Annotated in this window: 109 protein-coding genes and 3 tRNA genes (1 of these 112 running past the window's edge); 61 read left to right on the top strand and 51 right to left on the bottom strand. The window is 67.2% G+C overall.

The genetic code is table 11. The annotated features are described in order from the left end of the window. Positions 1–38 precede the first annotated feature (38 nt). The 3 genes from tig to ACFV4K_RS00015 form a co-directional block, all read right to left on the bottom strand. Positions 39–1442 carry a trigger factor gene (gene tig, locus ACFV4K_RS00005; protein WP_379270729.1) on the bottom strand — a complete coding sequence of 468 codons (1404 nt, stop codon included), beginning with the start codon at positions 1440–1442 and terminating at the stop codon, positions 39–41. A gap of 184 nt (positions 1443–1626) precedes the next feature. Next, complete coding sequence (locus ACFV4K_RS00010; protein ID WP_379270731.1) at positions 1627–2202, bottom strand: FKBP-type peptidyl-prolyl cis-trans isomerase; 576 nt, start codon at positions 2200–2202, stop codon at positions 1627–1629. 126 nt (positions 2203–2328) lie between these two features. Beyond that, positions 2329–3507, bottom strand: a complete 1179-nt coding sequence (locus tag ACFV4K_RS00015) for a hypothetical protein (protein ID WP_379270733.1) — start codon at positions 3505–3507, stop codon at positions 2329–2331. A gap of 222 nt (positions 3508–3729) precedes the next feature. On the opposite strand from ACFV4K_RS00015, the gene ACFV4K_RS00020 reads away from it, so the two are divergent. Both ACFV4K_RS00020 and ACFV4K_RS00025 read left to right on the top strand, forming a co-directional pair. Beyond that, positions 3730–5262 (top strand): 3' terminal RNA ribose 2'-O-methyltransferase Hen1, encoded by a 1533-nt coding sequence (locus tag ACFV4K_RS00020; RefSeq protein ID WP_379270735.1) that lies wholly within the window; start codon positions 3730–3732, stop codon positions 5260–5262. Next, positions 5262–7841, top strand: coding sequence for a polynucleotide kinase-phosphatase (locus ACFV4K_RS00025; protein ID WP_379270737.1), 2580 nt, complete (start codon positions 5262–5264; stop codon positions 7839–7841). The genes ACFV4K_RS00020 and ACFV4K_RS00025 overlap by 1 nt, the downstream gene beginning before the upstream one ends. A 41-nt stretch (positions 7842–7882) precedes the next feature. On the opposite strand, the gene ACFV4K_RS00030 is transcribed toward ACFV4K_RS00025, so the two are convergent. Beyond that, complete coding sequence (locus ACFV4K_RS00030; RefSeq protein WP_379270738.1) at positions 7883–8356, bottom strand: NUDIX domain-containing protein; 474 nt, start codon at positions 8354–8356, stop codon at positions 7883–7885. A gap of 213 nt (positions 8357–8569) precedes the next feature. On the opposite strand from ACFV4K_RS00030, the gene ACFV4K_RS00035 reads away from it, so the two are divergent. Further along, positions 8570–9283: a hypothetical protein gene (locus tag ACFV4K_RS00035; RefSeq protein ID WP_379270740.1), complete on the top strand. Its 714-nt coding sequence runs from the start codon at positions 8570–8572 to the stop codon at positions 9281–9283. A 3-nt stretch (positions 9284–9286) separates the two neighbouring features. On the opposite strand, the gene ACFV4K_RS00040 is transcribed toward ACFV4K_RS00035, so the two are convergent. Beyond that, entirely contained in the window at positions 9287–10498 is a 1212-nt protein-coding gene (locus ACFV4K_RS00040; RefSeq protein WP_379270741.1) for a GAF domain-containing protein, read from the bottom strand. Between the two features lie 112 nt (positions 10499–10610). Continuing rightward, the gene (locus ACFV4K_RS00045; RefSeq protein WP_379270743.1) at positions 10611–11204 is read right to left on the bottom strand and encodes a TetR/AcrR family transcriptional regulator; all 594 of its coding nucleotides are present in this window, start codon (positions 11202–11204) and stop codon (positions 10611–10613) included. Positions 11205–11318: 114 nt separating this feature from the next. Here ACFV4K_RS00045 and ACFV4K_RS00050 point away from each other — a divergent pair, with 114 nt between their 5' ends. Next, positions 11319–12260 carry an alpha/beta fold hydrolase gene (locus ACFV4K_RS00050; protein WP_379270744.1) on the top strand — a complete coding sequence of 314 codons (942 nt, stop codon included), beginning with the start codon at positions 11319–11321 and terminating at the stop codon, positions 12258–12260. Here the strand turns inward: ACFV4K_RS00050 and ACFV4K_RS00055 are convergent. After that, entirely contained in the window at positions 12197–13048 is an 852-nt protein-coding gene (locus ACFV4K_RS00055; protein WP_379270746.1) for a DUF1542 domain-containing protein, read from the bottom strand. The two genes, ACFV4K_RS00050 and ACFV4K_RS00055, sit on opposite strands and share 64 nt — an antisense overlap. A 68-nt stretch (positions 13049–13116) precedes the next feature. Further along, positions 13117–14130 (bottom strand): GGDEF domain-containing protein, encoded by a 1014-nt coding sequence (locus tag ACFV4K_RS00060; RefSeq protein ID WP_357090265.1) that lies wholly within the window; start codon positions 14128–14130, stop codon positions 13117–13119. A 393-nt stretch (positions 14131–14523) separates the two neighbouring features. Here ACFV4K_RS00060 and ACFV4K_RS00065 point away from each other — a divergent pair. The 4 genes from ACFV4K_RS00065 to ACFV4K_RS00080 all read left to right on the top strand — a co-directional run bounded on the left by ACFV4K_RS00065 (position 14524) and on the right by ACFV4K_RS00080 (position 17596). Next, positions 14524–14594 (top strand) — tRNA-Gly (locus tag ACFV4K_RS00065). Between the two features lie 37 nt (positions 14595–14631). After that, positions 14632–14708, top strand: a tRNA-Pro gene (locus ACFV4K_RS00070). A 201-nt stretch (positions 14709–14909) separates the two neighbouring features. After that, entirely contained in the window at positions 14910–16250 is a 1341-nt protein-coding gene (locus ACFV4K_RS00075) for a phosphatase PAP2 family protein (RefSeq protein WP_379270748.1), read from the top strand. A 62-nt stretch (positions 16251–16312) separates the two neighbouring features. Further along, entirely contained in the window at positions 16313–17596 is a 1284-nt protein-coding gene (locus tag ACFV4K_RS00080) for a glycosyltransferase family 87 protein (RefSeq protein ID WP_379270750.1), read from the top strand. Between the two features lie 110 nt (positions 17597–17706). Here the strand turns inward: ACFV4K_RS00080 and ACFV4K_RS00085 are convergent, their stop codons facing one another. Beyond that, entirely contained in the window at positions 17707–18306 is a 600-nt protein-coding gene (locus ACFV4K_RS00085) for a dihydrofolate reductase family protein (protein ID WP_379270752.1), read from the bottom strand. Positions 18307–18460: 154 nt separating this feature from the next. On the opposite strand from ACFV4K_RS00085, the gene ACFV4K_RS00090 reads away from it, so the two are divergent. After that, positions 18461–19459, top strand: a complete 999-nt coding sequence (locus ACFV4K_RS00090) for a sigma-70 family RNA polymerase sigma factor (RefSeq protein ID WP_379270896.1) — start codon at positions 18461–18463, stop codon at positions 19457–19459. A gap of 480 nt (positions 19460–19939) precedes the next feature. On the opposite strand, the gene ACFV4K_RS00095 is transcribed toward ACFV4K_RS00090, so the two are convergent. Both ACFV4K_RS00095 and ACFV4K_RS00100 read right to left on the bottom strand, forming a co-directional pair. Further along, complete coding sequence (locus ACFV4K_RS00095; protein WP_379270754.1) at positions 19940–20752, bottom strand: Fpg/Nei family DNA glycosylase; 813 nt, start codon at positions 20750–20752, stop codon at positions 19940–19942. Positions 20753–20755: 3 nt separating this feature from the next. Further along, positions 20756–21226, bottom strand: coding sequence for a ribose-5-phosphate isomerase (locus ACFV4K_RS00100; protein ID WP_379167202.1), 471 nt, complete (start codon positions 21224–21226; stop codon positions 20756–20758). A 324-nt stretch (positions 21227–21550) separates the two neighbouring features. Here ACFV4K_RS00100 and ACFV4K_RS00105 point away from each other — a divergent pair, with 324 nt between their 5' ends. After that, positions 21551–22552: a M48 family metallopeptidase gene (locus tag ACFV4K_RS00105; RefSeq protein ID WP_379270898.1), complete on the top strand. Its 1002-nt coding sequence runs from the start codon at positions 21551–21553 to the stop codon at positions 22550–22552. 74 nt (positions 22553–22626) lie between these two features. On the opposite strand, the gene ACFV4K_RS00110 is transcribed toward ACFV4K_RS00105, so the two are convergent. Then, positions 22627–23271: a DsbA family protein gene (locus ACFV4K_RS00110; protein ID WP_379270755.1), complete on the bottom strand. Its 645-nt coding sequence runs from the start codon at positions 23269–23271 to the stop codon at positions 22627–22629. 183 nt (positions 23272–23454) lie between these two features. On the opposite strand from ACFV4K_RS00110, the gene ACFV4K_RS00115 reads away from it, so the two are divergent. The 3 genes from ACFV4K_RS00115 to ACFV4K_RS00125 all read left to right on the top strand — a co-directional run bounded on the left by ACFV4K_RS00115 (position 23455) and on the right by ACFV4K_RS00125 (position 26556). Then, a complete protein-coding gene (locus ACFV4K_RS00115) occupies positions 23455–24651 on the top strand; it encodes an NAD(P)/FAD-dependent oxidoreductase (protein WP_379270757.1) in 1197 nt (398 codons plus the stop codon). Positions 24652–24754: 103 nt separating this feature from the next. Continuing rightward, on the top strand, positions 24755–25156 hold the full coding sequence (locus tag ACFV4K_RS00120; protein WP_379270759.1) for a YciI family protein: 402 nt from the start codon (positions 24755–24757) through the stop codon (positions 25154–25156). Then, positions 25156–26556, top strand: a complete 1401-nt coding sequence (locus tag ACFV4K_RS00125) for an RNA polymerase sigma factor (protein ID WP_379270761.1) — start codon at positions 25156–25158, stop codon at positions 26554–26556. Before ACFV4K_RS00120 ends, ACFV4K_RS00125 begins: the two co-directional genes overlap by 1 nt. A 126-nt stretch (positions 26557–26682) precedes the next feature. Here ACFV4K_RS00125 and ACFV4K_RS00130 read toward each other — a convergent pair whose 3' ends face one another. Next, positions 26683–27513, bottom strand: coding sequence for a phosphoribosylaminoimidazolesuccinocarboxamide synthase (locus ACFV4K_RS00130; protein ID WP_379270763.1), 831 nt, complete (start codon positions 27511–27513; stop codon positions 26683–26685). Between the two features lie 142 nt (positions 27514–27655). Here ACFV4K_RS00130 and pepN point away from each other — a divergent pair, with 142 nt between their 5' ends. From pepN to ACFV4K_RS00145, 3 genes are all read left to right on the top strand, one after another. Beyond that, positions 27656–30247: an aminopeptidase N gene (pepN, locus tag ACFV4K_RS00135; RefSeq protein WP_379270765.1), complete on the top strand. Its 2592-nt coding sequence runs from the start codon at positions 27656–27658 to the stop codon at positions 30245–30247. 160 nt (positions 30248–30407) lie between these two features. Then, the gene (locus ACFV4K_RS00140; protein WP_357090299.1) at positions 30408–31010 is read left to right on the top strand and encodes an ATP-dependent Clp protease proteolytic subunit; all 603 of its coding nucleotides are present in this window, start codon (positions 30408–30410) and stop codon (positions 31008–31010) included. After that, positions 31007–31594, top strand: a complete 588-nt coding sequence (locus ACFV4K_RS00145; protein WP_379270767.1) for a ClpP family protease — start codon at positions 31007–31009, stop codon at positions 31592–31594. The genes ACFV4K_RS00140 and ACFV4K_RS00145 overlap by 4 nt, the downstream gene beginning before the upstream one ends. A 67-nt stretch (positions 31595–31661) precedes the next feature. Here ACFV4K_RS00145 and ACFV4K_RS00150 read toward each other — a convergent pair whose 3' ends face one another. From ACFV4K_RS00150 to ACFV4K_RS00170, 5 genes are all read right to left on the bottom strand, one after another. Beyond that, positions 31662–32057: a helix-turn-helix domain-containing protein gene (locus ACFV4K_RS00150; protein ID WP_379270768.1), complete on the bottom strand. Its 396-nt coding sequence runs from the start codon at positions 32055–32057 to the stop codon at positions 31662–31664. 141 nt (positions 32058–32198) lie between these two features. After that, a complete protein-coding gene (locus ACFV4K_RS00155) occupies positions 32199–32642 on the bottom strand; it encodes a DUF5130 domain-containing protein (protein WP_379270769.1) in 444 nt (147 codons plus the stop codon). A gap of 10 nt (positions 32643–32652) precedes the next feature. After that, positions 32653–32931: a hypothetical protein gene (locus ACFV4K_RS00160; RefSeq protein WP_357090307.1), complete on the bottom strand. Its 279-nt coding sequence runs from the start codon at positions 32929–32931 to the stop codon at positions 32653–32655. 101 nt (positions 32932–33032) lie between these two features. Further along, positions 33033–34610 (bottom strand): glycoside hydrolase family 13 protein, encoded by a 1578-nt coding sequence (locus tag ACFV4K_RS00165; protein WP_379270771.1) that lies wholly within the window; start codon positions 34608–34610, stop codon positions 33033–33035. 134 nt (positions 34611–34744) lie between these two features. Further along, complete coding sequence (locus ACFV4K_RS00170; RefSeq protein WP_357279911.1) at positions 34745–35149, bottom strand: globin; 405 nt, start codon at positions 35147–35149, stop codon at positions 34745–34747. 260 nt (positions 35150–35409) lie between these two features. Here ACFV4K_RS00170 and ACFV4K_RS00175 point away from each other — a divergent pair, with 260 nt between their 5' ends. Next, positions 35410–36138, top strand: coding sequence for an HNH endonuclease (locus ACFV4K_RS00175; protein WP_357279914.1), 729 nt, complete (start codon positions 35410–35412; stop codon positions 36136–36138). A 3-nt stretch (positions 36139–36141) separates the two neighbouring features. On the opposite strand, the gene ACFV4K_RS00180 is transcribed toward ACFV4K_RS00175, so the two are convergent. After that, on the bottom strand, positions 36142–36597 hold the full coding sequence (locus tag ACFV4K_RS00180) for a MarR family winged helix-turn-helix transcriptional regulator (protein ID WP_379270772.1): 456 nt from the start codon (positions 36595–36597) through the stop codon (positions 36142–36144). A 61-nt stretch (positions 36598–36658) separates the two neighbouring features. Between ACFV4K_RS00180 and ACFV4K_RS00185 the strand changes: the two genes are divergently transcribed. Further along, positions 36659–37021, top strand: coding sequence for a hypothetical protein (locus tag ACFV4K_RS00185; protein WP_379270774.1), 363 nt, complete (start codon positions 36659–36661; stop codon positions 37019–37021). A 30-nt stretch (positions 37022–37051) separates the two neighbouring features. Here ACFV4K_RS00185 and ACFV4K_RS00190 read toward each other — a convergent pair whose 3' ends face one another. Then, a complete protein-coding gene (locus ACFV4K_RS00190) occupies positions 37052–37672 on the bottom strand; it encodes a helix-turn-helix domain-containing protein (RefSeq protein WP_379270775.1) in 621 nt (206 codons plus the stop codon). A 93-nt stretch (positions 37673–37765) separates the two neighbouring features. On the opposite strand from ACFV4K_RS00190, the gene ACFV4K_RS00195 reads away from it, so the two are divergent. Next, entirely contained in the window at positions 37766–38476 is a 711-nt protein-coding gene (locus ACFV4K_RS00195; protein ID WP_379270777.1) for an AzlC family ABC transporter permease, read from the top strand. Then, positions 38473–38790, top strand: coding sequence for an AzlD domain-containing protein (locus tag ACFV4K_RS00200; protein ID WP_379270778.1), 318 nt, complete (start codon positions 38473–38475; stop codon positions 38788–38790). The genes ACFV4K_RS00195 and ACFV4K_RS00200 overlap by 4 nt, the downstream gene beginning before the upstream one ends. Positions 38791–38826: 36 nt before the next feature. Here the strand turns inward: ACFV4K_RS00200 and ACFV4K_RS00205 are convergent, their stop codons facing one another. The 8 genes from ACFV4K_RS00205 to ACFV4K_RS00240 all read right to left on the bottom strand — a co-directional run bounded on the left by ACFV4K_RS00205 (position 38827) and on the right by ACFV4K_RS00240 (position 51461). Further along, positions 38827–39558 carry a dienelactone hydrolase family protein gene (locus ACFV4K_RS00205; protein WP_379270780.1) on the bottom strand — a complete coding sequence of 244 codons (732 nt, stop codon included), beginning with the start codon at positions 39556–39558 and terminating at the stop codon, positions 38827–38829. 105 nt (positions 39559–39663) lie between these two features. Continuing rightward, on the bottom strand, positions 39664–40338 hold the full coding sequence (locus ACFV4K_RS00210) for a hypothetical protein (RefSeq protein WP_379270782.1): 675 nt from the start codon (positions 40336–40338) through the stop codon (positions 39664–39666). A 13-nt stretch (positions 40339–40351) separates the two neighbouring features. Next, complete coding sequence (locus tag ACFV4K_RS00215; protein ID WP_379270784.1) at positions 40352–40786, bottom strand: acyl-CoA thioesterase; 435 nt, start codon at positions 40784–40786, stop codon at positions 40352–40354. Positions 40787–40824: 38 nt separating this feature from the next. Then, positions 40825–45726, bottom strand: coding sequence for an NAD-glutamate dehydrogenase (locus ACFV4K_RS00220; RefSeq protein ID WP_379270785.1), 4902 nt, complete (start codon positions 45724–45726; stop codon positions 40825–40827). Positions 45727–46182: 456 nt separating this feature from the next. Then, positions 46183–47859: an energy-dependent translational throttle protein EttA gene (gene ettA / locus ACFV4K_RS00225; RefSeq protein WP_379270787.1), complete on the bottom strand. Its 1677-nt coding sequence runs from the start codon at positions 47857–47859 to the stop codon at positions 46183–46185. A 10-nt stretch (positions 47860–47869) separates the two neighbouring features. Next, positions 47870–48319, bottom strand: coding sequence for a single-stranded DNA-binding protein (locus ACFV4K_RS00230; protein WP_379270789.1), 450 nt, complete (start codon positions 48317–48319; stop codon positions 47870–47872). Positions 48320–48465: 146 nt separating this feature from the next. Next, positions 48466–49410 carry a threonine/serine dehydratase gene (locus ACFV4K_RS00235; protein WP_379270790.1) on the bottom strand — a complete coding sequence of 315 codons (945 nt, stop codon included), beginning with the start codon at positions 49408–49410 and terminating at the stop codon, positions 48466–48468. Positions 49411–49421: 11 nt separating this feature from the next. Then, a complete protein-coding gene (locus tag ACFV4K_RS00240) occupies positions 49422–51461 on the bottom strand; it encodes a cytochrome c oxidase assembly protein (RefSeq protein ID WP_379270792.1) in 2040 nt (679 codons plus the stop codon). Positions 51462–51664: 203 nt separating this feature from the next. Here ACFV4K_RS00240 and ACFV4K_RS00245 point away from each other — a divergent pair. The 7 genes from ACFV4K_RS00245 (at position 51665) to ACFV4K_RS00275 (ending at position 57326) form a co-directional block, all read left to right on the top strand. Further along, positions 51665–51738: transfer RNA gene (locus ACFV4K_RS00245), tRNA-Arg, on the top strand. A gap of 98 nt (positions 51739–51836) precedes the next feature. Next, positions 51837–52775 carry a tyrosine-type recombinase/integrase gene (locus ACFV4K_RS00250; protein WP_379270794.1) on the top strand — a complete coding sequence of 313 codons (939 nt, stop codon included), beginning with the start codon at positions 51837–51839 and terminating at the stop codon, positions 52773–52775. A 93-nt stretch (positions 52776–52868) separates the two neighbouring features. Continuing rightward, entirely contained in the window at positions 52869–53162 is a 294-nt protein-coding gene (locus tag ACFV4K_RS00255) for a hypothetical protein (protein ID WP_379270795.1), read from the top strand. A gap of 43 nt (positions 53163–53205) precedes the next feature. Continuing rightward, entirely contained in the window at positions 53206–54795 is a 1590-nt protein-coding gene (locus ACFV4K_RS00260) for an alpha/beta hydrolase (protein WP_379270797.1), read from the top strand. A gap of 18 nt (positions 54796–54813) precedes the next feature. Then, a complete protein-coding gene (locus ACFV4K_RS00265) occupies positions 54814–55425 on the top strand; it encodes a hypothetical protein (protein WP_379270798.1) in 612 nt (203 codons plus the stop codon). Positions 55426–55464: 39 nt separating this feature from the next. After that, entirely contained in the window at positions 55465–55848 is a 384-nt protein-coding gene (locus ACFV4K_RS00270; RefSeq protein ID WP_379270800.1) for a hypothetical protein, read from the top strand. Positions 55849–55982: 134 nt separating this feature from the next. Beyond that, positions 55983–57326, top strand: coding sequence for a hypothetical protein (locus ACFV4K_RS00275; RefSeq protein ID WP_379270802.1), 1344 nt, complete (start codon positions 55983–55985; stop codon positions 57324–57326). On the opposite strand, the gene ACFV4K_RS00280 is transcribed toward ACFV4K_RS00275, so the two are convergent. Next, the gene (locus ACFV4K_RS00280) at positions 57310–58059 is read right to left on the bottom strand and encodes a 2'-5' RNA ligase family protein (RefSeq protein WP_379270803.1); all 750 of its coding nucleotides are present in this window, start codon (positions 58057–58059) and stop codon (positions 57310–57312) included. The genes ACFV4K_RS00275 and ACFV4K_RS00280 overlap by 17 nt on opposite strands. 127 nt (positions 58060–58186) lie before the next feature. Between ACFV4K_RS00280 and ACFV4K_RS00285 the strand changes: the two genes are divergently transcribed. From ACFV4K_RS00285 to ACFV4K_RS00370, 18 genes are all read left to right on the top strand, one after another. Further along, on the top strand, positions 58187–58450 hold the full coding sequence (locus ACFV4K_RS00285) for a helix-turn-helix domain-containing protein (protein WP_379270805.1): 264 nt from the start codon (positions 58187–58189) through the stop codon (positions 58448–58450). Then, entirely contained in the window at positions 58447–58722 is a 276-nt protein-coding gene (locus ACFV4K_RS00290; protein WP_379270807.1) for a hypothetical protein, read from the top strand. Before ACFV4K_RS00285 ends, ACFV4K_RS00290 begins: the two co-directional genes overlap by 4 nt. Continuing rightward, positions 58719–59375, top strand: a complete 657-nt coding sequence (locus ACFV4K_RS00295) for a hypothetical protein (protein WP_379270808.1) — start codon at positions 58719–58721, stop codon at positions 59373–59375. The genes ACFV4K_RS00290 and ACFV4K_RS00295 overlap by 4 nt, the downstream gene beginning before the upstream one ends. A gap of 3 nt (positions 59376–59378) precedes the next feature. Continuing rightward, entirely contained in the window at positions 59379–60257 is an 879-nt protein-coding gene (locus ACFV4K_RS00300; RefSeq protein ID WP_379270810.1) for a hypothetical protein, read from the top strand. Further along, positions 60254–60490, top strand: coding sequence for a hypothetical protein (locus ACFV4K_RS00305; RefSeq protein ID WP_379270812.1), 237 nt, complete (start codon positions 60254–60256; stop codon positions 60488–60490). Before ACFV4K_RS00300 ends, ACFV4K_RS00305 begins: the two co-directional genes overlap by 4 nt. Further along, on the top strand, positions 60487–61248 hold the full coding sequence (locus ACFV4K_RS00310) for a hypothetical protein (protein ID WP_379270814.1): 762 nt from the start codon (positions 60487–60489) through the stop codon (positions 61246–61248). The genes ACFV4K_RS00305 and ACFV4K_RS00310 overlap by 4 nt, the downstream gene beginning before the upstream one ends. Positions 61249–61346: 98 nt before the next feature. After that, positions 61347–63305, top strand: a complete 1959-nt coding sequence (locus ACFV4K_RS00315) for a hypothetical protein (RefSeq protein ID WP_379270815.1) — start codon at positions 61347–61349, stop codon at positions 63303–63305. Then, positions 63302–63478: a hypothetical protein gene (locus ACFV4K_RS00320; protein ID WP_379270817.1), complete on the top strand. Its 177-nt coding sequence runs from the start codon at positions 63302–63304 to the stop codon at positions 63476–63478. Before ACFV4K_RS00315 ends, ACFV4K_RS00320 begins: the two co-directional genes overlap by 4 nt. A gap of 71 nt (positions 63479–63549) precedes the next feature. Further along, complete coding sequence (locus ACFV4K_RS00325) at positions 63550–64359, top strand: DUF2637 domain-containing protein (protein WP_379270819.1); 810 nt, start codon at positions 63550–63552, stop codon at positions 64357–64359. Next, positions 64356–64793, top strand: coding sequence for a hypothetical protein (locus ACFV4K_RS00330; protein WP_379270821.1), 438 nt, complete (start codon positions 64356–64358; stop codon positions 64791–64793). The genes ACFV4K_RS00325 and ACFV4K_RS00330 overlap by 4 nt, the downstream gene beginning before the upstream one ends. A gap of 77 nt (positions 64794–64870) precedes the next feature. After that, positions 64871–65749 carry a hypothetical protein gene (locus ACFV4K_RS00335; protein ID WP_379270823.1) on the top strand — a complete coding sequence of 293 codons (879 nt, stop codon included), beginning with the start codon at positions 64871–64873 and terminating at the stop codon, positions 65747–65749. Positions 65750–65938: 189 nt separating this feature from the next. Beyond that, entirely contained in the window at positions 65939–66406 is a 468-nt protein-coding gene (locus ACFV4K_RS00340; RefSeq protein ID WP_379270824.1) for a single-stranded DNA-binding protein, read from the top strand. A gap of 2 nt (positions 66407–66408) precedes the next feature. Then, the gene (locus ACFV4K_RS00345) at positions 66409–66675 is read left to right on the top strand and encodes a hypothetical protein (protein ID WP_379270826.1); all 267 of its coding nucleotides are present in this window, start codon (positions 66409–66411) and stop codon (positions 66673–66675) included. Positions 66676–66677: 2 nt separating this feature from the next. Further along, positions 66678–67262: a hypothetical protein gene (locus ACFV4K_RS00350; protein ID WP_379270828.1), complete on the top strand. Its 585-nt coding sequence runs from the start codon at positions 66678–66680 to the stop codon at positions 67260–67262. Beyond that, positions 67262–67537, top strand: coding sequence for a hypothetical protein (locus tag ACFV4K_RS00355; RefSeq protein ID WP_379270829.1), 276 nt, complete (start codon positions 67262–67264; stop codon positions 67535–67537). Before ACFV4K_RS00350 ends, ACFV4K_RS00355 begins: the two co-directional genes overlap by 1 nt. Further along, on the top strand, positions 67534–67929 hold the full coding sequence (locus ACFV4K_RS00360) for a hypothetical protein (RefSeq protein WP_379270831.1): 396 nt from the start codon (positions 67534–67536) through the stop codon (positions 67927–67929). Before ACFV4K_RS00355 ends, ACFV4K_RS00360 begins: the two co-directional genes overlap by 4 nt. Then, positions 67929–68471, top strand: a complete 543-nt coding sequence (locus tag ACFV4K_RS00365; RefSeq protein ID WP_379270833.1) for a hypothetical protein — start codon at positions 67929–67931, stop codon at positions 68469–68471. The genes ACFV4K_RS00360 and ACFV4K_RS00365 overlap by 1 nt, the downstream gene beginning before the upstream one ends. A 166-nt stretch (positions 68472–68637) precedes the next feature. Beyond that, positions 68638–68844, top strand: coding sequence for a hypothetical protein (locus ACFV4K_RS00370; protein ID WP_379270835.1), 207 nt, complete (start codon positions 68638–68640; stop codon positions 68842–68844). A 123-nt stretch (positions 68845–68967) separates the two neighbouring features. Here the strand turns inward: ACFV4K_RS00370 and ACFV4K_RS00375 are convergent, their stop codons facing one another. Then, positions 68968–69933, bottom strand: a complete 966-nt coding sequence (locus ACFV4K_RS00375; protein WP_379270836.1) for a hypothetical protein — start codon at positions 69931–69933, stop codon at positions 68968–68970. Between the two features lie 405 nt (positions 69934–70338). After that, positions 70339–71292: a hypothetical protein gene (locus ACFV4K_RS00380; RefSeq protein ID WP_379270838.1), complete on the bottom strand. Its 954-nt coding sequence runs from the start codon at positions 71290–71292 to the stop codon at positions 70339–70341. Between the two features lie 264 nt (positions 71293–71556). On the opposite strand from ACFV4K_RS00380, the gene ACFV4K_RS00385 reads away from it, so the two are divergent. The 7 genes from ACFV4K_RS00385 (at position 71557) to ACFV4K_RS00415 (ending at position 84962) form a co-directional block, all read left to right on the top strand. Continuing rightward, positions 71557–72180, top strand: coding sequence for a hypothetical protein (locus ACFV4K_RS00385; protein WP_379270840.1), 624 nt, complete (start codon positions 71557–71559; stop codon positions 72178–72180). Between the two features lie 1781 nt (positions 72181–73961). Then, a complete protein-coding gene (locus ACFV4K_RS00390) occupies positions 73962–74168 on the top strand; it encodes a hypothetical protein (RefSeq protein WP_379270841.1) in 207 nt (68 codons plus the stop codon). Between the two features lie 104 nt (positions 74169–74272). Beyond that, complete coding sequence (locus ACFV4K_RS00395; protein ID WP_379270843.1) at positions 74273–77134, top strand: hypothetical protein; 2862 nt, start codon at positions 74273–74275, stop codon at positions 77132–77134. Positions 77135–77137: 3 nt separating this feature from the next. After that, entirely contained in the window at positions 77138–78637 is a 1500-nt protein-coding gene (locus tag ACFV4K_RS00400) for a hypothetical protein (RefSeq protein WP_379270845.1), read from the top strand. Positions 78638–78651: 14 nt separating this feature from the next. After that, positions 78652–80796, top strand: a complete 2145-nt coding sequence (locus ACFV4K_RS00405) for a site-specific DNA-methyltransferase (RefSeq protein ID WP_379270847.1) — start codon at positions 78652–78654, stop codon at positions 80794–80796. Then, complete coding sequence (locus ACFV4K_RS00410; RefSeq protein WP_379270849.1) at positions 80793–83393, top strand: DEAD/DEAH box helicase; 2601 nt, start codon at positions 80793–80795, stop codon at positions 83391–83393. The genes ACFV4K_RS00405 and ACFV4K_RS00410 overlap by 4 nt, the downstream gene beginning before the upstream one ends. 351 nt (positions 83394–83744) lie before the next feature. Beyond that, the gene (locus ACFV4K_RS00415) at positions 83745–84962 is read left to right on the top strand and encodes an IS110 family transposase (protein ID WP_379270851.1); all 1218 of its coding nucleotides are present in this window, start codon (positions 83745–83747) and stop codon (positions 84960–84962) included. 595 nt (positions 84963–85557) lie between these two features. Here the strand turns inward: ACFV4K_RS00415 and ACFV4K_RS00420 are convergent. From ACFV4K_RS00420 to ACFV4K_RS00435, 4 genes are read right to left on the bottom strand one after another with little or no spacing between them, the layout of a single operon-like run. After that, positions 85558–86790, bottom strand: a complete 1233-nt coding sequence (locus tag ACFV4K_RS00420) for an HAD family hydrolase (RefSeq protein WP_379270899.1) — start codon at positions 86788–86790, stop codon at positions 85558–85560. 49 nt (positions 86791–86839) lie between these two features. After that, positions 86840–88357, bottom strand: coding sequence for an APC family permease (locus tag ACFV4K_RS00425; RefSeq protein ID WP_379270852.1), 1518 nt, complete (start codon positions 88355–88357; stop codon positions 86840–86842). 16 nt (positions 88358–88373) lie between these two features. Further along, positions 88374–89210, bottom strand: coding sequence for an ethanolamine ammonia-lyase subunit EutC (gene eutC, locus ACFV4K_RS00430; protein WP_379270853.1), 837 nt, complete (start codon positions 89208–89210; stop codon positions 88374–88376). Beyond that, complete coding sequence (locus ACFV4K_RS00435) at positions 89207–90616, bottom strand: ethanolamine ammonia-lyase subunit EutB (RefSeq protein ID WP_379270855.1); 1410 nt, start codon at positions 90614–90616, stop codon at positions 89207–89209. Before ACFV4K_RS00435 ends, eutC begins: the two co-directional genes overlap by 4 nt. Before the next feature lie 250 nt (positions 90617–90866). Here ACFV4K_RS00435 and ACFV4K_RS00440 point away from each other — a divergent pair, with 250 nt between their 5' ends. Continuing rightward, on the top strand, positions 90867–92324 hold the full coding sequence (locus ACFV4K_RS00440) for an APC family permease (protein WP_379270856.1): 1458 nt from the start codon (positions 90867–90869) through the stop codon (positions 92322–92324). Positions 92325–92327: 3 nt separating this feature from the next. Next, entirely contained in the window at positions 92328–93050 is a 723-nt protein-coding gene (locus ACFV4K_RS00445; RefSeq protein WP_379270858.1) for an IclR family transcriptional regulator, read from the top strand. Between the two features lie 52 nt (positions 93051–93102). Here ACFV4K_RS00445 and ACFV4K_RS00450 read toward each other — a convergent pair whose 3' ends face one another. Continuing rightward, positions 93103–94806 (bottom strand): MFS transporter, encoded by a 1704-nt coding sequence (locus ACFV4K_RS00450; protein WP_379270859.1) that lies wholly within the window; start codon positions 94804–94806, stop codon positions 93103–93105. Positions 94807–94998: 192 nt separating this feature from the next. On the opposite strand from ACFV4K_RS00450, the gene ACFV4K_RS00455 reads away from it, so the two are divergent. Continuing rightward, complete coding sequence (locus ACFV4K_RS00455; RefSeq protein ID WP_379270861.1) at positions 94999–95913, top strand: D-alanyl-D-alanine carboxypeptidase family protein; 915 nt, start codon at positions 94999–95001, stop codon at positions 95911–95913. Here the strand turns inward: ACFV4K_RS00455 and ACFV4K_RS00460 are convergent. From ACFV4K_RS00460 to ACFV4K_RS00475, 4 genes are all read right to left on the bottom strand, one after another. Further along, positions 95910–96983: a family 43 glycosylhydrolase gene (locus ACFV4K_RS00460; protein WP_379270863.1), complete on the bottom strand. Its 1074-nt coding sequence runs from the start codon at positions 96981–96983 to the stop codon at positions 95910–95912. The two genes, ACFV4K_RS00455 and ACFV4K_RS00460, sit on opposite strands and share 4 nt — an antisense overlap. Positions 96984–97088: 105 nt before the next feature. Further along, a complete protein-coding gene (locus ACFV4K_RS00465) occupies positions 97089–97721 on the bottom strand; it encodes a glyoxalase (RefSeq protein WP_379270864.1) in 633 nt (210 codons plus the stop codon). Positions 97722–97801: 80 nt separating this feature from the next. After that, positions 97802–98071, bottom strand: coding sequence for a hypothetical protein (locus ACFV4K_RS00470; protein WP_379270865.1), 270 nt, complete (start codon positions 98069–98071; stop codon positions 97802–97804). Further along, positions 98068–99186 carry a hypothetical protein gene (locus ACFV4K_RS00475; RefSeq protein ID WP_379270867.1) on the bottom strand — a complete coding sequence of 373 codons (1119 nt, stop codon included), beginning with the start codon at positions 99184–99186 and terminating at the stop codon, positions 98068–98070. Before ACFV4K_RS00475 ends, ACFV4K_RS00470 begins: the two co-directional genes overlap by 4 nt. A 292-nt stretch (positions 99187–99478) precedes the next feature. On the opposite strand from ACFV4K_RS00475, the gene ACFV4K_RS00480 reads away from it, so the two are divergent. Next, entirely contained in the window at positions 99479–99847 is a 369-nt protein-coding gene (locus ACFV4K_RS00480; RefSeq protein ID WP_379270868.1) for a hypothetical protein, read from the top strand. A 41-nt stretch (positions 99848–99888) separates the two neighbouring features. Here ACFV4K_RS00480 and ACFV4K_RS00485 read toward each other — a convergent pair whose 3' ends face one another. The 4 genes from ACFV4K_RS00485 to ACFV4K_RS00500 all read right to left on the bottom strand — a co-directional run bounded on the left by ACFV4K_RS00485 (position 99889) and on the right by ACFV4K_RS00500 (position 102961). Beyond that, positions 99889–100614, bottom strand: coding sequence for a hypothetical protein (locus ACFV4K_RS00485; RefSeq protein ID WP_379270870.1), 726 nt, complete (start codon positions 100612–100614; stop codon positions 99889–99891). 309 nt (positions 100615–100923) lie between these two features. Beyond that, positions 100924–101199 carry a hypothetical protein gene (locus ACFV4K_RS00490; RefSeq protein ID WP_379270871.1) on the bottom strand — a complete coding sequence of 92 codons (276 nt, stop codon included), beginning with the start codon at positions 101197–101199 and terminating at the stop codon, positions 100924–100926. A gap of 226 nt (positions 101200–101425) precedes the next feature. After that, positions 101426–102334, bottom strand: coding sequence for a LysR family transcriptional regulator (locus tag ACFV4K_RS00495; RefSeq protein WP_379270873.1), 909 nt, complete (start codon positions 102332–102334; stop codon positions 101426–101428). 63 nt (positions 102335–102397) lie between these two features. Continuing rightward, on the bottom strand, positions 102398–102961 hold the full coding sequence (locus ACFV4K_RS00500) for an HD domain-containing protein (RefSeq protein WP_379270874.1): 564 nt from the start codon (positions 102959–102961) through the stop codon (positions 102398–102400). 289 nt (positions 102962–103250) lie between these two features. Between ACFV4K_RS00500 and ACFV4K_RS00505 the strand changes: the two genes are divergently transcribed. Next, positions 103251–104018, top strand: a complete 768-nt coding sequence (locus tag ACFV4K_RS00505) for a glucose 1-dehydrogenase (protein ID WP_379270876.1) — start codon at positions 103251–103253, stop codon at positions 104016–104018. A 9-nt stretch (positions 104019–104027) separates the two neighbouring features. Here the strand turns inward: ACFV4K_RS00505 and ACFV4K_RS00510 are convergent, their stop codons facing one another. From ACFV4K_RS00510 to ectB, 6 genes are all read right to left on the bottom strand, one after another. Continuing rightward, positions 104028–105707, bottom strand: coding sequence for a bifunctional metallophosphatase/5'-nucleotidase (locus ACFV4K_RS00510; protein WP_379270878.1), 1680 nt, complete (start codon positions 105705–105707; stop codon positions 104028–104030). Positions 105708–105830: 123 nt separating this feature from the next. Beyond that, positions 105831–106976, bottom strand: a complete 1146-nt coding sequence (locus ACFV4K_RS00515) for an LLM class flavin-dependent oxidoreductase (RefSeq protein ID WP_379270880.1) — start codon at positions 106974–106976, stop codon at positions 105831–105833. Positions 106977–106986: 10 nt separating this feature from the next. Further along, positions 106987–107982, bottom strand: a complete 996-nt coding sequence (locus ACFV4K_RS00520) for an ABC transporter substrate-binding protein (protein WP_379270882.1) — start codon at positions 107980–107982, stop codon at positions 106987–106989. Next, positions 107979–108824: an ABC transporter ATP-binding protein gene (locus tag ACFV4K_RS00525; RefSeq protein WP_379270883.1), complete on the bottom strand. Its 846-nt coding sequence runs from the start codon at positions 108822–108824 to the stop codon at positions 107979–107981. Before ACFV4K_RS00525 ends, ACFV4K_RS00520 begins: the two co-directional genes overlap by 4 nt. Continuing rightward, on the bottom strand, positions 108797–109609 hold the full coding sequence (locus tag ACFV4K_RS00530; RefSeq protein WP_379270885.1) for an ABC transporter permease: 813 nt from the start codon (positions 109607–109609) through the stop codon (positions 108797–108799). Before ACFV4K_RS00530 ends, ACFV4K_RS00525 begins: the two co-directional genes overlap by 28 nt. 248 nt (positions 109610–109857) lie before the next feature. Next, positions 109858–111120 carry a diaminobutyrate--2-oxoglutarate transaminase gene (ectB, locus tag ACFV4K_RS00535; RefSeq protein ID WP_379270887.1) on the bottom strand — a complete coding sequence of 421 codons (1263 nt, stop codon included), beginning with the start codon at positions 111118–111120 and terminating at the stop codon, positions 109858–109860. A gap of 192 nt (positions 111121–111312) precedes the next feature. Here ectB and ACFV4K_RS00540 point away from each other — a divergent pair, with 192 nt between their 5' ends. From ACFV4K_RS00540 to ACFV4K_RS00550, 3 genes are read left to right on the top strand one after another with little or no spacing between them, the layout of a single operon-like run. Next, on the top strand, positions 111313–112116 hold the full coding sequence (locus ACFV4K_RS00540) for an ABC transporter permease (protein ID WP_379270889.1): 804 nt from the start codon (positions 111313–111315) through the stop codon (positions 112114–112116). After that, positions 112109–112924, top strand: coding sequence for an ABC transporter permease (locus ACFV4K_RS00545; RefSeq protein ID WP_379270890.1), 816 nt, complete (start codon positions 112109–112111; stop codon positions 112922–112924). Before ACFV4K_RS00540 ends, ACFV4K_RS00545 begins: the two co-directional genes overlap by 8 nt. Further along, positions 112921–113928: an ATP-binding cassette domain-containing protein gene (locus tag ACFV4K_RS00550; RefSeq protein ID WP_379270891.1), complete on the top strand. Its 1008-nt coding sequence runs from the start codon at positions 112921–112923 to the stop codon at positions 113926–113928. The genes ACFV4K_RS00545 and ACFV4K_RS00550 overlap by 4 nt, the downstream gene beginning before the upstream one ends. Here ACFV4K_RS00550 and ACFV4K_RS00555 read toward each other — a convergent pair. After that, a complete protein-coding gene (locus ACFV4K_RS00555; RefSeq protein WP_379270901.1) occupies positions 113892–114533 on the bottom strand; it encodes a DUF4389 domain-containing protein in 642 nt (213 codons plus the stop codon). The genes ACFV4K_RS00550 and ACFV4K_RS00555 overlap by 37 nt on opposite strands. Before the next feature lie 281 nt (positions 114534–114814). On the opposite strand from ACFV4K_RS00555, the gene ACFV4K_RS00560 reads away from it, so the two are divergent. Then, a protein-coding gene (locus ACFV4K_RS00560; protein ID WP_379270893.1) for a nitrate- and nitrite sensing domain-containing protein crosses the window boundary here: on the top strand, positions 114815–115343 show its beginning. Its footprint extends 2270 nt past the window's final position; only the first 529 of its 2799 coding nucleotides appear in the window; its start codon is at positions 114815–114817; the stop codon falls past the right edge of the window.

Below are 115343 nucleotides of genomic sequence, written 5' to 3' on the forward strand. Positions count from 1 at the left end.
CCCCGAGAACCCCCGTACACAGGGGTGAGATGAAATTCTTACTCGGCCTCGGCCTCGGTGGCCTCGGTGGCGTCGGCGACGGTCGCCAGCTCCTCGGCGGAGACCTCCTCGGCCTCTTCGGCCGGGTTGCCGAACATCTCGGCGGTGTCCACGGTGTTGCCGGCGGTGTCGGTGACGGCGGCCTGGACCACGACACCGGCGAGGGCCTTACCGCGACGCACGTCGGCGAAGACGGCGCCGAGCTGGCCGGCCTGCTGGATCTGCTGGATGAACTGGTCCGGGCTCATGCCGTAGCGCTGCGCCTGGAAGATGATCCGCTCGTACAGCTCGTCCTGGCCGACCTGGGTGTTCTCGGCCTCGGCGACGGCGTCCAGCAGCAGCTGGGTCTTGACCGACTTCTCGGCGGCCTGCTTGGTGTCGGCCTTGAACTCCTCGAGCGAGGAGCCCTGCGCCTCGAGCGCCTCGGCCAGCTTGGCCTCGTCGTGGTCGAAGCCGTGGACGGCGTCGTGCTCGACGGCGTCGATCTCGGCCTTGACGACGCCCTCGGGCAGCGGGATCTCGACGGTCTCGAGCAGCTGCTCGAGCACCTTGTCGCGGATCTCGCCGGCCTGGGTGACCTTCTTGACGCGCTCGACGCGGGTCTTGAGGTCTTCCTTCAGCTCGTCGATGGTGTCGAACTCGCTGGCCAGCTGGGCGAACTCGTCGTCGGCCTCGGGCAGCTCGCGCTCCTTGACCGACTGCACGGTCACGGTGATGACGGCTTCCTTGCCCGCGTGCTCACCGGCGACCAGCTTGGAGGTGAAGTCCTTGGACTCGCTCTCCTTGAGGCCGATCAGGGTCTCGTCCAGGCCCTCGATGAGCTGGCCGGAGCCGACCTCGTGGGACAGGCCGGTGGTGGAGGCCTCCTCGACGGCCTCGCCGTCGACGGTGGCGGACAGGTCGATGGAGACGAAGTCGCCGTTCTCGATGGCCCGCTCGACCGCGGTCAGGGTGCCGAAGCGCTGACGCAGCGACTGCAGCTGCTCGTCGATGTCGGCGTCGGTGATCTCGATCGGGTCGACCTCGACCTTGATGTTCGAGAAGTCCGGCAGGGTGATCTCCGGGCGGATGTCGACCTCGGCGGTGAAGGCCAGCTCCTGGCCGTCCTCGATCTTGGTGATCTCGATCTCCGGCTGACCGATGACCTTCACCTCGGTCTCGATCACGGCTTCGCTGTAGCGCTTGGGCAGCACGTCGTTGACGACCTGCTCCAGCACGGCGCCACGGCCGACACGGGCCTCGAGAAGCTTGGCCGGCGCCTTGCCCGGACGGAAGCCGGGGATACGGATCTGCTGCGCGAGAGCCTTGTAGGCGCGGTCGAAGTCCGGCTTGAGCTCCTCGAAGGGCACCTCGACATTGATGCGGACCCGAGTCGGGCTCAGCTGCTCGACGGTGCTCTTCACGGACATGCTCCTTGTTCGTTGTTCATGGTTGACGTCTAGGTTCCCCCCGAACGCATCCCGACCAGGTTAGTTGACGGCCCGGGGGGCCGTGTAACCGGTCGTCGCGCAGGGGGCGCCCGCATGCCGCACAGCGCACCGGGGCGGCCGGTCGGTGGACCGGTCGCCCTGGTACTGGCGGTTTATCTCAGCTACCGACCTTGACGGCGTCGGTCACGAAGACCAGCGTCTCGCCCGGCTTCATGCCGCTCGGCGGGCGGTCGCCGTAGCCCAGGGCGGGCGGGATGATGAGCAGCCGGCGGCTGCCCTCCTGGATGCCGACCAGGCCCTGGTCCCAGCCCTTGATGACCTGGCCCGCGCCCAGCGTGAGGGGCAGCGGCTTGCCGCGGTCGAAGGAGCTGTCCAGCTTCTTCTGGTTGGACCAGGTGATCAGCGTGTAGTTGGTGCTCAGCTTGTCCCCGGCCTTGGCCTCGGGGCCACTGCCCACGACCAGATCCTTGGTGATGAGCTCCTTGGGCGGATCGCAGTCGGCGGGCAGCGTGATGGTCGGCGCGGTGCCGAAGCCGCCGTCCACCTTGATGTCCTCGGCGGTGCACTCGCGGCCCTTGCTCGCGGCCGTGGTGGCGGCCGCGCTGGTCGAGGCGGCGGCGGTCGTCGTCGTGGTCGACGACGCCTTGTTGTCGCTGCTGCCGCCGCAACCGGCCGCCAGCATCGTGGCGGCCGCGACCGCACCGATCACACCGACCTTGCCCACCAAGCGCATTCCCGCTCCTGTCCGTCGAGTCCGGTTGCCGCACAGATTGCGACGCCGCGCCGAACCTACACGGCTTCGGGCGGTCGAGCCGGTCGGGGCGCGCCCGCAAGGGTTTCGGCGGAGCGCCGGGCGTGGTCAGCGGGCGCTGACGAGGATGGCGTACTGGGCCGCGGCCATCTGGTGGACGGCCGATTCGGTGGGGCCGGACACCGAGGCCAGATAGCGACCGTCCAGTACAAGGCAGGTGAATTCGTTGTGCGCCGCGGCATCGGCATCGCGCAGGCAGACGGCTTCCGGAACGCCGTCGGGCGCGGATGCGACGGTTCGGGTGGCGGTCGGCTCCGAGAGCCGCCGCAGCGCGTGCCGTGCGCTGACGGCGTCGGAAAAACGCAGCAGCCGTGTGGAATCCGTGATGGCCGCGGCCTGCACCCCGAGGCTGTCCTCACCGGGACGGTCGATCAGCAGCCCGGCGACGACCGGGCCGTAGACGACTCCGGTGGCGCGCCGCGGCCCGCCCCAGCCCGCGATGAGGCCGTATTCGTCCTGGAACAGCGTGGGATACGGCCAGTGCCCGGGCTGGGCGGGCAGCAGGCGCGACAGCATGCCGTCCGGGTCGAGGGTCAGCGCCGGGAGCGCCTCGGGCGCGGTGGCCGTGAAGGCCTCCAGCCGTGGGAGTTCCGCGTCGAAGGCGCGAGCGGCGAGGGTCTTCATGGCGGCGCGGTCGGTGGTGCGATCGACGATGAAGAGGCTCACGACGTAGGGTCCGTGGGCGAGCGTCACAGCCATGGTCGGAACCCTCGGACGCCAATGCCCGTGTGTCGCGAAATATTCGGTGAACGGGACCGTGACATTGTCGCGGTTGACCGCGGCGTCGGCGGCGGCGATCTCGCGGGCGGTGTCGATGGCCGCCATGGGGTCACGCATGCGCAGCACCGTGATCCGCAGTCCGGTGGCCGCGCCCTCCGTCGGGCTGCCGCTCGGGTCGTCGGTGCCGCCGATGCTGAATCCGGCCAGCATGCCGTGCGCGGTGAGGGTCGGCCGGGTCGCCTCGGCGAGGATGCCGACCGCGTCCGTCGGCGTCGGCACCGGGATGGCCGAGAGCCGGGACAGGGTGGGGTCGACGTCGCGCGGCGAGACGACGGCGTCGGCCATGCGCACCGATTCCAGCAGCCGCGCATAGGTTTCGCCGGTGCCCCCGGGCGCCGCGAGTGGCCGGCCGCTGTAGCCGCCCAGATCCAGGGAGCGCAGTTCCGGTGTGGCCGCCCGCGGTGCGCCCGCGATGGCGCAGGCGCTGACCAGCACCGCGACGGACACCAGTGGAAGTCGTCCGGCATTCCCTCGCCGGTTCGTCGGATCACCTCGGCGCATACCGCCACCCCCGTAGCCGCTTGATTTCGAGTGTGGGCGCACCGATTACCCGCGGCAACCGGTTATCGGGACATCGCGACCGGTCCGTGACAATTCGGGCCCGCCGCAACGGCTTCCGTAGACGGAAAAGTGTTTGCGACCGCCCATGGCCTACGGGAGCATCTCAGGATGCTGGTGACGATCTCTTGTACGCGCCCCGTGGGAGCCGAGTGGCCCGCCACCGATCTGGGGTACCTGCTGCACAAGAATCCTTCGCGCAGACAGACTTTCGAGCAGTCCTACGGTGTCGCGCACGTCCTCTACCCGGAGGCGAGCGACGACCGCTGCACCGTGGCGCTGCTGCTGGAGATCGACCCCGTACAGTTGGTGCGCGGAAAGCACAAGGGCACACCGGATTTCAGCCTCGGCCAGTACGTGAACGACCGGCCGTACGCGGCGTCGTCGCTGCTGTCCGTGGCGATCTCGACCGTGTTCGGCACCGCGCTGCACGGCCGCTGCGCCCAGCGCCCGGAGCTGACCGAGACGCCCCTGGACCTGCGCATCGAACTTCCGGCGGTCCCGTGCAAGGGCGGTCCCGAGTACGCCGAGCGCGTCTTCGCGCCGCTCGGCTGGACGGTCGTGGCCACTCCCCTACCGTTGGATCCGGCCTTTCCGGAGTGGGGCGACTCTCACTACGTCCGGATCGAACTCACCGGCACGCTGCGCCTGGCCGACGCGCTGGCCCATCTGTACGTCCTGCTGCCCGTCCTCGACGGCAGCAAGCACTACTGGCTGGACGCCGCCGAGATCGACAAGCTCCTGCGCTTCGGTGCGGGCTGGCTCACCGGCCACCCGGAACGCGAATGGATCACCCGCCGCTATCTGACGCGCCGCCACACCCTGGTCCGCGCCGCTCTGGCCCGCCTGGCCGAACTGGACGACGCAGCCCCGGAAGAGCTCGACGCGATCGAGGCGGATGCCGACGACGACGCGGCGGATGCCGCCGCTGAAGCGACGGGCGATGCCGCTGCTGGAAGCGGTGGCGACGCGACCGAGTCGGCCGAGACCGAGGAGCGCGCCCCGTCACTGGCGGTGCTGCGCCGCGCCGCCGTGCATAGGGCCGTGCTGGCGACCGGGGCGAGCCGGGTGCTCGATCTCGGATGCGGTCAGGGCGCGCTGCTGCTGGAGCTGGCGGCGGACCGGGCGTTCGGCGAGATCGTCGGCATCGATGTCTCGATGCGCGAGTTGAAGATCGCGGCGCGACGGGTGCGGCGACTGCCGGAGTGGCAGGCGCGGCGGGTCACGGTCCGGCAGGGCGCCCTGACCTACACCGACGCCTCGCTGAAGGGGTATGACGCGGCGGTGCTCATGGAGGTGATCGAGCACGTCGACGCCACCCGGTTGCGGGCGTTGGAGCAGGCGGTGTTCGGGGCGGCGACCCCGGGCGCGGTGGTCGTGACCACGCCGAACAGCGAGTTCAACGTCCGCTACGACGGTCTGGCCGCGGGTGCGTTCCGGCATTCGGATCACCGATTCGAGTGGACCAGGGCAGAATTCGCGGACTGGGCACACCGGGTCGGTGCGGCGTACGGATATGCCGTGCGCTTCGAGCCGGTGGGGCCTGTGGATGCGGAAGTGGGGGCCTCGACACAGATGGCTGTGTTCACCAGGAACAACGGGTTCACCGAGAACCACGACGGCGACGAGAAGGGAGCCGCGTAATGGCAGAACTGTCCGTCCCGGCGCTGTCGCTGGTCGTCTTGATCGGCAGCAGCGGTTCGGGCAAGTCCACGTTCGCGCACAAGCATTTCCGGTCGACGGCGGTGCTGTCCTCGGACGCCTATCGCGGCCTGGTCAGCGATGACGAGGCCGATCAGTCGGCCACGGCGGCCGCGTTCGAGTTGCTGCACCACGTGGCGGGCGTGCGGCTGCGGCGCGGCCTGCGCACGGTCATCGACGCCACCAATGTGCAGCCCAAGGCGCGGCAGTCGCTGGTGGAGCTGGCGCGCGCCCACGACGTGCTGCCGGTGGCGATCGTGCTGGACGTCCCCGAGAACGTCTGCGTGCAGCGCAATGCCCAGCGGGTGGACCGCGCGGATCTGGGCCCGCACGTGGTCGGCCGCCACCAGCGCGACCTGAAACGTTCGCTGAAGTTCCTGGAGCGCGAGGGTTTCCGCACCGTGCACGTGCTGCGCGGCGCGGAAGAGGTCGAGGCGGCGACCATCCGCGACGAACGGCTGTGGAACGACCGGACCGATCTCACCGGCCCGTTCGACGTGATCGGCGACGTGCACGGGTGCCGGAGCGAACTGGAGACGCTGCTGGGCGAGCTCGGCTACGTCCTGACCCGCGACGACGCGGATCGCCCGGTGGACGCCCGCCACCCCGACGGCCGCACCGCGGTGTTCGTCGGCGACCTGGTCGACCGCGGCCCCGATACCCCGGGCGTGCTGCGCCTGGTGATGGGCATGGTGGCGTCCGGGAACGCCCTGTGCGTCACCGGCAACCACGAGTTCAAACTGGTGCGCGCCCTCGACGGCCGCCGCGTCACGGTGAAGCACGGCCTGGCCGAGTCGCTGGCGCAGCTGGAGGCCGAGGACGCCGAATTCCGCAAGGCCGCACAGGAATTCATGCGCGGTCTGGTCAGCCACTATGTGCTCGACGGCGGCGACCTGGTGGTCGCGCACGCCGGCCTGAAGGAGGAGTACCAGGGCCGTACCTCGGGCCGGGTGCGCGAGTTCGCCATGTACGGCGAATCCACCGGCGAGACCGACGAATACGGGCTGCCGGTGCGCTACCCGTGGGCCAACGACTATCGCGGCAAGGCGCTGGTGTTGTACGGCCACACGCCGATGACCGAACTGGTGTGGGTGAACAACACCCTGTGCCTGGACACCGGCGCGGTGTTCGGCGGCCGACTGACCGCCTTGCGCTACCCGGAGCGGGAGCCGGTATCGGTTGCGGCCGAACAGGTCTGGTTCGAGCCGGTGCGCCCGCTGCAGGCCGCCACCTTCGCCACGGGTGAGGCCGTGGTGCGGCGGGATCCGGGCGTCCTGGACCTCGACGACGTGCTGGGCCGCCGGGTGGTGGAGACCCGCCACCTGGGCCGGGTCACCGTGCGGGAGGACGCCGCGAGCGCCGCGCTCGAGGTGATGAGCCGCTTCGCCGTGGATCCGCGCTGGCTGGTGTACCTGCCGCCGACCATGTCCCCGTGCGCCACCTCCACTCTGGACGGCTATCTCGAGCATCCTGCCCAGGCCTTCGAGTACTACCGCTCCGAGGGCGTGGACACCGTGGTGTGCGAGGAGAAGCACATGGGTTCGCGTGCGGTGGTGGTGGTTTCGCGGTCGGTCGAGACGGCCCGCGACCGGTTCGGCGTCGAGGACGGCAGCACGGGCGCGGTGTACACCCGCACCGGCCGCCCCTTCTTCGACGATCCGTCGCGGACGGAGACCCTGCTCGCCCGGGTGCGCGCGGCGGCCGAAACCGCCGGGCTGTTCGAGGAATTGGGCACCGACTGGCTGCTGCTGGACACCGAGCTGCTGCCGTGGTCGGCCAAGGCGCTGGGGCTGTTGCGCTCCCAGTACGCGGCGGTCGGCGCGGCGGCCCGCGCCTCGCTCGCCGACGCCGCGGCCGTCTTGGCGGCCGCGGCCGAAAGAGGCGTGGAGGTAGGCGATCTCGCCACGCGCACCACCGCGCGCCTCGAGGACGCCGACGCCTTCACCGCCGCCTACGGCCGCTACTGCTGGGCCACCGACGGCCTGGAGGGCGTGCGTCTGGCCCCGTTCCAGCTGCTGGCCGCCTCGGGCGCGAATTACGCCGGGCGCGACCACACCTGGCACCTGGAGCGCGCCGACCGCCTGATCGCGGCCGACCCGGAGCTCTTCACCGCGACGGCCCGCCGCGTGGTGGACCTGTCCGCCCCGGAGGCCGAGGCCGCCGCCACGGCCTGGTGGACCGAGATGACGGCGGCGGGCGGCGAGGGCATGGTGGTCAAGCCGCTGGGCTCGCTGGTGTCCGGCACCGGCACCCGCAGTGGCAGACCGGTGCAGCCGGGCGTGAAATGCCGTGGGCCGGAATACCTGCGGATCATCTACGGCCCGGAGTACCTGCGCCCGGATCAGCTGGACCGGTTGCGACAGCGCGGGCTCGGCGGCAAACGGTCCATGGCCCTGCGCGAGTACGCGCTGGGTCTGGAGGCCCTGGACCGGTTCGTCGCCCAGGAGCCGCTGTGGCGGGTGCACGAGGCGGTGTTCGCGATCCTCGCGCTCGAGACCGAGCCGGTGGACCCGCGACTGTGAGTGGCGTCGCGTGGCACGCACTCGCGTGCCCCGCGACGTGCTCAGCCCAACTGGTCGCGGAGGCGGTCCAGGTAGGGCCGCTGCCCCTTGCCGAGCTTCTCGTACGCGGTGTCGAGGTCGAACCAGTCGGCGCGGTCGATCTCCGGGAATTCCGCCATGCGCCCGGAGCGCGGGGGCCATTCCATTTCGAAGGTCCCGGGCACGACCCGCGCCGGGTCGAGATCGGCTTCCACGGCCCAGACCGTGAGTTGTTTCCTGCCCCGGCCACTCCCGTATTCGACCTCGCCGAGCGCGATCCACTCGCCGTCCGGCACCGGCAATCCGAGTTCTTCGTCGAATTCGCGCCCGGCGGCCTCGCGCGCGGATTCCTCGGCGGGCTCGTATTCACCCTTGGGGATGGACCAGGCGGAGGCGTCCTTCTTCGCCCACAGCGGGCCGCCCATGTGCCCGAGCAGCACTTCGAGGCTGGTGGTGCGGCGGAAGAGCAGGACACCGGCGCTGTATCGGAGGCTCATGCAGAGGAGTTTGCCGAATCGGCGGCGCGGGGCACACTTCGGGCACTATGGTGAGCCACACTGCGGCAACCCGGACGTTGGGGATCATTTCCCGATAACGGACGAATAATTCCCAGCGTGGCCTCTTGCGCCCGAAACCTGTTCGGCACCATCGAATTCCATTAAGCTCCTGGGTTCGTATCGCCCCACACCTGTTGACGGATTGGATACCGCATGCAGTTCCGCAGCGCCGCCGCGGCTACCACCCTGGTGATCGGAGCCTTTGTCACCCCGGCAGTCCTACCCCTGGCAACCGTCCCGGCGAACGCCCAGCCCGCCGACGCCCCCGGCCTCGCCTACTCGACCAAGCTGGTGAACGGCGCGGTGGTCACCACCCTCAAGGGTGGCACCTTCGAGCTGACCCAGGGCCCGGACGTCGTGAACGTGAAGGACGGCGACGGCAAGGTGCTGCTGACACTGCCGCTGGCATTTCATCTGGGGCAGGCCGACATCCCGGTCCAGCCGGAGGTGCAGAAGGACGGCACCGTCCTGTCCCTCACCCCCGTGAAGCCCGAGGGAGTGTCGCTGTCGCAGCCGCTGGCCGTGAAACCCGTTGCCTCGCAACTGGAGAACGACCGCGCCATGAACAACTTCAGCAGCCAGTTCGGCCTGGCCACCACCATCGGCACCTTCGTCGGCACCGCCATCGGCGCGACCATCGGCTGCGTGGCCACGCTGGCGCTGGGCTGCCTGCCGGGCTTCATGACCGGCGCGACCGTCGGCGGCATCATCGGCTCCATCGCCGTGGGCGGACCCACCCTCATCGCGAATGGCATCGACCTGCTCACCACCATGCAGGCGGCCGACGGCACCACCAAGTGGGCCGACAAGACCACGACCGCGCCGATTCCGGCCGCCCCGGCGCAGCCCGCCGAGCCCGCCAACTGATCCTCAGGCCCGCGGAATCGGAACCCGCCACGCCAGCGCGGTTCCGCGCCCGCCGAGTCCCGGCCGGAGCTCGAGCGCGCCGCCGAGTTCGGCGGCGCGTTCGGCGATATTGCGCAAACCGCCCCGCCGGGGCGCAGCGCCGACGCCGATACCGTTGTCCGCCACCGTGATTCGCAGCTCCCCATCGGCGGCGTGCACGGCCACGTCGATGCGGGTGGCGTCCGCGTGCCGGACCGCGTTGGACAGCGTCTCGCGCAGTACCGCCTGCGCCTGCCGCGCGACCTCGCCCGGCACCAGGCTGTCGATAGGTCCGTCCTGCCGCAGATTCGGCGCGAAGCCCAGGTGCTCGGCGGCGGTGGACACCAATTCGGCGATATCGCCACGCAATCCGCCCCGGCCGCCGGCGGCGGACCGGAGCGAGAAGATGGTGGCCCGGATCTCCTGGATGGTGTCGTCCAGATCGGCGACCACGCGTTCGAGGCGGTCCCCGATCTCGGGTGTGGGACGCATCCGCAGCGCATCCTGGAGTGCCCGACCGGACGCGTCGATGCGCTGGATGACCGAGTCGTGCAGATCGCGCGCGATCCGGTCGCGATCCTCCATGACCGCGATCATGGCCGAATCCCGCTGCCGCTGTACGGCATCGCGCTGCACCTGGTCGTTCATCCGGACATTGGTGATCTTCACGGCGGCGATCACGGCGAGCGCCTCGATCATCCGCTCGTCCTCGTCGCTGAACGGCCCGCCGCGCTTATTGGTGAAATACAGGTCCCCGAGGACGGTGTCGCGATAACGCACCGGCACCCCGAGAAAGCTGCGCATGCCCGGATGCCCGGCGGGCCAGCCCTCGAAGGCCGGGTGCTTGGTGAGATCGGCCAGCCGCACGGGGTGATCGCCGGACAGCACGAGGCCGAGCAGCCCCCGCCCCCGCGGCCAGTGCCCGATGCGGCGAATCGTCTCCTCGTCCATGCCGACCGCGATGAAGCGCGCCGGCCGCCGCTCGCCGCCCCCGTCATCGGCTTCCAGCAAACCCAGCGCACCGTATTCGGCGTCGACCAGCCGGGCCGCCGCCGTAACCAGCTGGTGCAGCACGAGTTCCACGTCGATGGCGGAGACCACCGTATACACGGCCTCGACGAGCGCGTGTAGCCGTTCCCGGGAGGCGTTCAGCTCACGCACCTCATCCGGGACGACACCCCACCGCTCTTCGGACATGCGCAAAGGCTACCCACGAGCAATGGCGGGATGTGTTTCTCTCGGACCGGGTGTCGCGGCGGAGAACCTCCGCCGCGCCCACGGCGACGACCGGGCCGACGGGGTGCGCCGACTAGACCCGCAGGCCGTCGACCAGTGCCAGCACCGCGGGTTCGGTTCGGGTGCGGGCGGATTCGGGGTCGTCGGAGTTGGCGATGAACATGGCGGCCTCGCCGAGGGCGGACAGGATCATCAGCGACAGCGGCCGGATGTCGAGATCGGCGCGCAGCTGCCCGGTCTGCATGCCGGATTGCAGGCCGGCGACGATCAGGCCGAGGCCGTACTTCTCGTCGACCTCACGCCACTCCTGCCAGCCGAGCACCGCGGGGGCGTCGATGAGGGTGATGCGAACGCGTTCGGGGTCGACGCAGGAGAGCAGGAAGTTGTGCAGGCCCGCCTCCAGCACGGCCATGGCGTCGGTGGGCGGGGCCTCGGCCATGGTCTCGGCGACCTGCTGCAGGATCGCCTGCTGTTCCTGCTCGTAGACCGCGCGAAACAGGTCCTTCTTGTCCTTGAACTGGTGGTACAGCGCGCCGCGGGAGCTGCCCGCCCGCTCCACGATCTCGGGCGTGCTGACCGCGGCGTACCCGCGTTCGGCGAACAGTTCGCGCGCTGCGGCCATCAGGTTCGCGCGGGTCGACTCGGATCGTTCGGCTTGCCTGATCATCGACGCCTTTCTGAGCGGGTAGGTGGATCGTAACGCCGAATCATTGAAAACAGGCAGCCTGTTTGTTAGTTTGAGAAGGTCTTCACCATCTCCGCTCCAGAGGGAGTCCTACAGATGACGAACACCATCTCCCCCCAATCCCCCGCGGCCTGGCGCGATCCGGCACTGGGCGCCCGCCGCGAACTCGCGCTCCCGCAGGGCACGCTGCCCGTCTTCGACAGCGGCAGTGGCGATCCCATCGTTTTCGTGCACGGACTGCTGGTCAACGCCAACCTGTGGCGCAAGATCATCCCCGCCTTCTCCGGCGAATACCGCTGCGTGGCAATCGATCTCCCGTTCGGGTCGCACACCACGGCCATGACCGACGCGGACCTGACCCCACCCGGCCTGGCCGAACTGGTCATCGCTGCCATCGAGGAGCTCGATCTGGGCCCGGTCACCCTGGTGGGCAACGACTCCGGCGGCGCGGTCAGCCAGCTGGTGCTCGCCGCCCGCCCCGATCTCGTCGCCCGGCTGGTGCTGACCTCCTGCGACGCGTACGAGAACTTCCCGCCGTCGTTCTTCGACTACCTGGGCCTGGCGGCCCGCACCCCGGGCGCGCTCACCTCGCTGGCCGTGACCATGCGGCTGCGGCCCGTCCGCCGCCTGCCCATCGCCTACGGCTGGCTGGCCCGCCGCCCCATCGACCGCGCGGCCAGCGACTCCTACGCGCTACCGGTCGGCGCGAAGGGCATCCGCGCGGACGTCCGGCGCGCGATCACCGGCCTCGATCGCCAGTACACCCTGTCCGCCGCACGGACTTTCGCGGACTTCAAGAACCCGGTGCTGCTGGCCTGGTCGGCGGGTGACCGCTTCTTCCCGGAGCGGTACGCCGAGCGATTGGCCGTCGACTTCCCGGACGCGCGCATCGAGTGGATCCACGATTCGGGCACCTTCTCACCCGAGGATCAGCCCGAACAGCTGATCCAGGCGATCCGGGTCTTCCTGAACGATCAGAAGTCGCCGCCGTCGAATCCGCCGAAATCGCCGAAATCGGTGCCGCCGCCGAAGTCCTGACCACCGAAGTCCTGGGTGCCGGGGTCGTAGCCGCCCTGGTCATAGCCACCCTGGTCGTAGGAGTCCTGGTCCGAGCCGCCGTCGGCATATCCGCCGTCGGCATATCCGCCGTCGGCGGCGTCGAGGCCGTCCTGATAGCCGTCGCCGTAACCACTTTCGAAGGCGGCAGCGTCATAACCGACGCCGGACATGCCGCTGAACAGAGCATTGAACAGTAGTGCGGACCCGACGCCCCAGGCGCCGGCGACCAGGGCGGTCTTCCACCACGGCTCGGAGTACCAACCGGCAGGTACCGGCCGGCCCGCGACCCGGCCACCCGGGTAGTAGTTCGGTGTGGCCGGCGACGGCGTGGGCGAGGCCTCGACTCGGCGCCCCTCGAATTCGATGGCCCGATCCTCGGTCACCCGACCCGCGGTGCGCTGCCCGTCCAGTTCGGGCACGGCCGGGCCCGGATCCATTCCCATGGCGGTGCGGGCCGCGCGCACGTAGTACAGCCCTTCGAGCGCCGTCTCTTTCGCGAGCCGCGCCTGCGCGGCGGTCCCGGCCCGCTCGATCTGCGCGCCCGCGGCGTTGAATCGCTCCCCCGCGTCGGCGAGCGCCTGCTTGGAGGCGTCGTCACTGCCGGTGAGGTTGTAGACCTGGCCGCCCAGACGCTCGATCACCCGGCGCGCGTCCGCCTTGGCATCGGCCAGTTCGGTCCCGGCCCGCGAGCGTTGCCCGCGATTGACCGCGACCACGGCCAGCAGCACGACGACGATGATCAGCAGGAGAACGGCGACGGTAGACACGCGACCAGCCTACGCGGCAATATTCGCCAGACAGTTGCTACTCGCTCTGAGCTCGCTGAATCCTCGGCCTATCCGGCTACCGCCGCGAAGCGGGTCGTATGACCGGCTGGATCAACCTCCTCTTCGTCCGGCTCCGACACCGCGAACTGTCGTTTGCCAGCGGTTTTCGCCGAGTACATGGCCCGATCCGCACTGCGCAACAGGTCCGAGAAATCGCACTCGCGACCGGGCGGGCAGAACGCGGTGCCGACACTCGCCGACGCGGGCACGAATCCGGCGGCCGTGGGCACCGGCTCGCACAGCGCCGCCAGCACCCGCATGGCCAGCTCACTGAGCGAATTGCGGCGCGCGGGCAGCGCCACCACGAACTCGTCACCGCCGTAGCGGGAGATCACCGTCTCCGGCGGGCAGGCCGCCCGCAGCCGCTGCGCGATGCTGACCAGCACCTCGTCACCGACGGTGTGGCCGTAGTTGTCGTTGATCGCCTTGAAATCGTCCAGGTCGATGAGTAGCAGCCCGACACCGCGCGCCGGATCGGCGGCCATCACCCGCACCCGCTCCTGCAGCAGCGAGCGGTTGGCCAGATCGGTGAGCGCGTCGTGGGTGGCCTCGTGCCGCAGCCGGGTCTGCAGGGCCGCGATCTCCTGCACCCGCACCGACACCGCCTCGGACAGGCTGCGCTCCTGCTGGACCAGGGCGCGCTGCTGCAGCGCCTCGGCGTAGGCGTCGATGGCCTGGCTGGCGATGAACGACCAGCGGGTGGCGATCAGCGATCCGCGCACGCCCGGCGCGAGCCCGAGCAGCGCGCGGCTGGCGGGGGCGAGCATGCGGGTGCGCTCGAACGGGGCGTCGGCCAGGCTGCGGCCGATCCGGCGGGCCGAGCGCACCGGAAACGGTTCGGAGCCCGCCAATTCCAGCAGTTCGTCGATGACGCCGCCGAAGATGCGCTCGAGGTCAGCGGAGGGAACGCTGGGCGCCTGGCCCAGCGCGGCGCTGCTCGCGCCGGGGTGCACCGACCGCACCCATTCCCGGATGGTCGCCGCCACGATGGCGGAGGTTCGGGTATCGAGACGGATGGGCATGCGCGCTCACCCTGCGTACGTGATGCCAGGACCGGCGTGCGCGCCGGTCACGCCCTTCGGATCGAACTCACTACTACGCGGTCGGCCACACCAGTGGTGCATGCTCACCGCCCCCTTTCCAGATACCCCCGTCCGGACAAAAAGGATCCTAGCAAGCCACCCGACATCGAAAACCCCTGATTCAGAACAGGTTCCCACTGTCTCGCGAATGGCGATCGGATGTCTCATCGCTGGCCGAGCTCCGGTGTTACACCCGATTTCGGCATGTTTTCCGCGACGCGCCGGAGCCCGGTCCCGACCGGCCGCGACGTGCGGAGACGCGACCTGATTGGCATTCCGGGAGTGAGGTTCGGTACAGTGCTGACGCACACGGCATCCACGGATGCGGTGACTGCGGGTGTAGTTCAATGGTAGAACCTCAGCCTTCCAAGCTGATGGTGCGGGTTCGATTCCCGTCACCCGCTCTTTCCCGTTCTGCGGGAGCGTCGGTCCGACGCGCAACGGGGTGTAGCGCAGCTTGGTAGCGCATCCGCTTTGGGAGCGGAGGGTCGCAGGTTCAAATCCTGTCACCCCGACCATCTTTCGAGCCGCTTCACTCCGATTTCACTGGTAGAAGCGGACAATTCACTCCACTCGCACGGCGATCGTGGCGCGTCGCGCCGTCCGCCGTCGCGGCTGTGTCCCCTCTCTCTCATCGCTCGGGTGTGTCGAGTCACCCGGAAGCCGGCTTCCGGTAACCGGATGTTGTGCCTCCGTTTGCTCTGTGTTATCGATTTACGGTGCTGGTCGACGACAAGACGAACGTTTCCGGCTCGGTGCTGTCCGGCCGCGAGACCCGTTCTCGACTCGTCCCGGCCGCCGGGCTGTGTGTCGCGGTGCTTTTGCTGGCCATCGCGCAGGCGTGGGCCTCCGCCCACGGCGTGATGGGACCGCTGCGCAGCCTGATCGACGACTACTTCGCCAATCCGCAGTCGGCGGCGGTGTCGTGGGCCGGACTCGGGCTCGCCTGCATCGGGGTGCCCGCGCGCACGCGCGTGATCGCGCTGGTTGCCGCGGGAGTGCTGGACCTGCTGACCTTGGGGCTGCAGATGGCCTGCGGCTGGCATGTGTCGATCGGCACCGGGCCGACCCTCGCACTCACCGCGCTGACGATGGTCGTGCTCCGATGGGAGGGTGAGCGTCGCCGGACCGCCTTGCAGGCCATCGCGTTCGGCGTGTTGCTCGTCATGGCGTCCAAACTCGCCGACACCTGGCTGATGGTGAGCATCGTCGCCGGGTCGCGGGTGCTCGATCAGTACGTGCAGCTCGCGGATCGCGCGCTGGGGGAACCGGCGTGGGTGGTCGGGCGCCTGCTGGACACGCTCGGTCCGATCCCCTCACATGTACTGCATGTCGTCTATATCCAATTGCCGGTGGCGGCGGTGGTCGTGGCCGTGTGGCAGTTGCGTCACGTGTCGACGAGTTCGTGGCCGCGGCACCACCTGGTGCGAACGTTCTTGCTGCTGGGCGTGATCGGGCCGCTCGGGTACGTGCTGTTCCCGGTGGTCGGGCCGGTGTTCGCGTACGGGCCGCTCGGGCACGGACTGGAGATCGGGGACTGGCCGCAGGTGTGGCCGGCGTTCACCACCGATCCGCAGCCGATGCTGTTCGACTCCGAGACGGCCCGCAACTGCATGCCGTCCATGCACACCGCGTGGGCGACCGCGTTGTTCATCCACTCCCGCCGCGGGCCGCGATGGCTGCGCTGGTCGGGCACGTTCTGGCTGGTGTGCACGCTGCTGGCGACGCTCGGATTCGGCTACCACTACGGCAGTGATCTGGTCGCGGGCGCGGTGCTGTGCATGACCGTGGAGTCGGCGCTGCGCGATCCCGAACGCGGGTGGCAGCATCCGCGTGTCCGCATGGTGTCGCTCGGCGCGGCGGTACTCGCCGGATTGTTGCTGGCCTATCGGTTCCTGGCCAACACCATGGCCGCGTATCCGGTCGTCGCGGGGGCGGTGGTGCTGGGCTCGCTGGCGGCCGTAGCGTTCCTCTTCTACGCGACCTGGTTCGCGCGTCCGGGCAGCCGGTTGGCGCACTGGGGAGGCCGAACACCCGTCGACGGATTTGCCGTCGATTAACCACTCCCCCAACGCAATCCGGACATCTTTGCCCGAACCTTGAAAGGGTTACCCTCTCCCTGATGATCACAACGCGGGCGGGGCAACAGAGCTTGCTGCGCACTCTCAAGTCCGACGGCCGCGCGGGCCTGCCTCGCATTCCGATCGTGATCGGGATTCTGCTGACGCCGGCGATCACGGCGATCTTCTCCGCCATGCACGGCTTCCTCGACCTGCAGGTGTATCGCATCGACACCCGCGGCTGGCTCGAACACGGCACCCTCTACGGCCCGACCCTTCCCGTCGCCGGCCACACCGACCTGCCGTTCACCTACCCGCCGTCGGCCGCGGTCCTGATGATCCCGCTGGCGATCGTCCCGCTCTGGCTGGCCGAACTCCTGGTGACCGCCAGCTCCCTGGCCTGCCTCGGCGTCACCCTGTGGCTGGTCATGTCCCGCGTCCGCCCCGACCTGGACTCCCGCCTCAAACTGACTCTCACGGTGTCCGCCGTGGTTCTCATGCCGGCCGTCGAACCGGTCCGAACCACCCTGTGGTTCGGACAGATCAACCTGGTCCTGATGGCCGCCGTCGCCCTGGACTGCCTCACCGAGAAACCCCGCTGGCCGCGAGGCGTCCTGGTCGGCATCGCCGCCGTCACCAAACTCACCCCCGCCGCCTTCATCCTCTACTTCCTCATCCGCCGCGACTGGAAGGCCGCCGCCACCGCGACGGCCACCGCCCTCGGCGTCGTCGCCGCAGGCTTCGTCCTCCTCCCCGACGAATCCCGCGACTACTGGTTCCACGCCGTCATCGACACCAACCGCATCGGCTCCCCCGACTACGTGGGCAACCAGTCCATCAAAGGCATGTCCTTCCGCCTCTTCGGCTTCTCCTCCTCCACCGCCACGATCGTCTGGCTGGGCCTCGCCCTCGTGGTAGCGGCAGCGGGCGCGTACCTGATGCACCACCTGACCCGCGTCGAGCGCAAGGACGCCGCCGAGGCAGGCGTCCCCGCCTCCGCCCCCATGACGGTCCTCACCGTCGCCACCCTCCTGGTGAACGCCGCCGTCCTCCTCCTCGTCTCCCCGGTGTCCTGGACCCACCATTGGGTCTGGGCCGCCCCGGCCCTGGTAGCCGCCATCGCCTGGGCCACCACCCGCCCAGCCCCCGCCACCTACGCCCTCATCGCGACGGTCGCCCTGTTCTTCCTGATCGGCCCCGGCATCGTCCCCAACGGCAGACACCAAGAGCTCCACTGGCACTGGTGGCAACACCTCCCCGGCGACATCTACGTCCTCGCCACCGCCGCCCTCCTCACCCTGGCCCTGGCCCGACTCCTCGAGCGCCGCACCCCGGCCGTTTCCTAGGATCGTCGGGCCGTCCGAGAATCAGTGCGCGCCGACCGAGTGCCGTGTCCTGTTCGATCCGGCCGGCCATCCGTTCTGTCTCTGTCTGATGGCCGGCTGATCTCTGGGCGTCAGTCGCGAACGAATTCGTAGGTGTGGAACACCAGGTCGGCACCCATCTTTCGGGTGTTGGTCAGACGTAGCGGCTTCTTGTTGCTGACCTCGTCGAAGAGCCGCAGGCCGCTGCCCAGGACGACCGGGAAAACTACCAGTCGCAGTTCATCGGCCAGGTTCTGTTCCATCAGGGTGCGGACGAGTTGGTAGCTGCCGTAGACCAGGATGTCGCCGGCGACGGTGCGCTCGAGCTCCGAAATCTCCTTTGCCGCGTCGCCGTTGAGGATCGTGGTGTTGTTCCATCGGGGCGGTTCGAGGGTCGACGACACCACGTACTTGGGGATGCTGTGCATTCTGTCCGCCCACTCGGGGCTCACGCGGTCGGCCGCCCCGCCGCCGGGTTGTATCCGGGACTCGAACCACTCGCTGGTCCGCCTGCCCAGCAGGAGCGCATCGACGCCCCGCAGCTCCTCCGTCTCGCGGGCGGCCCAGTCTCGGAGGTCCTCGGTTTCGACGAACCGATGGAACCAGCCGCCGAGTTCGAAGCCTTCCGCGCCGTCCGGGTCCTGGACCACTCCATCGAGGGTGATGTTCGAGCTGATGACGATCTTTCCCATTTCCTGCTCCTTGGACGATGTTGTCGGCTGTCACAGGTGTGGACGGTGCGGCATTGTCGAAGGGGGCGCTCCGCGACCGACCCTTTCGCGCCGCCGCCGACGTCCATACGGGATGGGACTGCACACAGGGAATGAGGTGGCGGGAGTGGAGTCGGTGCGAACGGACCTGCTGTCGAGGGCGCGGGGCGGGGACGGTGAGGCGTTCCGGGCGCTGACCGAGCCGCATCGTCGCGAGCTACAGGTGCACTGCTACCGGATGCTCGGCTCGTTCCAGGACGCCGAGGACGCGCTGCAGGACACGATGCTCGCCGCTTGGCGAGGTCTCGAACGGTTCGACGGCCGCGCCTCGCTTCGCACCTGGCTGTACCGCATCGCCACCAACCGGTGCCTCGACGCGCTGCGCTCCGCTCGCCGACGCCCCGCGCAGCAGTGGGACGTCCCCGGAATCGACCTGCCGGAACCCACCGGGCTCGGCGAAATCCACTGGCTCGAGCCCTATCCCGACGCCCTGCTGGACGGCGCGATCAGCGTCCCGCTCGGCCCGGAAGCCCGCTACGAGCAAACCGAATCCATCTCCCTGGCCTTCGTGACCGCCCTGCAGATCCTGCCGCCCCGCCAACTCGCCGTCCTCATCCTGCGCGACGTCCTCGGCTTCCACGCGAACGAGGTAGCCGACATGCTCGACACCACCGTCGAATCGGTCAAGAGCGCCCTCAAACGCGCACGCGCCGGAATGCAGGACCGGCTGCCGGTGACCACCGACCCGCGGCCGCCCGCCGACTCACCCGCCGAGGACGCGATCGTCGCGAAGTTCGTCACCGCCTACGAATCCGCCGACATCGAAGCCTTGGTCGCACTCCTGACCGACGACGTCTTCATGTCGATGCCACCGATCCCGCTGGAATACCGAGGCCGAGACCTCGTGACCCGCTTCCTCACCCTCGTTTTCGACTCGGCACACCGATTCGAACTGCTCCCGACACGAGCCAACGGTCAACCCGCCTTCGCCGTCTACCGACACCCCTCCCTCGGCGCCCACGGATCCGGCCTCTTCGTCCTCACCCTCACCGGCGACCGCATCAGCGCCATGACCCGATTCGAGAACACCGTCCTCCCCACCTTCGGCCTACCGCAATCCCTCCCCGGCGCATGAGCACCGTCGCCGATCATGAGGTGTAGGCGACAAGCACGCTGCCTGAAACTTGCAGGTAGGCACAGGGTTTGAACTCGGAAGTGACAAACTCCGCATCGAGCTCACGACTCGTCCGGTATTCGCCGCCGGGCAGCGACGGCCCAAGCTCCGCGCGGAGCCTGGGATCCGAATCCGAGGCAACGGGAGCGAGTTCGTTTGCCGATGGTCCGCGTGCGCAGCGATTCAGCCACAGCGGGGTCGAGCGTAATGATCGCCTGGAGCCAGTAGTCCGACGGACCGGGGACATCGATGCGGGAGGGCGTGGTCTCCATACCCTGGACGCCCGCGGCCCAGGTCGCGGACACGGGTTGCGCGATGACGAGACGCAACGGATCAGAGACGAAAGGGCGCGTGAATTGATCAGCGTGAGCTCTTGTCCGAAGGACCCCGGCGGCGCGTTCGTGCCACTGGACGAGCTACTTGGCTGACTCGCGAGAACGTTCAGTCGGCCTGGCAGGCGGGGCACCAGAAGAGGTTTCGGCCTTCCATCACCGTGTGGACGACGGTGGAGCCGCAGAGGCGGCAGGGTTCGCCGAGGCGGCGGTAGACGTAGGTGCGGGGGCGGTCGGCGGCGTAGGAGGGCGCGCCGTGGTCGTCTTCGGGGCGGACGACGTGCATGAAGCCGCGGCGGACGCCGACCTTCATGAGGTCGACCAGGTCGGACCAGAGCGCGTCCCATTCGGTGCGGCTCAGGGACTTTCCGGGGCGGTGGGGTGAGATGTTGTGGCGGAACAGCACTTCCGCGCGATACACGTTGCCCACTCCGGCCAGGACCTTCTGGTCCATGAGGAGGGCGCCGATGGGGCGCTGGGAGCGCTGGATTCGCGCGAAGGCCCGGTCTGGGTCGGCGTCGCGACGCAGCGGGTCGGGGCCGAGGCGGGCGGTGAGGGCGGCGACCTCCGGGTCGTGAAGGATTTCGCAGGCTGCCGGTCCGCGCAGGTCGGTGCCGTGCGCTTCACCGGAACGGCCCGCGCCGATCAGGCGCATGCGGACCTCGCCGACGGGCGCGTCCATGGGGACTGCGGATTCGGTGAACTTGCCGTACAGACCCAGGTGAACGTGCAGGGTGACGCCCGAATCGTAGTGGTGGAGCAGGTGTTTGCCCCATGCTTCGGCGCGGGTGAGGACGCGGCCGTCGATGAGGGCCGCGCCGTCGGCGAAGCGGCCCTGGGGGCTCGAGACTCGGACCTGACCGCCGGCGAAGCGCTTGTCGTGCAGCTTCGCCAGGCGGTGCAGCGTATGGCCTTCCGGCACAGGTCAGTTCGGCAGCGCGGGGGCGACGCCGGTCTTCTCGTACTCGGCGAGGATGTCGATGCGGCGCTGGTGGCGCGGCTCGTCCGACCACTGGGTGGTCATGAAGGCGTCGACGATGGCGAGGGCTTCCTCGGTGGAGTGCATGCGGCCGCCGATGCCGAGCAGCTGGGCGTTGTTGTGCTGGCGGGCGAGCTGCGCGGTCTCCACGCTCCAGCCGAGGGCGCACCGCGCGCCGGGCACCTTGTTGGCGGCGATCTGCTCGCCGTTACCGGAGCCACCGAAGACGAAGCCCAGCGAGCCGGGCTCGGCGACGACGCGGCGGGCCGCCTCGATGCAGAAGGCCGGATAGTCGTCGAGGGCATCGTATTCCAGCGCGCCGCAGTCGACGACGTCGTGGCCCTGACCCTCCAGGTGAGCCTTGACGTGGTTCTTCAGTTCGAAGCCGGCATGGTCGGCACCCAGGTATACGCGCATGGCTGCGATTCTGTCAGCCCGCGCGGGACCGCCCGCGCAGGGGGCTGTCACCGGCGGAATACGACGTGTGAGCCCCTCCCGGCGAGGACGGCCCGTCGACGCGCGCGAACGTACTATCCAGGCATGACGTCCGACGACAGTTCATCCACGCCGAACGCCTACGGGGGGCAATTCGCTGGTGGAGATCAAGGGCAGCCGCCGAGCGGCGAACAGCCCACCGCCGTCCATCCCAGCCAGCCGACCGGCGGGTACGCCCAGCCGACGACTTCCTACCCCGCCGCGCAGCCCAACGGTTCGCAGCCCGCGTGGAATCCCGTCACCGGCATGTCCGGCTGGGATCCGCGGGTGGGGCCGCCGGGATGGGCTCCCCAGCAACCGTATTCGCCGCCGCCCTCGCCGGTGGTGCAGCATGGCAGCCGCGGCCTGTCCCCGTTCGGGATGCCCGCGCGGCACAGCTGGGAGATCCCGCTGCTGGTGATCGTGATCATCGCCACCGTGCTGGCGTACCTGCTCGCGCTGCTCATGCTGCTGTCGGGCTTCTACGGCCAGATCGTGCTGGTGCTGGTGTTCGCGCCGCTGCTGGTCTACCTCGGCCGCGGTATGAACTACGCCGCGCAGCGCGTCAACGGCGTGAAGATGTCACCGACCCAGTTCCCCGACGGCTTCCGCATGGTGCAGGAGGCGGCGGCCCGCTTCGGCATGACCCAGGTCCCGGACGCCTATGTGGTCACCGGCAACGGCCAGATCAACGCCTTCGCCTCCGGGCACGGCTTCCGCCGCTACGTGGTCGTCTACAGCGACCTGTTCGAAGTCAGCGGCGCGGCACGTAATCCCGAGGCGCTGGCCTTCATCATCGGCCACGAGGTCGGGCATATCGCGGCGGGCCACGTCTCGTACTGGCGGCAGCTGGGCATGTTCCTCGCCCCGTTCCTGCCGATCCTGGGCAGTTCGCTGATCCGCTCGCAGGAGTACACGGCCGACAATCACGGCTTCTGCAACCGCCCGCAGGGCGCGCCGACGGCCATGCAGACGCTGGCGGCGGGCAAGTACCTGAATAATCTGGTCAGCTTCGACGAGATGGCGGACCGCGCGCCGCAGGAGAAGGGCTTCTTCGTCTGGATGACGAATGCCATGGCCAGCCACCCGGTGCTGACCTGGCGCATGTGGGCGCTGCGCGACCGCAGCCGCCACGGCAAGCTGTTCTGGCGTCCCGACGCCCCGCAGCGGCCGCCGGTGACCGGACCCTACGGCGCGCCGCAGCCGTACGGCAGCCCGCCACCCAAGTACGGCCAGACCCCCGCGTACCACGAGTACCGGCCGTACTGATCACACGAATCGGGCGGGGTCCGTTGCCACGGACCCCGCCCGATCTGCGTCTACACCACCGAAAGCCCTGGCCCTCAGTCGAAAGCCGGGTCCTCGGTGCGGGTCCGCTTCAGCTCGAAGAAGTGCGGGTAGGAGGCGAGCGCGACGGCGCCGTCCCACACCTTGCCCGCCACCTCACCGCGCGGAATCCGCGAGAGCACCGGACCGAAGAAGGCCACGCCGTTGATGTGGATGGTCGGCGTGCCGACATCCTGGCCGACCTTGTCCATGCCCGCGTGGTGCGAGGCCTTCAGCTCTTCGTCGTATTCGACGGAGGTGGCCGCGGCGGCCAGCTCGGCCGGCAGCCCGACCTCGGCCAGCGACTCGGCGATGATGACCTCGATCAGGTCGGCGCGCGGCCCGTCCTGCTCGTACTCGGCGCGACGGTTGTGGAAGCGCGTGCCCATGGCGGTGTACAGCGGCGCCAGCACCTTGTCGCCGTGGTCGCGGGCGGCGGCGATGGCGACCCGGACCGGGCCCCACGCGCTGCGCAGCAGCTCCACGTACTCGGGCGGCAGGCCCTCACGGCCGTCGTTGAGCACGCCGAGGCTCATGACATGGAAGTTGACGTCGATATCGCGGACCTGCTGGACCTCGAGGATCCAGCGGGAGGTGATCCAGCACCAGGGGCACATCGGGTCGAACCAGAAGTCGACCCGGTCCTTTTTGGTGTCGCTCACGAGGAAGTCCTTTCACAGTCGACGGCCGACACACGGCCATTCCCCTAACGCAACAACCCGGATCGTTGCCGATATTTCCGCTCCGCCCGACTCGCCCGGGTCTAGGGTCGAAATATCGGCCTCGCCGGGAGGACGGCCACATCCGGTGCAGCGATCCCGGCCGCGTGAGCAGGGAGGTTTCGGATGACCAGTTCCAGGTTCGTCATCGCGGGAGGCGGGCTCGCCGCGGCGAAGCTCGCGGAAGCCTTGCGGGCCAATGACTTCGACGGCACGGTGACCCTGGTCAGCGCCGAGGAGCATCTGCCGTACGAGCGTCCGCCGCTGTCCAAGGAGCATCTGCTGGGCAAGAAATCGCTGCCCGACTTCACCGTGGACCCGTCGCAGTGGTACCGCGACCATCACATCGAGTTGATGCCCGGCACCACCGTCACCGGACTGGACCGCGGCACCAAAACCGTTGCGCTGCCGGACGGTACGACGCTGCCCTACGACAAACTGGCGCTGGCCACCGGCTCGCGCCCGCGCATGCTGCGACTGCCCGGGGTGGACGCGCGGGGCGTGCACGTGCTGCGCACCATCGAGGACTCCGACGCCCTGCTGGCCATGTTCGGCGAGGTCCAGCGGCTGGCGGTGATCGGCGCGGGCTGGATCGGACTCGAGGTGACGGCGGCCGCGCGGGCGGCGGGCGTGGAAGTGACTGTGCTGGAAGCGGACTCGGTCCCGTTGCGGGCCGCGCTCGGCACCGAGATGGGCGAGGTGTTCGCGGGCCTGCACCGCGCGCACGGCGTGGACCTGCGCACGGACGTGAAGGTCAGCGAGATCACCACCGCCGACGGCCGCGCGACCGGTGTGCTCCTGGACGACGGCACCCGCATCGAGGCGGACGCGGTGCTGGTCGCGGTGGGTGCGCGACCCAATATCGAGCTGGCCGCCGATGCCGGACTGGCCGTCGACGGCGGTGTCCTGGTCGACGAGAGCCTGGCCACCTCGGACCCCGATATCGTCGCGGTCGGCGATATCGCCGAGCAGCGGCATCCGGTGCTGGGTCGGCGAATCCGGGTGGAGCACTGGGCGAACGCGCTCAATCAGCCCGCCGTGGCGGCCCTGACCATGCTCGGCAGGCCCGCCGTATACGACCGGCTGCCCTACTTCTTCACCGATCAGTACGACCTGGGGATGGAGTACACCGGCTACGTCTCCCCCGAGCAGCGGGCGCGCGTGGTGGTGCGCGGTGATCTGGCCGGCCGCGAGTTCGTGGCGTACTGGCTCGATCCGAACAATCGGGTGCTGGCCGGGATGAACGTGAACGTGTGGGATGTCACTGACAAGATCAAGGAACTGATCCTGAGCGGCCGAGCCGTGGACCCGGACACTCTGTGACCACCGTCACACCCGATGGGCTGCGCGATACGTCGATCCGGCGGGCGGGGCTCCGACCTGTATGCGAGAGCGCCACCGCGGCGCGCCGACGAAGGAGCCGACCATGAAGTACATGCTGATCAAGTCCTACACCCCGGCCGCTTTCTGCGACACCCCCATCCACCAGTGGGCGCCCGAGGAGATCCAGGCGCACATCGACTTCCAGCGCACCCTGGGCGAGCAGCTGGCCAAGTCCGGCGAACTGGTCGAAGCCCAGGGCCTCGCCGACCCGGGTCAGGCGATCACCGTCAGTTCCGACGGCCGGTCCGCGCCGGTGGTCACCGACGGCCCGTTCCCCGAGACCAAGGAGCTCCTGGCCGGGTACTGGATCATCGATGTCGACAGCCCCGACCGGGCCGTCGAGATCGCCGCGCAGGCTTCGGCCGCGCCCGGCCCCGGCGGCAAGCCGATCGGCGAGTACATCGAGGTCCGTCAGATCATGTGCGCCCCCGCCGCCGAACTCTGATGCCGCACACCGCGATCGAGGACCTGCTGCGCGAACTCGCCCCGCAGGTCCTCGGCGCGCTCGTCCGCCGCTACGGCGATTTCGACGCCGCCGAGGACGCCCTCCAGGAAGCCCTGCTCGCCGCCGTCACCCAGTGGCCCGCCGACGGCCTGCCCGACAATCCGCGCGGCTGGCTCATCCGGGTCGGCGCGCGGCGCATGGTCGACGTCATCCGCGCCGACTCCGCCCGCCGCAACCGCGAGACCACCGACGCGATCCGCGACCCGGAACGCCTGGGCACCGCGACGCCCGACCCGGCCGACGCGGTGATCGCGGCGCTGTCGGAGACGGAACTCGACCAGCTGGCCGCCGCACCCGGTGCGGACAGCGCGCCCGCGCCGTACGGGGTATCCGGCATTCGCGGCACGGCCGATCCGGGCGGCGCGGTCACCGGCCGCACAGCCCGCGATACCGGGACCGAGGACCGGGACGACACGCTCACCTTGTTCTTCCTGTGCTGTCACCCCGCACTGTCGCCCGCGAGCGCGATCGCCCTGACCCTGCGCGCGGTCGGCGGGCTCACCACCGAGGAGATCGCCCGGGCCTTCCTGCTGCCGGAACGCACCATGGCGCAGCGGATCACCCGCGCCAAGAAGCGCATCGCGGAGGAGGACCGCCCCTTCGCCATGCCCGCGGAGTCGAACGGTCAACTCGGGGAATGGAATACGCGCCTGGACAGCGTGCTGCGGGTGCTGTACCTGATCTTCACCGAGGGCCACACCAGCGGCGGTGAGCGACTACGCCGCGGCGACCTGTCGAGCGAGGCCATTCGCCTGGCGCGGGCGCTGAACCGCGTGCTGCCGGACAATCCCGAGGTCACCGGCCTGTTGGCGCTCATGCTGCTCACCGATGCGCGGCGCGCCGCCCGGACCGGGGAGCATGGCGAACTGGTCCCGCTCGCCGAGCAGGATCGCGGGCTGTGGGATCGCGACATGCTCATCGAGGGCGTGCGATTGGCGACCGCCGCGGTGCGGAGCGGGCTGATCGGCCCGTATCAGATCCAGGCCGCCATCGCCGCCCTGCACGCCCAGGCGCTGCGGCCCGAGGACACCGACTGGCCGCGAATCCTGCTGCTGTACAACGCCCTCGAACGCCAGTCCCCGAACCCCATGGTCACCTTGAACCGGGCCGTCGCCACCGCCATGGTGCACGGTCCGCAGGCCGGGCTGGACCTGACCGACACCCTCACGGAGTCGCTGGCGGGCAATCATCGTCTCGACGCCGTGCGCGGCCATCTGTACGAAATGGCCGGAGACCCCGAGGAAGCCATCGCGGCCTACACCGCCGCCGCCCGCCGGACCACCAGCCTGCCCGAACGCGACTACCTCACGATTCGGGCCGCCGGCCTGCGCCGCGGCTGACGCATCACCTCAGGCGGCGGCGGTCTGGAAAGCGGTCGGCGCCGAACGCGTGGCCCAGTACGCCGAACTGGAGTGCCGGGCCGACGAGTTCGTGACGAACTTCCTTGCCGCCGAGACGGTTCCGGCCTAGACGCCGGTCCAGGCGTTGCCGGTGATGAGTTCGTAGGCCTGCTTGTACTTCTGGCGGGTCACGTCGACGATGTCGGCCGGAATCTCGGGGCCCGGGTACTCCTTGTTCCACCCGGTGGAGGTGGACCAGTCGCGCACGAACTGCTTGTCGAACGACTTCTGCGGGCGGCCCGGCTCGTAGTCGTCGGCGGGCCAGAAGCGGGAGGAGTCCGAGGTCAGCACCTCGTCGCCGACGGTGAGAACGTCACCGTCCCAGCCGAGTTCGATCTTCGTGTCGGCGATGATGACACCGTTGGCGGCGGCGTGGTCCGCGCCGCGCGAGTACATCTCGAGGGTCAGGTCGCGCAACTTCTCGGCGACCTCCTTGCCCTCCTGGTTCACCACGTCGGCGAAGCTGATCGGCTCGTCGTGGCCCTCGTCGGCCTTGGTGGTGGGGGTGAAGATGGGTTCGGGCAGCTTGTCGCCGTCGCGCAGGCCCGGCGGCAGCGCGATGCCGGACACGGTGCCGGTGCGGTTGTACTCGGCCAGGCCGCCGCCGGTCAGGTAGCCGCGCGCGATGCACTCCACCTTCACCATCTTCAGCGGCTTGACCCGCACGCCGCGGCCCGCGAACTCGGCGGGCACATCGGTGGTGGACAGAATGTGGTTGGGCACATCGGAGAAGAAGCCGAACCACCAGTTCGACAGCTGGGTGAGCAGCGCGCCCTTGTCCGGGATCGGGGTCGGCAGCACCACGTCGTACACCGACACCCGGTCGGATGCGACCAGGATCAGCGAATCGCCGTCCTCGTACAGGTCGCGCACCTTACCGGCGTGGATGTGCTTCAACGGTCCTCCTCGTGCTGGGCGATAGCTGCCGTCGCCCAGCCTAGTGGGTGGCCGTCGTCGCATCGGACACGCCCAACCGCCCGACCCCGGGCATGGCAAGCTGGCTACTGCCGCACAGTTCTCCGAGAGCTAAGGAGCCTCCTTGTCCGCACCGAATCTCACCCGCGAGCAGGCCATCGAACGCGCCGCCACGGTCCAGGTGGAGAACTACAAGGTCGAGCTGGACCTCACCGGCCAGCCCACCAGCGCCGACGCGCCTCGCGGTGAGACGTTCCACTCGAAGGCGACGGTGACCTTCACCGCGACGCCGGGTGCGCAGACCTTCATCGACTTCGTGGGCGCGGGCCTGCGCTCGGCCGTGCTCAACGGCGTCGACCTGGACGTGAGCGGCTACGACGAGGAGCAGGGCCTCACCCTGCCCGACCTGGCCGCGAACAACGAGCTGGTGATCGAGGCCGACGGCGAGTACTCCAACACCGGTGAGGGCCTGCATCGTTTCGTCGACCCCACCGACGACAAGATCTACCTGTACTCGCAGTTCGAGACAGCCGACTGCAAGCGCATGTTCGCCTGCTTCGACCAGCCCGATCTCAAGGCCACCTACGACATGGTCGTGACCGCGCCCGAGGACTGGGAGGTCATCTCCAACGGGGCCGTCACCGACACCCACCGGCTCGGCGCCGTCGTCCGCCACACCTTCGCCACCACCCCGCGCATGAGCACCTACCTGGTCGCCCTCATCGCCGGACCGTACGCGAAATGGACCGACTCCTACCAGGATTCGCACGGCGAGATCCCGCTCGGCATCTACTGCCGCGCCTCGCTGGCCACGTTCATGGACCACGAGCGGCTCTTCACCGAGACCAAGCAGGGCTTCGGCTTCTACCACGCCAATTTCGGTGTGCCCTATGCCTTCGGCAAGTACGACCAGCTGTTCGTGCCCGAATTCAACGCGGGCGCCATGGAGAACGCCGGCGCCGTCACCTTCCTCGAGGACTACGTCTTCCGGTCCAAGGTGACCCGCGCGTCCTACGAGCGCCGCTGCGAGACCGTGCTGCACGAGATGGCGCACATGTGGTTCGGCGACCTGGTCACCATGAAGTGGTGGGACGACCTGTGGCTGAACGAGTCGTTCGCCACCTTCGCGTCGGTGCTGTGCCAGGTCGGCGCGACCGAATACACCAACGCCTGGACCACTTTCGCCAATGTCGAGAAGTCCTGGGCGTACCGGCAGGACCAGCTCCCGTCGACCCACCCGATCGCCGCGGACATTCCGGACCTGGCCGCCGTCGAGGTCAACTTCGACGGAATCACCTACGCCAAGGGCGCTTCCGTACTCAAGCAGCTGGTGGCCTACGTCGGCGAGGAGCCGTTCCTGGCCGGTCTGCGCGACTACTTCACCGAACACGCCTACGGCAACGCCACTTTCGACGATCTGGTGGGCGCGCTGGAGAAGGCGTCGGGCCGCGACCTGTCCGACTGGGGCGCGCAGTGGCTCAAGACCACCGGCCTCAATATCCTGCGCCCCGACTTCACCGTGGACGCGGAGGGCGCCTTCACCTCCTTCGCGGTCGTGCAGGACGGCGCGGAGCCCGGCGCGGGTGAACGGCGCGTGCACCGCCTCGCCATCGGCATCTACGACGACCAGGACGGAAAGCTGGTGCGCACCAAGCGCGTCGAGCTCGACGTGGACGCGGCCGAGCGCACCGACGTGCCCGAGCTGATCGGCGTCGGCCGCGGCAAGCTGGTGCTGGTCAACGACGACGACCTCACCTACTGCTCGGTCCGCCTCGACGCCGACTCGCTCGACACCGTGGTGGCGCGCATCGCCGACATCGCCGAACCGCTGCCCCGCACCCTGGCCTGGTCCGCGGCCTGGGAGATGACCCGCCAGGCCGAGATGAAGGCCCGCGACTTCGTGGCGCTGGTGCAGCGGGGCGTCGGCGCGGAGACCGAGATCGGCGTCGTGCAGCGGCTTCTCATGCAGGCGAGCACCGCGCTCAGCGCCTACGCCGACCCGGAGTGGGCGCGCACCGAGGGCTGGCCCGCCTACGCCGACCGGCTGCTGGAACTGGCCCGCGCCGCCGGTGCCGGCTCGGACCACCAGCTGGCGTTCGTCAACGCGCTCACCGGCGCGCTGCTGTCCGAACAGCACATCCAGGTGCTGCACCAGCTGCGCGCGGGCGACCCGGAAGGCGTGGACCTGCCCGGCCTGACCGTCGACACCGACCTGCGCTGGCGGATCACCCAGGCGCTGGCCGCCGCCGGAGCCATCGACTCCGACGGCATCGAAACCCCGGTCATCGACTCCGAACTCGCCCGCGACGACACCGCCGCGGGCCGCCGGCAGGCCGCCGCCGCCTCCACCGCCCGCCCGCAGGCGGCGGTCAAGGAATCGGCGTGGGACACCGTCATGGGTGACGACACGGTGGCCAACATCACCGCGCGCGCCATCGTCGCGGGCTTCGCGCCCGCTGGCCAGTCCGAGCTGCTGCACCCGTATGTGGAGCGGTACTTCGCCGATATCTCCGGGGTGTGGGACCGCCGGTCCAGCGAGGTCGCCCAGACCGTCGTGGTCGGCCTGTACCCGCACTGGGCCGTCAGTGAGGAAGCGGTCGCCGTGGCCGACAAGTTCCTCGGCGGCGACCACCCGCCGGCGCTGCGCCGCCTGGTGGTCGAGGGCAAGGCGGGCATCGAACGCTCGCTGCGCGCCCGCGCCTTCGATCGCGGCTAGAAAGCACTGCCCGGCAATACATTTCGACAGCGGCCCCCTTCCGGAACTTCCAGAAGGGGGCCGCTTCCTGTTGCCGTCGCTCGGTGAACGCTGCTGTGAGCGGATCTGCTCACGGCAGCGTGGCAGGACTTCCAGAGCTGGGCTGCGGCACCGTGAAGGCATGGCAGACAACAAGACTCCGATGTTCAACTGGAGCACCAGGGAACAGCTCTTCGCCCGGCGGGTCCTGGTGCTGGACGGCGGGCTCGACGACGACAACGGCACGCTGCTCATGACCCAGTTGCTGACGCTGGCCGCGGAGGACCCGGAAGCGCCGATCTCGCTGTGGATCCACTCCCCCGGCGGTTCGGTGCCCGCCATGCTCGCCATCCGCGACGTGATGCGCCTGGTGCCGTGCCCGGTCTCCACCCTGGCGCTCGGATTGTCCTGCAGCGCCGGGCAATTCCTGCTCTCCGCCGGCACCCCCGGCCACCGCTACGCCCTGCCGCACGCCCGCATCCTCATGCACCAGGGCTCGGCGGGCATCGGCGGCAGCGCCGTCGAGGTGGAAGTCCAGGCCGACGACCTGCGCTACACGGTGCAGACCGTGCTCGGCCTGATCGCCGAGGACACCGGCCAGCCCTACGACCAGATCTTCGAGGACTCGCTCCACGACCGCTGGTTCACCGCGGAACAGGCCCGCGACTACGGCTTCATCGACCACATCGTGGACTCCTTCCACCAGGTGGTCCCCGCGCGACAGAAGCTGGGGATCTCGGCATGAGCACCTACACGATTCCGAACGTCATCACCCGCGACCCGCGCGGCGAACGGATCATGGACGTCTACTCGCACCTGCTCAGCGAGCGCATCGTCTACCTCGGCACCCCCATCGACTCCGGCGTCGCCAACGCCCTCATCGCCCAACTCCTGCACCTGGACGCGGAGAGCCCCGGGCAGGACATCAACCTCTACATCAATTGCGAGGGCGGCGAACTGCCCGCCATGCTCGCCATCTACGACACCATGCAGCACATCTCGTCGCCCGTCGTCACCACCTGCGTCGGCCAGGCCATCGCCGTCGGCGCGGTCCTGCTCGCCGGTGGCGCGAAAGGCCGCCGCAATGTCCTCCCTCATTCCCGAATCGTCCTGCACCAGCCCGCGATCCGAGGCCAGGGCACCATCCCCGACCTCATCCTCCAAGCCGACGAGATCGTCCGCATGCGCGCCCAGATCGAAGCCATCCTCACCACCCACACCGGCCAAACCCCGGAGACCCTCCGCCGCGACACCGACCGCGACCGCGTCTTCACCGCCGAAACCGCCATCGACTACGGCCTCGCCGACCAACTCCTCGGCCCGCGCTGAATGCCGGAACGCCCGCGCCGACAGTGTCGGCGCGGGCCTAGCGCGAATCAGTGTGTCGCAGCGCGGGTCAGGCGGCCAGCGACAGCATGACCTGGCCGGCGTAGCGGTGCGGCACGGTGGAAGTCAGGCGGGTGCGCAGGAGCTCTTCGGCGACCTGGCGGGTGAGTCCGCCGACGCTGATGCCGAGGGCTCCGGCCAGGGCGGCGATCATCTCGCTCGAGGGTTCTTTGCGGCCGCGTTCGATCTCGGAGAGGTACTGCGGTGAGATACCCGCTCGCCCAGCGGTTTCGGTGAGCTTCTCGCCGAGGTCCAGCCGCATCGAGCGCAGTCGATCGCCAAGGACCTCGCGCCACAGGGGTTCCCGATCCACGTGCTCGCGGGCGGCCGATGCCGTGGGGCGTACCGACCGGCCCGCTCGATCCAGACCACCGGGAAGCGCCTTCAGGCGCGGATGCTCGGACATACACCGAGCGTAAAGTGCCTGGCCCGGCCGTCGCGCCTCGATCTGCTGAGAGCGAACTCCTCGGCGAACATTCGAAGGCCCCCCCCACGAAAGGACGCCCGGGGCTCGAGCCCTGGGCGTCCCTCGTCAGATCGGAACCGGCTAGACGCGGCCGATGGCGGCGGCCATCACGCGCACCGCGGAGACCAGGCCGTCGATCAGCTCACCCTGGCGGAAAGAGCTGGTGGCGGCGGTCGCGCCGAGCTGGCAGACGCGGTCGTTGGCGCGCTCGGCGATCTCATGGCCGGAGCGGACCTCGACGGAGCTGGTGTTCGGGTCCACCGCGATCAGGACCGAGCGGGCGGCCTCCGGGGTGGCCGGGAACAGCGCGTCCACGCCGGCGGCGGAGTCGGCGCCCAGGTCGCCGATGTAGACGTTGAAGCGCACCTTGGTGGCGCGGGTGGCGTCGGTGAGGGCATTGTCCATGAGCAACCGCTCACGGTCGCTGAACGGCGCTTCCTTGAAGACGTCGCCGGCCTCGTGCACGCCGGAGACGCGTCCGCTGGAGGTGAGGGCGTAACCGTGGGGTAGGTCGGCCTCGTTCACCGCAGGCCAATTAGAACTTGCCACTTGCCCGGCCTCCGATCAGCTCCGCGTTGGCGGTCTCGATAGCCGCATGGTGTCCATGCGAATCAGCAGTGTCGTGGTGGCCGGAGCCGGTCACCTCGTCGGTCGCGCTCCACAGCACCGGAGGCTGGGTCCACTTCGCACCGAGTTCGTAGTGTTCCGGCTTCTCGCCGGGCAGCGGCTTGCCGAGGAACGACAATCCGGCGATCGCCAGATAGATCGCGACCGGGATGCCGACGTAGATCAGCACTGTCTGGAGAATGCTCACGGGCCAACGGTAGTCGATCGCGCCACGACTACTACGACCGGTAAGGGTTAGTGCGGCCGTGTCGTGACATTCACCTTTCGGACCGGCCGGAACCTCGCCGATCAGACCAACCAGGCAGTCGAGTTCGCCGGAAGTTTGCGACCGGCCAGCGGCGCACTGGTCAGCAACACCTCCCCCGCCGGCAGCAGAATCGGCGAGTCGGTGGCATTGAGCACGCACAACAGCCCACCCTCACGCCGGAACGCCAGACAGCCCGGCGGGCTCCCGTACCACTCGAAGCCCGACCCGGCGAATTCCGGACGGACGGCCCGCAATTCGATCGCCATCCGGTACAGCGACAGCATGGAATCCAGCCGTTCCAGCTGCCGCTCCACGCTCATCGCCGCCCACTCCCGTGGCATCGGCAACCACGGCTCACCCGTCGTGAACCCGAACGGCGGCCGCGCGCCCTCCCACGGCAGCGGCACCCGGCAGCCGTCGCGGCCGCGCACCGTGTGACCGGACCGCTCCCAGGTGGGGTCGCGCAGCGCCGACTCCGGCAGATCGTCCACATTGGCCAGGCCCAATTCGGCTCCGTTGTAGACGAATACCGCACCCGGCAGCGCCAGCTCCAGCATGATCATGGCCCGTGCCCGGGCCTGCCCGACCGGGCCGTCACCGTAGCGGGTGACCTCACGTTCGATGTCGTGATTGGACAGCGTCCAGGTGGGCGTCGCGCCGACGCCCGCCACCGCGTGCAGCGAATTGTCCACGGCCGTGCGGATGCGGTCCGGATCGAACGGTGTCTGGGCGAGGCGGAAGTTGAAGGCCAGGTGCAGTTCGTCGGCGCGCACGTATTCGCCGAAGCGGGTGTTGTCGTTGACCCACACCTCGCCGATGGCGACCGCGTACGGATACTCGTCCAGCACCTTGCGCACGCGCCGGTGGATCTCGTGCACCCCGGCGTTGTTGAACCGTGGATCGTCGTCCTCGAGGTGCAGCATGCGGGTGTCGATGCGCTCCATGTCCGGCAGGCCCGGGGGTTTGGCCATGCCGTGCGCGACATCGAGTCGGAAACCGTCCACGCCGCGATCCAGCCAAAACCGCAAGGTCTGTTCGAAATCGGTTGCGACCTCCTGGTTTTCCCAGTTCAGGTCCGGCTGCTCGGGCGCGAAGATGTGCAGGTACCACTGCCCGGGTCCGCCGTCGGGTTCACGCACCCGGGTCCAGGCCGGGCCGCCGAAGATGCTCGGCCAATTGTTGGGCGGCAGTGCGCCATCCGGGCCGCGGCCGTCCCGGAACCAGTAGCGCGCCCGCTCCGGACTGCCCGGCCCGGCCGCCAGCGCCTCCTGGAACCACCGGTGCTGATCGCTGGTGTGATTCGGGACCAGGTCCATGGTCACCCGCATGCGTCGGTCGTGCGCCTCGGCGATGAGCTCGTCCAGGGCGGCCTGACCGCCGAACAGCGGGTCGATATCGCGCGGGTCGGACACGTCGTAGCCGCCGTCGGCCATGGGCGAGCGCATCACCGGGCAGATCCACAGGGCGTCCACGCCGAGCAGCTCCAAATAGCCCAGCTTGTCCCGCAATCCGCCTAAGTCGCCCACACCGTCGCCGTCGGAGTCCGCGAAGGAACGGGGATACACCTGGTAGAACACGGCCGACCGCCACCAGGGGTTTTCGGCGAGATTGTCCGTCACAGCGGTAATGGTGCCAAAGCACAGCGGCTTTCGCGGGTGCGTCGGAAGGACTTGTCCACTTTCAGCAAATGGTCAGCGGACAGCCACGACCGGCTGGAATCCCCGTGGGACGCTGCGACTGCTGCGGTGCGAAATCAGAAAGGCGAGTTCATGAGCGAATTGGCGGCCATCTCGAAGTAGTCGAGCAACTGCTTGCGGTGCGCGTCGTCGAGCACCTCCGGCTCGATCTCCGCCACCGCGATGTGCATGGCCCGCAGCCAGGCATCCCGCTCGATCGGACCGACCTTGAACGGGTGGTGCCGCATCCGCAGCCGCGGGTGGCCACGCTCGTCGGAGTAGGTGCGCGGGCCACCCCAATACTGCTCCAGGAACATCCGCAACCGACGCTCGGCGGGACCCAAGTCTTCTTCCGGGTACAGCGGCCGCAGCACCTCGTCCGCGGCCACCTCGCGATAGAAGGCCGCGACGATCCGATGGAACGTCGCCTGGCCGCCCACGGCCTCGAAGAAGGAGATCTGAGTCTGCTCGCCGGAAGTCACGCCCCCATTCTGCCGTGTCCGGTCCGGCCCGCACCCCGTCCGGGTCGGATTCAGCGCCGCCCAGGACACCGGTGAGCTACCGAAAAATGCCCTGTCAACGCCCGGAAACCCCGGTCCCAGCGATTGTCACGCGGTGTTCATCCGAAAGTGTCTGACAATGTGTCGAAAGAGATGGCATTGTGCGCCGTTCCATGGTCAACTGGGTGGCAGTCTGCCGAGATACCACACAATCGGACGAATACGAAACCGGGGTATGGCCCATGAAGCAGCGGCACGGCGCCCGTGAGGCGCGGACGCATCGACAACTCCAGCCCGCCGATGTCCACAATCGTGGGTCGGGGGCTACTCCGCTGCACTTACTGTCCGAACATTCTCATGCCGAGCATCATCCGGGCGCTCATCCCGAGCCCGCCCATCCGGGCGACCACCGCGAACACTCGCATCACCCACCCACCGCAGCACCCGTCCCCGCCTGGGCCAAACGCCGCGTGCTGCTCCTCAACGCCACGTACGAGCCACTCACCGCCCTGTCCGCGCGCCGCGCCATCGTGCTGCTGATCTGCGACAAGGCCGATACGGTGCACGACAATCCGGAAGGTCCGGTCGTGCATTCCGCCGGGACCTCGGTGTCGCTCCCCTCGGTCATCCGACTACGCAACTACGTGCGCGTTCCGTACCGGGCACGGGTACCCATGACCCGCGCCGCGCTCATGCATCGCGACCGGTACCGCTGCGCCTACTGCGGCGGCAAGGCCGAGACCATCGATCACGTCATTCCGCGCAGCCGCGGCGGAGCCCATTCATGGGAGAACTGTGTGGCGTCCTGCGCGCCCTGCAATCACCGCAAAGCGGACAAGCTGCTGAGCGAACTGGGCTGGGCCCTGCACCATCCGATGGTCGCGCCCAAGGGCCCGCACTGGCGGTTGCTGTCGGCCAGTTCCGAACTGGACCCGACGTGGTTGCAGTATCTGGGCGAGGGCGCGGCCTAGCCGTCACTCGCCCGTCGGCAGCCCGGCGTCGGCGGCCAGTACGCCGAGCGCGCGCCGTAAGGCCGTGCGCTCGTCGGGTCGCAATCCGGCGGTGAGCTCCGCGTCAAGCTCTCGCGCGGCCTTCTCACACGCCGCAAGCAGGGCATGTCCCTGTTCGGTGAGCGTGAGCACCTGCCGTCGGCGATCCGCGGGATCCCGCACGCGTTCGATCGCGCCCAGCCGTTCCAGGTGATCGGCCAGCGCCACCACCAGGCTCGGCGCGACGCCGAGCCGGCCCGCCAACTCCTGCTGCGAGGCGGCTTCGCCGTGGCTCAGCGCGGTCATCAGACCCGCGTGCTTGGGCTTGAGGTCGAGCGGTTCGATGCGCACGGCGAAGCGGTCGGCGACCACCGCGCCGACGGTGCCCAGGCGGAACGCGACGGTCTTCGGGAGCCCGGTCGACTTCTTGACATCGTTCACGGGTCCGATGATACTTCTACTCGAACCATTCAGGGTGTGAATGATTATTGGAGTGAACGACATGGACGCGTACACGGGAATCGCCATCGCCAATGGGGCGGTCGCCTTGATCTCCGGAATCTCCAGCGTGGTGGGCATGGCGCGGCCCGCCCTCGCGGTGCCGGACGGCGGCCAGATCAATACGGGGACAAGGTTTTTCGCCTACGGATACGGGGCGCGGGCGGTGCCGCTGAGCATCGTGGTGTTGATCCTGCTCGCGGTCGGTGCGCGCTCAGGGCTCGCGCCGGTCCTCATCGTGGCCGGGCTGGCTCAGATCGGGGACGCGATCATCGGCGCCGGGCGGCGCAATTGGCCGATGGCCGCCACCTGCGTCGGACTGGCGGCAGTGCATCTGCTGTCCGCCTGGTGGCTGGCGGTGCAGTGAAAACCCCGCGGCGACAGGGTTGTTCGAGGATCAGCTGTACTCGATGACGAGCAGCGCCCAGGTGCCCGGTTCGAGGGCTTCGAAGACGTGCGGCATATCGCCGGGGTAGCAGATGTAGTCGCCGGGTTCGAGCTCGACCGGATCCTCGGCGGGACCGACCTTGGCGCGACCGGCGCACAGCACGATGTGTTCGACGACGCCGCGCGAATGCGGGGCTGAGTCGCGGGGATGACCAGGCTCGGCGGTGACGCGATATACGTCACGGCGCGCGGCGGGCGGGGAGGCCGCGAGCAGCGTGGTCCGATACTCCGATTGGGCCGAGGCGAGCACCGGGCCCTCGCCCGCGCGAATCACCTGCACCTGCGGCGTCAGGGGATCCAGCAGCCGCGAGAACTGGATGTCGAGCGCGATGCACAGCGCCCACAGGGTTTCGATACTAGGATTTCCCGCACCCGATTCCAGTTGGGACAGCGTCGATTTCGCGATCCCGGCCCGCTTGGCGACCTCGGTCAGCGAGAGCCCGGAGCGGGCGCGCTCCCGGCGCAGCGCGGCGGCGATCGCCTCCTGCGGAGACGGGGGGATCACGTCCGACGGGGACGCCGCGCCCCCCGCGGGAGACGCCGGTGCGGAGCGGTCGGGCTGCTGGGTCATGGTGGCGTTCACAGTACCGGCCCGGGCGGCCGCACCCTTTTCTCCGGCACGCCCCTTTGACGAACCCGGCCGGGTGTGTTCATTATAGAAAACATGCGTTCGTCATGGCGAACACTCGATCGGAGTGTGCTCACAGGAATCGCGGCGATCTGCCTGGCAGTCGCCATGATCGGCGTATCCTACGGCGCTACCGCGGTGACCTCGGGACTACCCGGCTGGCTGCCGGTTCTCCTGAGCGTGGCCGTGGTGGCCGGGGGCTCGGAATTCGTCTTCATCAGCATCCTCACCGCCGGAGGCGGGCTGGTCGCGGCCGTGCTGGCCGGACTGCTGGTCAATGCGCGGCATGTGCCCTACGGGCTGTCCGTGCCCGATGTGGTCGGCACCGGCTGGCGGCGACTGCTCGGGACCCACGTCATGAACGACGAATCGGTCGCCATGGCCTTGGCCCAGCCCGACCACGACCGCCGTCGCGCCGCCTACTGGCTGTGCGGACTGGCTGTGCTGGCCGCTTGGCCGCTCGGCGCGGCCGTCGGCGCGATCCTCGGCTCGGTCGCGCCCGACCCGAACATCTTCGGACTGGACGCCGTCTTCCCGGCGGTCCTGTTCTCCCTCGTCCTTCCGGCCCTGCGTGACTCCCTCACGCGCACCGCCGCATTGGCCGGCGCTGCCGTGGCGGCCGCGACCACGCCATTCCTCGGCGCGGGCCTGCCCGTGCTGCTCGCGCTGGGCGCGGTCCTGCTGGTCGCCCGCCGTGCGGGAACCGACGACGCCACCGCGGATTCGACCGTGAGCGCCGCCGGATGACCAAGACCCTGTTGATGGCCACCATGGCGCTGGCCCTGGGCACCTTCGCGTTCCGGTTCGCCGGGCCGCTGTTGCGGAGCCGCATCCGGATCTCGCCGCGCACCGTCCGGCTGCTCGAGATCGCCTCGGTCGTGCTGCTCACGGCGCTGGCCGTGACCACGCTGATGCCTTCGGGCGGAAGTCAATTCGGGTGGGCGCTACCCGCCGGTGTCCTCGTCGCGGCCGTGCTGGCCTGGCGGCGGGCGCCGCTGATCGTGGTGATCCTGTCGGCCGCGTTCGTCACCGCCGGGCTACGGATGCTCGGCGTGCACTGATCTCCACTCGGGAATTCAGCTCTCCACTCGGGAACCTCAGCGGCCGAGCAGGTCCGCGATGCGCGTCCAGGAATCCTCGGCGAGTTCGGCGCGGTACCAGTCGCGGCCCGGGTAGACGTAGCCGTGCGGTGCGTCCTCGTAGACCACGATCTCGTGCGGAATGTCATTGGCCGTCAAGGCTTCTTCGAGCTCGTCACGCGCCTCGGCGTCGATCAACGGGTCCTGGCCGCCGAAGAACAGCAGGATGCGGCCGGTGATGCCGGAGGTGGCCTCGATGGTCGGCTCGGGAGTGGACAGCGGGACATCGGTGTTGGTGAGCCAGCCAGGGTAGAAGGCAGCGGTGGCGGCCAGCGGGAGTTGCGTCGCGGCGTAGTAGGCGACGTGGCCGCCCGCGCTGAAGCCGACCATATTCAGGGAGGTGGCTTCCCGGCCGCGCAGTTCGTCGAGGCAGGCGGAAATGTCCGAGAGCACGTCGGGACGACTCAGCGTGCGCAGCAGTGCCAGGCCGCGCTCGCGACCCTCTGCCCCGAATTCCAGGTCGGCCCGCGGCGCCTCGCGATGGAACAGGTCCGGCAGGATGGCGATCGCGCCGAGGGCCGCGATGCGCTCGGTGGCCTGCTTCGCGGTGGCGTGCAGGCCGTAGATCTCGTGTCCGACAACGACTCCCGGATAGGCGCCGGGCTCGGCGGGGTGAGCCACGTAGGCGCTCATCACGGTGTCTCCAACCTTCAGGTCGACCCACCCGGTCTCGATCGCGACAGCTGTCATATGCCAAACGTAGTGCGGCAAGCGGGGACACGGGCCATCGAACCGGCGATGTGTCCCATCGAACAGCCGATGGGACACATCAACTTTCGAACCTTGCCGTGGAACTCAGTGCGTCAGCAGCGGCAAGGAGGGTCCACGCCGGCGGGCCACCGACCCGTAGCGGGCGTCCAGACGCAGCCAGGTGCGGGCCGCGCGGACCCGCACGATCTCGTCGACGGAGATGCGCCGGGAGTCGGTCTTCTCACCGCCGTGCGGAATGAAATCCATGGCGGCCAGCGCGAACACCACCCGCATCGGCACCTCGACCCGCTCACCGGCATTGGAGACGGTGAGCACGGTCTGATCCAGCAGGGCGGCGGGCGGGCCGTGCTTCCCGCCGTGCTCCTGCGCGACCTCCGCGCCGCGCTCGGCCAATTCCACGAGCATGCGCGCGGGCACATCCTCCACGTGGACGAACCCGTTCTCCGGCGGCAGGGCCCCGTGCCAGGCGGAATCCATGGCGAAGCCCAGCCCGAACGCGGCGCTCGCGCCGGGCCCGTGCAGCCCGGCGAGGACGGTGTCCGCACTGACGGTCACATCGTCCATCCCGAGTTCGGCGACCACGGTGCGTACGGCCAGCGCCTCGAATCCGGTGGCGGCCCAGGCGGAGACGAAGCGGTCCCCGCGCCGGCGCAGGCGGATGACCGCGGCCGGGTCGAGCCGGACGGCGTGGGTGAGGAAGGTGGCCAGGTTCTCGCGTTCCGCGGGATCCGGAACGTGCAGGGTCAGCTGTCCCGACAAGACGGTTCTCGGGTCAGTCGGCCAGCCACAGCGACAGGTAGTCGCGTTCCTCGGTGGTGAGGCGGCGTAGGCGCTGGGTGTCGATGTCGAAGGCGGCCAGCTGGGTGGAGGCGACCACCGCCGGCGCGGAGTCCGGGGACGCGCCCGCGGCGCGCACCTCGTAGCCGACGGTGAAGTCCACCGCGCGCAGCCGCTCGATCCACATGGAGACGTCCAGCGGCGAATCCTCGTGGCGCAGCTGGCCCTTGTACTGCACCCGCAGGTCAGCCAGCACACAGCCGGCCCGCAGCTTGACGGTCGGTCGCTCGTCCAGGAACAGCCACGGGATCCGGGCTTCCTCCAGCAGAGTCACCATGCGGGCATGGTTGATGTGCTGGAAGGCGTCCATATCCGACCAGCGCACCTCCACCGGGGTGTGGAAGCGGCCGGGTGTGGCCGTGTCCGTCACACCCGGACCTGCTGCTAGGCCGTTCAGCGAACCGATCGTCAACGCGGTACCTCCGATTGCGCACCCACCCCACTCACCATGCTGCGCACCTGCCGCGCCGCAACCGACAGCGTGGCCAGGTCGTGGGTTCCGGACTCGAAAAGTTCCGACAGGGCCGAGCGTGCGCGGCCCAATCGGGACTGATTCTTCGACTCCCAGTATGCAATCTTCTCCTCGGCGGTCTCTTCCGGGTCGCCGGCGGAGAGCACGTCGAGGGTGAGCGAGCGCAACGACCCGTACATGTCGTCGCGCAGCGCGAGCCGGGCCAGCGCGTGCCAGCGGTCGCCGCGTTCCAGGTGGCTGACCGCCTGCAACAGCCAATCGATCTTCAGGTGGTCGTTGAGCGCGTAGTACAGCGCGCCCACCTCCTCACCGCTGCGATCGGTGATGTCGGCGATATCGAGCACGTCCAGCAGCGGGAACTGGTTCAGCAGCCCGAACACCGTGGTGGCCAGCTCGGCGGGCACGCCCTGCTCGGCGATGGCCTGCGACTGCTCGTTGAGCGTGTCGATGTGGTGCCCGCGCAGCCAGCTCGGCACCTTCGGCGCAAGCGTGCGCACGCCCTGCGAGTAGCGGTGGATCTCCGCGCCCACCGCGACCGGCTGCGGGCGGTTGTTGAGCAGCCAGCGCGAGGCCCGGTCCAGGGTGCGCTTGGTCTCCAGCTCCAGCGCGTCCTTCATGCCCGTGGAGACGTCCGCGTCGCGAATGGTCTTCCACACCGTGTGCAGATCGAAGATCTGGGTGGCGGCGGTGAAGGCGCGCACCGCGTCGGAGGCCGACGCCCCGATTTCCTCGCCCAGTCGGAAGGCGTAGGTGATGCCGCCCAGATCGACCACCTCGTTCACCAGCATGGTGCTGGTGATCTCGCGGCGCAGGCGGTGCCGCTTGATGGCCGTGCCGAACCGGGTGCGCAGCGGCGTCGGGAAGTACTGCGACACCCGCGCCGCGAAGTACGCGGTATCGGGCAGGTCGCTGGTGAGCAGGTCGGCCTTGAGCGAAAGCTTCACGTGCGCCATCAGATTCGACAGCTCCGGCGAGGTCAGGCCCGCACCCTCCTCGATGCGCTGCTTCAGCTCCGCGTCCGCGGGCAGCGCCTCGAGCTCGCGGTCCAGGCCACGGCGGTCCTCGAGATCCTCGATGAGCCGCTGGTGCACATTCAGCATGCGCGGGGCCTCGGCACGGGACATGCCCATCAGATAGTTCTGGGACACGTTGTCCTGCAATACGAGCGCCGACACCTCGTCGGTCATCGACGCCAGCAGCGGATTGCGCTCGGCCTGGGACAGCTCGCCCGCCGAGACCACGCCGTCGAGCAGAACCTTGATATTGACCTCGTGGTCGGAGCAGTCCACACCGGCGGAGTTGTCGAGCGCGTCGGTGTTCATCTTGCCGCCGTGCTTGCAGAACTCGATGCGACCGTGCGCGGTGACGCCCAGGTTGCCGCCCTCGCCGATCACATTGACGCGCAGGGCGTTCGCGTTCACCCGGACCGCGTCATTGGACTTGTCGCCCACCTCGGCATTGGTCTCCGTGGAGGCCTTGATGTAGGTGCCGATGCCGCCATTCCACAGCAGCTGGGTCGGGGACATCAGGATGGCGCGGATCATCTCCGGCGGGGACAGCGAGGTGACGTCGGCGGCCAGGCCCAAAGCCGCACGCACTTGCTCGCTGACGGGAATCGACTTGACCGTGCGGTCGTAGACGCCGCCGCCGGTGCTGATCAGCAACCTGTCGTAGTCGGCCCACGACGAGCGCGGCAGGGCGAACATGCGCTCGCGCTCGGCGAACGAGGTGGCCGCGTCGGGATTCGGGTCCAGGAAGATGTGCCGGTGGTCGAAGGCCGCGAGCAGGCGGATGTGCCGCGAGAGCAGCATGCCGTTGCCGAACACGTCCCCGGACATATCGCCGACGCCGACCACCGTGAAGTCCTCGGACTGGGTGTCGATGTCCATCTCGGAGAAATGCCGCTTCACGCTCTCCCACGCGCCCTTGGCGGTGATGCCCATGGCCTTGTGGTCGTAGCCCACCGAACCGCCCGAGGCGAAGGCGTCGCCGAGCCAGAAACCGTACTGCAGGGCAACGTCATTGGCGATATCGGAGAAGGTGGCGGTGCCCTTGTCGGCGGCGACCACCAGGTAGGTGTCGTCGGCGTCGCGGCGCAGCACTCGGGCCGGGGGCAGCACCGCGCCGGTGGCGCGATCGACATTGTCGGTGACGTCGAGCAAGCCGGAGATGAAGGTGCGGTAGCAGGCGATGCCCTCGGCCTGCAGCGCCTGGCGGTCGGCGACCGGGTCGGCGGTGGCGGCCGGGGGCTGCTTCACCACGAATCCGCCCTTCGCTCCGACCGGCACGATCACGGCGTTCTTCACCGCCTGCGCCTTGACCAGGCCCAGGATTTCGGTGCGGAAGTCCTCCAGGCGGTCCGACCAGCGCAGACCGCCGCGCGCCACCGGGCCGAAGCGCAGGTGCACGCCCTCGACCCGCGGCGAGTAGACGAAGATCTCGAATTGCGGACGGGGCTTGGGCAATTCGGTGATCTCGCGCGGTTCCACCTTGAACGACAGGTAGTCCCGCGACCGGCCTTCGGCGTCGAGGACGTAGTAGTTGGTGCGCAGGGTGGCCCTGATCAGGCCGAGGATGGCGCGCAGGATGCGGTCGGCGTCCAGGCTCACCACGTCGTCGATCCGGCGGCGGACCGCGGCCTCCAGCTCCACGGCATGCTCGGCATTGGCCGAATCGGGATCGAAGAGCGCGGAGAACAGGTCGACGAACATGCTCGCCGCCTCCGGGTACGCCAGCAGCACGCGGGTGATGGCGGCCTGACTGTACGGGAATCCGGCCTGCTGCAAGTACTTCGAGTACGCGCGCAGGATGGAGACGGCACGCCAGTTCAGGCCACCGCGCAGCACCAGCTCATTGAGACCGTCGGCCTCGGCGCGGCCGTACCAGAGCGCCTCGAACGCCTCGGTGAAGCGTTGGCGCACCCCACGCACCTGGGCGTCGAGCACGTCGAGGCGGCCCACGGGCTCCACCAGTTCGGCGTCCATGTTCCGGTCCAGGGCGCTGCGCAGCAGTTCCGGGCGAGCCAGCAGGCCGAAGTCGTAGATCCACTGTTCCGGGCCGTGGTCACCGTCGACCTGGTGCGGACGCTCGTCGATCACCTCGACGCCGAGGCTCTGCAGCAGCGGCAGCACCTGGCTCAGCGAGATGCCGCCACCGCCGACATAGAGCGTGAAACGCCAAGAGCCCGGGGCGGAATCGGGCCAGCGGTACAGGTGCTGATCGATGCCGCCCTCGGCCAGACCCTGCAGGCGCAGGATGTCGGCCATGGCGCGGGTGGGATCGAAGTCCTCCTTGTAGCTCTCCGGCAGGGACTCCGCGTAGCGCTGTGCCACGGCCGGATCCAGCACCGACGAGGTGGCCACCTCGTCGCGCAGGTGGTCGTCCCAGGTACGGCTGGCCTCGGACAGCAGGTGCTGGATGCGCAGGCGATTGGTCTCGGTGGTGTCGACCGCGGTGCCCTCATCGGGCAGGCGGACGGTGAAATACACACTGGCGAGGTCACTTTCGGAGACCCGTGCCGAGTAGTCGATGGAGACGCCGCCCAGTTCGCGCACCAGGATGTCCTGCATCTCCAGGCGCACGCGGGTGGTGTAGCGGTCACGAGGCAGGTACACCATGCAGGCCACGAAGCGGCCGTAGCCGTCCAGGCGCATGAACAAGCGGACCTGGCGGCGCATGCCGACATTCAGCACGGCGCTGGCGGTGCGGCGCAGCGCGTCGCCGTGCGAGGAGAACAGCTCGGTGCGCGGGAAGGACTGGATGACCTCGAGCATCTCCTGGCCCGAGAACGAGTCCAGGTCGAAGCCGCTGGACTCGATGATGGATTTCACCCGGCGGCGGATGACCGGGATGTCGAGCACGTTCTCGTGCAGGGCGGTGACGGTGAAGACACCGATGAACAGGTGTTCACCGATGACCGCACCCGATTCGTCCATCTCGGCGACGCCGACGAAGTACGGGTAGACCGCGCGGTGCACGGTGGCCGGGACCAGACCCTGGGTCAGCATGAGCAGCGACTGGTCACCGCTGTTGTCCGGGACGCGGAAGTCGGTGCCGACATTGGGGCGCAGCACGCCCAGGCTGGTCTCCGGGACGATGATCGACTTGGCCTGGCCGTCCACGGTGCTGCGTTCGTAGCGGGCGTAGCCGAGCACGGTGAAATGGCCGTCGGCCAGCCAGCGCAGCAGGTCGGCGCACTCGGTGAGATCGGCTGCCGGGAAGCCCGATCTACCGGCGGCCGCGGCACTGTCGAGTTCACCGGCGACCCGCTCGTGGGCCTGACGCATGGCCTCGGTGTCCTCGATGACGCGGCGCACGTCGGTGAGCACGTCGGGCAGCGCGGACTCGATGCGCTCGAGCTGCGCGCGGCTGGTGGCCGGATGCAGCTGCACGTGCATCCAGGATTCGCGCAGACCGGTCGCGCCATTGCCGTCGACCTCGTGCGGCACCGCCGTCTCCAGGCGACCCGTGGCGTCTCGGGTGACCTCGAAGATGGGGTGCACGACCTCGCTGACACTGACGCCGATGCGGCTCAGGAAAGCGGTGACGGACTCGACGAGCAGGGGCATATCGTCGGTGACCAACTGGATGGCGACGCCGAGCCCGGCCTCGTCATCCGCCTGGTACACATGGACATTCGCGGTGCCTGGGGTGCGCTGCATTGCCAGATCGACGTGGCAGCGGAAGATGTGGGTGGACGTCGCGGGAATGGCGCAGTCGGCGTCGCCGGCGTCGACGTGACGGAAATATGCCTCCTCGAGGGACACGAGGTTGCCGCCCAGTGACTTGGGCAAACTCGCAGCCCAGGCCTTGCTGGACAATTCGGACGAGACCGTCATTTCGCCAACTCCTCGGATTCGGTTCCGTAACAAAGTGACGCCGATGCGAGAGTAACTGGACACGACAGGTACCGGGTCGAATTCCTGTCAATGCCACGCCGCGTCTCACAATACCGACAAACCGGACGGTTCGATGAGTGAGGTGTTCGCCCGATATCGCCAGGTCGTCTCCGACAAACATTGCACCAAAACAGTTTTCACGCACTAGTGCGAATGCGAAACCGCTGAGTTCGCTGTTCGATAACCGTTCACTTCCGCGGCCAGCGCCCGCCATCCAACGAACCGTAAACCGTCCAGCAAACATCGTCGAGCCAGGCAAAAGTGGTCAACCGACCGCTCGACCACGGGCCGGATCGGGACCCGAGCCCGCGGTAGCCGGCCGATGACGGCACAGTCCAGCTTCCCCACCCGGATCTCCGGGTGGGGGCGAGCGGTGAATTCGGTTGGGGTGGTGCGCTATCCGCGGGTGAGCTTGCGGTGGGTCACCCGGTGCGGACGGGCCGCTTCCGGGCCGAGGCGCTCGACCTTGTTGGCCTCGTAGGCCTCGAAGTTGCCCTCGAACCAGAACCACGCGGCCGGGTTGTCCTCGGTGCCCTCCCACGCCAGGATGTGCGTGCAGGTGCGGTCGAGGAACCAGCGGTCGTGGGAGATGACCACCGAGCAGCCCGCGAAGTTCTCCAGCGCATTCTCGAGCGAGCTCAGGGTCTCGACGTCGAGGTCGTTGGTGGGCTCGTCGAGCAGGATCAGGTTGCCGCCCTGCTTGAGGGTCAGCGCCAGGTTCAGGCGGTTGCGCTCACCACCGGAGAGCACGCCGGCCGGCTTCTGCTGGTCCGGGCCCTTGAACCCGAAGGCCGAAACATAAGCACGGGAAGGCATTTCCACCTGGCCGACCTGGATGTGGTCCAGACCGTCGGAAACGACCTGCCAGACCGTCTTCTTCGGGTCGATGCCGCCGCGGTTCTGGTCGACGTAGCTCAGCTTGACCGTGTCGCCGACGCGCACATTGCCGCTGTCCGCGTTCTCCAGCCCGACGATGGTCTTGAACAGCGTCGACTTACCGACACCGTTCGGGCCGATGACGCCGACGATGCCGTTACGCGGCAGGGTGAACGACAGATCCTTGATGAGCTGGCGGTCGCCGAAGCCCTTGTCCAGGTTCTCGACCTCGACGACCACATTGCCCAGGCGCGGACCGGCCGGGATCTGGATCTCCTCGAAGTCCAACTTGCGCATCTTCTCGGCCTCGGCGGCCATTTCCTCGTAGCGGCCCAGACGCGCCTTGTTCTTGGCCTGACGCGCCTTGGCGCCGGAGCGGACCCACGCCAGCTCCTCCTTGAGGCGCTTCTGCAGCTTCTGGTCCTTCTTGCCCTGCACCTCGAGGCGCTCGGCCTTCTTCTCCAGGTAGGTGGAGTAGTTGCCCTCGTAGGGGAAGGTGCGGCCGCGGTCCAGCTCGAGGATCCACTCGGCCACGTTGTCGAGGAAGTACCGGTCGTGGGTGACGGCCAGCACGGCACCCGGGTAGGAGGCGAGGAACTGCTCGAGCCACAGCACCGACTCGGCGTCGAGGTGGTTGGTGGGCTCGTCGAGCAGCAGCAGGTCGGGCTTGCTCAGCAGCAGCTTGCACAGCGCGACACGACGGCGCTCACCACCGGAGAGGTTGGTGACCGGCTCGTCCGGCGGCGGGCAGCGCAGCGCGTCCATGGCCTGCTCGAGCTGGGAGTCGACATCCCACGCGTCGGCGTGGTCCAGCTCCTCCTGGAGCTTGCCCATCTCCTCCATCAGCTCATCGGAGTAGTCGGTCGCCATGAGCTCGGCGATCTCGTTGAAGCGGTCCAGCTTCACCTTGATCTCGCCGAGGCCCTCCTCGACGTTCCCACGCACGGTCTTCTCTTCGTTGAGCGGCGGCTCCTGCATGAGGATGCCGACCGTCGCGCCCGGCGCGAGCCAGGCATCACCGTTGTTCGGCTGGTCCAGTCCCGCCATGATCTTCAGCACACTGGACTTACCCGCGCCGTTCGGGCCGACGACACCGATCTTCGCGCCGGGAAGGAAGTTCAAGGTCACATTGTCGAGCACGACCTTGTCGCCATGCGCCTTTCGCACCTTCACCATCTGGTAAATGAACTCAGCCATATCGGCAAGCCTAACTGTGTGTAGTAGCGGGTTCTCCGGCAGTGTCCGCATCGGCGGACGGCCGTTCCACGGGGTTGGTCCGGTCGGGTCGACCGAAGGTTTTGCGCACCACCGGGGCGGTGCAACGACCCAGGTCGGGACCCACTGCCAGGGCCCGCATCTCGAGGTCGGTGCGCTCCGCGCCGTCTCGGGTGGTGTACTCGTTCGAGCGCAGCTGCCCGTACGCGATGACCGGGTCACCTCGCTGCAGCGACGCTTCGACTCCTTCGATGATCCCCCGTCGCCAACAGCTTACGGTGAGGTACAACGTGCCACCGTCCACCCAGTCGCCGGCGGCCTGGTCGTAGCGGCGGGCGGTACTGGCCATCCGGAAGCTCAGCAGCTGATCGCCGTTCTGCAGCGCGCGCAGCACCGGTTGAGTGACGACCCGGCCGATCACCGCGGTATTCGCCTCGTACATAGCGCTCCCCCTTGTCGATTCGAGCCCGTCGCCGCGAGCCCTGTGTTCGGTCCGGGTTCCAGCTTCACCGGGAAGCGCGTACGAGGGCAGACCCCGCCTCGGCGAGTGTGGACAACTCGCGGGGTGGGGATGATTCTCGCGATGGACTACAGGGTCGCCAGGTCGGTGTTGGCCCCGCACAAGACGATTACCGGCCGTTCCCCCGGGCCCGGCACGTACGCCCCGCACTGGATCGCGGCCACCGCGGTCGCGCCCGCGGGCTCCACCACGATCCGGAACTCGCGCCACAGGTACTCCCGGGCCATCACGATCGCGTCATCGCTGACCAGCGCCGATCGCACCGCGTAGCGCTGCGCCACCTCCATGGCGATCTCGCCGATCCGGTTCGCGCCCAAGGAATCCGAGGTCACGCTGGACACGTCGATGTCCACCGGGTGCCCGGCCGCCAGCGCCGCGTGCAGGGTCGGCGCGCCCACCGGCTCGACCCCGACCACCCGGCCGCGCAGCCCGAGCGACACCGCGACCCCGGCCACCAGCCCACCGCCGCCGACCGCGGCCAGCACGGTCGGTCTGCCGCGCACCTGCTCCTCGATCTCGAGCCCGACCACACCCGCGCCAGCCACGATCTCGGGCAGGTCGTAGGCGTGCAACGGCATGGCGCTGCGCTCGGCGGCGAGCTGACGGGCGTACCTGTGCGCCTCGGCGTAAGTGGTTCCGTGCCACAGCACTTCGGCCCCGTGCGACCACATGGCCGCCACCTTGGTGTGCGAGGCCGACTCCGGAACCACCACCGTGCACGACATTCCGCGCACCGCGCTGGCCAGCGCCGCCGCGATCCCGGCATTGCCGGCCGAGGCCAGCACCACCTGGGTCTGATCGCCGCGCGCCTGCAACAGCGCGTTGAGGCAGCCGCGCACCTTGAAGGTGCCGCCGTGCTGGAGATGCTCGAGTTTCAGCGTCACCGGGACCGGGCCGTGCGGGCCCAGGATCTCGGTGTGGAAGACCGGCGTCTTGCGGGTGTGCCCGCGCAGCAGCCGGCGGGCCTGGCGCACGTCGGATCTGTACAGCCGCTTCACTTTCCGGGTCGCCATGGCGACGTCCTTCACTTGCGCACCTCTCTGTCGCGCCGAGCGAGCTCGGCGAACATGGCGTTGTGCGCGGTCAGGTCCGCGTCGTCGTCGCGCTCGGCCTTGCGGTCGAGCCGGTTCGCCAGGCGTTGGTCGCTGCGCGACCACTGGATGAGCAGCGCCAGCATCACCACGACCAGCGGCACCTCACCGCTGGCCCAGGCGAGGCTACCGCCGGTGTGCTGATCGCCGAGCAGGTCCTTGTTCCAGGACAGGCCCAGGCCGCGGTAGAACCAGCCGCCCATCACGGTGTCCATACTCATCAGCGCGATGCCGAAGAAGGCGTGGAACGGCAGCGAGCCGAAGACCATGCCCAACTTGGTGAGCGGCTCCACCGGGCGCGGCTTGGGATCGATGCCGATGACCACCCAGTAGAAGAGGTATCCGCTGAGCAGGAAGTGCACATTCATCAGAATGTGGGCGCCGTGCGTGCCGACGTATTTGTCGAAGATGCCGCCCAGGTAGAGGGCGTAGAAGCCGCCGACGAACAGCACCGAGGCGACGACCGGCTGGGTCAGGAAGCGCGACACCGGGTTGTGTACGGCCGCCAGGATCCATTCGCGCGCGCCGGGCGGCTGATTCCGACCGGCCGGTTGGATCGCGCGTAGCGCCAGCAGCACCGGACCGCCCAGTGCGAACAGGATCGGGGCCAGCATCGACAGCATCATGTGCTGAGCCATGTGCACGCTGAACATGGCCGGCGCGTACCGGCCCACACCCGAGCTGGTGGCGAGCAGCAGCGTCAGGCAGCCCGCGAGCCAGGCGATCGTCCGGCCGATCGGCCAGTCGTCGCCGCGCTTGCGCAGCCGCAGCACGCCGCGCAGATACAGCCCGGCCATGACCAGGGCGAGGGTGCCGAAGATCAGGTCGAAGCGCCAGTCGAACAGCAGCCGCGCCACGGTCGGCGGACCGGCCAGGTTGTAGCCGATCTCGACCTCGGTCGGAGTCGGCACGGTCCGCTGGTCCGGCGGCGGGGTGCGGCCCAGGCCGACGGCGAGGCCGACGGTGGCCGCGAAGATGAGCGCCTCGACACCGGCGAGGCGGATGAGCGCGCCGCGATCCTGCGGGTCCTTCTCCAGGTCCGGGATCGCGTTGCGGCGCTGCAGGTAGCCCATGACGCCGAGCAGGATCAGCGCCGCGGTCTTGGCGAGCACCAGCTTGCCGTAGGTGGTTCCGAGCAGTTCCGACACGGGCAGCCGGACCAGGGCGTTGATCACACCGCTGATCGCGATCACCACGAACGAGACGGTCGCCACAATCGAGAACCTGCGCACGGCCAGTGCCGTGTATTTGCCGTCGCGCAGCGCGTAGGCCAGCACCGCGAACAGTCCGCCCACCCAGAAGCAGGCCGACAGCAGATGCAGGATCAGGCTGTTGGTGGCCAGGTCGTGGGCGCCACCCGAGGAAGAATGCCCGGTCAGCGCCACCGGCAGCAGTGAGAGCACCGACAGCAGGAGCAGCACCGGCGTCCAGCCCCAGCGCAGCGCCACCCGGCAGGCGACGGCCAGCACCAGCACCATGAACACCGTGAACCGCCAGGACCCCGCGACCTCTACCTGGTCGGCAGCGCGCCACACCTGCTCGGGCCGCAGCGAGTTCAGCAGCGGTTGCCCGGTGGTGTCCGACAGCGTCAACGGCACCAGCAGCGCCGCCGAACCGGCCCACACCACCGCCGCGTTCCCGGCCCGCCGCAGCGCCCGATACCCCCCGACGTCCAGCACTCCGCTCTCCTGCGGCGGCACGAAGAACGCCGCGAACAGCAGCGATCCGATCGTCAGCGCCGCCGAGAAATCCGCCACCGCGCGCACCGCGGGCAGCCCGTACGTGGTCAGCGGACCAGGATCGGGAATCCCCAGCAAGGTCAGGGCCTGCGCCGCCGACAACGCCACGACCAGCGCCGCCACCAACGCGGCCGCCGCCCCACCCAGTGCCGTCACCGCAGCGAACGTCACCCCCGAACCCGACCGATTCGCCGAAACATCCGATCCTGCGGGCGGGTCCTGCACTGACGACATACGCCCAGCGTAGTTCGGAGCGCCCATCCAGACTCCCCTGGGGTTTCCGGTCCTCCGGTCTGCACAACCACCCCGACGCGCCGAACAGTTGCTAAGCGAGGAAGCATTACTAACCTGGACGCTCGCTATACTCAACCCGCTGGACACCGAGATCGATTTGGGTCAAGGTGTTTGGAGCCCGCATCACCGCCGATGCCCGCACTGCCTCCGTAGCTCAGTTGGATAGAGCAAGGGCCTTCTAATCCCTAGGTCGCAGGTTCGATTCCTGCCGGGGGCGCAAAGTGTAGCTGACCAGCGAAAACGCTGGCAGTTACACCAATACCCAGACCGTATAACGCTCAAACACCAAGGAACTTTCGCGCGTAGCCTGGGGTCATGGGGCAAGATCTCGACGCCATCGTCGAGCTCCTGGAGGACTTCGTCACCGAGCTTCGACGCGCCAACAAATCCGCCGGCACCATCGATTGCTACAGCCGCGACGTCGGCTACTTCGTCGCCTTCCTGGAAGCCCAGAGGCCTCCCATCGAGGCCAACGCCGACGCCCTCACGCGCGAGAACATTGGCGCGTACATCATCGACACCCTCAACCGGACCAACCGGCGAACGGGCAAGCCACTCACCCCTGAGTACGCGAACCGCCAGTACCGAAGCCTTCAGCAGTTCTGCAAATACCTAGAGTCCGAGGAGATCCTCGAGGACAACCCGTTCGACAAGATGACCCCGCCGTACGTCCCCGAGAAGCCCATCCCGGTGCCTCCCATCGAGGATCTCCGAAAACTGTTGGCCGCGTGCGAAGGAACTGATTTCGAAGCTCGCCGCGACACAGCGATCATCCGCCTGCTGGTCGACATCGGCCCCCGAGTCGGCGAGATCGCCACACTCGACATGGAAGCCCTCGACTTCCACGAGAACACCGCCCTGGTCATCGGCAAGGGACGACGACCACGAGTCCTGCCCTTCGGCGACAAAACCCGCATCGCCCTACGCCGCTACCTCCGGATCCGAGCCCGACATCCCAAGGCAGCCAACGACAATCCCGCACTCTGGCTGGGCAAACGAGGCCGGATGACCAGTTGGGGCATCTACCAAATCCTGGAGCGCCGCGCCGCCGCCGCGGGAATCCCCCACCTCCACCCTCACCAACTCCGCCACTTCTTCGCCCACAACTGGCTGGCCAACGGCGGCCAAGAGCAGGACCTCATGATGCTGGCCGGCTGGCGCTCCCGCCAGATGCTCGGCCGCTACGCCCGTGCCACCGCTGAAACCCGCGCCCGCGACGCCCACCGCAAGGCCCGCCTCGGCGACAAGCTGTAGCGCAATTCGCACAACTGTCCGGTCCGGACTGGTCAGGCGTCATGTTAGGGTCCGCGGAGGTTTGTACCGCGTATTAATCCAGGGGGTCCAGCGGTGACTGACATTCTTGACGTCGACCTATCTACCTTGCACGGGCTGGCGACCGAGCTGAGCGGCCAAGCCGAGGAAATCGGCAAGCTGGCAATCACCGCGACCGTAAGCATGCCCGGCTCGCCGATCGAAGGTGTCGCTGCGCAGGTCGGCGATGCGGTACTGAACGCATACGGCTTGGTTCGCGGTCAGGTTCAGACCTTGGCCGACCGCGCGAAGTCCGCCTCCGGGACGTACGAGGACATGGACAAGGCCAACGCCGACCAACTGGTCAAGTACGGCCGCGGCGAGGCGTGAGTTGACGACCGTCAGCCATGTCCGAGGCTGCAACCCGCAGTCGATGCTCGACTACTCCAAAGACCTGGTGCAGCAGAACGACAAATTCGTCGCCAAGGTCGACGCCATGGAGAAGTCCGTCGACAACGCCATGAATCGTTGGAAGGGCGACGCCGCAGCGGCTGCCTCAGAACGCGCGATCGCGCACAAGCTGCATGGCAACCATCTTGCGACCGCGATCGTCGGCATCGCCGACCACTACGACACCTACGGTGCTCAACTCCGTGATACCCGAACCTCGTTGTTGAAAATCCTGGATGCGGAGCTCCCAGCCGCCGGGATGACCGCGGACGATAACGGCAACGTGACGGCACCGAAGGTTCCCTCCGACCCTGATCGGCCACTCTCCGGGACAGCCGCGCTGCTTCAGAAGACCATCGATAGTCAGGCATCCGGATTCCAGACCCGCATCAAGGCGCTGCTGTTCCAGTTCGGCTTGTCGGAAATATCTGCGGCGCAAGCGATCACCGCCGATCTGCAGATGCTCGGCAACTACGAGAAGCAGCCGGACGGCGCTCCAGTCAGCTCCAGTGTCCAAGAGATTCTCGACGGCAACGCCGAATTGCCAACCGACCCAAAGAAACTGCACGACCTTTGGGCGTCGTTGACGCCGGCCGAGAAGGACGCGCTGTTCGAAAAGGATCAGTACATTGGCAACCGCGACGGTCTACCCACGGTGGACCGCGACCACTACAATCGCGAGAAGCTCAACGACGAACTGACCCGCGCCGAGAACGGCGACCCGGCCGTCAAGGACAAACTCGCCGATCTGAAGGGCATCGCCACCTCACTCGAAGGCGACGACCGGTACTTGATGCTGCTGGATACCCAATCGGGCAAGATTCCGCACGCGGCCGTCGCGGCCGGCAATCCTGATACCGCGTCTAATGTTTGTACTTACGTGCCGGGGACCACTTCGCGCCCGTCGGCAATGAACGGCAAGAACACGGTCGAGGGCGACATGCAGCGAGTCGACGCGATGAGGCAGCAGGCCCAGAAGAGTGGCGCCCCGAACACATCGGTGGTCGCCTGGTTCGGTTATGACGCACCGCCGGAATTGCTGGATGCAACGCATGTGTCCTACGCGGACAAGGGAGCACCTGCCCTGGATCGGTTCCAAGACGGCCTTCGCGCCTCTCACGATGGCCAACCGTCGTACAACACGGTACTCGGCCACAGCTACGGCACCACGCTGGTCGGCGACTCGGCCAGCCACGGACGCACCCTCAATGCCGACTCCGTGGTGCTTGTGGCCAGTCCGGGCACCACGGTTCAACATGCCAGTGACCTCAATCTGACAGGCGTGCCACACGCCGATACGCCCAAACATGTCTTCGCCACCAAGTCCGATGCCGATCCAGTAGCGTTGTACGCCGAGAAGAGAGAAATCCCAATTCTCAGTTGGTTTTCTCGGCATGCAGGCATGGACGACTTCGGTATCGATCCGACCTGGCGCGCGTACGGCGCTCAGTCTTTCCCCTCAGATCATCAGGGCGCGTTGGGATATAACGGAGACACACACAGTGAGTACTGGTTGCCCGGTAGCAAATCCTTGCAAGGCATGGGCGATATTATTGCGGGAAACGGGAAATGAGGCGGTGAAGGTCAAGTGATGTTCAGACAACGCAGAAGTGTTGCGGCACTCGGTATCGCATTGCTCGCCGCGGCGACAGTACTGAGCGGGTGTGGCAAGGATGCCAGAAACGACGATGGCGCACAGCACATCATTGACGCGGGAAGCACCGAAGGGACCAAGGTGGATTCATCTCTCACGGAGTCGACGGCCCGCGACAGGATCAACGCCTACCTCCTCGAGTCCCTCCAGGGACTTCCGCCGAGCGTGAGCTATTCGATTACGTCGGACAATTCCTACCTCGGAGTCATGCACACGCCCAGCCTCACCGTTCCCTGCGATGACCGCGGGCATGCCGACGGCTCAGAGGTTGTCCAGCTCAGCTATTGGGTCGTCGGCGTTCCAACGGGCCAGAACGCCCAGTACTTCGAGCTGATCCGTAACGCGTGGACGGCACGGGGTTGGACCCTTCAATCCGACGCCGACTCGCGCTGGGCTCCGGTGCACACTCCCGACGGCTACGTATTGGTCCTTCAGTACGCTCCCGCACAAGACCATTCATTGAGTATCACCGCCGGATCTCCGTGCTTCCCTCGCGCGGCAGCCGGTACAACCGCCCCACCACCGACCGAGATCAAGCGCCCGTCCTGAAGCGTCCGCATTTTCGCGCGCAGATCGAAGGATTCGTGAATGTTCCCACAGCGCAACGATTCTGATGAACTCGGCTTGAAGGTACAGCGGGCTCAATATGCCCTCGAACAGATCCGAGGAGTCGGCGTCGTCAACGGAATCCGCGTGATCGTGGATGCCGAAGACCGTTTGCTATCGGTGACCGTCGGCGAGGAAGCCGCCATCATGGCTGCGTATCGCGCGGCGGTAGAAGACAAGCGCCCCAAGGTCGATGAGGCACTGCGAGAGCTGCGGTCCGACTCGACCTTCGACGCGGTATCGACGTACACAAACGCGAACTCAGCCCGTATGGAAGCCGAGCGCGTGGAACGGCAGCGCAAGCTGGACGAAGAGTCCGACGACGATTACTACGAGCGCGGCTCAATCAAGGCCCCGGACTGGTAGAGAACCAGTTCACAGGCGGCCACTATCAGGAATTCAACCGCTCAGAAAGACGATGCCCCAAGAGTAGCTGCGCACATGCTAGCTAACTCGAAATATCGTGCGTACGTGGACATTTCAGGACATATACTGGGCTGGTGGCCACTCTCGACGGAGATCGAGATGGACTGCGGACGTCTGGAACCCCGCAGCCCAACCTGAAGCTGAAGGCCGTCATGTTCGAGGCTGGCGTCCAGCCGACCGGCCTTGCCAAGCGGATGCAGGATCGCAGTCGGCTGGACGGCGGCCCGGTGCTCGCTACGAGTCACACACTTATCAAGAAGTGGTTGAACGGCACCGTTGCCCAACCGAATGAACGCAGCTGTCGCGTGATGCTGGCGGTGCTCAGCGAGAAGCTTGATCGAGACCTGCGGCCCGTAGATATCGGCTATCCCGGCATCACGCTGTCGCAGGAGCTTGCACTCGATCCCGCCGCGGACTCGTTCGAGAGCCCGGTAATCATCACTCAACGACTGCAGCGGCTCGGTCAGATCGACGTGGACGATCCGGTGCTCGACATCGTCGACTTCGCGGTGGCGGACATCCTCGAACGCTATGAGGTCGAGGGGCCCAAGAAGCTTGCCCCAGAGGTTGTTTCGCTTCGAAGCCAGGTCGACGGCTGCCTTCAGCAGCGTCAGCATCCCAAGCAAGTCAAACGGCTGTACGAACTGGCCGCGAAGCTCTCCGGAATCCTCAGCTATATGGCCGTGAACCGGGGACGGTTCCCCCACGCGGGTATGTATGCGCGTGAATCGTTTGCGATCGCGACGGTTCTGGAAGATGCGCAATTGCAGGCTTGGGTGCGAGGCACGGAGAGCTTCTGTGCCTACTACATGGGCAAGTACGACCTCGCGGCGGAGCTTGCCGAGGAAGGGCTCCAGTTCGCGGCCGATGGGCCGCAGGCGATCCGGCTGCTGTCCAACGGTGTTGCACGGGCGTGCGGCAAGATGGGCGACGTCCGAGGCGTGCACAGCGCCGTAGACCGAGCGAATGACCTCGCGGAAAGAATGGATCTTCCCGATGGGCTGACTCCGGCATTGACGTTCGAGCCGTACGGGCACGCCCGCTTGGCAGCCAACGTGGCGACCGCCTACCTCTCAGCAGGCGACTTCGATCGGACTCTGGACTACGGCCATCAGGTGGAGGGACTGGTCGACGAATCAGATTCCGTCTGGAGCCGATCGCTAGTGCGACTGGATATCGCCACTGCATTGATCAGGCTGACTAGCCCTGACATCGAACAAGCCGTGCATCTGGGATCTCAAGCCCTAGCGCTCTCTGAGGAGCGCCCCATCCGTTCAGTGTGGCAGCGCGCCCATGAGTTCGGTACCGCGACAAAACCATTCGATGCGTCGGAGGCGCGCGAGTACCAGGCCGAGCTACAAGATTGGGCCGAGCGTGTCCGGGAGTTCTCCGCGCCCGGTGCTACGCGTCGCCAGTAGGTTCGAGGCCGATAGCCACAACGTCGCGCCACCGGTACACGCGGCCCTCACGTCGGAGCCGAACGATCCGGATCGTATCGACGTGGACCGAAACCGGTGGAATGCCTCGGAGCTGGCAGACCTTCGAGATGATCGGCTCGGCCTGCTGGCGGCGGTTGCTATATCCGATCCCGAGGTGCGGGCGGAAATTGTCGGTCTCCGCGATGACGGCTTCCGGAAGTACTTCCGCTGTAGCTGTCCGCGCGATTCGATGCAGGTCGAGGAGCTCCGACCAAGGGGCGACCGAGAATCGGACCGCTCCACGTGACCCAGCCAATGGTCCGATCGTCAGCGGAAAAGACCGAACTGCGTTCAAATCCTTCTTCGCTGCGTCAGCGATAGCCTGGATGGCAGCCTCGGTGACCCGATCAGTACTGCCGATCCGAAGCATCGTCAGGTGCAGTCCATCGAGCGGTACCCAATCCAGCGAGTCTGCATCGAGCGTCTCCTGACAGGACTCCGTGACGGCAGAAAGCTTTGGATCGTCGAAGGTCAGATACCAGTAGTAGGACTCCTGGTCAGCAGCATCCTGATTGCGACCCCAGTGGTTCTCCATGAAGTTGACGTCCCTGAACGCCTCCCAGTCATTCTCGCGAATGGATTCATGACTCGCGGGTGATGCCGGTGCCGCGGCAGGGAAGGCAGCGGGCCGGCCGGCGTCGTCCGACTGTTCGACATCAGGTCTGATCTGCACGTCTTCACCCTACTTTGCCCCCTGTGCGTCATGTGCGTGGTTCGTTCGCGCTGTCCGCAGCTGCATTTGCCGAGTGTTCTGGTGTGGCAAGGCATTTCATGCCATGCCTCACTAGGAAGGCACATCTATGACACAGAGACGCACGACGGACACGCGTCCTCAGATCGGCCAGCTGATCAGCTTGCGCGACGCGGCAGCGCTCGCGCGGGTGGATATCAAGACGATCCGCCGCTGGATCGACAACGGGCATCTGCACGCGTACCGCATGGGTTCGAGGCTCGTGCGAGTCGAGCGGAATGAGCTGCTCACGATCGCGAAGCCCATCCCCGCCAAGCGCGCAGGCGGTTCCACGCGGACGGCGAGTCCGGCAACCCCGGACGGCGCGGCATGAACACCCCGAACGACCGGGTACTTCAGGCCCGCATCGCCGCTCACACTTCGTGGGCGAAGACACCGGACCGAGCGGCCCGCACCGCGAAGGCCCGCGAAGCACTGGCCAGCAAGTTCGAGCAGCAGGTGGATCCGGACGGTGTTCTTTCCCCGCAGGAACGAGCACTCCGCGCTGAGCATGCACGAAAGGCGCACTTCACTCGCATGGCCCTCAAGTCGGCGCAGGCGCGGCGACGGCGGTGCCGCAAGTCCCACGAGGACGGTGCGGCGTGACAGTTATCGAGAAGACTGCCGCGCGGGAGTTGACCGATCGGATCAGAGCAGGAGCGGAAGCGCTCTGGCAGTTGATCGCACAAGCCTACGTAGACCGCGTGTGGGCATCGTTGGGCTACGGCTCCTGGGATGACTACTGCACCAAGGAGTTTGAAGGCTGCCGGATCAAGCTGCCTCGCGAGGAGCGCCACGAGGTAGTCGGCTCGATGCGTGAGGTCGGCATGAGTCTCCGCGCTATCGCGGCAGCGACCGGCCTGAGCAAAGGCACGATTCAGAACGACCTGGCCGCAGGTGGACAAGATTGTCCACCTGACTCGGTGGTCGGTTCCGATGGCAAGACGTATCACACGAAACCCATTGAGCATGAGCAGATTCCGGTGCTCGACGCCGGAGACCCGCTCGAAGGCGCGCTCGATGACACCGAGCCGTCGACCCGTCGTCGACGTCCGATCGCTGAGGCGTTCGACACCGTGCGGTACGACCTGCTCAAGCGGGCCGAGTCGCTGGCACGGCTGGCTGCTGATGACCGGTTCGAGCGGAACGCCGAGCAACTGGCGCGGCGCTATCGCTTCGACCTCGTCCAGGCACGCGACGCGATTCAAGCGGTCATCGACCGCATGCCCAACCTCGAGCCCGATTCCCAGGAGGCGTGAGCCATGCATCTCGTCAACTCCGACCAGCCCGGTGCACCCATGATCAGTCAGGTCATCGAGATCGATGCGCCGATGGCGCGGCGCATGCTCGAAAACAACCCCAACAACCGCCCGGTCCGGCAAGCGCGGGTGCAGCAGTACTACGACGATATGGTCTCGGGCCGTTGGCTTTTCAACGGCGAGGCGATCAAGCTCGGCCCCGACGGGGAGCTTCTCGACGGCCAGCACCGATTGCAGGCCATCGCACGGACGAGCGGGCAGAAGTTCCCGATGCTGGTAGTGCGCGGTCTGTCGCCGGACACCCAGGTCACCATGGACCAGGGAGCCCGACGCACCCCCGCCGATCAGCTCACCCTCACCGGGATCGCCGGCCACAACACCACCATGGTGGCCGCCGCGCTACGGGTGTACATCCCGTGGCTGGAAGGCAACCTGTTCGGCGACTTCACGCGCACCGCGGTATCGACGACGCGGATCGTCGAGTTCGCGACCGTGTATCCGGAGACGGTGGCGCTGGCGGAGCGGTTCACCTCGGTAGCGTCGAGGTTGAAGTGCCGTCCGGCAGTTGCCTGCGCGGCGTTGATCCGGCTCACCGAGATCGACGAAGACGCTGCGGCCGAGTTCCTGCGGCTGTGGGACAGCATGATCGGCCTGCCTGCCGGATCGCCGATCCTGGCGTTGCGGCAGCGGCTGGATCATCTGCACACCCACAAGATCCGCACCAGTGACCGCGATCAGATCGGACTGATCGTGGCGGCCTGGAATTTGTGGCGACGCGGCAAGTCGGTGTCGAAGTTGCAGCGCCCCAAGGGCGGGTTCACCGCCGAGAACTTCCCGGAACCGGCGTATCCGTTCGGCCGGCGGCGGGGTGGACGACGATGAACGAGTACCTGCTGCTCGAATCGCGCGACCGGCGGGCGGTATCCATGCCACCCGGCGTTCTCGCCTTGTTGATCCTGGTGGCGTTCGTATTCGCGGCGGGCCTCTACCTGGGCGTGCTGTTGTTCGGTCGTCACGCTTCGCTACCGGTCACCGTCGTGGCCTGCCCTGCGCCCGGGACTCAGGTCGCGGTCTGGCCGTCGGACTGCCCTCGGGAGGGGGTGGTGACTCGATGAGCGACAAGAAGTTTCGTCAGCAGCCGCACGAATCCCGGTTCCTGGAGTTCGTGTCGCAGGAGCGGGCGGTTCCCATGGCGCTGGTGCCGACCGCTATCGGCCGGAGTATGCGGGCCGCCTACACGATGGCGCGCAGATTGAAGCAGTCCGGGCAGGTGCGGGTCACCCGTTTGGATTCCGGTGCGCCCGGATCGTGGCGGCATTCACCGCATTTCGATGCGCCCGGAGCGGTTCCGCAGGGGCCGCTGGTGATTTACCCAGATCGCGAAACGGCCTGGGGCTATCTCGATTTCGACCCTGGTCCATGGACTCCGCGCCCGTCGACTGCGGCGCACATGGCCGCGGTGACCGCGTTGCGGCTGGCGTTGGTCGGCATGGAGACGGACCCGGAAGTCTGGACCAGCGAACGGCTACTGCGTCACCGGTTCATCCGCCAAGCAGGGCAGCCCAACGGCCACACGCATGATGCGTGGTTCCAGGATTTCGCCGACCCCGACAAGGTGTGGGCCGTTGAGGTCGAGCTGACACGTAAGCGCGGCGCGGGCCGTCTGGAAGCGGCGATGACCGCCGCCCTGGATACCGCGGACAGGCATGACCTCGCCGGCGTTCTGTACTTCGTCCGCGGTGACGGGCTGCGCCGCGCGATCGAGGGCACTGCGGCTCGGATCGCTAACAAGCGGGCTGTGCCGCGGCTACCCAATCTCGAAATCCATGACCTCGACGCCACTTTGGCGCGAAGGGAGGTGCAGCGATCATGACCGATTGCGTACCAATGATCACTCCGCAAGACTGCGGCACCGCTCTCAGCGCAGCGCCGACGGTGACGCAACTTCCGCAGTCCCCGCCCACGGAGCTGGTGAACTCAGTTCCGCCGACGAGCACGTCCGCACGATTCGACAATCCCGCGTTGCCGAACGGCTGGCATGCACCGGACTGGCACATCCGGATTCCCGATGTCGGTGACGTATTCGCCGCCCTGGGCACTCTGACGCTCGGTCTGGGCTTCATCCTCATGCTCGGTATCGGCATGAATGTGGTTGCGGCGTGGCGGCAGTGGGAAGCTCGGCAGGTCCGCAACTACGCACTCGGCACGCTGGTGCTGCCGATCGCGGGCATGTGGATCGCCGATTCCTGGGTGACACCCGTGTCGCTGTGGTGGCAGGGCACACAGGTGCTGGTCCACACCGGCCCGTGGTCGGGCGCGATCGTGGCGATGACGGCCGGGTGCCTGCCGCTGGCGTGGGCCGGCACGGCGTTGTATCGAGCCCGATTCCTGGCCCGGTTGAGCACCGAGGGCGTGAGTTCGCCGTGGAAGACCCGCCGATTGCAGCGCCGCCAGGAGCACGGAAAGGCCCGTGCCGCGCGCCGCGCCGCCCGCTACGGGGCCCCGCTGGTGGCCGGTTGGCTCAAGACCCGTGTGGTTCTGGGGCCGTTGTCCGAACGCACCGATGGCACCCAGCCCTCCACGGTGGCCCGGCTCGCCGATCAGCACCGCTCGCGGTTGGAGATCCCGATCGATGGGCTCGGCCACATGGTGGTGCTGGGCAAGTCGCAGAAGGCGGGCAAGACCACGCTCGTGGTGCGGCTCGGGACCGGCCTGTACTCGGCGTACTGGCATCGATATGTGCGGACCGGCGAGAAGCGCCCATTGCTGATCTTCGTGGACTGCAAGGGCGGCAAGCCCGGCTTGCAGACCGGCCGCCAGGTGGTGAAGATCGCCGCGAAGTTGAAGGTGGATCCCAAGCGGATTGCCCTGTGGCCCATCACCAACCGCCTCGACTTGTGGGCGATGGATGTCGAGGACATGGCCGCCACCCTCGAAGCGATGATCAACCCGGTCCAGTCCACCGACGCGGGCGCGGAGCATTTCAAGCAGAACCGGATCCGAGTCACGAAGCTCGCGGTGGAGGCGCCGTGCGGGCCACCCCGGTCGAAGAAGGAATTCCTGGACCGGCTCAGCGTGGACTGGCTGACCAAAGTCGGTTGGGCGCACGACGATTCGATCCTCGCCGAGATCGATGCCCTGGAGAAGAACAAGCCGCCCGCGATCGGGGACGTGTCGGGCAAGTTCCGCAACATCTTCGCCGCGATCGGTGAGGGCTTCGACGGCGGCCGGCCCCTGGATTCCTTCGACGTCATCTACGCCACCGTGCCCGGCACGATCCGCGGGGAGTACGCCCGCGCCCAGGTCGCCGCGCTCAACACCCTGATTTCGCAGTTCGCGTGCGGCGAGCACGACCGGCAGATCATCCTGATCATCGATGAGATGTCGGCGGTGACCGACAAGACCGGCGGCATCTCGCAGATCGATATCGCCGAACGCCTGCTGGGCATGGACGTGGTGGCATTCTTCGTCGCTCAGAACCAATTCGGGCTCGGCCAGACCCCGGACGAGCGCCGCCGCTTGCTCGAAGCCTGCCCTTCCGGTGCGCTGCTGATGGCGCAGGAAGGCGCGGGCAAGGTCAGCGAGGTGTTCGGGTCGCGCCCGGTCACCGAGAACACCCGCCACGCCCGCAACGGCAAGGTCGGCGAGGACGGCACGCTCGGCAACCGGGAGACCTTCTTCATCGATCCGAACCGGCTCGCGGAATTCGAGCGCGGCGACGTGGTGTGGGTTCACGCACTCAAAGCCCAATGGGCACACGTGATCCCGGTCGATCTGGAGGAGCTGACACCGCTCCCTGCGGATCCGCGCGCGGACCGGTGGGCGGTCAACACATTGCCGCGGGTGCCGCTGCAGGAGGTTCGGAACCTCGATTCCGGGCGCGCGCGTCGTGCGGATCTCGGATTCAACGAGGGCGGTGAGGCCGCATGACCGACTATCTGTGCCCCATGGCCGCCTACGTGGCCACCCTCGGTGGACTGCACGACCGCCCAGGACGGCTTCGCCTGTCCTCCCTGGACATCACCGTCGAGGCCCCGGACATCCAGGCGGACAACGCCGATGACCATGCGGACACCGAGGCAGACAGGGGCTGGGCACGATGAGCACCGTTGCACCCATCCCCCGTGGGCGAGGCGTGGCCCGGACCGGGTTCGTGTTCGGATCGCTTACCTCGGTGGCAACCAACATCCTGCACACTTACCTGCCGACCGTGCAGATGCCCTCGGGACTGACGTTGGCGATCGCCGCCCGGATCGGGGCAGGTATCTGGCCGCTGGGGCTGTTGCTCAGCATTGAAGTCCTGGCACGGGTGACGTGGCGGCGAGGGGTTGGATGGTCGATCGCACGGTTCGGCGGTGCCGGAGCCGTCGCGTTCGGATCCGCGGTCATCTCCTACTCACACGTCCGAGACGTCCTACTGGCTTGGGGGTACGGGCACCCGGCAGCGGAATTCGGTCCGATCACCCTCGATGGGCTGATGGTGGTGTGCGGGTTCGCGCTTTTGTCCCTCACGCCCCGCAGCGACTCCCCCGCTGACGAACCCGACCCGGCAGAGGTCCCGACGCGGAATCGGATCCACGATCCGCGACCGACTCTGGGACGCGAAATACCGCTCACCGCACAAATCGAAGCCCTGCCCATCCCCCACCGCGCGGCCATCGACGCAGTGGCCACCATGTCCGGACACTCCGAAGTCCCTGTCCCGCAGGCGGACACCGAGACTGATGCGCGCAGGCAACGGGCACGGGATCTTCAGGCGCAGGGCTGGACACACGGCCGTATCGCGACCGAACTCGCAGTCAGCAAACGCACCGTCCGACGCTATCTGTCCACCCAACTGGACATCCCTGAGACCACTGGTTACCAGGCGGACATCGAGGTGGACACCCCGCGGACGCCCGCCGGTTCCGGCACACCGGAATTCGACTGGCTGACCGACCTGAGCACCAATCACGACCACAGCCGCGAAGGAGCCCTGTCATGACAACCAACGACCACAGCCACGGAATCGATTGGGACGGTGAGCTGACCGCCCTCATGGAGTCCTCCGGCATCGACCTCGCCCACCTCATTCCGCCGAGCCGGACGCGGCGAGCATTGCGATGGTTGGTCGGTGCCCGCGCCGCCGCAGGCGCGCTGGTGTGTGCGATGCCGCTTGCATGGCTGGTCGATGCCTCCGGCGCTCCCGCCGCGGCGCGGATGCCACTCGTGCTGTGGCTGGTGGGCTGGGTCGGCTACGGGATCTGGATCAGCGCCGCCCGTCCCGATCTCGCGGCCGTGCTGCACCGCCTCGGAAGCCTCACCACGACCACCTATCTGGCGGGGTCACGGCAGGTATTCGAACGCTCGCGCCCAGCCCGCGTCCGCTGGCGGGCGTGGCGCACCGCTCGTGCCCGTGTTGCCACCGCGACGGTCTGAAATCCAACGACCGAAGGGAAGTGAATCTGATGTCCGGTAACGAGGTTGACGAGATCGCTCGCAATTGGCCTCAGCTGATGGCGCTGCTGTTGCAGATGGTGGCTCGCATTCAGCGTGCCGCCGCTGACGGATCGGTGAAGCTTTCACGCGCGGAGTACAAGCAGTTCGCGGCCGAGATCCACGATGCGCAGAAGCTGCTGAACCATGAGATCGGAACGACACGGGCGTGGTATCAGGCCCGCACCGAGGAGTACCAGCGCGAATCGAGCGCCGCCTTCGCCCGTGCTGCCGAAGGAGTTAGCGCGGAGAAACAAGCGCAGGCCGGCGCTTACCTGGCGGGCTTACGGGCGAGCATCGAGAACACCATCCACAACACCGTCCTCACCGTCGAGGAACGCGGGCAAGTCGTACAAGCCCTCAACGCCATCGAGACTGCCCCCGGTAAGCCAGTACCGCACAGCGTGTTCCGACCTGTTTCAGGCACGGCGGCCGCGAGGGCCCGGTTCGCCGCCGCGGCCAGCGCGCACAAAGTAGCCGAGCATCAGCACACGCTCGCAGCCACCACCGATGAGGCCGCAGCGCGAACAGCCGACACGACCGACAGGCAGCGCGAGACCACGCGACGCTTCGAGGATCTCTCCGGTCGTCTGGAACGCCTCGAAACCCGAGTCGCCGAACTCATCCCCGAGCCGGCCGCGACCGTCGCCTCGGCAACCACCCGGAATGGACGGCCGCGCGCAACTCAGCAGGCCCGCCACCACAGCGCCAGCTTCACGACTGCTCAGCAACGCCCGCATGCGGGCGGGACGGCAACTGGGCATCAGGCCGAGGGTGTACCGGCGACAGGGTGGCCCAACGGAGACCCCCAGGTCGACCCGTGGAAACCGAGCTATCGACCGCACACCACCGCCGAAGCCGCTGCGGAGTTCATCGCCGAAATGGAGGCCGAAGCGTGAGCGACCAGCCTGAATCCCCCCAGGTTTTCAACAACAACACCAGAAAGGAGGACACCACCACACCCGACAAAGAGCAGCCGTTCTGGCTGCACCCCAACCGAATTCACAACATCCACCCATGCCGCAGCCTCGCTACGGCAGCCAATTATCAACGGACACAACCAATTCAGTAATGGAGTAGTGAGAACAATGTCCGGTGAAACCACCTTGACCGTCATCGGCAACCTGACCGACGATCCCGACCTTCGGGAAGTCAACGGTCAGCTGGTCGTGAACTTCACGGTCGCATCGACGCCCCGCCAGTTCGATCGCCAGTCGAGCCAGTGGAAAGACGGTCCCGCACTGTTCCTGCGGTGCGCCCTGTGGCGCGATGCTGCCGACAACGTCGCCCAATCCCTCATCAGGGGATCGCGGGTGATCGTGACCGGAAAGCTCACCCAGCGCAGCTACGAGGACCGCAACGGCGCCAAGCGCACCGTGCTGGAGCTGACCGTCGATGAGATCGGGGTGTCTTTGAAATACGCCGTCGCCAAGCCGATCAAGCGCAGCGCCCTCACCGGTGCCCGCGCCGGCGGCCAGACCGCAGCCAAGACGACCGCGGCACGGGGCAGTGATGACCCGTTCGCGGAGTTCCAGCCCGAGCCCGAGGAGGCGTGATCATGCGCAATCCCTACATCGGCAACTGCGGCCACGACGACAGCGACCACAGCGCGGTGTCCGGGCTGGCCGAGGTCGGGTTCTCCACCCGATACGACGCCGACCGCAACGCCATCGTGTTCAGCGTCTGTCCTGACGTGAACGATGGCCACACCATGGTGTTCACGCTGGAGATCGACCAGGCCATCGCACTGCACGACCTGTTCGACAACGCCCTGCTCGACGCCATCGGCGTGGACCGGGACGACCACGACGGAACGGGGTTCTGATCATGGCGTTCCTCAGCACCGACGCCCGCGCGGTCTCACAAGGACTGCACGGACGCGGCGGAACTGGAATCACCTCGACGTCCTGGCACAACATGCCGGACGCAACGGTCGACTTCCTGTCCATCGACGACATCCGCGGAGACATCGAGATCCGCTGGTACGTCGACACTTTCGAAGGAGTGCTGGCCGATCTCACGATCAGCGAAGCCCGAACCCTGCGGGACAAGTTGAACGCGGCCATCACCGAGTTCGAAGGCCCCATGATCAGCGTCACTGACAACGAAGTCGACGACGCGGCGACCGTCATCGTGGACGGCACCGTGCTGACGCTGGCGAACACCCCGTTCTCATTCTGCGGGGTGTGCGACGGCCGAATCGGGCTGATGGACAACGGGAGCTATCGGTGGTGGACGCACGAACCGTTCTCCATCAACGATCACGAGCCCGTCCCGAGCCCGTCCTCGCGGTGCGAGGTCTGCGGTGATCGCATCAGCTGGATCGATGACGCCGAAGTGCCCCACTGGGGGCACACGACCGAGTTCGCAACGCACGCCGCAGTGCCGCGTTGGACTGGGGCGGTGGCGTGATGCGCAATCGATTCGGACACCACATCAGCGGTGCGGCAACCGACAACGTGCACATCGTGACCCAGGTCGGTGGCTCGTTCGAGGTGTACTACGGCCAGATCGTCGACACTGTCGTCGTCGAACTGCGCACGGAGTACGGAGCCGGTTCGGTGCCGATCCCGCTCAGCGTCGAGAACGCGATCACCCTGCGTGATCTCATCGACGCTGCGGTCACCGACGCCAAAGCCCTTCACCCGCACCACACCTTCTCGGATCCGAAGGAGGTGCAGCGATGACCCGCAACGTCGCCGCCGCGCGCGCCGATCGGTACGGGCGGCTGCTGGTGAAGATGGATCCGGGCAACACATTCGGGTTCACCTTCCTCTACACCGTGTCCGGGCAAGTGCGGTCGGTATCGGCCGAGCTGTCCGGACAGGTCGCGGTGGAACTGCTGGTCTCGATCAACGAAGCGCTCCAGCGCGCGGTCCCGCTCGACGACGACGCACCGGTCGTCGCCAACGCCAAGGCCCACGCGATCTGGGTCGCCGAACTGATCAAGGAACGCGACGAGCTGAAGGACGAATGCAAGGACCTGCTCGATCAGGTGCAGTGCCTGCAATGGGATCTCAGCGCGCTCCAGGTCCAGCACAACCTTTGTCGGGAGCCAGTGGCCGGCGAGGGGGCGTGATGGACCCGAACACCGCCCTGACCCGAATCCGTGGACTGATCGGAGAGAACTACTCCCTTTCGGGACAGCTCGACTACGACCAGAACACGGCGGTCCGCATCCTGTTCGACCTCATCGACGCGGTTGAGGATCTGGACAGGTGGATGTCGCGAGGCAGTTCACTGCCCGAGGAATGGATGTCGCAAACGCGCATCGACCGGGTCGAACCGATGATGTGCTGCAGGGAACCCATGGCGGTCTTCCCAACGCGCATGACGGACGGCTCCGACACGGAGGTGGGCCGCGTCATTCTGGTGTGGCACTGCTCCGAGTGCAATCACTGGGAACCCTACGAGCCCTATCCGACTGAGCCGGACGCGACGGTACCGAACTGCTTGTGCGGCGCGGCCATGTTCGATGTTCCGGTGTCGCAATGGGATCCGTCTCGATTCCGGCTGGCATGGTGCTCCGACTGTGGTCTCTACGAGACCTGGGGCGCCGAGCCACTCCGCCGCCACGGCAATGACGCCGATGACGACCAACAGCAGGAGCCACGGTCATGACCGCGGCCTCGTGCTACCGGTGGTGCGGATGCCGGGACTGTTTCGACATCGCGGTCGGAACGGTAGACACGCTGACCTTGTGCGGACTCTGTGAAGAGGCAGGGTGCGAGATCCAGGACGGCGAGTGCCAGCGCGAAGATGCCTACACCAGCTGAGGTGTCCGAGCATGGCGAAACCGAAGAAACCGATGAGTCAGCGAACGCAGCTTCGGCTCGGGCGGGAGATCCAGGAACAGTACGACCGTGGGGTCAGCTGGGCATCGATCGCCGTGGACTTCGATCTATCGATGTACAGGGTGAAGATACTGGCCAAGACCTACCGGGACGACTGCGAGCGGAAGGCCCACAAGAACCAGCTGACACTGTTCAAATGATCACACCGGCAACATAACTGAATACACGAGCGGAGCCCAGTCCAATACAGGTGGACTGGGCTCCGCCCTGTTTCTATCAGGCCGAGCACCAACCCGATATCGGTACCACCAAAGAATCTGGCGCTATCCGCCGCCGGGTAGTGCTGCCAGGAGTTCGGGGCCGACCATAGGCATAGCGGCGATCGCCGTGCGTAGTGAAGTGACCGCCGCGCCGACCACGGTCTCGGGCGTGACACGAGGGTCGGCGGCGGTGACGGTCGGCGGATCCGATTGCGGCGCAGCCACGTCGATCAGGGGCGGCACGTTCACCGGTTTGGGTACGTCGACTCCGGCACCGAGAAGGCCGGCGGTAGCGCCGCCACCCACGGCACCAGCGGTAGCACCCACGGCGAGCGCCGGGACGGCGGTGACCACGATGGCGGCAAGACAGCCGATAGTGGCCCCGATCCCGGCTCCGGGCAGCGCCGCCGCGCCCGCGGTAGCAAGTCCCGCTAGGACGGCACCGGAGAGCGCGCCGACAGCCGCGCCCACCGTGCATCCGACGATCGCGGCGGGCACCGAGGCGATTTCCGCGACCGCGACGCCGCCTGTTACTGCGCCGGTCACGGTCGAAGCGGCGCGGCGGTCGGATTGGTCGCGGCTGAACCCGATGCTGTCGTACCCGGCGGCGATCTGCCATTCGGCGTAGTCGAGATATGCCTGCGCCTTGTCGCGGGACTTCGCATCGACCCAATCCGGCAGCGCCACCGTGGTTTCGCCGACCCGCAGGCTGCGTGGGTCAGTCGCCATCTCTTCCGGGGCGGGCAGTTCGGTGGTATCGGTAGCGTCGGATGTCGGCGGCGTGGATTCGAGTGGTGGGTTGATCTGCTGACGGGGCCGGGGACGCGCCGGTGGGGCCGGTGGATCCGGCACATAGTCCGACAGGCTTGGTAGTGGAGGTGCTGCAGGTGTGGTGCTCAATCCGGGCTGGCCGTCCCCCGGAACAGCAAGACCCGGCTGTCCAGGAGATCCTGCGGCAACAGATTGGGCGGCGACGGCCAGGACCGGCATGACGGCGAACACGGTGAATGTGGGTGTGGTGGTGGTCATTCCATTTCTCCTCGATGCGACCGGACTCCACCGAATCGTTCGAGAGCGGACCCGAACCATGCGGTGATCACGCTGCACCGGAGCCTACTCAGCACCCACCCCTCCACAACCACACTCACGAACATGGCACGCACCGTCACCTCTAGTTCCAGCTGCGGCTTTCGGTTCCAGTTCAACCAGCCCCCCACACGACTTCGAAGGCGTCCGCTCATGCCAACGAGCGAGTGAACTTCTTGTCCGCGAGCGCGGCATTAATCAGCGTCTGCTGGCCCGAATGAGGTCGCTGCTGGTCTTCGACACGGGTGATCCGCATGCCCCGGTTCGCGCGGACCGTGGCGTCATCGAGCTCCGTGCCCGAGTACGGCCTTGGTCAGGCCGGAAAGCGGTGGCAAGCGCTCGCTTTGGTCAGCCTCGCCGCACTCTGGGCGGAGGCTCACGGTCGTAACCGTGAAGGAAACCGCCTCCAACAGTCGAGGAAGGTCCGTGGAATTTGAGTGCCAAACCATCTACTCGGGACACCCCGGCGCTTGCGATTGACGGACAATGCACTGCCGACGGCAGGAGCACAAAGGGCGTGTAGACCGCGGGCGGCGGGAGGACTCGATCAGGATTGGCGCTCGGCAACTCGATCGCCGGCCCAGCGTCCGATAGGTGAAAGTAAACTCCGATCTCGGACTGCTCAGGTGCGAGTATCACCGATATGACGTTTTCGCCGACCAGTTTCGATGCTGCGCCGGTTTCCCGCACCGCATCGACCATGATCGACCGGATCCTCTCTGGCGACTCAGCTCCCTCTGCCTTGATTCGCTCGTGAGCTCGTTTGATGATGGGCTTTTGGACGTCTCCGGCAGCGTTCAGCGCGTAAGAATTCCATGATGGCCCCCGACCGGGGTCACCTACGCTGTCCCACCCCTCCTTGTTGAACTCAACCTGGAAGATGATGTGCCGCCAAGTCGGTTTGGTGAACTGCAGCCCGGAGCCGATCAGGATCAGTTTGTGTTTCTGGGCGGCCCGTGGTAGCCGCCTGAAGGCAGCATCTACGCTCTCGACGATCCGCCGGCCGATCTCTTCGAAGTGGATCCGTAGCGACTGGCCGAGCCCTCGCATCAGAATCCCGCCACACGAAAGGTCGGCCACACCGGACACAGCCTCAGCGATGAACTGATCAGTCGGGCGACCGTCGAGATACGCCACCCCCGTGTACCCCAGGACGAGCCAACAATCTGACCCGATGATAACGATCGTCTTGTTCGCCCTCGTATCGTGCTCGACGGTCAGGTCGGCATGTCCATACGTCACGAGTTGATCGCTCGCGTGAAACGCATGGTTCCGGGTCACAGCGGATACCAGAAGTGTCACTCAGGGAGAATACAAGGCCGATGGTCACTTCCATTGTGGCCGCAACCTCGCCCGGCCCAGGGACTTTGGCGGTGAGGCTGACGATCAACTGCTCGAACGGCCGTTCTCCGAGACGGTCGATATCGTAGTCGGGCATTCGTGTATGTCGCATACCGTGTGGATCGAACCGGCCGGCGTCTCCGCGATATTGCGCGGACACAAGCCCGCCCGCGATGCCACGATGTACCCAGACTCGGGACTGCCGACACGGCAAGGGGGCACACGGTGACCGACACGGCGCGGATGCAGGAAGCACTCGCCCAGCAGCTGCGGCTGCTACGCACGGCCTGCACGGGATTCGATGCTGGAGACGAGGAACAAGCCCTGACGATCGCTACCAAACTCCGTGTCCTGTTCCATCAGACGCGCACGAGCACCTCGCTGGTCACGCACCTCGGTACGGCCGCACCCACGACGATCCACGCCACGAAACAGCACTTCGGTGACTGGCGCGATCTCCTCGGGCTGACGATCGACATATCCTCGGCTACACCAATTCGGGTGTCGCCTCTGCGTGATCGGGCTGTCCTGGAGCCGGTTTCGATCGCCGAGTGGTGGTCCCGGCAGCCCCTGCTCGTCCACAACGCCACCAGCATCTTCCGTCAGCGAATCATCCTCGCGGTCGTGAACAAGGACGGTGGCGCACACGTCGATGAGGAGCTCGAAGAGTTCTATGAGGCCCTGCTGTCGGGGGTCCCACTCATCGGCATCACCGGCTCGCTCACCTACGACCGCCCAGCACCGTTTCCGCAGGGACAGACGATCTTTCCGGTCGACGCCCACTACAGCCTGCTGCGCCAGTTCGGGCACGAAGTCCTCGAATCGGCGACCCGGGACGGCTGGGTGTGATGACTCCCTCAGCCAGCCTGCGCAGCTATTCCTGCGCAAGCGGGGTGTGTCGAGCGCGAATCCTTCAGACCAGATATTGGTTTTGTCATGTCTCGCGTCGGTCAAATCGGAGCCGGTGACTTCTGCGCTTGCATTCGTCAGGAGAAACGTCCCGGCTGAGCAGTCGGCGCAATCGGCCTGACTCTCGCCCAAGAGCTGATACGGCGACTACGCAACGCACTCATCTGCCGCATGGTGCACGGTTGGAAACGGCCACGGACGACTATCAGTCGAGATCGTGACGGTCGGCTGTCGACGAAACGGTGTCTGGCTAGGTCCGACCGCCACTGCGGACACTCGACCGCCACAGCAGCATTTGTCGCGCTGAAGGGCGGGGTGGGGGCGCGTGGCTTGGACGGGCAGGCCCCGCCCTGCCCGGTATCACTGCCCGGCGCGGTGCCGCAGAGGCTCACGGCCAAGAACGAATTTCCCCATCACCCCACCACCGTGACTGGATCTGGCAAGCCAGCTGGAAATTCGTTCTTGGCTCGGGAGGGGCGGCACCGCATACAATCACGCGCCTCACCCAGCCTCACCCGGCAGAACAGAATCCGAACAGCCGACCCGACACCAGGCAGCGTCTCCGAGCCCGCGACACGCGGGACCGGACCATCGAGCAGCCACGGCATGACCCCCGATAACGGTCGGCACGCGATGGTGCCCTCAGCACACGAACACCGGATAAACGCCGAACACCCCGCGACGCGATCAACAAACGACGGTAGATCGTGTTCGACGTTGCGCAGGCGAGTCTCACCGTTTCCCGCCCTCTGATCAGCGGTAATCAGTCTCATGCTCAGAGGACAGCAAATACACCCATCAGTGCGTATTTGCTGTCCTCTGAGCATGAGACTGAAGGAAGGTTAGAGGGTTGGGAAGCAGAGAAACTCTGAGTAACAAGTGAATTCAGTATGAGAAGAGATAGGTAACGATGGGGGAATCGGTGCGGTCGAGTGCGGTGAACCGGTCGGTGGCAAAGGGTGCGCGAGCGATGGCCACGTAGGCGGTGGCGTCCGGCAGGGGGTCACTCGGAATGCGAACGTGGCGGGGTTCGTGGTCGGATCCGGTAGGCACCGCGGCTGTTTCGAGTCCGGCGCGAAGTGCGGTCGGGTGGGCCGCAACTGGTAGGTGGAATCCCTGGGCGCGCGCCGCAGTGTGATCGTGCCGCCCCCGCGGATGTGCGGAACCACGCCCGGCACAAGCGAATTCCGCTGTGGTTGTCAAGCGGGCCGCCTAGCCGCCCGGATAGCGGAATTCGCCCGTGCACGCATTGGCGCGTTCCCGCACATCTGCGGATCCTGCGGCACGAGGGACAGGCGTCGAGAGTCAGGCCGCCGGGCCTGCCCCCTCGAGGAGCGCGACGCGCGCCCAGGGATTCCACCACATTGACACGAACGTGTTAAACCCGATGGGCCGCCGCTTGACACGTACGTGTCAAGACCTCACCGAAGGACTCGGAGATCATGACCGACTCCGTCGCCGCCCTAGAAGGCACACGGGCCCAATCCGATCCCGCCACCCGGACGTCCCCGACGTCGTGCTGACCGTGGGCTCGGAATCCCTCGGCACCGACCTCACTCTTGCGCACTTCGCCCCAAACCGGTGGGTACACGGCGAATACGAACTCCACGATCTATTCGTGGCCGGCGAGGGGCTGCAGCGCGGCGCGGCCGACGCGCTCGGCACGCTGCTCAACGAAGCCGCTCACGGGATCGCGGATACTCGGGGCATCAACGGGCGCAATGACCGGCCTCGCCGACCCGCAAGGCCAATCCCGCGAAGCCCACGAGTGGTACCACGAGGCCGCCGATCGCGGCAACGTCGAGGCCATGGGCAGACTAGCAACCTGCTGCAGCAGATACGCCGAATCGACGACGCCGAATTGTGGTGGCACCACCGCACTCAGCTATGGGGCAGCGCAGAACCTGACGACCGGGTCCTACGCCTGACCGCCACCTGATCAAGTTCTCGGTCCCTATTGAATCCCGAAATACGAAGCGGCCCAACGTCGCGCGTCTCCAGAATCTGTCGGACACCTTCGCTAGGGTGTCACTTGATCGGGTTGCACGATGGCAGCCATGTAGTGAACCAAGGAGTTCAGCGTGAGTTCGACCACCGACATCGTCTTCGGGTGGGCTGCGGCGTCCGCGGCGGTTTGCGCGGATCGCAGCTGGAGCTGCACTTGTCGGTGAAGGTAACTGGGGGCGCAAGCAGCGCCGTCGCCGCATCGTCACACGCGGCGTGTGCACGGTTCCGCGGCACCGATCCCCTGATCACGGGCGTCACGCGACGCAAGCTCGCCGAACAGGTCGGCCACGCTAAAGGACCTCAGAGCACGATCCCGTTGCTGCGCTGGATGCGGGCGATGGCGTTCGAGCGACTCGTCCGCGACAGGCGTTTCGCGTCCGAAGTGGTCACCGTCTCCGTGGGCGCCCTTGGCTTGCAGAGGCCAAACGCTGTCGTCGTGGCCGACGCGCACGTCGACGTAGCCAAGACCGCTGCGATCCTGGAGAAGGCCCACTATGCGGCCGTCGCCTTTGGAAACGCCACATTGATCCATCAGTTGGCCGTCCCCTTCCTCGGCCTAGATGGCGCAAACGCCACAGACGCCAGACCCGACTTCGCCGTGGTCGCGCCAAAGGTTCCGACCAAGGGGGGCAAAGTCGATGGTTCTTGGCTCATCGTCGGCGACGCCAAGGACTACCAGCGGATTCGCTCCAAGATCGACGACGGCCGCCTCCTCAAAGGGTTCCTGCAGGTGGCTCTCGGCGCCGAGTCAGCAACAGCATGGACGAAGCTCCCTGTCGGAATGGACGTGCACTTGTTCGGCGTCCTCGCTGTGCCGCGCAACACGTCGCTGTCCCCAACTGCGGTTATCGAGAACCTGACGGATCATCGCGAGGAAGTCCGCATGCGTGTCCGAGAGCGCGCCGCAGAGGTAGCTGGCTTCCCAGCGGGTGTTGAAGGCAATCTGCCGACCCACCTGGCCCACCTTCAAGCGAACTACTCGCCGGACAGTTGCCCGAGCTGCGACATGTTCGCGTACTGCCGCGCCGAGCTACAGAAGTCGGCCGACCCGGCCGACCTGCTGATCGAACTCGGGGTCAAGCCTGAAGTCCGGGCACACGCTGTCGGACTGATCGACGGCATCACGCCCGTCGGCAAAGTCGCAAACTCGGTCCGCCGCCAAGTCGAAGCGACGCTCGCTGGCACCGGCATGCAGTCGGGTCAGCGACGCCTCGACCCGATCGGCCAACCCGGCACCGTCAACGTGGTGCTGGCCAAGTCGGACGGTGCTGCACTCGGCGTCTATGGCATCGCGGTCCAGCGTGTCACGAAGGTTGGAGTCGAAGCCTGGCACGTTGAGGTGTACGACGACCCAGACGGCGAGGACACCCGCAGGGCAATTCTGAAGATGCTCGGCCGTGAGCTCAACAAAGCCATCACGGAACAGTTCAAGGCAGATGCTGACAATCCAGTTCCCGTCCATCTGGTCGTTCCCGATTCCAAGACCGCCGATATTCTCGTCTCGATCGCAGACAGCGCGGCAGGCAAGGAGCTTTCCCGGCTGCGCTGGGAGCGCGACAAGCATCAGGGCCGTCCAGCGCTCACCTTCAACGGGGAACCCGCGGTCGTCCCTCCCCGGCTTCCGGAGAAGGATCGAGTAGCTGTCTCATTCCTGCTGGAGCAGGACCGAAACCGCACTATGACAGTTCGGTCGGCAATCGTCGACCTGCGTGCAGCACTCGCGTCGCTGGTCACGGCCGGCGGACCGGCTGTCAACTCGCTTCGTCTTGACTACCTCACGCCGTGGGCGGATCCGAGTGCCCCTAGGATCGATCATCGGGCGCTCGCTGAGTTAGTCGAGAAGTCAGAGCACGCGGTCGGCGCTCAACTGACACCGGTCCGTTCCAACGCGATTCACGAGTCGTTCACGGGCGACAGGCCCGGTTTGTCGCATCCTGCCGAACCGAGGCTCTACGACGAGCTGATCCGCGCCGAACTCGCCTACAAGACCAATGTATTCGACAAAGCGGTCTCGATCCTTCAGGCCGAGTTCGAGCTATCGAAAATGCAGCCCGCCGTGCGTGCCGTGGAGGCCGACGCTCAGCGCGTGTGGCGTCGACGACTAGACCTACACGCCTCCGACCTCGTCCGTTTCAGCCGCACCTCCCGCTGGTGGCGCAACGACGCTGTGCCGCTTCTCGAAGCGGACGACAAGTTCAACGCACAGATGACCCTGATGACGAACCCGCTCGCTGCGTACGACGCTGCCCAAGACGCGGGAATCAGACAACTCGCAGTTGCACGCGTCGTGGACGACTCGCCGCTGACGATCGAAGTTGACTCCCGTCGCATCGGTGACGCGTCGCGCATCGTCGCGCTCCACATGAACGGTGAAGCGCTCGTCGAGGCCGACTACGTGACCGTGCGGGCGCTGAAGGGCAGCTTCAAGATCTCCCACATGCCCATCGGCGAGCTCACGGCCACCGGCGCACAGCCTCGCCAATACACGTGGACCCCCCACCACGACCTTGGGTTCGCGGTCGGCGACGAGTTGATCGTCGCCGACTTCACGTGGTTCTCCACCAATAAAGGGGACGTATGGCTGAACGTGGAGAAGCCAAGCGTCGACTCGTCCTCAGCACCGAAGCAGACGTGCACGCCTGACTCGTACGCCGATGACCCGGCAAATCATCAGTGGTGCTGCAAACCCCATGAAGCGTCCGAGTCCGAATGGTCAGATGTCCTCGCTGATCGCCGTGCGCGCGGTGAGCTCAACCCACAAGTGTGGCCGCCCGTGGTCGACTCGGACGCGTTTGACGTCAATGCCGCCGACGAGAACCTGCCTGACCCGGCCGATCGCCCGGCCGAGCAGCCACCCGAGGACTTGACGACGGACGACGTGGAGTAACCCATGACCATTACGTTTACCCCACCGTCGCTCGTCGCCACTAACGCCTACCACCACTCGCGTGCCGCATCCCAGAATGAGACTGCGGCCAAGCTCGCCAAGGGGCAGCTCCTCGACGCTCTTGACGGCAGCTCCGACGTTCAACGCATCCTGCTCAAGGCAGCCGCCGGCGCTGGCAAGTCGTTCCTGCTGCGTGGACTAATCCGCGACTCCATCGCCCAGCCCCAGTGCTTACGCGCCGCCGTGACTGCGTTCCAGAACCGGCAGCTTTGGCCGCTCGCTAGCTCGCTTGGAAACGAGCTCGGCAAGGACACCGTGTACCTGTGGACGTCCAAGCGCGTGTTCAACGACGTGCCGGACTCGGTCAAGGCGTCAGCGACAGTCGTGGACTCCGTGAAAGCGATTCCACAAGACGTGCCCGTCGTGCTGACTACAACCCATATGCTCGGAATGACGCGTCAACACGTCCAGAGTCATTTCGGGCTGGCCTTCCACGGCGACTATCGCTTCGACGTCCTGTTCGTCGACGAGGCGTGGCAACTGCCGCATCACCTGTTCGACAAAATCATCTACACCGCGCCCATCCACGTCGGCGTCGGTGACGTCGGCCAGCTTCCGCCACTGGAAATCGCCGAAAACCCGTGGCGCGGCGATCCCGGCTTCAACCCCTACCGCGCCTGGCCGACCGCCTATGACGGCGACGACACGAAGACGTGGGCAACTGAACTGCCTGCCGTCTGGCGTCCGACTGGCGAACAGCTGGGCTTGTGGCGCGCGTTCTACCCCGAGTGGGAGTCGCTCAACTCCGTCGCTGCTCCCGGCGACCGTGCCATCGAACTCGGCAACCTGTCCGGCCCGGCGAAGGCCGTGTGGGAGTCCGTCGCCACCGGGGTGCCCACACTTCTTGAAGTCGACGGGCTGCCGGATGCCGAAGCTGCCGATGTGGACCTCCCACTCATCGAGTTCGTCGAGAAGCTGCTCGACGACCTGTTCACGGCTGGGTTCATCCTCTCCGAGCAGGTTTACAACGAAGAAGGAACACCGAGCGGCAAGACCAAGTTGGATCGCCCTGGCTCCAGCCCGGCCGACCCCCTCGTCGCCATTCTCGCCACCCGCAACCAAGCAGTTGACGACGCCGCCGATGCCGTCGCTCGTCTCAGCACCAAACACAACCTGGCTGAGTCCGACCTGATTGCCTCCACGGTCGACTCATGGCAGGGGCAGACGAACGGCATCACGATTGCCATCCACCCGCTCACCGGAGCGTCCGAGTTGGACGAGTTCAACTCGGCATTCGGCCGCCTCGCAGTCGCGTGCACGCGCGCCACTCACGGGTTGCTGTTGGTGTCGCGCCCCGGCCTCGACAAGCTGCTTCAGGAGGCTCCCGCCCGACCTGGAACCCCCTTCGGAGAACCGGGCAACCGCCATCTGCCCCGCCAGACCCACAAGCGCATCCTCGCCTCCTTTGCGCGGGGGACCGTCACAGTCTCACCGACCTCGTAAGGAAGAATCGCTACGTGTCACGTCTCAACGACCTCCTCCGGCAAGTCGCCAACACCGACCCCCAGTTGGCAAAGGACCTGCGGCGCGAAACCGACGCTCTCGCAGACCGCCGCGCGTTCGGACTGAACTTCGAGCGGCACGTCCCTGAGGCGGTCGAGCTACCGGGGCGACCCGTACGCAAGAACGACAAGGTGCGTATCCTGCCGGACCACGGCGAAAAGCCGAAGAAGGAGAATGAGCGTCTCTACCGGGTCACCAAAACTTTCACCGAAGGCGGCGAGCGGTGGGCTGACGTCGTGGTGGTGGACAACTCCGACAAGGTGCGCTCCGTGCCGCTCAACGATCTCGTCGTAGTCGCCGAGTTCCGCGATCCCATTTATCCGGGCCTTGTTTCCACAGGCAGGGTCGAGCGCGGGGGCGACAAGCCGTTTCACACGGTTATCAACTCCGAGAACTACCACGCGCTCCAAGCGCTCCTGTTCACTCACCGAGGCGAGGTCGACGCCATCTACATCGATCCCCCCTACAATACCGGCGCTAGGGACTGGAAATACAACAACGACTACGTTGAGTCAGACGACCACTACCGTCATTCGAAGTGGCTTGCGTTCATGGAGCGCCGCCTGCTCCTTGCGAAGGAGCTGCTGAATCCAGATGACTCGGTCCTCATCGTCTCGATCGATGAGAAGGAGTACCTGCGGCTGGGGTTACTGCTAGAGCAGGTGTTCCCTGAGGCGGATATCCAAATGGTGAGTGTCATCATTAATCGTGCCGGCACTCCCCGAGCGGGTCGGTTTTCCAGAGTCGACGAATACGTCTTCTATGTATTCATCGGCAGCGGAGGCGTTCTGCCATGGACGTCGACCATGCTGGGTGACGACGAGACTTCGTCTACTATGCCAACCGTATGGTTTACCGCGATTAGGCGAGGCAGCGGCTCAGCTAGGGAAGACAAGAAGGCCGGTAAGGCGAGCTTCTATCCAGTCGTCATCGACGCATCCACTGGTGCGTTTGTTCGGGTTGGCGACCCCCTTCCACATGGCATGGCTCGAGCCGATTTCGTGTTGGCCCCCGGTGAAACGGCAATATGGCCACTGGCCAGTGACGGTCGTGAAAATCGCTGGCGGTTCTCAGCGGATCAGATGCGTCGTCGCTTTTCAGAGGGTACTGTCCGCCTCGGACGCCGCGACCCTGCAACCGGCCAACGTCCGGTGACTTACCTTCAGCCCGGCACCCTCGACAATATCGAGAATGGCACGTTCATTGTCACAGGTAAGACGTCAGAGGGAGCTCTTGAACTTGCGCTTGGCGATACCGCAAAGCGAGTCGTGCCAAGGACAGTTTGGAGCAAGACGGGACATTTTGCCCGCGACCATGGATCACACATGATTTCGGCTTTACTCCCTGGCCGCGGATTTCCGTTCCCGAAGGCACTTTATGCGGTCGAAGATGCGCTGCGCTTCGTCGTTGCCGATAAGCCTGAAGCCGTGATTGTGGATTTCTTCGCTGGTTCCGGTACAACTGCCCACGCGGTTATGCGCCTCAACAAGCAGGACGGAGGGCGGCGCAGGTCGATCTCGGTCACGAATAACGAAGTTTCCGCCGACGAGCAAAAGAAGCTACGGCAAGAAGGGCTTCGTCCTGGAGATCCCGAGTGGGAGCAGTGGGGCATCTGCGATTACGTGACCAAGCCTCGCATTAATGCTGCTATCACGGGGAGCACGCCGGACGGCAATCCCATCAAGGGCGACTACAGGTTCACAGATGAGTTCCCGATGGCGGATGGGTTCGGGGAGAATGTGGAGTTCTTCACTCTCACCTATGAGTCCGCGATGCGCGTATCCAGTAATCGCGAATTCGCGAGGATAGCCCCCTTTTTGTGGCTGCGCGCTGGATCGCGCGGGCGGCGCATCGACGACATTTCGACCGGTTGGGACGTTGCTGATGCGTACGGGGTGATCGCAAACCTCGATCTGAGTGAACCGTTCATCAAAGCGGTTGAGGCCCAGGACGGTCTCACACTTGCGTTTATTGTGACCGACGAAGATCGCTTGTTCGAGGCGATGGTGCGGCAGCTGCCTGAGCATGTCGAACCGGTCCGCCTGTACGCGTCCTACCTGCGCAACTTTGAGATCGAGGCTGGGAGGGCCACACGATGAAGTTCACCCTGAAGCCGTACCAGCGCGCTGCGCTCGAAGACATGCTTGCGAAGCTCGACCGTGCAAAGACAATCAACGAGCGTGAGACAACGCCGACGTCAGTCTCGCTTTCCGCGACCACTGGCGCTGGCAAGACCGTCATCGCCTCCGCGGTCATCGAGTCACTGTTCTATGGCAACGACGACTTCGACTTCGAGGCGGACGACGGCGCCGTCGTCATCTGGTTCTCCGACGACCCAAACCTGAACGAGCAGACGCGGTTCCGAATCATGGAGGCGTCCGACAAGATTGTTTCGACAGACCTCGTCACCATCGAACCGCCGTTCTCGAAACCGATGCTTGAGTCGGGCAAGGTTTACTTCCTCAACACGCAGAAGCTCTCGAAGTCGTCGCTTCTCACGCGTGGTCACGAACTTGTTGCCGAGGACGAGGTGCTTGAGGGAATGCATCCTTCCGTCCAACCAGACCTGCAGGGATATACGATCTGGCAGACAATCGCCAACACGATCGACGACTCGGATCGTACGCTCTACCTGATCGTGGATGAGGCGCACCGCGGGTTCGGCACCAAGGCGACCCGGGACAAGTCGACGATCGTCCAGCGGCTCATCAACGGCCACGCCGGCAACCCGCCTGTACCGATCGTGTGGGGCATTTCGGCCACCATTGGCGACTTCAAAGAGGCAATGGACGACGCGCACGTTTCCGGCGACCGCCGCTATCTCCCCCCAGTCCAGGTCGACGGTTTCCAGGTGCAGGAGTCAGGGCTCGTCAAGGATGTCGTCAAAGTCGACATCCCGGCCGAAGCGCAGGCAATCGACATGGTTCTGGTGCGTCGAGCCGCAAAGAAGCTGAAGCACTCGTCCGAGCGGTGGCAGGCATACTGCGAGTCGCAGGGGTTGCCGGACGTTGTCAAGCCGCTTCTGGTGCTGCAGGCACCCAACACGCCAGACCACGACAAGCTTGGCGAGGCACTTGACGTCATCTTCGACGTTATGCCCGAGCTGGGGTCTGACTCCGTCCGGCATGTGCTTGGCCAGCACTCGATGCAGACGTTCGGAGCTCACCAGGTCGACTGGGTCGAGCCGCAAGTGGTCGAACATCGCACCGGCGTTCGGGTTCTTATCGCCAAGGATGCGATCTCCACCGGATGGGACTGCCCGCGCGCCGAGGTACTGGTGTCGTTCCGGCCCGCAAAGGATCACGACCATATCCAGCAGCTACTCGGCCGGATGGTCCGCACGCCGCTGGCGCGGCGAGTCCCGGGCGACGATGAGCTCAACTCGGTCGACTGCCTGCTGCCATTCTTTGACCGCAAGACAGCCGGTGACATCGTGAAGCTGCTGACTGCCCAGATCGACGGCGTGCCTGATCCGACACGCCGGAAGGTGATCCTCGAAGAGTGCGTCATGACGCCGAACAAGGAGATTCCGAGCATCGTCTGGGATGTGTGGGACAACCTACCGTCAATGACGATCCCCCAACGTGGCACGTCGCCCGTCAAACGCCTCGCGTCGCTCGCACTCGCACTGTCGACCGACGGCGTGCAGCAGAAAGCACTGGCTGACGCTGCCCAGCGAATTCACCGGGTGCTCGACGAGTCCACTGAGCTATACAAGACACGTGTGAAAGCGGCTACCGCCGAGGTGCTGGCGGTCCGCCTGCAGGAGATCTCGGCGAAGTTTGGTGGAAAGACCGTCGAATACGCCGACATCGTCGAGCAGGCTGACGAGCGAGCCATTCGTGCTGCTTTCGAGGACGCACGCAAGGCGTTCGGCTCCGATATCGCAGCGGCCTACGTCGATCACCTGACGATCGACGACGACAGCGACGACGCGTTGCGCGACGCGTTTGTGCGGTCCGCAGCGCTCGCATGTGTACCCGAGGTACGTGAAGCAGTCGACAAGGCGTCCGACCAAATGGCACAAGAGCTGTTTGAGGAGCATGCGGACGCGATCCAGGACTTGCCTGATGATCGCCAACAGGAGTACCGCGACATCAACGCGCTCGCTGCCACTCCCCAGATCGATCGGCTCGGTCGACCGCGCACCCGCATCGAGGACTATATCGAGGAGGACAACAACGGCCAGCTGAGCCGCGCCGAGCTCGTGATGTTGCACCTGATGTCGGACGAGAACGGCGAAGCGCCCATCACCAAGTTGAACGACTGGGAAGGCGAGATCGTCAAGCACGAGATCGCCCGTGTCGGTGCGCTCGCGTGGTACCGGAACCCGCCACGTCAGGCGGCCGACTCGCTCGGAATCGCTTATCGCGATGAGACGACTGGCAACTGGCGTTCGATGCATCCTGACTTCATCTTTTTTCACGATGTCGACGGTGAAACACAGGCGTCGATCGTCGACCCACACGGCCACCATTTGGACGACTCACTGGTCAAGCTTCAGGCGCTTGCCACATTCGCGGAGGAGCATGGAAACGCATTCCACCGGATAGAGGCCCTGAGCAAGGTCGGCGACGTAATGAAGATGCTGAACCTGAGGGACCAGGACGTTCGAGCCAGCATCATGACCGGTGGCCATTCGGTCGACTGGTTCTACAACTCCCAGTTTGCCGTCAACTACTACGCCGAAGGCTGACACACCACCCGCGCCCCCATATCGCAGACCCGCCTGTGATATGGGCGTTGCAGGAGACTCTCCGTGCACAACCGTGCAATTCATGGTAGGTCGCAGTCGCCTGTCCCCAATGAATGAGCCCACTTGGTATTAGAGTCCCTAAGATCGGAGAGATCCGGGGTTGTTGCCCGGATGCCCAGGTCGGTGGGGTGTAGCTGATTAGAGTCTGCCTCAGTCGTGGCTCGACAGGAGTGGCTGCCCCACCGTCTGGACGCTCCGGCCACTGATTGAGATCTGAAGCGGTTCGTCGCTGGTTAGGGACCTGATGGCGGGGTTGTCCGCGGGCGAGGTTCGTGTGGACGGAGTACGAGAGTGGCTGTGCGCCCTCGGATTTGGATCGGTATCGATGTCGGCAAGGCCGCCCATCATTCGTGTGTAGTCGACGAACAGGGCAAAGTGTGCTGGTCGAGCAGGATGAACAACGACCAGCGGGCAATCGAGTCGATCATCGACCGGGCCCGGGCCACCGGTGCCGAACGGGTGTGGGCCATCGACCTGATCAGCCCGCTGGCGGCGGTGCTGATCACGGTGCTGCTGGCTGCCGGTGAGCAGGTGGTGTATGTGCCTGGTCGGACGGTGGCGACCATGACCGGGGTGTTCCGTGGTGAAGGCAAGACCGACGCCAAGGATGCCCGGGTGATCGCCGACACCGCCCGCATGAAGACCGATCTGCAACCAGTTACCGCGCCGGACGAATTGATCGCCGAGCTGACCGGTCTGTCGGCCTATCGTGCCGATCTGATGGACGACTGGGTGGCCGGGGTGAACCGGCTGCGGGCGATGCTCGCATCGATCTTCCCGACCCTGGAGGCAGCCTTCGATTACTCGTCGCGGTCACCGCTGATTCTGGTGTCGGGACTGTGCACCGCAGCGGAGATTCGTGCGGCTGGAATCGATGGCATCGCAACGTTTCTCGCCGAGAACGGGGCATGGGCGAAGGGCGTCGACAAGATCGCTGCAGCTGCGGTGTCCGCAGCCGGCGCGCAGGATGTTGCTGTTCCCGCTGAGGCCGCAACGGCGGCTTTGATCAAGCGGTCCGCGGCCAAGCTTCTCGATCTCGATCGAGAGATCAAGGACCTCGACAAGCAGATCGCCGTCGTGTTCCGGCAGCATCCACATGCCTCGATCATCGAGTCGATGCCGGGCATGGGCCCGCATCTGGGCACCGAATTCCTGGTGGCTACCGGCGGTGACCTGACAGCGTTCTCGACGTCGGGTCGTCTGGCGTCCTACGCCGGTCTGGTTCCGGTGCCGCGTGATTCGGGCCGTGTCACCGGAAACCTGCATCGGCCCAAGCGGTTCAATCGGCGGCTGCGGCGGGTGTTCTATATGGCCGCTCTGTCGGCGATCCGGCGCGACGGACCGTCACGAACCTTCTACCAGCGCAAGAGGGATGAGCGACAGGTTCATACACAGGCTTTGCTGGCGCTGTCTCGGCGTTTGGTCGATGTGCTGTGGGCGCTCTTGCGTGACGGACGGCCCTTCACCGAGCAGCCTCCGGGGGCCGTCCCCGCGACCGCTTCGGCTTGACATCCTCATTGAGACTCCTGTCAGCCCTGATCAGGGCTGGTAGGGACACTGAGTGACATGGCAGGACGCAAGCGGCATCCCGCGGAAGAGATCGCGCGGAAGCTGTGCCGGGCCGATGAGCTGATCGCTGGGGAATCCCGTATTGTCTCGACCAGTCCTTCCTGAGATGCGGAAATCGATCGGTTGGTCCAGCAGTACCGCTGCTTCGCGACTATTGTTCCGAAGGGTCAGCCAAACCGCTGTATCGGTGCGTCAAATCGACGCAGTCTCATTGTCACGGTTGGGAATGGCAACCCGACTGGACGCCTGATCTTCAAGATCAGACAAGATGGGTCGATTCAACTAGGGATTTCACGGTTTCACTCCCCCAGGACCTGCATCTACGCAGGTCAGGACAGTGTTTCGAGGGCAGGAACTTCTAATCCCTAGGTCGCAGGTTCGATTCCTGCCGGGGGCGCACAAGGGTGACTGACCAGCGACAACGCTGGCAGTACCACCAATACCCGAGCTGGGCGGGGCTCAAACACCCCAGTGACTCGCATGGCGAGGACGAACGGCCGGTGCCTTTCGAGGGCACCGGCCGTTGTGCTGCGAGTCAGTAGACGCTGTCCTGTTGGTCGGGGATGACGGTTCCGTTGGCTTGGGTGAGGGGTTGGTGGTCGCCGGAGGCGGTGGTGAAACCTGTTGTGGCGCAAGGGTAGGGCTGGTCTTTGTGCTTCTTGGGGTTGATGAACATCGGGTTGATCAGCCATTTGCCGTCGGGGTTGGCGTAGGCGTGGCACATGAGTTCGGTCTTGTTGCGGTTTATGACCAGGTGGAGGGCGGTGGCGTCGGCGACGAAGACTATGTCGGTGTCGGAGTCGCCCGCTGCCAGGGCTGGGCGTTTGTCGGGTGGCTGTTGGTCGAAGGCGGCCGGGCCGGTGATGCCGAAGAGGCGTTCGTTGATTGCGCAGCGTTTGCCCTCCATGTAGGTGATGACCTGGTCGGGGGCGAGGCCGCCGCAGGATGCGAGATGGCCGGTGTAGGTGCCGTGGTCGGTCAGGGGGACGATGCCGATCACGTTGTCGGCGGGGACACCGAGTTCGGGTGACCAGACCTTGATCACCGGCTCGGCCGAGGCGGTGACGATGCGGACGTCGAATCCATTGGCCTGCAATGTTGCGACCAGGTCCTGTTGCTGCGGGTAGTAGCGGACCCAGCCGTCGACCTTGGTGGTGCCGATCACTTGTTCGGTGCCTTCCGGGGCGGTGAGGTTCTGGGTGCGGGCCTGGCCGGCGTAGTCGGTCAGTTCGGCGGGAGTGTGTCCGGCGAGTAGCTGGACCTGCCAGGCATAGGCGGGTTCGAGTCGGCGGTGGTCATAGCCGTCGAAGGCGGAGGCTCCGGACTTGGTTTTGCCGTTGTCGCCGATGGCGAGGATCTCGTCGGCGCAGGCGGTGTTGGTGGAGGTGGGCAGGAGGGTTCCCGGTGCGGCGGTGCCGCAGGCGGAGTGCAGGGCGGCGCTCGCGGCCGGGGTCAGGTACGGGCTGGTGGCCGACCAGTCGACGGGTTGCAGGATCTTGTCGTGGGCGAGCAGCCAATAGAAGGTGGCCTCGCCGGCGTCGTTCTTGACCAGGGTGTTGTCCCAGTCGAACAAGGCCAGGGGCTTCGCGTCGGTGTTCTTGCCACAGGTTCCGGTGGCGGCGATGAAGGTCGACAGGGTGTCCTTGTTGGTGCCGTACCACGCCTGGGAGGCGTCCAAGGTTCGGCACGGGGACGCGACAGCGACGTCGGAGCCGGAGCCGCAGGCGGTCAGCGACAGCAGTGCGCCGACTGCCCCGAGTGCGGCCACCAGTGATCGTGTCTTCATAGATGCGCTTTCCGTAATCGGCTGGGCTTCTTCAGCGTTCGTGGGATTCTTCGAGCACGGTCCGGCCGAGCAGGGCGTAGCGGGCGGGATCGCGCAGCTTGAGATAGAGGGCGTAGCCGATGCCGGCGGCGCCGACCAGTCCGACCAGCCACGGCGTGGCCCGCAACACCAGGGATCCGGATTCCGCACCGGCCGCGGTGCTCATGTTGACCACCAGCAGTGCCACCACGCCCAGCATCGCCAGCCCACCGGTCAGCGGCGCGACGAGGGTTTTGAACCAGTTCCTGGTCTCGGGGTGGTTGTTGCGGAAGTACGCCAGGACTGCGAAGGAGCACAGCGATTGCACGACCAGGATCGCCATCGTGCCGAGGATCGCCAGCAGCGTGTAGGTGCCGGTGTAGGGGTCCTTGCCCGCGATGCCGAAACCGGCGATCAGCAGTCCGGCGATGATCGTCTGCACCAGGCCGGCGATGTGCGGCGATCCGTGCCGCGGGTGGGTGCGGCCGAGTGTGCGCTGCAGCGCGGGCAGGACGCCTTCGCGGCCGAGCGCGTACAGGTAGCGGGCGGCGCAGTTGTGGAAGGCCATGCCGCAGGCCAGCGAACCGGTCATCATCAGCCATTGCATGGCGGTGACCGCCCAGTGGCCTACGTAGGTGGTGGTCGGGTTGAAGAAAACAGCCATCGGGTTGTCCGAGCCGGCCAGCGCCACCGATTCGTCGATACCGTTGCCGGACATGGCCATCCACGAGACCAGCACATAGAACACGCCGACGCCGAGGACGGCGATCATGGTGGCCTTGGGGATGATCTTCTTGGGGTTCTTGGACTCCTCGCCGTACATGGCGGTCGATTCGAACCCGACCCAGGACCAGAACGCGAAGAACAGACCCAGCCCCGCCGAGGGCCCCGTGAACGCGTTGACCGGGTTGAGCGGCGCCAGCGAGAAGCCGTGCGGCCCGCCACCGTGGATCGCGACCGAGACCGCCATCACCGCGAGCACGATGATCTCGGTGAAAAGCAGGATCACCAGCAGCTTTTCGGCAACCGCGACGCCGAACCAGGTGCCGACCGCGTTGATCGCCAGCATCGCGATCGCGAACACCCACCAGGGAATGTGCGTATCGAATTGCGCGAGCACGGTATTGGTGCCGAAGCTGGCGAAGATCCCGATCAGCGACGGCTCGAACACCATGTAGGCGAAGGCCGCCAGCAAGCCCGAGGCCAGGCCGATGGTGCGGCCGAGGCCGTAGGAGATGAAGCCGTAGAACGCGCCGGTGGCGGTGATGTGCTTGCTCATCGTGGTGAAGCCCACCGAGAACACGGCCAGCACGACCATGGCGATCAGGAAGGCCGCGGGTGTCCCCTTGCCGGTGCCGGCGGAGATCATGAACGGCACGTTGCCGGTCATGGCGGTGATCGGCGCGGCGGTGGCGATGGCCATGAACACCACGCCGAGCAGTCCGATGGCATTGGGCTTGAGCCGGTGGACGACCGTATCCGACGTGGGCGGCGCGCCGTCCACGGTCGCACGGGTTATCTGCTGCGTCATCGAAATACTCTCTCTGCTAAACAATTTCACTGTCGGACGGAATGCCGAGCGGCCGACTCGGGAGCGGGATGGAAGAGGCTCGGGGTTTGATCGAGACGCCGGAGCGGCCGGCGCGGAACATCTGGTCGACCAGGTCGCGGGCCACAGCGGCGGCATCGGTGTAGCTCAGGCCGTGCGGCGGCCGGATATTGGAGATGCAGTTGCGCTCGGAGTCGGCGCGGCCGGGCCGCGGCGCGAAGGTCAGATAGATGCCCAAGCTGTCGGTGACCGACAGCCCGGGCCGCTCGCCGATCACCACCAATACCGCTCGCGCACCGAGGTTTCGGCCGATGTGGTCGCCGAGCGCCACCCGAGCCTGGGTGGCGATCACCGGCGGCGCCAGGGAATAGTCCGGTGCGAACGCCTCGGCCAGCGCGGCACACAGCCCCGCGGCATGCGCGGCGACCGCGGTGGCCGACAGCCCGTCACACACCACCAGCGCCAGATCGGCTCCGGAGGAGGAGAATTCGAGCGGTCCGGACGGAATCCGCCCCAGATCGGGGCGGCGCAGGTACTCGTCGCGGTCGCCCGCGGCACTGGTCACGTGAACGGGGGCGCCCAGTTCCAGCTCGCTGAGGGCGGTGTGCACGGCAGCCACCTCCAGTGGCGTCCGCACCGCGTCCCGGGCGAGCGCGTGGGATGCGCCGAGCGCCAGCACTTCCGGCGTGGCGAGGGTATCGCCGGCCCGGCGCAGCCCGATCCGGGCGAGGGTGTGCGTCCGCATCCGATCCCAGGGATCGAGACCGTCGACGGTCTCGTCGTCCTGGGTGCCGGGTTGCGCGGATCGCGTCGCGTCGATGGGCCGGTGGGTCATCGGTTCGCCGCCAGCGCGCGCAAGGGAGATCCGGCCGGTCCGGCGGGCAGCACGCGACCACGGTCGTCGGCCATGTCCATCCGTTGCAGCCACGCCTCGAATTCGGGTGCGGGCCGCAGCCCGCAGACGCGGCGCAGGTACAGCGCGTCATGGAAGGACAGGCTCTGATACCCGAGCATGGTGTCGTCGGAGCCCGGGACGGTGATCATGAACGCGGTCCCGGCCACCGCCAGCGCGGTCGCGAGCAGGTCCATGTCGTCGCCGTCGGCCTCGGCGTGGTTGGTGTAGCAGACGTCGACCCCCATCGGCAGGCCGAGCAGTTTGCCGCAGAAGTTGTCCTCCAGTCCCGCACGGGTGATCTGATTGCCGTTGTACAGGTATTCCGGGCCGATGAATCCGACGACGGTGTTGACCAGCAGCGGATCGAAAGCCCGGGCCACGCCGTATGCCCGGGCCTCCAGGGTCTGCTGATCGACCGCCTGCCCGCCCACGCCCCGGTGCGCGTCCGCCGACAACGCCGAGCCCTGGCCGGTCTCGAAGTACATGACGTTGCGCCCGACCGTTCCGCGCCCCAATTCGCCTGCCGCCGCCGCGGTTTCCGCCAGCAGGTCCAGGGTGATCCCGAAGCCGGTGTTGGCCGCCTGGGTACCGGCGATGGACTGGAACACCAGATCGACCGGCACCCTTTGCTCGATCAGCTCCAGCGTCGTCGTCGCGTGGGTGAGCACACAGGACTGCATCGGAATATCGAAGCGCAGCCGGACGTCGTCGAGCAGGTGCAGCAGCCGGGCGATCGCGACCGGATCGTCGGAGGCGGGGTTGATGCCGACCACCGCGTCGCCGCAACCGAGCAGCAGGCCGTCGAGTATGCCCGCCGCGATACCGCGCGGATCGTCGGTGGGATGGTTCGGCTGCAGCCGGGTCGCCAACCGGCCCGTCGCGCCGATGGTGGTGCGGAATGCCGCCTGCGGCGACAGCACCCGGGCGACCGTGATCAGGTCCTGGTTGCGCATGAGCTTCGACACCGCCGCCGCCATTTCCGGAGTGAGGCCGCGCGCGAGGGCCGGGATCGTGAACTCGGCTGTCCCCGAAGCCACTTCGGTGAGCAGCCAGTCCCGGAACTCGCCGACGGTCATCCGGGCGATGGGAGCGAAGGCGGCTCGATCGTGGGTGTCGATGATGAGCCGGGTGACGTCGTCGGTTTCATAGGGCACCACCGGTTCGTTCAGGAACACTGCCAGCGGAATATCGGCGAGCACCCATTTCGCGGCGGCGCGCTCGGCATCCGATTCCGCCGTGCACCCGGCCAATTCGTCTCCGGACCGGGCCGGGCCGGCCTTCGCCAGCACGTCGATCAGGCTCCCGAAAACGTATGTCCGTCCACCGATCTGCTGACGGTAAGTCATTGCGGGAAACGTCCTCTCACGCCCGGCTCGGAAGCCGCTGAATTCCAATGGCGGCAGACGCTAATCGGGTTCTGTTACGGCAGCGCCGTTCCCGGATAACCGGCAATGAGAATTCCGGCGGAGAATTTTCTCACGCGCGGAAATAAGGAAGTAACTGAACGTAACAGCCTCGCTACAACCACCTGGCTACTCTGAGGCTCTTTCGCGGACGAGACCCCGTCCGCGGCCGCAGGAGAAAGGCTGTTTCCGTTTGACCGTACCCACGCCGACGCCACCGCTGGTGGTCGAACGGTCGTCGATCAGCGGACTCCGGCGGCGGCGGCTCGCCTTCGCGCCCGTGTTCGCGCAATCGGTGGCGGCCATCGCGCCCGCCGGAACGGCCGCGGTCACGCCGCCGTTCGTGATCGCCGCGTTCGGCGGTGGACCGAGCGTGCTGGCCTTTCTCGGCGCGGCGGTGCTGACCTGGTGTGTGGCCCTGGTCGTGCGGCCGATGGCACAGCGGATGGCGGTCACCGGCGGGCTGTACACCTACGCGGCCAAGAGTTTGGGGCCGACCTGCGCGATCCCGGTCGGCTGGTCCGCGATCGTCGGGTACGCCGCGGTGAGTGTGGCGGGATTGGTGGCGGTCGGCACCTATCTCGGCCGGGTCGCGATGCTCGCCGGGATCGATGTCCCGGTCACGGTGACGATGCTGCTGTCGGTCGCCGCGGCGGTTGCCGCGATGGTGCTGATGACCCGCGGCATCCGGCCGTCGGCGGTCGCCACCTTGCTCATCGAATGCGTTTCGGTGGTGGCGATTCTGACGGCCCTGGGCTATCTGCTCGTCGCCGAGTGGCACGGCATCGATCCGGTCCAGGCCATGTCCTGGCACGGCGACACCGGGGACCTCGCCATGAGCGCGGTGGTGGCGATCAGCGCGTTCGTCGGCTTCGAGAGCGCGACCACGCTGTCCGCCGAGTCATTCCGCCCGTTCCGCTCGGTGCCGAGAACCGTGCTGTGGACACCGCTGGCGGCGGGCGTCATCTACCTGCTCGCCGTCGGCGCCGAGGCGGTGGCGCTGTCGGCGGATCCCGCGGCGGGCAGCGGCACCCCATTGTCCGATCTACTCCTGCACCATGATTCGCGGCTGCTCGCGGTCGCCCTGGATCTCGGCGTCGCCGCCTCGTTCTTCGCCTGCACCGTGGCCTCGATCAATGCCCTGGTGCGCGTGCTGTTCACGATGGGCCGGGAGGGCATCGCACCCCGTGCGGCCGGGCGCGCGCATCCGCGTTTCCACACCCCGGCCGCGGCCATCGCCGCGTCCATGACCGTGGTGACCGGGTGCGCGATCGCGGTGCTGTGGGCGGGCGCGGCGCCGCAGGATGCCATCCGTTCGTTCCTCACCCTCAGCGCCTTCGGTTACCTCGGCTCGTATCTCCTGGCCTGCCTGGCCGGTCCGATACTGCTGCGGCGCATCGGGGAACCGAGCCGGGCGCTGACGATTCTCGGTGGCACCGCCGCGACGATGATCGGGCTGTTGATGGTCACGGCCGCGTTCTCGGGGCAGCCGGGCAATGTCGCGGTGGTGGCGGTGTACGTCGCGGTCATGGTGGCGGGCATCGCGTTCGCTGTCGCGCTGCGCCGATTCGCGCCGGACCGGCTGCGTGGTGTCGGGATATTCGATGAACCGCAGCGCGACGACCTGTTGCTGACCTCATTGTTCCGGTAGCCCATGAGCACACGCGGCACTTCGGTCACCAATACGCTCGCGATCATCGAGATCGTGGCGGAATGCGGTGTGGGAATCACCGCCAAGGAAATCGCGCAACGCCTCGGACTCCCGCCCGCGACAGCGTATCGGCTGCTCAATTCTCTGGTCGCCGACGAATATCTGATCCGGACGGCCGATCTGCGCGGCTTCGGCCTCGGTGCGCGGCTGCGCGGGCTGGCGACCGCTTTGAACACGCCGACCGTGTCCCGGGAGGCTCGCCGATGCCTCGCCGAATTCCGCGCATCCACCCGGTTCGCGGTGCACTTGATCGGCTTCGGCGCGAGCACCGTTCAGGTGATCAATCAGGACCCGGACCATCCGGTCCCGGCCGAACGCGAGCTGACCAGATGCCTACACGCCTCCGCCGCGGGAAAACTGCTGCTGTCCACCCGAAGCGATTGGCCCGCACTGGTTCCGGCGCCGCTGCGTCTGACCCTCGGCACCCGGGTCACCCACCCGGCCCTCGCCGCGGACATCGCCGCCATCCGATCCACCGGTCACGCTCGGGCGGTCGACGAACTGTTGCCGGGCCTGACCTGCTTCGCCTACCCGATCCACAATGAAGCCGGCATTCCCGAGGCCGCCCTCTGCCTGGCGGGTTCCACTACCGGTCTGGCCGCCATGACCACCTTCGGCGAATCCGCGCACAAGTGTGCCGCCCAACTGGAATCGCTCTTGTTCTGACGCCCGTTGTGCAGGCCGTCTAGGACGGAAAGTCCCAGATAGGGCGCTGTGTTCAGGGGCGGCGGCTACGAGCGTTGAGGGCCGTTGCGCTTCCCAGTCCGAGCACGAGGAATCCCGCGGCCACGTACAGCGATCTGCGCGTGGAATCGGCGAAGCCCTCGGACAACGCGGCGGTGACGGCGGGGCCTTGCGGCCCGAACCGACCCTTGTCGCCCTGTTCGCGCAATCCGGATATGGCCCCGCCGGCCGAGTCTCGGGTCGCGGTGACCAGCCCGGCCGCCGCCGGCGCCGGCAGCTGCTGGATCGAGTCCAGACGGTCGGTGAGGTCGTGCGCCAGGCCGACCGACAGCACCGCGCCGAGGATCGCGGCGCCCAGTGCGGCGCCGAGCTGCCGCACGGTGCTCTGCGTCGCCGAGCCCTGGCCCGACTTCTCCGGTGGGATGTCGGCCAGCACCGTTCCGGCCAACTGTGCGGAGGCAAGCCCCAGTCCGGCGCCGTACACCGCGAGGACCCCGGCGAGCAGCCAGGTCGACGCTGTCGGCGAAACGCACAGCGCGACCGCCGTCACGCCGACCGCCTCCAGCGCCAGTCCCACGATCACCGTGCGCGGCGCGCCGAGCACCCCGGCGACGTGCCGGGCGGAGGCACCGGATGCGAAGGCGCCCAGGGCCATTGCCGCCAGCACCAGGCCGGCGCTCATGGTCGACAGCCCGACCGCGTTGACCAGGAACAACGGCAACACCAGCAGGAGACCGAATTCCCCGATCGCCACGGTCAGCGCGGTCAGATTGCCCCAACTGAAGGTCGGGACCGAGAACAGGCTCAGGTCCAGGATCGCGGATCGGCCGCGGCGGGCGCGATGCCGTTCCCAGACGACGAACAATGCCAGCGCGCCGAGTCCTATCGCCCCGATGACCGGAACCACCGAAACCGGTGCGTGCCGGGGCCATTCGAATCCGAACACGCCGAACTCACCGAGCGGCCGCCACCAGCCCAGGCGCTGACCTTCGATGAGCGCGAAGATCGCGCCGCCGAATCCGATGACACTGAGCAGCAAACCGTCGACATCCAAGCCGGGTTCGCCGACCCCGGCCTTCGTCTCCCGCACCGCGAGCAGCGCGCCGACCAGGACCGCGATCCCGATCGGAATATTGACCAGGAATATCCAGCGCCAGCCGACATAGGTCGTCAGACTGCCGCCGAGCAGCGGTCCCACCGCCGCCATACCGGAGATGACCGCGCCCCACACCGCGAACGCGACAATTCGGTCTTTGCCACGGAAGGTGGCATTCACGCTGGACAGAGTGGCCGGCAACACGAAGGCACCGCCGACACCCTGAACCACCCGCGCGAGGATCAGCCCGGCAGCGGTCGACGCCACGGCGGCGAGCGCACTGCCCGCCAGGAACACCAGCACGCCCGCCACGAATACGCGGCGACGTCCGAGCCGGTCACCGAGACGCCCCGCGGTGAGCAGCAGGGCCGCGAAGACCACCGAGTAGGCGCTGTTGACCCATTGCGCACCGGTCAGGTCGAGCCCGAGATCGGTGACGATCACCGGCAGCGCGACGCCGACGATGGTGCCGTCCACGACGATCATCGACAACCCCGCGGCCAGCACGCCGAGCCCGATCCACGCCCGCCGGTCCGCCCTGGGTTCGTTCGACTCCTCGGTCGTCGTGAGTACCTGATCCCGCGAGCTCCGGCGCGGCGGGGGCAGTCCGGGATCGACCGCAGTTCCTGTATCGCTCCGCATGATCGGAATTCTGCGTGGCCGGTCCACGTCGTCCCAGAGAAGATCGACCCGTTTCGAGATCAAACTTTCGATGGAGTCCGGATCATCAGATCGGGAGTCAGCGATAACCCGTTGACTCCACGCCACCGGGGACGGCACGCGTGATGGGTGAAATCCCGCTGGTCGGCGGGGACAGGATGCAGAATGTCGCCCATGCAGACATTTGCACGAGTGTTGCAGGCTGTCTTTGCCGGCGCACTGGTCGTGGGGGTCGGGCATGGTGTCCCGGCCGCGCCGGCCGCCGCCGCGCCTCAGATTCAGTTGCCGTTTCTGAATGGGGAGCCGGAGGGGGTGCAGGCTCAGGGGGCGGCGTTGGCGGACGGGTTCACCGGGATGTTGTTGTGGTCTCGGGAAGCCAATACGCCGGTGCCGATCGCCAGTATCGCGAAGGTGATGACGGCGATGGTGGTGATCAATGCGAATAGTTTGGATCGGGCCGTCACCGTTCCCGCCGAGGCGATTTCGTATTGCTCGCGGAATGACGGGAGCACGGCGGGGCTGGGGGCGGGAGAGGTGCTCAGTACTCGGCAGTTGTTGTATGCGCTGATGTTGCCGTCGGGGTGCGACGCGGCGTACACGCTCGCCGAGGCTTATGGGCCGGGCCAGGATGTGTTTCTGGGGAGGATGAACGATACGGCTCGGCAGATGGGGCTGGGGGCAACGTATTTCGCCGACCCGAGCGGGTTGCCGGTGCCCGAGGACGGCTCGACGTTCTCGACACCGGCCGATCTGATCGCACTCGGGCTGCGGGCCATGGGGCACCCGGTGTTCCGGGAGGTCGCGGGTTCGCGGAGTTATCACGTGCCGGCGGCGGCGGGGAATCGGGATCACGTGTGGGAGACCACGAATCAGCTGCTGAAGGAGTACCCGGGCGCGATCGGGATCAAGACCGGGTCGACCGACGCCGCGGGCGCGTGCCTGCTGTTCGAGACGGTGCGGGCGGGGATTCCGATGATCGGCGTGGTGCTGCACAGCTCGGCGTGGAGCGGGGCGGTCGCCAAGGATGACGCCTCGCGCATGCTGAACTGGGCTTACCGGCCGATCACGGCCATCATGCCGGGTAGCTAACGCTGGGCCGGGTCCCGGCCCTCGATCACGATCGGGGCGTCGGGACCGAAGGCCATGCCGAAGCGGGGGCGGCCGTCGGGGCCGAAGTTCATGGGCTGGACACGGACGCTGCGGCCCTCCCAGCCGGTGCCGGGTTCCAGACGGGCGTGGTAGGCGATCCACGGGTGGCCGTCGATGGTGAGGAATCCGTTGTGGCCCGGCGCGATAGCTCCCGGGCCGCCCGGCAGGAGGGGGCCACCGGATTTGGTCCAGGCCGCCGGGTTCATGGGATCGCCGCCCGTCGCCAGTTCGAGCAGGCCGATCCGGTAGGTGTCGTCGAAACTGGCGTTGGCGGAGAAGGTTACGAACAGTCGGCCGTCGGGGCCGATGAGCGCCTCGGGCGCCTCGTTGATCTTCAGATCGGCGTCGTTGGGCACGGTCTCCCACTCCGCGGTCGGCGTCGCGATACTCACCCGCTCACCGACCGGCGTCATCGGATCCGACATCCGGACCGCGCAAATGTCCTGCACCCGTGTGTCTTCCGGGTCGCGCAGACACGACCACAGGTAGTACCCGGCGTTCTGATACTGCATGTAGGTGCCGTCGATCGCCCATCCCCCAGGCAGATTCATCTTCCCGAGGTACTCGTAGGGCCCGGCCGGATCATCCCCCACCGACCGCAACGCATACATCCGATGCGTCTCGTTGCGGTCGTCCTCCTGCCCCGCGAAATAGATCCACCACCGATCCCCGATGTGCTGCAACTCCGGCGCCCAGATCTTCGTGCACGCCTCCCCCGGACACTCCCCGTGCTCCCACACCACCTTCGGCTCGCTCTTCCCGAGCCCGCCGAGCGTGTCCGAAGTCCGGATGACGACATTGTCGTCGTTGTAGAAGTCCCCCTGCACCAGATAGAACCGGCTTTGGTGGTAGGCCATGCTCGGGTCGGCTCCCGCGGCGACCACTGGGTTGGCGAATTCCTCGCTATGCGGTCCGGATCCGCGCTGCTCGGCCGTTCCCACCCCCGCGACCGCGGTTCCGAGTCCCACGGTCAGGATGCTCACCAGCCCGAGCACTCTCCGCCAACCCACCAGCCTCACCTCCAGCGACAGTCGAGAGTCAAGTTTCGACGCCGCCGCCCCCGAGTTCAATCAACACCCGCGAAACCCCAGCACCGCACAGCGATTCGCGGGGCGTCAGGCGGCGGCCCAGGCGAAGCCGTCGGGGTCGGCGAAGGCGCCGAGGGGGCCGGTGACGACGAGGCCGTGCGAGCCGGAGCCGGTGACGGGGACGCCGGCCTCCTTGGCGGCGGCCTTGCGGGGGTAGAGGGCGAGCTTGATCGGGGAGTCGGGGAGGTCGAATTCGGCGTACTTGCCGCCGAAGCTCTTGGAGACGGTGAGGCCGCGGGCGACGTAGAACTGCTTGCTGGCCTTCACGTCCTCGACGCCGAGGAGCAGGACGACGCTGTCGACGTCGCGGGTGACGGGGGCGGTGTCCTTCTTCTCGGAGGTGGTGACCTTCCAGATGGTGCCGTCGGGGCCCTGGATCACGCCGCCGTAGCCCCAGAAGCTCTTCTTGGCGGGCTTGATCACGGTGAAGCCGTGCTGGAGGGCGCCGGCGATGAGGCTGTCGGCATTGCCGGGCTGGGCCACGACCAGCGACATGATGAAGCCGCGGAAGCCCTCCGACGGGGCCGACACGGGGGCGAAGGAGAGCTGGTCGCCGAGACCGAAAGCGGCCTCGTAGGCGGCGGCGACAGCGGTGGGATCGGTGGCCTCGAGGGTCACGTCGAGGGCGGTGGAAGCGGCGGCGGCAGCGGTGTTCGTCATGGCTGTAACGCTAGATTTCGGACCGGCCGGCGACATCCGTGGTGACTACGGAACCGACCACGGAGAACACCCACGGATCCCTACCGGCCACCGCCCGGCAGGCGGGTGACCGCGGCGACCACGAGGCGGTAGACGAGATAGGCCGGGACGACGACCAGCACGATCACGCGCAACGCCGTCAGGATCGCGGCCAGGGCGAGGTAGCCGAGACCCATACCGTCGGGTGAACCGAATCCGTGCCGCGCCGACATCAGCGCCATGACCGGGCACAACACGAGGTACACGACCACGGGGATCAGCGGGATGCGGACGAGCCGCCACACCTCGAGCAGCCACGCGGGGATTCTCATCGCGCCAGCTCCGGCCCGGAGGTGAGGAAGGCCAGCAGCAGGGCGTTGCCGATGGCTCCGGCGTTCGTGAACCGCAATCGGTCACCGCTGCGCATCGGCAGGCCCGCCAGGTCGGCAGTGCGGAAGACACGGGTGAACACGTCGTGGTTCCCGAAGGCGCGGGCCGGGGCGAGCGCGAAAGCGGTTGCGGAGACCGAGATTCCGAGGACCACCGGACCGCTGTCGATGTCGCCGGGGCCGGTGGAGCCGCCGCCGTATTCGTGGATGGCTCCGAAGCCGAGGACGCTGCGCTCCTCGCGGAACAAGCCGGTCGCCAGGTCCCGGGCGAGCGCGCGGTCCGCGAAGCCCGCGAAGTAGGCCGCGAGTCCCGTGCCGGACGCGCGCGGGGCGTCGTGCGCGCGGCCGTCGGAGCCCATGCGCTGCCACACCAGGCCGGTGGCCGGATCGATCTGGACCGCGCGCAACTGCCGGGCCCAGTGCGCGAGGACCGCGCTGTGGTCGACGCCGGTGGCGCGGCCGTGCACGGCGATCGCGGCGGCGACGGCGGCCACGTCGGTCGGGTAGGCCTCGCCGGGGAACGTGTCGATCAAGCCGGTCGGAGACGCGAGCAGCCGCCGTTCGTAGGCGGTGACCAGCGCGTCCTGCTGGGCGGCGAGGTCGGGCGGGAAGGCCGGGTCGACCAGGCGGGCCATGCCGAGGGCGAGCGCGGGATAGGAGAGGTAGGCGTGGCCGTGCGGGCTGTCGGGGACCGTGACACCGTCCTCTCCGTGCCAGCCCACCGTGAAGACCGATCGCATCTCGGGGCGCAGTGTCTTGGCGGCCGCGCGGGTGGCGACGGGGGCGTAGCGGGCACGCCATTCGGGGTGGTCCAGGGAGATCTGCGCCAGGCCGAGGGCGGTCATCTGATGAGCGAGCAGGCCCCACATGTCGGCGAGCTCCCCGCCCGATCCGGTGGCGCGCCGCTGGTCGTCGGCGGCTTCGAAGGCCAATAGTTCCTCGGCCAGGCCGTGTACCCGCCCGGGATCCCCGCGGAACCAGGCGTCCGCGTCGCGCCCGCACCACCAGCCCGGCAGTAGCCCGGCGACGGTCACCGCCGCCACGAGACCGGCGACCACCGCGAATGGACGGCGAAACCTGTGTGATCGACGCCCCACGTCGTCCGGACTCCCCATCCCCCGAACGTACAGTGCCGGATCCCGGAACGAACGGTGCCGGATCCCCGAGCAAAAAGTGCGGGGCGCGCCAGATGCCCTGCGCGGCGGCCGCTTTCATTTTCCCGAAAAGGGGGCTGACAATTGTCTCCCCCACGGAGTTCGAGTTTTCCGGCAATTGCTCTCGCGTAGCCCCGGCGGCGGGTGCATTCTGGAGAGAAGACAGGAATTTCCGCTGCTCGAGGGAGGTAGGGACATGGTCAGGGTGACGGCGGTCGAGGCCAACGGCGAACACTGGCATCCGCATCCCGGCGACGCTATCGAGGATCCGCGGGAAGGGCCGGCGCTGATTATGTGCCTGCTCGGAATCGCGGCGCTCGGGATGACGATCGTGGCGGCCGCGTCCAAGTTCTACGGCTGGACCATAATCGGGGCGATTGCCGCTGCGGTGCTTATCGTTTCGGGTCTGCTGTGGATTCGGTTCGAGTACTTCCGCGAATTCCGGCGGGAACAGCAGAGCGGACGGCACGGGCACAATCCCCTGGTCCACGGTGAGTGGCGGGGACGCAAGCTCAGCTCTTGGCAGGTCCGCAAGGGCGAGGGCGTCGAGAGCCTGGAGTCGTGACCGGCTGACCGGCCACGACCCCACGGCCCTCGGGTCCCGGGCTACTTCGCCGGGGACGGAGCCGGGGTGAACGGCTGGTTGATGGTGGTGAAGTACTGGATCGCGGCGGCGATGGCCACCGGGGCGGTCACCAGGATCAAGCCGCCGACGGCGCCGAGCGCGCCCATGGCCGCGGCGCCCGCGAGGCAGCCCACGACCGCACCCGGCAGGAACGAGAACAGGCCGCCGATGATGCCGGTGGCCAGCGTGGCGCCGCCGCCGACCGCGATGCCGCCCAGGGCGCAGCCCACGGCCGCACCACCGATGCCGCCGACCAGGGTGCCGATGGTGGCGCCGACGGAGATGGTGTCCTTCATGCGGTTCCACGCCGCCTGCTCGCGGTCATAGGGGGTCTTCCAGGGCGCGGTGTCCTCGAACGGCAGCGCGACCGGGTGATAGGCCGCGTGGCCCAGATCGAATTGCGGCGTCAGCGTGACCGTGCGGTTCCGGATTTCGGCCGCGATCGGGAACACGAAATCGTCCACCCGGAAAGTCAGTTCGGTTCCGGCTACCACCGTGCCATCGGCGGCTTTGATCTTGAAGACGCCGTTCTCGACATCCATCGTCCCGATATCGGTGGAAATGATGGCCGATCGGTCGGTGGCCGACGCCGAGTAGTGAATGGCGCCCACGTCACCCGTTTCGGGCTGGGCATTTGCCGTACCCGCGGTGATTGCCGTGACGGTGGCCACTAATGCGGTGACCGCTGCGATTCCGCTCTTGCGCATGTGATTTACCTCGATTGAGTATGCCCGCGGAAAAAGAACTCATCGCAGGATCAGTTACTGACAAGCAGACTCTAAGTCGGTTCTCAGCGCATCGGCAATGCATATTTGCCATAAGTGACTCGTAACACAATCGAGATCTCTCGTAGCTGTCTCGTTGTGCGCCAAGGTATTCCATTGTTCACTTGAATGGATTGAAAGTGTCCAGAAGGTGAACACGGCACGGTCGGGCCATCGGCAGCCTGACCGGACAGGCCGTCGAAAGGCCCGTACGGCGGCCGGCACGGGACCTCCGCGACCGGCCGGTTTCCGTCAGAGCTCGTCGAGCTCCGGGATCGGAGGCAGGACCGGCTCGGGCCACTCCTCCAGGGTCGCCACCTGCAGGTGAATGAAGGCCGCGATGCGGTGGCGGGCCGAGGACGGGAGTCGCTCGATGTCGGCCGCGCCGAGGACGTGTGCGCCGAAGGAGTGAGGCTGTGGCGCTTCGGAGTCGGGCGTTTCGGGAACAACCTCTAGCTTCGGCCGCGCAGCAGTAGCCGGGATGACAGGCTCATCCGGGTCTGCGGCAGCGGCGGCGGTTCGCACCATTCCGTGACCATAACCCTTTGGTAACACGCGCGGGAGCCGTTGGCGCACTTGTGTCTTCGCGCTGCGAATTCAGCGAAGCCATTGTAAAGAAAGTTTGAATGTGCAGGCAGACATAGCCATCCGGAAATCCGGTTCGCCTGCGCCGGAACATTAAGGTGATCGGTGTCACTCTGTCAACACTTCGGACAAATCTCCCCGAAGTGACAGGGAAACTCTCCTGAATGCCTCAGATCGGTCGGCTCGCAATGACATACAAGTCACGCGCCGGGCCCGTCGGCTTCTGGCCGATCGGCCATACAGCTCGCAACTGCCGTTCCAAATCCAGACCGGCCACACCGGGCGAAACCAGAATGCCCTCGGCCAATTCGGTCGCCACCGCCAGCGAACTGAGCACCGCGGGCGCGAGGCCTTCGGCGACCGCGGTCTTGATGGCGGTGGTGGAGGACAACTCCAGCGCGATCTCCGGCCGCCATCCCGGAACACCCGCGGTCATGGCGCGCTCGAACGACGTGCGGGTGCCCGAGCCGGGCTCGCGGTAGATGAGCGGGGTGCGGGCCAGCTCGGCGGCGTCGATCTCCGGTCGCCGCGCCCACGGGTGGCCGGGCGCGACGACCACGACCAGCCGATCCCGCGCCACCACATGGCTTTCCAGCTCGCGGGGCAGGTGCGGGCTCTCGACGAATCCGATCCCGGCCCGGCCGTCGAGCACCGCCTTGGCCACCTCGGTCGAATTGCCCGATTCCAGGGCGATGGAGGTGTCCTGCATCCGCGTGCGCAGGGCCATCAGCCATTTGGGGAACAGGTACTCCGCCACGGTCTGACTGGCCGCGACCCGCAACCGCGAATCCCGCTGCGCGCGCAGGCTGTCGATCCCGGCGTCCAGGCGCGCGGCCGCGTCCACCACGTCCCGGGCCCACTCCGCGATCAGCGCCCCCGCCGCGGTGGGCCGCGAACCGAGCGTGGTCCGCTCCAGCACCGGAACGCCGACCAGCTGCTCGAGGTAGCGGATCCGCGAGCTGGCCGACGGCTGACTGATCCCGTGCGCTTTGGCCGCCCGCCCGAGACTGCCCAGCTCGATCACCGAGAGCAGCAGGTCGAGCGCGGACAGGTCCGGTACGCGGGGGGACAACGGCATAGATCGAGTCTATGCACAGACCTCACAGGGGCCCGACGAGCGGGGGGAGGTCGGACGAACGGGTCAGCGCGTGGCGGCGACGCGCTCGATGACCGGCAGCCAGAAGTCGAGCGGCCGCACGGGCAGCCCGACGACCTTGCCCGCGTCGTCCGCGCGGCGCAATGCGATGGCCGCCGCGAAATCGGGGTCGTGCTCGAAGGCGGCGATCTCGGCCGCGGTCATCGGGCCGCCCTGCGCGACCAAGGTGCGCCGACTGAACTCCGACAAGGCCGCGGCGTGCGCCGAATCCGTCGCTGCCAGATACCGTTTCGCGACCACGTGCAGCTCGACCAACCGTGCGACGCGATCGCCCAGCAGGCCGCGGACGGCAGCGGCGCCGTGCTCCCCGTGGCCCGCGTCGTCGCCGGGCACCAGCTTGTGCCCGATGTCGTGCACCAGCCCGGCGACCTGGAGTTCCGCATCGGCGGGGTGGTCGCGGCGCAGCAGTTCGGCGCACTGCCGGTCGTGGTCGAGGATGTCGACCGGATCCCCGCTGCGGTCGGGCATGTCCCAGGCGTCGTGGCAGTCGGCGAGCAGTGCCATGAGGTCGGCGACGGTGTCGAGCGGGGCGGCGGGCGCGCGGTTCACGCCCGCACCCTACGGCGGGGCGCCGGGGCTCGCCACCGCAGCCATGAGCTGTGCGGTGTTCTGCACTGCGCACGTTGTCGGCCACCGCGCTGGTGCCGGAGTCCGGTCGACCCGTCCGGGAATACCCGAACCGGACCCCGATTGAATTGGCTGACATATCCACAATATGGATTCGGATGTGGCTCCGGGCGAATCCGGAACGCATTGGACAATATTCAGCAAACCAACTGTGTGTGACCGGCGAGCGGGTCACCGTGCCTGCGCGCCGGATCCTTCGAAAGGAGCCCCCATGCACGACCTGTCCGGCAAGACGATCCTGATCACCGGCGCGGCCCGCGGCATCGGCGCCGAGACCGCGCGGCAGGCGGTCGGGGCCGGGGCCAATGTCGTGATCGCGGACGTCCTCGACGACGACGGCAAGGCCCTGGCGGCCGAGCTCGGCGCGCGGGCCGTCTACCAGCACCTCGACGTCACCTCCGAGCCCGATTGGGTGGCCGCGCCGGCCGCCGCCCGCGAGGCCTTCGGCGGGACCGTGAACGGCCTGGTCAACAATGCCGGGATCGCCACCGGCGAGCTGCTGGCGAACGAGTCGGTCGAGCATTTCCGCAAGGTCATCGACATCAACCTGGTCGGGGTCTTCCTCGGCATGCGGACCTTCATTCCGGCGCTGAAGGAGGCGGGCGGAGGGTCGATCGTCAATATCTCCTCCGCGGCCGGGCTGATGGGTCTGGCGCTCACCGGCAGCTACGGCGCGTCCAAGTGGGCGGTGCGCGGCATGTCCAAGGTGGCCGCCATCGAGAACGGCGTCGACCGTATTCGGGTGAACTCGGTGCACCCGGGCATGACCTACACGCCGATGACCGCGCAGGTCGGCATCCAGCAGGGTGAGCGCGGCTACCCGAACACCCCGCTGGGCCGGGTCGGTGAGGCCGACGAGATCGCGGCGGCCATCGTCTTCCTGCTCTCGGACGCGGCCTCCTACATCACCGGCGCGGAACTGGCAGTGGACGGCGGCTGGACAGCCGGTCCGACCGTGAAATACGTGATGGGCCAATAAGTCCGGGCGTCAGCGCTTCTCGATCCGGCCGCCCGGCGGGGCGACGGCGCCGCGGGTCCGCAGATACGCCTCCAGGGCGTCGAGATCGATGGGCCCGACCAGGGTTTCGGTGTTCTGCGTGAACACCGAGAAGCCGTCGCCGCCAGCGGCGAGGAAGCTGTTGGTCGACACCCGGTAGACCGCCACCGGATTCAACGGCTCCCCCGCCACCCGGACGCTGCCGTCGATCACCTTGTGCCCCTTGGGCGCGGCGTCGGAGTACGAGTAGGTGATGCCCGCGACCGACAGCACGCCGGGCTTGCTCACATTGTCCCATTGCTGTTCCAGCAGATTCAGGATCTGCTGCCCGGTCAGCGTCACGGCCACCACCTGATTGCCGAACGGCTGCACCGTATATGCCTGCGCGTAGGTGATGTTCCCGCCGGACAGGCCCGCGCGGACGCCGCCGGGGTTCATGAACGCGGCCACCGCTCGCACCGAGGCCATGGCGTCGAGCATGGAGTCGGCGATGACGTCGCCGAGCGGGGAGTCCCCGGCGGGCGCGGGTTCGGCGAGCAGAGGCGCGGCGGCCGAGCCGATGACACGTTCGGCGCGCGGTTTCGATTGCGCGGCGAAGAAGTCCACCAGTTTCGCGGTGGCCAGGTCGGGGGTGATGTCGCGGGTGACGACCCGGTTGACCGCCGAGGCCTCCACTGTGCCGTCGTGGAAGCGCAGCGTCACATCGGTGACGAGGCGGCCGAAGGAAGCCGCCTGGGTGACCACCTTGCCGTCGAGGGTGCAGTTGTAGGCCTGGTGACTGTGCGCGGTGAGCATCACCGAGACGGCGGCATCGGTCCTGTGCGCCAGGGTTTTCACGCCCGCCGAGATGCCGTCGCAGCCGTTGTAGTCCAGCGGTCGGCCCTGGGTCTGCTGGGTTCCGCCATCGTGCAGCAGCGCCACCACGGTTTCCGCGCCCGCGGCCTTCATGGCGGGCACGTATTTGTTGATGGCGTCGGCCTCGTCGCCGAAGCGGTAGCCGCGAATGCCTTCCGGCATGACGATGTTCGCGGTGTCGGGGGTGACCACGCCGACCACACCGATCTTGTGCCCGCCCAGTTCCAGCATGGTCCACGGCCTCGAGCCCTGCGGCTGTTGTCCGTCGGCGTCGGTGACATTGGCGGCCAGGTACGCGAACTTCGCTCCGGTGAACGGCTCGCCCGGGCTGCACCCGTCCAGTGCGCAGCCGCCCTGCTGTAGTCGGCGCAATTCGACGACGCCGTGGTCGAATTCGTGATTCCCGACCGAGGAGGCCGCGACGCCGACCGAATTGAGGAAATCGATGGTCGGCTCGTCGTGGAACAGCGCCGAGACGAGCGGGCTCGCACCCACGTCGTCTCCGGACGCGAGGACCGCGCTGTCCGGATAGGCCGCCTTCAACCGGGCCAGGTGCGCGGCCAGATACACCGCTCCCCCGGCCTGATACGCGCCCACCCTGCCATTGGACCCGTCCGGCGGCTGAAGGTTGCCGTGCAGGTCGTTGAGGCCGAACAAGTGCACCTCACCGGGTTTCGCCCGCGGCAGGTCCGAGGTCGAGACCAGGGGCACGGCACTCGGAGTCGCGGGCGTGGTGTGCTCCGCTCCCCCGCACCCCGCCACCAGGGCCAGGCTCAGCACCGCCGCGCACACACCGAGAACACGCCGACCGCTCATGGTTGTCGACTGTGTCAGACGCCGTCGACGCACGCACGACGGCGGGGTGAATTCCGCCGTCCCCGCCCCGCACACGCCGACGGCCGCCCACCGCTCGGGCGGGCGGCCGTCGAGACGAACGGTCTAGCTGCTGGACGCGCTCGCGAACGGGGTGGCGGCGGGGACGGACGGACGCCGGATCGGGTGCTGCCACAGGCCCTTTCGCTCCAGGATCGGCAGCACGCCCTCACCGAACCAGTACGCCTCCTCCAGGTGCGGGTAGCCCGAGAGCACGAAGTGGGAGATGCCGGCCTTCGAGTACTCGACGAGCCGCTCGGCCACCTCTGCGTGCGAGCCGACCAGGGCGGTGCCCGCGCCGCCGCGGACCAGGCCGACGCCCGCCCACAGGTTGGGGGCGATCTCGAGCCGGTCGGTGCTGCCGTTGTGCAGTTCCGACATGCGGCGCTGCCCCTCGGACTCGCTCTGCGCCAGGGCGGCCTGGACGCGTTCGATATCGGCGGGGTCGATGCCGGCGAGCAGCTTGTCGGCGACCGCCCATGCCTCTTCGGAGGTGTCGCGGGTGATGACGTGGATGCGCAGCCCGTAGTCGAGCTTGCGGCCCGCGTCGACGGCCAGCCCGCGGATCCAGTCCAGCTTGCGGCTCACCGCGAGGACCGGCTCACCCCAGGTCAGGTAGGTGTCGGCGTAGCGGGCCGCGACCGGACCGGCCGGGCCCGAGGACCCGCCGAAGAAGATCGGCGGCACCGGGTCGGGCCGGTTGCTCAGCAGCGCGTTCTCGACGCGAATGTGCTCGCCGTGGAAGGTGACGGGCTCGTGCGAATTCCACAGCGACCGCACCACATCCAGGAACTCGCCGGTCCGCGCGTAGCGGGACTCCTTGTCGGCGAAGTCGCCGTAGGCGGCCTGCTCGCGCGGTTCGCCGCCGGTCACCACATTGATGAACAGCCGTCCGGCCGAATGCCGTTGGAAGGTGCCCGCCATCTGCGCGGCCAGGGTCGGGCTCATCAGGCCCGGACGCAGCGCGACCAGGAACTTCAGCGTCTCGGTGGTCTCGACCAGCATGGCGGTGGTCAGCCAGGCGTCCTCGCACCAGGAGCCGGTGGGGGTGAGCACGGCCTCGAAGCCATTGCTCTCGGCGGCCGCGGCGATCTGGTTGAGGTAGTGCAGCGAGGCGGGCCGGTCCCCGGACATGGGGGTGCCGTGCCCGCCGACCACCAGGCCGCGGGAGTCGCCGGAGGTGGGCAGGAACCAATGGAACGACAAGCTCATGCGGGGACTCCTAGGAGGTGAATCGGTCGTTGAAACGGGTGTCGATGAAGTCGGCGATCCGGACCTTGCCGGGGATCAGCTTGGCGTCGGCGAAGCCGTCGGCCACTTGCTGTTCCGCGGCGATCGTCTCCTCATCGAGCGGATGGTCCTGGTAGTTGGCGCGATTCACGGCCAGCAGGGTGACGTCGTAGGGCACGCCGGTGATCCCCGAGGACTGCTTGGCCCACTCCTCGCGGTGCCCGGTGATCCACACGTGCGCGCGCCGCAGACGTTCCAGCAGATCCCGCACCGCGGCGGCATTCGCCTTGTTGTCCAACGTCTTCGAGCCGGTGACGAAGAAGCTGTCCGGCTTCACGTAGCCGGTGCCGTCGACCAGCACGCGGGCCCCGCCGACCTCGGCCTGCGCGGCGTAGGGATCCCAGACCGTCCAGGCGTCGACGCGACCGGTGGACAGGGCGGCGAGCGCGTCGGCGGGCTGCAGGTACTGCGGCTCGATATCGCTGAAGCTGAGCCCGTTCTTGGTCAGCACCGACAGCAGGTGGTAGTGCGCGGAGCTGCCCTTGGTGACCGCGATCTTCTTGCCGCGCAGGTCCTTCGGGTCCTTGATGGCCGAGTCCTTGGGCACGATCACGGCGTTCGCGGCGACGCCGGAGTCGTAGGATCCCACGATCTTGATCTGCGATTTGGCGGCCGCCGCGAACACCGGCGGCGCGTCACCGACCCCGCCGAAGTCGACCGAGCCGGCGTTGATGCCCTCGAGCAGCGGCGGACCGGCCGTGAAGGTGGACCATTCGATCTTGTACGGCAGATTCTTCATCTCGCCCGACACCTCGAGCTGGGCTTGCAGCGCAAGGCCCTTCTGATCACCGACGTGCAGGGTCACCTGGGACAGATCCACCGAACCGTCCGCGTTCACGCCCTTGGCGTCGTCATTGCCCGAGGAGCACGCCGCGCCCGCGAGGGTCGCGGCGACCGCCAGGGCGGCGAACAGGCGCTTGGTCTTCATTCGGTGGTTCCTTCCGGGGTGACGCCCAGCTCGGCGAGCAGAGCCGCTCGCAGGGCCTGGAATTCGGGGTGGTCGCGCCGCCGGGGGCGCGGCAGGTCGATGGGCAGCTCGCGGCCGATGCGCCCGCCGTCGAGCACCAGGGCGCGGTCGGCCAGCAGCAGCGCCTCGTCCACGTCGTGGGTGACCAGCAGGACGCCGGGCCGGTGCCGGGCCCACAGGTCCAGCACCAGGCCGTGAATCGTGATGCGGGTCAGGGCGTCCAGGGCGCTGAAGGGTTCGTCGAGCAGCAATAGACCCGGTTCCCGGACCAGGGCGCGGGCCAGCGACGCGCGCTGGGCCTCGCCGCCGGAGAGGGTCAGCGGCCAGGCCTCGCCGCGCTCGGCCAGGCCGACTTCGGCCAGTGCCGCGGCAGCCGCCGTCTTGGCGTCGGCGCGGCGCAGGCCGAGAACCACGTTGTCGCGCACCCGCTTCCACGGGACCAGCCGTGGTTCCTGGAAGGCGACCGCGACCTCGCCGGAGACGGTGAGCTCGCCCTCGGTCTCCCGATCGAGGCCCGCCAGTGCCCGCAGCAGGGTGGATTTGCCGGAGCCGCTGCGGCCCAGCAGGGCCACGAACTCGCCGGGGCGGATGTCGAGATCCAGGCCGTGCAGGACGCGGCGCTCGCCGAAGTCCTTGACCAGACCGCGAATTCGCACGACCGAGGTCTCGGCCACCTCCGGGGTCTCGGCACTCGTCGGCGTCTCGGCGGCCGCGGGAGTCTCCGCGCGGACGGTCTCCTCCAGTCCGGCCAGGGTCGCCGCGATCACCGAATCGGTCAGGGTGCCAGGAAGCCGCGTCGCCATGACAGCGCTCTCCTCTCGATCGAACGGACGAGCGCGTCGGTGAGCAGCCCGAGCACGCTGTAGACGAGCAGCCCGACCACGATCACGTCGGTGCGCAGGAATTCGCGGGCGTCGTTGATCATGAAGCCCAGGCCCGCATCGGCATTCACCTGTTCGGCCACGATCAACGCCAGCCAGGCCACGCCCAGCGACTGCCGCAACCCGACCAGGGTCTGGGGCAGCGCGCCCGGCAGCACGATGTGCCGGATCAGTCCCGCGCGGCTGAGCCGCTGCACCTGCGCGAGCTCGGCCAGTTTGCCGTCCACGCTGCGGATGCCCGCGAAGGTGTTGAGGTACAGGGGAATCGCGACGCCGAAGGCGACCAGCACGATCTTGGGCAGCTCACCGATGCCGAACCACAGGATGAACAGCGGGATCAGGCCGTAGAACGGCAGCGTCCGCAGCATCTGCATGAGCGGGTCGACCAGGTACTCCCCCGCTCGGCTCAACCCGGCCGCCAACGCCAGCGCGATACCGGCGGCCGCGCCGATGGCGAATCCCAGCGCCGCACGACTCAGGGACACCGACACGGCCTTGGTCAGCGTGCCGTCCTTGATCAAGTCCACCGCCGTCTCGACGACCGTCACCGGGGAGGCGAGCAGTCGCTCGGGCAGCACCCCGGTCGCGCTTGCCAGCTGCCAGGCCACGACCACCAGCAGCGGCGCGACGAAACGGGCCAGCGCGGAAACGTTCGGCAGGCGTGGCCGGCCCACGACGGGCCGGGCCTGCACGGCAATGGAGGACACGAAGCACCCCTCGGGCGAACGGGACGGGGACCGTGGCGGCCGAGGGCCTTTCGAGCGCCACCTGTCCGACTGTGCCGTTCCCGGCCCGGCCGGTCACCGGTTGGAATCCCCGTGATTCTGGGATCCCGAGGGCCTGGGAGAGCTGTGCGTCGAATGCTGCGGGTCGAGAAAGAAGGGGTGGTGCCGGGTTCCCTCCGCAGCTGGGAACCCGGCACCCGGTCGGCACCGGTGTGGGCGGTGACCGACGTCTAGTGGCCGTCGCGGACGATCTCCACGGCACGGGCGAGAATGCCCAGACCGTGGGTGATCTCGTCATCGCTGACGGTCAAGGGCGGGAGCAGCTTCACGACCTGCTCGGTGGCTCCGGAGGTCTCGACCAGCAGGCCGAGTTCGAAGGCGACCTGGCAGACCTTCTCGGCCTGCGAGGCGTCCTCGAAGACCAGGCCGTGGACCAGACCGCGGCCGCGGGTGGTGATGCCGCCGAAGGATTCGGTGAGCGTGACCAGCTGATCGTGGATGCGGGCGCCCTTGGCCAGGGTGGACCGCTCGAGGGCGTCGTCGGACCAGTACTCGCGCAGCGCGACCTCGGCGGTCACGAAGGCGGTGTTGTGGCCGCGGAAGGTGCCGTTGTGTTCACCGGGCGCCCACTGGTCCAGTTCCCGGCGCATGAGCACCAGCGCCATGGGCAGGCCGTAGCCGCTGATGGACTTGGACACCGCGACGATGTCGGGAGTGATGCCGGCGATCTCGAAGGAGAAGAACGGGCCGGTGCGGCCGCAGCCCATCTGCACGTCGTCGACGATGAGCAGAATGCCGCGGGCCGAACACAATTCGGACAGGGTGCGCAGCCATTCGGCACGGGCCACATTGACCCCGCCCTCGCCCTGCACGGTCTCGACGATGACGGCGGCGGGCTTGTCGAGTCCCGACGAGGTGTCGTCGAGCGCGCGGCGCATCCACGAGAAGTCCTCGGGCTCATCCAGATAGCCGTCGAAGGGCATCGGCGTGGTGTGCACCAGGGGGACGCCCGCGGCGGCGCGCTTGGCGGCGTTGCCGGTGACCGACAGCGCGCCCAGCGTCATGCCGTGGAAGGCGTTGGTGAAGTTCAGGACGGTGGTGCGACCGGTGACCTTGCGGGCCAGCTTGAGCGCGGCCTCCACGGCATTGGCGCCGGTCGGGCCGGGGAACTGGACCTTGTAGTCGAGGCCGCGCGGGGTAAACACCAGATCGCGCATGGTCTCGAGCAGGCGGCGTTTGGCGACGGTGGACATGTCCAGGGCATGGGTGATGCCGTCGGCCATGATGTAGTCGACCAGGGCCTTCTTGAAGACCGGATTGTTGTGACCGTAGTTGAGGGTGCCGGCGCCGGCGAAGAAGTCCAGGAACTCCTTGCCGTTCTCGTCGGTCAGCCACGCGCCGCGGGCGGTGTCGAAAACGGTCGGCCAGGAACGGCAGTAGCCACGCACATTGGATTCGAGCGCCTCGAAAACGGTCGTCTCTGCAATGGTCATCGTGTGGTTCCTAGCGTCGCAACTAAGTGAAACGCTGTTGTTTCTATCACATGGGCGCCGAAGCGAAATCATTTTCTTTCGAATCGGGCGGCCATACCCGCTGCCTATGACCACGTGACGCACACCGCAACAGACCGGCACCCAGCATAACTCGTTGCGGGACACCGGCCGCATCCGTAGGGTCACACCACTGTGCGCAGCGACGTGGGGGTCTACTGGCAGCTGGTCAAAGCAGGGTTTCGCAGACAATCGCACTATCGGCCGGCGATGGCGGCGGGCCTGCTCACCAATCTCGTGTTCGGCTTCGTCCGCGCGGCCGTCCTGATGACGGCCGTCCGCGAGAACAACGGCTTCGGCGGCTACGACCGCGGCACCATCGGGGCCTACATCTGGCTCTCCCAGGGACTACTGGGCGCCATCGCCTTCTGGATGCTGCCCGACATCGTGGAACGCATCCGCACCGGCGACGTCGCCATCGACTTCCTGCGACCCGTCGACATCCAGTTCGCGCACCTCGCGGAATACCTGGGACGCGCGGGGTTCTCACTGCTGCCGCGCGGGCTGCCCAGCATCCTGGCCGGGGCGCTCACCTTCGGACTCGCCTTCCCGGCCACGCCCGGCCCGTACGCGCTGGGCGCGATCAGCCTGCTGCTGGCCATGGTCCTGTCGTTCCTGTCCATGTTCGCGGTCAGCCTCGCCGGGTTCTGGCTCATCGAGACGCGCGGACTGCGGTCCCTGCACATGATCTGCGGGACCTTCCTGGCCGGACTGTTCGCGCCGGTCCACCTGTTCCCGGGCTGGCTGCGCGCCGTCGCCTACTCCACCCCGTTCCCGTCCATGCTGCAATGGCCGGTCGATCTGCTGTCCGGGCGAACCACCGGGTGGGCTGCGGTGGAAATCGTTGCCGTGCAATGCTTCTGGTTGGTGGTTCTGGTCGGGCTCGGGCAACTGCTGCTGCGGGCGGGACGCCGCAAGCTGGAGGTGCAGGGTGGGTGAGGCGATCCCCTCACGTCTGGCGCCCTATCGCGCGGTCCTCGGATCCCGGCTGCGCGCGCAACGCGCGTACCCGCTGTCCTTCGCCACGGATGTGCTGAGCGCCTTCCTGATCGGGCTGATGGAGTTCGCCGAAATGTGGGTGGTCTTCCACAATGTGCGGCAACTGGGCGGGCTCGATCTGAACGGCATGCTGCTGCTGTTCGGCATGAGCAATACCTGTTTCGCCATCGCCGACATGGTGGTCGGGCACGCCGACACGCTGCCCACCTACATTCGGATGGGCACCCTCGACGCGTACTACCTGCGGCCGCAACCACTGCTGCTCCAGCTCATGACCAGTGATGTGCAATTGCGGCGGCTGGCGCGCATCGCGGTGGCCGCCACCGTGCTCGCGTTCGGCCTGGCGCGCAACGACATCCACTGGTCCTCAGCGCACCTGGTGCTGTTCGTGGTCACCGTGGCCTCCGGAATCGCCATCTTCGCAGGGCTTTTCGTGTGCGCCGCCGGGGTGCAGTTCTTTCTGATCGACGGTTCGGAGCTGACGAATTCCTTCACCTACGGCGGCTCCTACGCCTCGATGCAACCGACCTCGGTGTTCCCCACCCCGATGAAACTCGTGTTCGGATTTCTGATTCCGGTCGCCTTCACCTCCTATCTGCCCGCCATCGCGTTGCTCGGATTGCCCGGGCCCGCGCCGCTGCCGGGCTGGCTGGCGTGGGCGGCCCCGGTGGCGGCGGCCTGGGTATGGGCGGTGGCGCTGTTCCTGTGGCGGCTCGGGACCAGGCACTATCAAGGAGGCGGCGGATGAGCGGGACCCGGACCGGCGAGCGGGCCATCATCGAGATCGAGGGCCTGACACGGACTTTCACGGTCAGCAAGAAGGAGGGCCGCTGGCGACGGCGGCGCGAGGTGCTGACCGCCGTGGACGACATGAGTTTCCGTGTCGAGCCCGGCGCGGCGGTCGGGTATATCGGCGCGAACGGCGCGGGCAAGTCCACCACCATCAAGATGATCACCGGGATCCTGGTGCCCTCGGCCGGACGGTTGCGGACCTGTGGACTGGACCCGGTGCGGCAGCGCCGCGAACTGGCCTCACGGATCGGCGTGGTGTTCGGGCAGCGCTCACAGCTGTGGTGGGATCTGCCGCTGCGCGAATCGTTCTCGATCCTGGCGGCCATCCACCGGCTCGAACCGGGCGCCGCGCGGGCTCGCACCGCCGAGCTCATCACGCAGCTGGAGATGGGCGGCACCCTCGACACGCCGGTGCGACAGCTGTCGCTGGGGCAGCGCATGCGCGCGGAAGTCGCGGCGGCGCTGCTGCATTCGCCGGAACTGGTCATCCTCGACGAGCCGACCATCGGCCTGGATGTGTTGTCCAAGCAGCGATTACGCGAATTCCTGCGGCACGAGCGCACCCAGCGCGGCACCACCCTGTTGCTCACCACCCACGACATGGGCGATATCGAGCGGTTGTGCGAGCGGGTGCTGGTGGTCGATCACGGGCGGCTGATCTACGACGGCACCCTGACCGGGCTCGGCGCGACCGTCGGCGCGCAACGCGTGCTCACCGTCGACCTCGCCGAGCCCACCGCGGACCTCGACGACCTGCCCGGGGCGAAACTGCTCGACAGCGCGGGCGCGGGCATGCGGCAGCGGCTGGCCTTCGATACCGAGGCCACCACCGCCGCGCAGTTGCTCGCGGCCGTGTCGGCGCGCGCCGAGGTCCGCGACCTGTCCATCGAGGAACCCGATATCGAGGACGTGGTGCGGCGGCTCTACGAGGCCGCGGCGTCGGGCTCCCTCGCACCCTGATCGAGCCGGAACGGCGGATAGACGTCGGTCATGAGCGAGGCGTAGGCGCGCACCCGCAACGACCAGCGGTTGATGCCCATCAGGAAGTCGTACAGGCCCTGCGGGTAGACGCCGGTGAACAGCAGCGCGATCACCGCGACCAGCACGAGAATCGCCATGGGCGCGAACGAGTTCCGGCCGCCGTACACCAGCGCCGCCACGATCAGATACTGCGGAATTGCGAGCAGCCACCATTTGATCAGGGCCAGGCCGCGGCTGAAGCGTTCGGGATAGTCGACCTCCAGGTCCGCCGGATATGCCGGGTCAGGTTCCAAACTGAACGGTGGGTATTTATCGGTGCCCAGCTGCGAGAAGGCATAGAAACGCACCCGCCAACTCCAGCGCAGCACACCGACATTGAAATCGAACAGCGCTCTCGGATACTGCTCGGTAATGAGGATGGCGAAGAAGGCGACGACACTGACCGCGAGATAGGCGATGCTCAGAAAGAGCAGGACGATCAGGTGTGGAATAGCAAGTATCCACTTGACTATCCACAGCCAGCGGGAGACCGCGGGATCGAGATCCCCTCGTACACGAACCGGATAAACAGGACTTGGCTGCATGGCCGTCACTCCTCTCGACCGGCGGCGCACACCTGGCGACCACCGCGCGAACAGCGGTGAGCCGTTGTTCACCCCATTGTTTCCCCGGCGACGCGAAGATCACATCTGCTTCTCACACATTGTGACCAGATTCGTAATAGCGCGCGCGACACCGAGTTCCGCACACCACATCGGCATCGTTCGAATTGCGGACCAGGGTCGGGTGTGCGACGTTGCTGACTATTCTCCATGTGCTCGGCCCGGGTCGGCACGCCAGCTGATAATCGGGAGACGGAGTGAAGGTGGGTACGGCGAAAATGTTGCCGCCGGGTAACGTGAAGCTCACGCCGCCACGGGAATTGATCCGGCCGCGCACCATCGCGGCGCGCCTGCGCCGCATCCTGATCTTCTCCGTCGCGCTGGTGCTGGCCCTGCTGGCCGTCATCATCACCCACCAGGTCAACAGTTTCCGCGACACCGGCGAGACCGCGCGGGCGGTGCGCCTCGCCCTGGACGTCCAGGACCTGGTGCACGAGATCCAGCGCGAACGCGGCCTCACCAACGGCATGCTCGGCGGCGACGCCGCGGCCCGGCCCGCCATCGGCAACCAGCGCTTGGCCACCGATACCGCACTGCAGCAGCTGAATCAGACCCTGAGCGATCAGCCGCCGGGCGCCGATCAGGTCCGCTCGGGGCTGTCCCAGTTCTCCGGCGTCACCGCCAACCGGTCCGACGTCGACGCCGGGCGCAGCGACCGTGCCGCGTCGTTCACCTTCTACACCAATGCCATCGCCGCGCTGAACCAGGCACGGCCCGGCCTCGACCACGCGC

This window comes from Nocardia sp. NPDC059764 (assembly GCF_042732555.1).
Classification (GTDB): Bacteria; Actinomycetota; Actinomycetes; order Mycobacteriales; family Mycobacteriaceae; genus Nocardia.

Excerpts from the sequence above, each read along its gene's own strand:
- ACFV4K_RS00450 (WP_379270859.1), bottom strand. The coding sequence starts at position 94,806 with ATGCGGAGCGATACAGGAACTGCGGTCGATCCCGGACTGCCCCCGCCG.
- ACFV4K_RS00355 (WP_379270829.1), top strand. The coding sequence starts at position 67,262 with ATGCGCAATCGATTCGGACACCACATCAGCGGTGCGGCAACCGACAAC.
- ACFV4K_RS00555 (WP_379270901.1), bottom strand. The coding sequence starts at position 114,533 with ATGCAGCCAAGTCCTGTTTATCCGGTTCGTGTACGAGGGGATCTCGAT.
- ACFV4K_RS00425 (WP_379270852.1), bottom strand. The coding sequence starts at position 88,357 with ATGACGCAGCAGATAACCCGTGCGACCGTGGACGGCGCGCCGCCCACG.
- ACFV4K_RS00465 (WP_379270864.1), bottom strand. The coding sequence starts at position 97,721 with ATGACGAACACCGCTGCCGCCGCCGCTTCCACCGCCCTCGACGTGACC.
- ACFV4K_RS00515 (WP_379270880.1), bottom strand. The coding sequence starts at position 106,976 with ATGAGCTTGTCGTTCCATTGGTTCCTGCCCACCTCCGGCGACTCCCGC.
- ACFV4K_RS00270 (WP_379270800.1), top strand. The coding sequence starts at position 55,465 with ATGTTCCCACAGCGCAACGATTCTGATGAACTCGGCTTGAAGGTACAG.
- ACFV4K_RS00120 (WP_379270759.1), top strand. The coding sequence starts at position 24,755 with ATGAAGTACATGCTGATCAAGTCCTACACCCCGGCCGCTTTCTGCGAC.
- ACFV4K_RS00025 (WP_379270737.1), top strand. The coding sequence starts at position 5,262 with ATGGCAGAACTGTCCGTCCCGGCGCTGTCGCTGGTCGTCTTGATCGGC.
- ACFV4K_RS00200 (WP_379270778.1), top strand. The coding sequence starts at position 38,473 with ATGACCAAGACCCTGTTGATGGCCACCATGGCGCTGGCCCTGGGCACC.
- ACFV4K_RS00550 (WP_379270891.1), top strand. The coding sequence starts at position 112,921 with ATGAGCGGGACCCGGACCGGCGAGCGGGCCATCATCGAGATCGAGGGC.
- ACFV4K_RS00360 (WP_379270831.1), top strand. The coding sequence starts at position 67,534 with ATGACCCGCAACGTCGCCGCCGCGCGCGCCGATCGGTACGGGCGGCTG.
- ACFV4K_RS00265 (WP_379270798.1), top strand. The coding sequence starts at position 54,814 with ATGTTCAGACAACGCAGAAGTGTTGCGGCACTCGGTATCGCATTGCTC.
- ACFV4K_RS00340 (WP_379270824.1), top strand. The coding sequence starts at position 65,939 with ATGTCCGGTGAAACCACCTTGACCGTCATCGGCAACCTGACCGACGAT.
- eutC (WP_379270853.1), bottom strand. The coding sequence starts at position 89,210 with ATGACCCACCGGCCCATCGACGCGACGCGATCCGCGCAACCCGGCACC.
- ACFV4K_RS00190 (WP_379270775.1), bottom strand. The coding sequence starts at position 37,672 with ATGACCCAGCAGCCCGACCGCTCCGCACCGGCGTCTCCCGCGGGGGGC.
- ACFV4K_RS00310 (WP_379270814.1), top strand. The coding sequence starts at position 60,487 with ATGAGCGACAAGAAGTTTCGTCAGCAGCCGCACGAATCCCGGTTCCTG.
- ACFV4K_RS00250 (WP_379270794.1), top strand. The coding sequence starts at position 51,837 with ATGGGGCAAGATCTCGACGCCATCGTCGAGCTCCTGGAGGACTTCGTC.
- ACFV4K_RS00375 (WP_379270836.1), bottom strand. The coding sequence starts at position 69,933 with ATGACCACCACCACACCCACATTCACCGTGTTCGCCGTCATGCCGGTC.
- ACFV4K_RS00140 (WP_357090299.1), top strand. The coding sequence starts at position 30,408 with ATGGCAGACAACAAGACTCCGATGTTCAACTGGAGCACCAGGGAACAG.
- ACFV4K_RS00520 (WP_379270882.1), bottom strand. The coding sequence starts at position 107,982 with ATGAAGACCAAGCGCCTGTTCGCCGCCCTGGCGGTCGCCGCGACCCTC.
- ACFV4K_RS00495 (WP_379270873.1), bottom strand. The coding sequence starts at position 102,334 with ATGCCGTTGTCCCCCCGCGTACCGGACCTGTCCGCGCTCGACCTGCTG.
- ACFV4K_RS00455 (WP_379270861.1), top strand. The coding sequence starts at position 94,999 with ATGCAGACATTTGCACGAGTGTTGCAGGCTGTCTTTGCCGGCGCACTG.
- ACFV4K_RS00115 (WP_379270757.1), top strand. The coding sequence starts at position 23,455 with ATGACCAGTTCCAGGTTCGTCATCGCGGGAGGCGGGCTCGCCGCGGCG.
- ACFV4K_RS00490 (WP_379270871.1), bottom strand. The coding sequence starts at position 101,199 with ATGGTGCGAACCGCCGCCGCTGCCGCAGACCCGGATGAGCCTGTCATC.
- ACFV4K_RS00220 (WP_379270785.1), bottom strand. The coding sequence starts at position 45,726 with ATGACGGTCTCGTCCGAATTGTCCAGCAAGGCCTGGGCTGCGAGTTTG.
- ACFV4K_RS00100 (WP_379167202.1), bottom strand. The coding sequence starts at position 21,226 with ATGCGCGTATACCTGGGTGCCGACCATGCCGGCTTCGAACTGAAGAAC.
- ACFV4K_RS00080 (WP_379270750.1), top strand. The coding sequence starts at position 16,313 with ATGATCACAACGCGGGCGGGGCAACAGAGCTTGCTGCGCACTCTCAAG.
- ACFV4K_RS00240 (WP_379270792.1), bottom strand. The coding sequence starts at position 51,461 with ATGTCGTCAGTGCAGGACCCGCCCGCAGGATCGGATGTTTCGGCGAAT.
- ACFV4K_RS00235 (WP_379270790.1), bottom strand. The coding sequence starts at position 49,410 with ATGGCGACCCGGAAAGTGAAGCGGCTGTACAGATCCGACGTGCGCCAG.
- ACFV4K_RS00020 (WP_379270735.1), top strand. The coding sequence starts at position 3,730 with ATGCTGGTGACGATCTCTTGTACGCGCCCCGTGGGAGCCGAGTGGCCC.
- ACFV4K_RS00525 (WP_379270883.1), bottom strand. The coding sequence starts at position 108,824 with ATGGCGACGCGGCTTCCTGGCACCCTGACCGATTCGGTGATCGCGGCG.
- ACFV4K_RS00185 (WP_379270774.1), top strand. The coding sequence starts at position 36,659 with ATGGACGCGTACACGGGAATCGCCATCGCCAATGGGGCGGTCGCCTTG.
- ACFV4K_RS00040 (WP_379270741.1), bottom strand. The coding sequence starts at position 10,498 with ATGTCCGAAGAGCGGTGGGGTGTCGTCCCGGATGAGGTGCGTGAGCTG.
- ACFV4K_RS00205 (WP_379270780.1), bottom strand. The coding sequence starts at position 39,558 with ATGACAGCTGTCGCGATCGAGACCGGGTGGGTCGACCTGAAGGTTGGA.
- ACFV4K_RS00445 (WP_379270858.1), top strand. The coding sequence starts at position 92,328 with ATGAGCACACGCGGCACTTCGGTCACCAATACGCTCGCGATCATCGAG.
- ACFV4K_RS00370 (WP_379270835.1), top strand. The coding sequence starts at position 68,638 with ATGGCGAAACCGAAGAAACCGATGAGTCAGCGAACGCAGCTTCGGCTC.
- ACFV4K_RS00045 (WP_379270743.1), bottom strand. The coding sequence starts at position 11,204 with ATGATCAGGCAAGCCGAACGATCCGAGTCGACCCGCGCGAACCTGATG.
- ACFV4K_RS00260 (WP_379270797.1), top strand. The coding sequence starts at position 53,206 with ATGCTCGACTACTCCAAAGACCTGGTGCAGCAGAACGACAAATTCGTC.
- ACFV4K_RS00035 (WP_379270740.1), top strand. The coding sequence starts at position 8,570 with ATGCAGTTCCGCAGCGCCGCCGCGGCTACCACCCTGGTGATCGGAGCC.
- ACFV4K_RS00050 (WP_379270744.1), top strand. The coding sequence starts at position 11,319 with ATGACGAACACCATCTCCCCCCAATCCCCCGCGGCCTGGCGCGATCCG.
- ACFV4K_RS00125 (WP_379270761.1), top strand. The coding sequence starts at position 25,156 with ATGCCGCACACCGCGATCGAGGACCTGCTGCGCGAACTCGCCCCGCAG.
- ACFV4K_RS00365 (WP_379270833.1), top strand. The coding sequence starts at position 67,929 with ATGGACCCGAACACCGCCCTGACCCGAATCCGTGGACTGATCGGAGAG.
- ACFV4K_RS00485 (WP_379270870.1), bottom strand. The coding sequence starts at position 100,614 with ATGCGCAAGAGCGGAATCGCAGCGGTCACCGCATTAGTGGCCACCGTC.
- ectB (WP_379270887.1), bottom strand. The coding sequence starts at position 111,120 with ATGACCATTGCAGAGACGACCGTTTTCGAGGCGCTCGAATCCAATGTG.
- ACFV4K_RS00105 (WP_379270898.1), top strand. The coding sequence starts at position 21,551 with ATGTCCGGCTGGGATCCGCGGGTGGGGCCGCCGGGATGGGCTCCCCAG.
- ACFV4K_RS00400 (WP_379270845.1), top strand. The coding sequence starts at position 77,138 with ATGACCATTACGTTTACCCCACCGTCGCTCGTCGCCACTAACGCCTAC.
- ACFV4K_RS00285 (WP_379270805.1), top strand. The coding sequence starts at position 58,187 with ATGACACAGAGACGCACGACGGACACGCGTCCTCAGATCGGCCAGCTG.
- ACFV4K_RS00030 (WP_379270738.1), bottom strand. The coding sequence starts at position 8,356 with ATGAGCCTCCGATACAGCGCCGGTGTCCTGCTCTTCCGCCGCACCACC.
- ACFV4K_RS00345 (WP_379270826.1), top strand. The coding sequence starts at position 66,409 with ATGCGCAATCCCTACATCGGCAACTGCGGCCACGACGACAGCGACCAC.
- ACFV4K_RS00300 (WP_379270810.1), top strand. The coding sequence starts at position 59,379 with ATGCATCTCGTCAACTCCGACCAGCCCGGTGCACCCATGATCAGTCAG.
- ACFV4K_RS00060 (WP_357090265.1), bottom strand. The coding sequence starts at position 14,130 with ATGCCCATCCGTCTCGATACCCGAACCTCCGCCATCGTGGCGGCGACC.
- ettA (WP_379270787.1), bottom strand. The coding sequence starts at position 47,859 with ATGGCTGAGTTCATTTACCAGATGGTGAAGGTGCGAAAGGCGCATGGC.
- ACFV4K_RS00150 (WP_379270768.1), bottom strand. The coding sequence starts at position 32,057 with ATGTCCGAGCATCCGCGCCTGAAGGCGCTTCCCGGTGGTCTGGATCGA.
- ACFV4K_RS00330 (WP_379270821.1), top strand. The coding sequence starts at position 64,356 with ATGACAACCAACGACCACAGCCACGGAATCGATTGGGACGGTGAGCTG.
- ACFV4K_RS00510 (WP_379270878.1), bottom strand. The coding sequence starts at position 105,707 with ATGAGCGGTCGGCGTGTTCTCGGTGTGTGCGCGGCGGTGCTGAGCCTG.
- ACFV4K_RS00470 (WP_379270865.1), bottom strand. The coding sequence starts at position 98,071 with ATGAGAATCCCCGCGTGGCTGCTCGAGGTGTGGCGGCTCGTCCGCATC.
- ACFV4K_RS00335 (WP_379270823.1), top strand. The coding sequence starts at position 64,871 with ATGGCGCTGCTGTTGCAGATGGTGGCTCGCATTCAGCGTGCCGCCGCT.
- ACFV4K_RS00290 (WP_379270807.1), top strand. The coding sequence starts at position 58,447 with ATGAACACCCCGAACGACCGGGTACTTCAGGCCCGCATCGCCGCTCAC.
- ACFV4K_RS00305 (WP_379270812.1), top strand. The coding sequence starts at position 60,254 with ATGAACGAGTACCTGCTGCTCGAATCGCGCGACCGGCGGGCGGTATCC.
- ACFV4K_RS00320 (WP_379270817.1), top strand. The coding sequence starts at position 63,302 with ATGACCGACTATCTGTGCCCCATGGCCGCCTACGTGGCCACCCTCGGT.
- ACFV4K_RS00195 (WP_379270777.1), top strand. The coding sequence starts at position 37,766 with ATGCGTTCGTCATGGCGAACACTCGATCGGAGTGTGCTCACAGGAATC.
- ACFV4K_RS00010 (WP_379270731.1), bottom strand. The coding sequence starts at position 2,202 with ATGCGCTTGGTGGGCAAGGTCGGTGTGATCGGTGCGGTCGCGGCCGCC.
- ACFV4K_RS00350 (WP_379270828.1), top strand. The coding sequence starts at position 66,678 with ATGGCGTTCCTCAGCACCGACGCCCGCGCGGTCTCACAAGGACTGCAC.
- ACFV4K_RS00410 (WP_379270849.1), top strand. The coding sequence starts at position 80,793 with ATGAAGTTCACCCTGAAGCCGTACCAGCGCGCTGCGCTCGAAGACATG.
- ACFV4K_RS00390 (WP_379270841.1), top strand. The coding sequence starts at position 73,962 with ATGACCGGCCTCGCCGACCCGCAAGGCCAATCCCGCGAAGCCCACGAG.
- ACFV4K_RS00085 (WP_379270752.1), bottom strand. The coding sequence starts at position 18,306 with ATGGGAAAGATCGTCATCAGCTCGAACATCACCCTCGATGGAGTGGTC.
- ACFV4K_RS00230 (WP_379270789.1), bottom strand. The coding sequence starts at position 48,319 with ATGTACGAGGCGAATACCGCGGTGATCGGCCGGGTCGTCACTCAACCG.
- ACFV4K_RS00480 (WP_379270868.1), top strand. The coding sequence starts at position 99,479 with ATGGTCAGGGTGACGGCGGTCGAGGCCAACGGCGAACACTGGCATCCG.
- ACFV4K_RS00435 (WP_379270855.1), bottom strand. The coding sequence starts at position 90,616 with ATGACTTACCGTCAGCAGATCGGTGGACGGACATACGTTTTCGGGAGC.
- ACFV4K_RS00175 (WP_357279914.1), top strand. The coding sequence starts at position 35,410 with ATGAAGCAGCGGCACGGCGCCCGTGAGGCGCGGACGCATCGACAACTC.
- ACFV4K_RS00145 (WP_379270767.1), top strand. The coding sequence starts at position 31,007 with ATGAGCACCTACACGATTCCGAACGTCATCACCCGCGACCCGCGCGGC.
- ACFV4K_RS00505 (WP_379270876.1), top strand. The coding sequence starts at position 103,251 with ATGCACGACCTGTCCGGCAAGACGATCCTGATCACCGGCGCGGCCCGC.